This is a genomic window from Novimethylophilus kurashikiensis, from assembly GCF_003112435.1.
Taxonomy (GTDB): domain Bacteria; phylum Pseudomonadota; class Gammaproteobacteria; order Burkholderiales; family Methylophilaceae; genus Novimethylophilus; species Novimethylophilus kurashikiensis.
This window is the reverse complement of sequence record NZ_BDOQ01000007.1, coordinates 107904-220288: the sequence shown is the minus strand read 5'-3', so window position 1 is coordinate 220288 and position 112385 is coordinate 107904. Positions and strand designations below refer to the sequence as shown.

118 protein-coding genes (2 of these 118 cut by a window edge) are annotated in these 112385 nt (G+C 54.9%); 45 read left to right on the top strand and 73 right to left on the bottom strand.

Going from position 1 to position 112385, the window contains the following annotated elements:
• A protein-coding gene (locus NMK_RS10295) for a hypothetical protein (RefSeq protein ID WP_109015667.1) crosses the window boundary here: on the bottom strand, positions 1–306 show its 5' end (the start). The gene continues 315 nt to the left of window position 1, outside the view; 306 of the gene's 621 nt are visible here — the first part of the coding sequence; the start codon lies at positions 304–306; its stop codon lies beyond the left edge, outside the window.
• Between the two features lie 74 nt (positions 307–380).
• The gene (locus tag NMK_RS10290; protein WP_181376241.1) at positions 381–2213 is read right to left on the bottom strand and encodes an AAA family ATPase; all 1833 of its coding nucleotides are present in this window, start codon (positions 2211–2213) and stop codon (positions 381–383) included.
• A 263-nt stretch (positions 2214–2476) separates the two neighbouring features.
• On the opposite strand from NMK_RS10290, the gene NMK_RS18510 reads away from it, so the two are divergent.
• The gene (locus NMK_RS18510; protein WP_181376240.1) at positions 2477–2620 is read left to right on the top strand and encodes a hypothetical protein; all 144 of its coding nucleotides are present in this window, start codon (positions 2477–2479) and stop codon (positions 2618–2620) included.
• A gap of 107 nt (positions 2621–2727) precedes the next feature.
• Here the strand turns inward: NMK_RS18510 and dut are convergent, their stop codons facing one another.
• The 3 genes from dut to NMK_RS10275 all read right to left on the bottom strand — a co-directional run bounded on the left by dut (position 2728) and on the right by NMK_RS10275 (position 4759).
• The gene (gene dut, locus NMK_RS10285) at positions 2728–3186 is read right to left on the bottom strand and encodes a dUTP diphosphatase (protein WP_109015665.1); all 459 of its coding nucleotides are present in this window, start codon (positions 3184–3186) and stop codon (positions 2728–2730) included.
• 69 nt (positions 3187–3255) lie between these two features.
• Positions 3256–3816, bottom strand: coding sequence for a hypothetical protein (locus tag NMK_RS10280; RefSeq protein ID WP_146187173.1), 561 nt, complete (start codon positions 3814–3816; stop codon positions 3256–3258).
• Between the two features lie 400 nt (positions 3817–4216).
• Complete coding sequence (locus tag NMK_RS10275; RefSeq protein ID WP_109015663.1) at positions 4217–4759, bottom strand: hypothetical protein; 543 nt, start codon at positions 4757–4759, stop codon at positions 4217–4219.
• Positions 4760–4850: 91 nt separating this feature from the next.
• Here NMK_RS10275 and NMK_RS10270 point away from each other — a divergent pair, with 91 nt between their 5' ends.
• From NMK_RS10270 to NMK_RS10255, 4 genes are all read left to right on the top strand, one after another.
• Positions 4851–5231 (top strand): hypothetical protein, encoded by a 381-nt coding sequence (locus NMK_RS10270; RefSeq protein WP_109015662.1) that lies wholly within the window; start codon positions 4851–4853, stop codon positions 5229–5231.
• Between the two features lie 93 nt (positions 5232–5324).
• Entirely contained in the window at positions 5325–5966 is a 642-nt protein-coding gene (locus NMK_RS10265; RefSeq protein ID WP_109015661.1) for an RNA ligase family protein, read from the top strand.
• The gene (locus NMK_RS10260) at positions 5963–6505 is read left to right on the top strand and encodes a hypothetical protein (RefSeq protein WP_109015660.1); all 543 of its coding nucleotides are present in this window, start codon (positions 5963–5965) and stop codon (positions 6503–6505) included. The genes NMK_RS10265 and NMK_RS10260 overlap by 4 nt, the downstream gene beginning before the upstream one ends.
• Positions 6505–6846, top strand: coding sequence for a DUF4031 domain-containing protein (locus NMK_RS10255; protein WP_109015659.1), 342 nt, complete (start codon positions 6505–6507; stop codon positions 6844–6846). The genes NMK_RS10260 and NMK_RS10255 overlap by 1 nt, the downstream gene beginning before the upstream one ends.
• 161 nt (positions 6847–7007) lie before the next feature.
• Here the strand turns inward: NMK_RS10255 and NMK_RS10250 are convergent, their stop codons facing one another.
• The 9 genes from NMK_RS10250 to NMK_RS10210 form a co-directional block, all read right to left on the bottom strand.
• Positions 7008–7607 carry a hypothetical protein gene (locus NMK_RS10250; protein WP_109015658.1) on the bottom strand — a complete coding sequence of 200 codons (600 nt, stop codon included), beginning with the start codon at positions 7605–7607 and terminating at the stop codon, positions 7008–7010.
• A gap of 90 nt (positions 7608–7697) precedes the next feature.
• Positions 7698–7886 (bottom strand): hypothetical protein, encoded by a 189-nt coding sequence (locus NMK_RS10245; protein ID WP_109015657.1) that lies wholly within the window; start codon positions 7884–7886, stop codon positions 7698–7700.
• Between the two features lie 11 nt (positions 7887–7897).
• Positions 7898–8107, bottom strand: a complete 210-nt coding sequence (locus NMK_RS10240; protein WP_109015656.1) for a hypothetical protein — start codon at positions 8105–8107, stop codon at positions 7898–7900.
• Positions 8108–8176: 69 nt separating this feature from the next.
• Positions 8177–8641: a hypothetical protein gene (locus NMK_RS10235; protein ID WP_109015655.1), complete on the bottom strand. Its 465-nt coding sequence runs from the start codon at positions 8639–8641 to the stop codon at positions 8177–8179.
• 3 nt (positions 8642–8644) lie between these two features.
• Complete coding sequence (locus tag NMK_RS10230) at positions 8645–8869, bottom strand: hypothetical protein (RefSeq protein ID WP_109015654.1); 225 nt, start codon at positions 8867–8869, stop codon at positions 8645–8647.
• A gap of 84 nt (positions 8870–8953) precedes the next feature.
• Positions 8954–9358: an NUDIX hydrolase gene (locus NMK_RS10225; RefSeq protein WP_181376239.1), complete on the bottom strand. Its 405-nt coding sequence runs from the start codon at positions 9356–9358 to the stop codon at positions 8954–8956.
• Positions 9351–9809, bottom strand: a complete 459-nt coding sequence (locus NMK_RS10220) for a putative phosphothreonine lyase domain-containing protein (protein WP_181376238.1) — start codon at positions 9807–9809, stop codon at positions 9351–9353. The genes NMK_RS10225 and NMK_RS10220 overlap by 8 nt, the downstream gene beginning before the upstream one ends.
• A complete protein-coding gene (locus tag NMK_RS10215) occupies positions 9802–10362 on the bottom strand; it encodes an NUDIX domain-containing protein (RefSeq protein WP_109015651.1) in 561 nt (186 codons plus the stop codon). Before NMK_RS10215 ends, NMK_RS10220 begins: the two co-directional genes overlap by 8 nt.
• The gene (locus NMK_RS10210; RefSeq protein ID WP_109015650.1) at positions 10359–11603 is read right to left on the bottom strand and encodes a multifunctional CCA addition/repair protein; all 1245 of its coding nucleotides are present in this window, start codon (positions 11601–11603) and stop codon (positions 10359–10361) included. Before NMK_RS10210 ends, NMK_RS10215 begins: the two co-directional genes overlap by 4 nt.
• Positions 11604–11745: 142 nt before the next feature.
• Between NMK_RS10210 and NMK_RS10205 the strand changes: the two genes are divergently transcribed.
• Entirely contained in the window at positions 11746–12042 is a 297-nt protein-coding gene (locus NMK_RS10205) for a hypothetical protein (protein ID WP_109015649.1), read from the top strand.
• Between the two features lie 40 nt (positions 12043–12082).
• Here the strand turns inward: NMK_RS10205 and NMK_RS10200 are convergent, their stop codons facing one another.
• The 7 genes from NMK_RS10200 to recJ all read right to left on the bottom strand — a co-directional run bounded on the left by NMK_RS10200 (position 12083) and on the right by recJ (position 17548).
• A complete protein-coding gene (locus NMK_RS10200; protein ID WP_109015648.1) occupies positions 12083–12928 on the bottom strand; it encodes a hypothetical protein in 846 nt (281 codons plus the stop codon).
• 105 nt (positions 12929–13033) lie between these two features.
• Positions 13034–13366 (bottom strand): hypothetical protein, encoded by a 333-nt coding sequence (locus tag NMK_RS10195; RefSeq protein WP_109015647.1) that lies wholly within the window; start codon positions 13364–13366, stop codon positions 13034–13036.
• Positions 13367–13405: 39 nt separating this feature from the next.
• Entirely contained in the window at positions 13406–13870 is a 465-nt protein-coding gene (locus NMK_RS10190; protein ID WP_109015646.1) for a zinc-finger-containing protein, read from the bottom strand.
• A gap of 33 nt (positions 13871–13903) precedes the next feature.
• Positions 13904–14179, bottom strand: coding sequence for a hypothetical protein (locus NMK_RS10185; protein ID WP_109015645.1), 276 nt, complete (start codon positions 14177–14179; stop codon positions 13904–13906).
• The gene (gene cheY / locus NMK_RS10180; RefSeq protein WP_109015644.1) at positions 14176–14577 is read right to left on the bottom strand and encodes a chemotaxis response regulator CheY; all 402 of its coding nucleotides are present in this window, start codon (positions 14575–14577) and stop codon (positions 14176–14178) included. The genes NMK_RS10185 and cheY overlap by 4 nt, the downstream gene beginning before the upstream one ends.
• A gap of 12 nt (positions 14578–14589) precedes the next feature.
• Positions 14590–15453, bottom strand: a complete 864-nt coding sequence (locus tag NMK_RS10175) for an HDOD domain-containing protein (RefSeq protein ID WP_181376237.1) — start codon at positions 15451–15453, stop codon at positions 14590–14592.
• A gap of 382 nt (positions 15454–15835) precedes the next feature.
• Positions 15836–17548 (bottom strand): single-stranded-DNA-specific exonuclease RecJ, encoded by a 1713-nt coding sequence (recJ, locus tag NMK_RS10170; protein ID WP_109015642.1) that lies wholly within the window; start codon positions 17546–17548, stop codon positions 15836–15838.
• 192 nt (positions 17549–17740) lie between these two features.
• Between recJ and NMK_RS10165 the strand changes: the two genes are divergently transcribed.
• From NMK_RS10165 to NMK_RS10140, 6 genes are read left to right on the top strand one after another with little or no spacing between them, the layout of a single operon-like run.
• A complete protein-coding gene (locus NMK_RS10165; protein WP_109015641.1) occupies positions 17741–18124 on the top strand; it encodes a hypothetical protein in 384 nt (127 codons plus the stop codon).
• A gap of 2 nt (positions 18125–18126) precedes the next feature.
• Positions 18127–20190 (top strand): ATP-binding protein, encoded by a 2064-nt coding sequence (locus NMK_RS10160; RefSeq protein ID WP_109015640.1) that lies wholly within the window; start codon positions 18127–18129, stop codon positions 20188–20190.
• The gene (locus tag NMK_RS10155) at positions 20190–21227 is read left to right on the top strand and encodes a metallophosphoesterase (RefSeq protein ID WP_109015639.1); all 1038 of its coding nucleotides are present in this window, start codon (positions 20190–20192) and stop codon (positions 21225–21227) included. The genes NMK_RS10160 and NMK_RS10155 overlap by 1 nt, the downstream gene beginning before the upstream one ends.
• Positions 21227–21637, top strand: a complete 411-nt coding sequence (locus tag NMK_RS10150) for a hypothetical protein (RefSeq protein ID WP_109015638.1) — start codon at positions 21227–21229, stop codon at positions 21635–21637. Before NMK_RS10155 ends, NMK_RS10150 begins: the two co-directional genes overlap by 1 nt.
• Positions 21638–21679: 42 nt before the next feature.
• Positions 21680–22354, top strand: coding sequence for a hypothetical protein (locus NMK_RS10145; RefSeq protein WP_109015637.1), 675 nt, complete (start codon positions 21680–21682; stop codon positions 22352–22354).
• 42 nt (positions 22355–22396) lie between these two features.
• Positions 22397–23695, top strand: a complete 1299-nt coding sequence (locus NMK_RS10140; protein WP_109015636.1) for a tetratricopeptide repeat protein — start codon at positions 22397–22399, stop codon at positions 23693–23695.
• Here NMK_RS10140 and NMK_RS10135 read toward each other — a convergent pair.
• The 8 genes from NMK_RS10135 to NMK_RS10100 form a co-directional block, all read right to left on the bottom strand.
• On the bottom strand, positions 23692–23892 hold the full coding sequence (locus NMK_RS10135) for a hypothetical protein (RefSeq protein WP_109015635.1): 201 nt from the start codon (positions 23890–23892) through the stop codon (positions 23692–23694). The two genes, NMK_RS10140 and NMK_RS10135, sit on opposite strands and share 4 nt — an antisense overlap.
• 186 nt (positions 23893–24078) lie before the next feature.
• On the bottom strand, positions 24079–24603 hold the full coding sequence (locus NMK_RS10130) for an HD domain-containing protein (protein WP_109015634.1): 525 nt from the start codon (positions 24601–24603) through the stop codon (positions 24079–24081).
• Positions 24604–24689: 86 nt separating this feature from the next.
• Positions 24690–25307 carry a hypothetical protein gene (locus NMK_RS10125; RefSeq protein ID WP_109015633.1) on the bottom strand — a complete coding sequence of 206 codons (618 nt, stop codon included), beginning with the start codon at positions 25305–25307 and terminating at the stop codon, positions 24690–24692.
• Positions 25308–25332: 25 nt separating this feature from the next.
• The gene (locus NMK_RS10120; protein ID WP_109015632.1) at positions 25333–25914 is read right to left on the bottom strand and encodes an HD domain-containing protein; all 582 of its coding nucleotides are present in this window, start codon (positions 25912–25914) and stop codon (positions 25333–25335) included.
• A 13-nt stretch (positions 25915–25927) separates the two neighbouring features.
• A complete protein-coding gene (locus tag NMK_RS10115; RefSeq protein WP_109015631.1) occupies positions 25928–26170 on the bottom strand; it encodes a hypothetical protein in 243 nt (80 codons plus the stop codon).
• Between the two features lie 214 nt (positions 26171–26384).
• On the bottom strand, positions 26385–26792 hold the full coding sequence (locus tag NMK_RS10110) for a hypothetical protein (RefSeq protein ID WP_109015630.1): 408 nt from the start codon (positions 26790–26792) through the stop codon (positions 26385–26387).
• Positions 26793–26832: 40 nt separating this feature from the next.
• The gene (locus NMK_RS10105) at positions 26833–27387 is read right to left on the bottom strand and encodes a YkgJ family cysteine cluster protein (protein ID WP_109015629.1); all 555 of its coding nucleotides are present in this window, start codon (positions 27385–27387) and stop codon (positions 26833–26835) included.
• A gap of 279 nt (positions 27388–27666) precedes the next feature.
• On the bottom strand, positions 27667–28122 hold the full coding sequence (locus tag NMK_RS10100; RefSeq protein ID WP_146187172.1) for a hypothetical protein: 456 nt from the start codon (positions 28120–28122) through the stop codon (positions 27667–27669).
• Positions 28123–28412: 290 nt separating this feature from the next.
• Between NMK_RS10100 and NMK_RS10095 the strand changes: the two genes are divergently transcribed.
• On the top strand, positions 28413–29411 hold the full coding sequence (locus NMK_RS10095; RefSeq protein WP_109015627.1) for a hypothetical protein: 999 nt from the start codon (positions 28413–28415) through the stop codon (positions 29409–29411).
• A gap of 249 nt (positions 29412–29660) precedes the next feature.
• Here NMK_RS10095 and NMK_RS10090 read toward each other — a convergent pair whose 3' ends face one another.
• Positions 29661–31808 (bottom strand): vWA domain-containing protein, encoded by a 2148-nt coding sequence (locus tag NMK_RS10090; protein ID WP_109015626.1) that lies wholly within the window; start codon positions 31806–31808, stop codon positions 29661–29663.
• A 160-nt stretch (positions 31809–31968) separates the two neighbouring features.
• Here NMK_RS10090 and NMK_RS10085 point away from each other — a divergent pair, with 160 nt between their 5' ends.
• Positions 31969–32586, top strand: a complete 618-nt coding sequence (locus NMK_RS10085; protein ID WP_109015625.1) for an ATP-dependent Clp protease proteolytic subunit — start codon at positions 31969–31971, stop codon at positions 32584–32586.
• A 40-nt stretch (positions 32587–32626) separates the two neighbouring features.
• Here NMK_RS10085 and NMK_RS10080 read toward each other — a convergent pair whose 3' ends face one another.
• Entirely contained in the window at positions 32627–33469 is an 843-nt protein-coding gene (locus tag NMK_RS10080; protein WP_109015624.1) for a hypothetical protein, read from the bottom strand.
• Positions 33470–33571: 102 nt separating this feature from the next.
• Here NMK_RS10080 and NMK_RS10075 point away from each other — a divergent pair, with 102 nt between their 5' ends.
• Both NMK_RS10075 and NMK_RS10070 read left to right on the top strand, forming a co-directional pair.
• A complete protein-coding gene (locus NMK_RS10075; protein WP_146187171.1) occupies positions 33572–33997 on the top strand; it encodes a hypothetical protein in 426 nt (141 codons plus the stop codon).
• Entirely contained in the window at positions 33981–34307 is a 327-nt protein-coding gene (locus NMK_RS10070; RefSeq protein WP_109015622.1) for a hypothetical protein, read from the top strand. Before NMK_RS10075 ends, NMK_RS10070 begins: the two co-directional genes overlap by 17 nt.
• 328 nt (positions 34308–34635) lie before the next feature.
• Here NMK_RS10070 and NMK_RS10060 read toward each other — a convergent pair whose 3' ends face one another.
• The 10 genes from NMK_RS10060 to NMK_RS10015 all read right to left on the bottom strand — a co-directional run bounded on the left by NMK_RS10060 (position 34636) and on the right by NMK_RS10015 (position 51227).
• The gene (locus tag NMK_RS10060) at positions 34636–34896 is read right to left on the bottom strand and encodes a hypothetical protein (RefSeq protein ID WP_109015620.1); all 261 of its coding nucleotides are present in this window, start codon (positions 34894–34896) and stop codon (positions 34636–34638) included.
• 67 nt (positions 34897–34963) lie between these two features.
• Positions 34964–36226, bottom strand: coding sequence for a TolC family protein (locus NMK_RS10055; RefSeq protein ID WP_109015619.1), 1263 nt, complete (start codon positions 36224–36226; stop codon positions 34964–34966).
• Positions 36226–37614: an HlyD family type I secretion periplasmic adaptor subunit gene (locus NMK_RS10050; protein WP_181376236.1), complete on the bottom strand. Its 1389-nt coding sequence runs from the start codon at positions 37612–37614 to the stop codon at positions 36226–36228. The genes NMK_RS10055 and NMK_RS10050 overlap by 1 nt, the downstream gene beginning before the upstream one ends.
• Position 37615: 1 nt before the next feature.
• The gene (locus NMK_RS10045) at positions 37616–39325 is read right to left on the bottom strand and encodes a type I secretion system permease/ATPase (RefSeq protein WP_109015617.1); all 1710 of its coding nucleotides are present in this window, start codon (positions 39323–39325) and stop codon (positions 37616–37618) included.
• A gap of 86 nt (positions 39326–39411) precedes the next feature.
• On the bottom strand, positions 39412–41583 hold the full coding sequence (locus NMK_RS10040; protein WP_181376235.1) for a response regulator: 2172 nt from the start codon (positions 41581–41583) through the stop codon (positions 39412–39414).
• A 198-nt stretch (positions 41584–41781) separates the two neighbouring features.
• Positions 41782–42054, bottom strand: coding sequence for a hypothetical protein (locus NMK_RS10035; RefSeq protein ID WP_109015615.1), 273 nt, complete (start codon positions 42052–42054; stop codon positions 41782–41784).
• The gene (locus tag NMK_RS10030) at positions 42047–43402 is read right to left on the bottom strand and encodes a hypothetical protein (RefSeq protein WP_146187169.1); all 1356 of its coding nucleotides are present in this window, start codon (positions 43400–43402) and stop codon (positions 42047–42049) included. The genes NMK_RS10035 and NMK_RS10030 overlap by 8 nt, the downstream gene beginning before the upstream one ends.
• Before the next feature lie 69 nt (positions 43403–43471).
• On the bottom strand, positions 43472–45193 hold the full coding sequence (locus NMK_RS10025; RefSeq protein WP_109015613.1) for a type IV secretory system conjugative DNA transfer family protein: 1722 nt from the start codon (positions 45191–45193) through the stop codon (positions 43472–43474).
• Positions 45194–45297: 104 nt separating this feature from the next.
• The gene (traN, locus tag NMK_RS10020) at positions 45298–48756 is read right to left on the bottom strand and encodes a conjugal transfer protein TraN (RefSeq protein WP_181376234.1); all 3459 of its coding nucleotides are present in this window, start codon (positions 48754–48756) and stop codon (positions 45298–45300) included.
• 104 nt (positions 48757–48860) lie between these two features.
• Positions 48861–51227: an HD domain-containing protein gene (locus NMK_RS10015; RefSeq protein WP_146187168.1), complete on the bottom strand. Its 2367-nt coding sequence runs from the start codon at positions 51225–51227 to the stop codon at positions 48861–48863.
• Between the two features lie 209 nt (positions 51228–51436).
• Between NMK_RS10015 and NMK_RS10010 the strand changes: the two genes are divergently transcribed.
• Positions 51437–51670 carry a hypothetical protein gene (locus NMK_RS10010; protein ID WP_109015610.1) on the top strand — a complete coding sequence of 78 codons (234 nt, stop codon included), beginning with the start codon at positions 51437–51439 and terminating at the stop codon, positions 51668–51670.
• A gap of 44 nt (positions 51671–51714) precedes the next feature.
• Here NMK_RS10010 and NMK_RS10005 read toward each other — a convergent pair whose 3' ends face one another.
• The 17 genes from NMK_RS10005 to NMK_RS09930 form a co-directional block, all read right to left on the bottom strand.
• Positions 51715–54708: a conjugal transfer protein TraG N-terminal domain-containing protein gene (locus NMK_RS10005; protein WP_109015609.1), complete on the bottom strand. Its 2994-nt coding sequence runs from the start codon at positions 54706–54708 to the stop codon at positions 51715–51717.
• A 16-nt stretch (positions 54709–54724) separates the two neighbouring features.
• Positions 54725–56626, bottom strand: a complete 1902-nt coding sequence (locus tag NMK_RS10000; RefSeq protein ID WP_109015608.1) for a conjugal transfer protein TraH — start codon at positions 56624–56626, stop codon at positions 54725–54727.
• A 66-nt stretch (positions 56627–56692) separates the two neighbouring features.
• Positions 56693–56887, bottom strand: a complete 195-nt coding sequence (locus tag NMK_RS18300) for a hypothetical protein (protein ID WP_146187167.1) — start codon at positions 56885–56887, stop codon at positions 56693–56695.
• Positions 56884–57972 carry a conjugal transfer protein TraF gene (gene traF, locus NMK_RS09995; RefSeq protein ID WP_109015607.1) on the bottom strand — a complete coding sequence of 363 codons (1089 nt, stop codon included), beginning with the start codon at positions 57970–57972 and terminating at the stop codon, positions 56884–56886. Before traF ends, NMK_RS18300 begins: the two co-directional genes overlap by 4 nt.
• 120 nt (positions 57973–58092) lie before the next feature.
• The gene (locus tag NMK_RS09990) at positions 58093–58374 is read right to left on the bottom strand and encodes a hypothetical protein (RefSeq protein ID WP_109015606.1); all 282 of its coding nucleotides are present in this window, start codon (positions 58372–58374) and stop codon (positions 58093–58095) included.
• A 112-nt stretch (positions 58375–58486) separates the two neighbouring features.
• A complete protein-coding gene (locus NMK_RS19040; protein ID WP_227871449.1) occupies positions 58487–58981 on the bottom strand; it encodes a S26 family signal peptidase in 495 nt (164 codons plus the stop codon).
• 172 nt (positions 58982–59153) lie between these two features.
• Positions 59154–59789 carry a TrbI F-type domain-containing protein gene (locus NMK_RS09980; protein WP_109015604.1) on the bottom strand — a complete coding sequence of 212 codons (636 nt, stop codon included), beginning with the start codon at positions 59787–59789 and terminating at the stop codon, positions 59154–59156.
• A 62-nt stretch (positions 59790–59851) separates the two neighbouring features.
• On the bottom strand, positions 59852–62671 hold the full coding sequence (locus tag NMK_RS09975; protein WP_109015603.1) for a TraC family protein: 2820 nt from the start codon (positions 62669–62671) through the stop codon (positions 59852–59854).
• Between the two features lie 22 nt (positions 62672–62693).
• Positions 62694–63467: a hypothetical protein gene (locus tag NMK_RS09970; RefSeq protein WP_109015602.1), complete on the bottom strand. Its 774-nt coding sequence runs from the start codon at positions 63465–63467 to the stop codon at positions 62694–62696.
• A 40-nt stretch (positions 63468–63507) separates the two neighbouring features.
• The gene (locus tag NMK_RS09965) at positions 63508–63918 is read right to left on the bottom strand and encodes a disulfide isomerase DsbC N-terminal domain-containing protein (protein ID WP_181376232.1); all 411 of its coding nucleotides are present in this window, start codon (positions 63916–63918) and stop codon (positions 63508–63510) included.
• Between the two features lies 1 nt (position 63919).
• Complete coding sequence (locus NMK_RS09960; RefSeq protein ID WP_109015600.1) at positions 63920–65275, bottom strand: TraB/VirB10 family protein; 1356 nt, start codon at positions 65273–65275, stop codon at positions 63920–63922.
• A complete protein-coding gene (locus NMK_RS09955) occupies positions 65275–66408 on the bottom strand; it encodes a TraK domain-containing protein (RefSeq protein WP_109015599.1) in 1134 nt (377 codons plus the stop codon). Before NMK_RS09955 ends, NMK_RS09960 begins: the two co-directional genes overlap by 1 nt.
• Positions 66409–66420: 12 nt before the next feature.
• Positions 66421–67020, bottom strand: a complete 600-nt coding sequence (locus tag NMK_RS09950; RefSeq protein WP_109015598.1) for a TraE/TraK family type IV conjugative transfer system protein — start codon at positions 67018–67020, stop codon at positions 66421–66423.
• A 93-nt stretch (positions 67021–67113) separates the two neighbouring features.
• Positions 67114–67377 carry a type IV conjugative transfer system protein TraL gene (locus tag NMK_RS09945; protein ID WP_227871448.1) on the bottom strand — a complete coding sequence of 88 codons (264 nt, stop codon included), beginning with the start codon at positions 67375–67377 and terminating at the stop codon, positions 67114–67116.
• 136 nt (positions 67378–67513) lie between these two features.
• Positions 67514–67816: a TraA family conjugative transfer protein gene (traA, locus tag NMK_RS09940; RefSeq protein WP_109015596.1), complete on the bottom strand. Its 303-nt coding sequence runs from the start codon at positions 67814–67816 to the stop codon at positions 67514–67516.
• A gap of 25 nt (positions 67817–67841) precedes the next feature.
• The gene (traA, locus tag NMK_RS09935; RefSeq protein WP_109015595.1) at positions 67842–68141 is read right to left on the bottom strand and encodes a TraA family conjugative transfer protein; all 300 of its coding nucleotides are present in this window, start codon (positions 68139–68141) and stop codon (positions 67842–67844) included.
• A 116-nt stretch (positions 68142–68257) separates the two neighbouring features.
• Positions 68258–69409, bottom strand: coding sequence for a hypothetical protein (locus tag NMK_RS09930; protein WP_109015594.1), 1152 nt, complete (start codon positions 69407–69409; stop codon positions 68258–68260).
• Positions 69410–69734: 325 nt separating this feature from the next.
• On the opposite strand from NMK_RS09930, the gene NMK_RS09925 reads away from it, so the two are divergent.
• The 3 genes from NMK_RS09925 (at position 69735) to NMK_RS09915 (ending at position 74460) form a co-directional block, all read left to right on the top strand.
• Complete coding sequence (locus NMK_RS09925) at positions 69735–72602, top strand: helicase C-terminal domain-containing protein (protein WP_109015593.1); 2868 nt, start codon at positions 69735–69737, stop codon at positions 72600–72602.
• A gap of 47 nt (positions 72603–72649) precedes the next feature.
• Complete coding sequence (locus NMK_RS09920; protein WP_109015592.1) at positions 72650–73081, top strand: hypothetical protein; 432 nt, start codon at positions 72650–72652, stop codon at positions 73079–73081.
• A gap of 89 nt (positions 73082–73170) precedes the next feature.
• Complete coding sequence (locus tag NMK_RS09915; protein WP_109015591.1) at positions 73171–74460, top strand: Y-family DNA polymerase; 1290 nt, start codon at positions 73171–73173, stop codon at positions 74458–74460.
• Position 74461: 1 nt separating this feature from the next.
• Here the strand turns inward: NMK_RS09915 and NMK_RS09910 are convergent, their stop codons facing one another.
• Together NMK_RS09910 and recD2 are read right to left on the bottom strand one after the other, a co-directional pair.
• Positions 74462–75121: an SOS response-associated peptidase gene (locus NMK_RS09910; protein WP_109015590.1), complete on the bottom strand. Its 660-nt coding sequence runs from the start codon at positions 75119–75121 to the stop codon at positions 74462–74464.
• Positions 75122–75219: 98 nt separating this feature from the next.
• A complete protein-coding gene (gene recD2, locus NMK_RS09905) occupies positions 75220–77571 on the bottom strand; it encodes an SF1B family DNA helicase RecD2 (protein WP_109015589.1) in 2352 nt (783 codons plus the stop codon).
• A gap of 191 nt (positions 77572–77762) precedes the next feature.
• Between recD2 and NMK_RS09900 the strand changes: the two genes are divergently transcribed.
• The 11 genes from NMK_RS09900 (at position 77763) to NMK_RS09850 (ending at position 84857) form a co-directional block, all read left to right on the top strand.
• A complete protein-coding gene (locus tag NMK_RS09900) occupies positions 77763–78161 on the top strand; it encodes a hypothetical protein (protein ID WP_109015588.1) in 399 nt (132 codons plus the stop codon).
• 8 nt (positions 78162–78169) lie between these two features.
• Positions 78170–78814 carry a thioredoxin domain-containing protein gene (locus NMK_RS09895; protein WP_109015587.1) on the top strand — a complete coding sequence of 215 codons (645 nt, stop codon included), beginning with the start codon at positions 78170–78172 and terminating at the stop codon, positions 78812–78814.
• 11 nt (positions 78815–78825) lie between these two features.
• Positions 78826–79341, top strand: coding sequence for a hypothetical protein (locus tag NMK_RS09890; protein ID WP_109015586.1), 516 nt, complete (start codon positions 78826–78828; stop codon positions 79339–79341).
• Positions 79342–79389: 48 nt separating this feature from the next.
• Positions 79390–79755, top strand: coding sequence for a hypothetical protein (locus tag NMK_RS09885; protein WP_109015585.1), 366 nt, complete (start codon positions 79390–79392; stop codon positions 79753–79755).
• Positions 79756–79889: 134 nt separating this feature from the next.
• On the top strand, positions 79890–80327 hold the full coding sequence (locus NMK_RS09880) for a lytic transglycosylase domain-containing protein (RefSeq protein WP_146187166.1): 438 nt from the start codon (positions 79890–79892) through the stop codon (positions 80325–80327).
• Entirely contained in the window at positions 80309–80998 is a 690-nt protein-coding gene (locus NMK_RS09875) for a hypothetical protein (RefSeq protein ID WP_146187165.1), read from the top strand. The genes NMK_RS09880 and NMK_RS09875 overlap by 19 nt, the downstream gene beginning before the upstream one ends.
• Positions 80999–81019: 21 nt before the next feature.
• A complete protein-coding gene (locus NMK_RS18960) occupies positions 81020–81421 on the top strand; it encodes a MotA/TolQ/ExbB proton channel family protein (RefSeq protein ID WP_109015582.1) in 402 nt (133 codons plus the stop codon).
• A 3-nt stretch (positions 81422–81424) separates the two neighbouring features.
• A complete protein-coding gene (locus tag NMK_RS09865) occupies positions 81425–81805 on the top strand; it encodes an ExbD/TolR family protein (protein ID WP_109015581.1) in 381 nt (126 codons plus the stop codon).
• Positions 81806–81807: 2 nt separating this feature from the next.
• The gene (locus tag NMK_RS09860) at positions 81808–82359 is read left to right on the top strand and encodes a hypothetical protein (RefSeq protein ID WP_109015580.1); all 552 of its coding nucleotides are present in this window, start codon (positions 81808–81810) and stop codon (positions 82357–82359) included.
• Positions 82359–82910 carry a hypothetical protein gene (locus NMK_RS09855; RefSeq protein ID WP_146187164.1) on the top strand — a complete coding sequence of 184 codons (552 nt, stop codon included), beginning with the start codon at positions 82359–82361 and terminating at the stop codon, positions 82908–82910. The genes NMK_RS09860 and NMK_RS09855 overlap by 1 nt, the downstream gene beginning before the upstream one ends.
• A gap of 12 nt (positions 82911–82922) precedes the next feature.
• Positions 82923–84857 (top strand): hypothetical protein, encoded by a 1935-nt coding sequence (locus NMK_RS09850; RefSeq protein WP_109015578.1) that lies wholly within the window; start codon positions 82923–82925, stop codon positions 84855–84857.
• 98 nt (positions 84858–84955) lie between these two features.
• Here NMK_RS09850 and NMK_RS09845 read toward each other — a convergent pair whose 3' ends face one another.
• A complete protein-coding gene (locus NMK_RS09845) occupies positions 84956–86074 on the bottom strand; it encodes a DUF7146 domain-containing protein (RefSeq protein WP_109015577.1) in 1119 nt (372 codons plus the stop codon).
• A gap of 186 nt (positions 86075–86260) precedes the next feature.
• On the opposite strand from NMK_RS09845, the gene NMK_RS09840 reads away from it, so the two are divergent.
• The 6 genes from NMK_RS09840 to NMK_RS09815 are packed head-to-tail and all read left to right on the top strand — an operon-like array spanning position 86261 to position 91511.
• Positions 86261–89086 (top strand): DNA polymerase, encoded by a 2826-nt coding sequence (locus NMK_RS09840; protein ID WP_181376230.1) that lies wholly within the window; start codon positions 86261–86263, stop codon positions 89084–89086.
• Positions 89087–89106: 20 nt separating this feature from the next.
• Positions 89107–89751, top strand: a complete 645-nt coding sequence (locus tag NMK_RS09835) for a hypothetical protein (protein WP_109015575.1) — start codon at positions 89107–89109, stop codon at positions 89749–89751.
• Positions 89752–90138, top strand: a complete 387-nt coding sequence (locus NMK_RS09830) for a cyclic-phosphate processing receiver domain-containing protein (RefSeq protein ID WP_109015574.1) — start codon at positions 89752–89754, stop codon at positions 90136–90138.
• Between the two features lie 35 nt (positions 90139–90173).
• Positions 90174–90518 carry a hypothetical protein gene (locus NMK_RS09825; protein ID WP_109015573.1) on the top strand — a complete coding sequence of 115 codons (345 nt, stop codon included), beginning with the start codon at positions 90174–90176 and terminating at the stop codon, positions 90516–90518.
• Between the two features lie 49 nt (positions 90519–90567).
• The gene (locus tag NMK_RS09820; protein ID WP_181376229.1) at positions 90568–91302 is read left to right on the top strand and encodes a hypothetical protein; all 735 of its coding nucleotides are present in this window, start codon (positions 90568–90570) and stop codon (positions 91300–91302) included.
• 11 nt (positions 91303–91313) lie between these two features.
• Positions 91314–91511, top strand: a complete 198-nt coding sequence (locus tag NMK_RS09815) for a hypothetical protein (RefSeq protein WP_109015572.1) — start codon at positions 91314–91316, stop codon at positions 91509–91511.
• Between the two features lie 82 nt (positions 91512–91593).
• Here NMK_RS09815 and NMK_RS09810 read toward each other — a convergent pair whose 3' ends face one another.
• Complete coding sequence (locus tag NMK_RS09810) at positions 91594–91842, bottom strand: hypothetical protein (protein ID WP_109015571.1); 249 nt, start codon at positions 91840–91842, stop codon at positions 91594–91596.
• Between the two features lie 102 nt (positions 91843–91944).
• On the opposite strand from NMK_RS09810, the gene NMK_RS09805 reads away from it, so the two are divergent.
• The 3 genes from NMK_RS09805 to NMK_RS09800 all read left to right on the top strand — a co-directional run bounded on the left by NMK_RS09805 (position 91945) and on the right by NMK_RS09800 (position 94223).
• Positions 91945–92589: a phospholipase D family nuclease gene (locus tag NMK_RS09805; protein WP_227871446.1), complete on the top strand. Its 645-nt coding sequence runs from the start codon at positions 91945–91947 to the stop codon at positions 92587–92589.
• A 94-nt stretch (positions 92590–92683) separates the two neighbouring features.
• Positions 92684–93238 (top strand): hypothetical protein, encoded by a 555-nt coding sequence (locus NMK_RS18295; protein ID WP_146187163.1) that lies wholly within the window; start codon positions 92684–92686, stop codon positions 93236–93238.
• Positions 93239–93644: 406 nt separating this feature from the next.
• Complete coding sequence (locus NMK_RS09800; protein ID WP_109015570.1) at positions 93645–94223, top strand: hypothetical protein; 579 nt, start codon at positions 93645–93647, stop codon at positions 94221–94223.
• Here the strand turns inward: NMK_RS09800 and NMK_RS09795 are convergent.
• The 6 genes from NMK_RS09795 to NMK_RS09770 form a co-directional block, all read right to left on the bottom strand.
• Positions 94220–95917, bottom strand: a complete 1698-nt coding sequence (locus NMK_RS09795) for a single-stranded-DNA-specific exonuclease RecJ (protein WP_109015569.1) — start codon at positions 95915–95917, stop codon at positions 94220–94222. The genes NMK_RS09800 and NMK_RS09795 overlap by 4 nt on opposite strands.
• A gap of 55 nt (positions 95918–95972) precedes the next feature.
• Positions 95973–96896: a helix-turn-helix domain-containing protein gene (locus tag NMK_RS09790; protein WP_109015568.1), complete on the bottom strand. Its 924-nt coding sequence runs from the start codon at positions 96894–96896 to the stop codon at positions 95973–95975.
• Between the two features lie 531 nt (positions 96897–97427).
• On the bottom strand, positions 97428–98543 hold the full coding sequence (locus NMK_RS09785) for a hypothetical protein (RefSeq protein WP_109015567.1): 1116 nt from the start codon (positions 98541–98543) through the stop codon (positions 97428–97430).
• A gap of 14 nt (positions 98544–98557) precedes the next feature.
• Complete coding sequence (locus tag NMK_RS09780) at positions 98558–99463, bottom strand: hypothetical protein (RefSeq protein ID WP_109015566.1); 906 nt, start codon at positions 99461–99463, stop codon at positions 98558–98560.
• 77 nt (positions 99464–99540) lie between these two features.
• Complete coding sequence (locus NMK_RS09775; protein WP_109015565.1) at positions 99541–99894, bottom strand: hypothetical protein; 354 nt, start codon at positions 99892–99894, stop codon at positions 99541–99543.
• 60 nt (positions 99895–99954) lie between these two features.
• On the bottom strand, positions 99955–100449 hold the full coding sequence (locus NMK_RS09770; protein WP_181376228.1) for a metal-dependent hydrolase: 495 nt from the start codon (positions 100447–100449) through the stop codon (positions 99955–99957).
• A gap of 84 nt (positions 100450–100533) precedes the next feature.
• Here NMK_RS09770 and NMK_RS09765 point away from each other — a divergent pair, with 84 nt between their 5' ends.
• The gene (locus NMK_RS09765; protein WP_181376227.1) at positions 100534–100908 is read left to right on the top strand and encodes a hypothetical protein; all 375 of its coding nucleotides are present in this window, start codon (positions 100534–100536) and stop codon (positions 100906–100908) included.
• 10 nt (positions 100909–100918) lie between these two features.
• Positions 100919–101344, top strand: coding sequence for a hypothetical protein (locus NMK_RS09760; RefSeq protein WP_109015562.1), 426 nt, complete (start codon positions 100919–100921; stop codon positions 101342–101344).
• 36 nt (positions 101345–101380) lie between these two features.
• On the opposite strand, the gene NMK_RS09755 is transcribed toward NMK_RS09760, so the two are convergent.
• Positions 101381–102601 (bottom strand): ATP-dependent DNA ligase, encoded by a 1221-nt coding sequence (locus NMK_RS09755; protein ID WP_109015561.1) that lies wholly within the window; start codon positions 102599–102601, stop codon positions 101381–101383.
• A gap of 231 nt (positions 102602–102832) precedes the next feature.
• On the opposite strand from NMK_RS09755, the gene NMK_RS09750 reads away from it, so the two are divergent.
• Together NMK_RS09750 and NMK_RS09745 are read left to right on the top strand one after the other, a co-directional pair.
• Positions 102833–105295, top strand: a complete 2463-nt coding sequence (locus tag NMK_RS09750; protein ID WP_109015560.1) for an HSP90 family protein — start codon at positions 102833–102835, stop codon at positions 105293–105295.
• A 35-nt stretch (positions 105296–105330) separates the two neighbouring features.
• Positions 105331–106131: a hypothetical protein gene (locus tag NMK_RS09745; protein ID WP_109015559.1), complete on the top strand. Its 801-nt coding sequence runs from the start codon at positions 105331–105333 to the stop codon at positions 106129–106131.
• A gap of 178 nt (positions 106132–106309) precedes the next feature.
• Here NMK_RS09745 and NMK_RS09740 read toward each other — a convergent pair whose 3' ends face one another.
• Positions 106310–108298, bottom strand: a complete 1989-nt coding sequence (locus tag NMK_RS09740; RefSeq protein ID WP_109015558.1) for a hypothetical protein — start codon at positions 108296–108298, stop codon at positions 106310–106312.
• 156 nt (positions 108299–108454) lie between these two features.
• On the bottom strand, positions 108455–109930 hold the full coding sequence (locus NMK_RS09735) for an AAA family ATPase (protein WP_109015557.1): 1476 nt from the start codon (positions 109928–109930) through the stop codon (positions 108455–108457).
• Between the two features lie 400 nt (positions 109931–110330).
• On the opposite strand from NMK_RS09735, the gene NMK_RS09730 reads away from it, so the two are divergent.
• Positions 110331–111014, top strand: coding sequence for a hypothetical protein (locus NMK_RS09730; protein ID WP_146187162.1), 684 nt, complete (start codon positions 110331–110333; stop codon positions 111012–111014).
• A 34-nt stretch (positions 111015–111048) separates the two neighbouring features.
• Here NMK_RS09730 and NMK_RS09725 read toward each other — a convergent pair whose 3' ends face one another.
• Together NMK_RS09725 and NMK_RS09720 are read right to left on the bottom strand one after the other, a co-directional pair.
• Positions 111049–112347: a hypothetical protein gene (locus tag NMK_RS09725; RefSeq protein ID WP_109015555.1), complete on the bottom strand. Its 1299-nt coding sequence runs from the start codon at positions 112345–112347 to the stop codon at positions 111049–111051.
• A gap of 2 nt (positions 112348–112349) precedes the next feature.
• Positions 112350–112385 carry the end of a hypothetical protein gene (locus tag NMK_RS09720; RefSeq protein WP_181376226.1) on the bottom strand. The gene runs 357 nt beyond the window's last position, so only the last 36 of its 393 coding nucleotides appear in the window; its start codon lies off the right edge, out of view — the gene reads right to left on this strand; it ends in the stop codon at positions 112350–112352.

Sequence of the window (112385 nt, the reverse complement as noted above, 5' to 3'; positions counted from 1 at the left end):
CTTGCCCGAAGGCTCATCAGCAATCTGGCCAGAAAAATCACACAGGGCGACGTTAAAAATAATCGCCGTCGTGCGTTCATCATCCAGCACCTTGGCGACGCGCGCCGCCACATCATCATTGGTGACCATGTTTGAAGCCGGGTCGGCCATCTTGGTAAGATGCAAACCAACCTGCCCTGGCCGCGATTCTTCAAAAGCTTGCGCCAGAAGTCTTGCCGTATTGCCATACGCAGGAGCGCACAACGCCAGATGGCTACGAACATGTTGCAATGTGCCGCCACCGAAAATATGAATCTGCTTCTTCATGAATCCTCCTAATTGAAATTTTGACCTACTACCCTGCCGTATAGGAAGAAGCAGGCGGCTTATGCCGCTGGCAGTTATGCTTCAGAGTGAAGTTCGGTATGCCCCACCATTGCCTTGATGATGGCGCCATCCACCGTTTCATCGCGCATCAACAATGACGCAACCGCTTTCAGGCTGCTCATGTGCTGTTCTAGCACCTGACAGGTTTCCTTGTAACGCGTCGCCAGGAGCTCATTGAGTTCCTTGATATGGTTTTCCGGGGTCAGGTAGTCTTTCGTGACCACAGCGAGGCCGGAGCCAAACCCAAACTTGTTCAACATGTCGGTGGCGATGGCGGTTGCTCGATGGAGGTCGCTACCCGCGCCATTACTGGACTCCCCAAACACAAGCTGTTCAGCAGCCCGACCTGCCAGCAGAACGTCGATGTGATGGTTGAGAGAGGTCTTGGTCTCGAGCTTGACGGAGTCCTCATGGCTGATGAACGTCACGCCCAGTGCATTGGTGCGGGGGATGATGGTGACCTTCTCCACGTTTCCGGACTTGCGGATGACGGAGAGCAGCGCATGCCCCGCTTCATGCACAGCGGTCTTGTAGCGCTCATCCTCGGACATCATGGCGCCGCTGACTTCGCCAAGATGCGTAGTCTCGACCGCATCGGTAAGATGCTGCATAGATACCACCGAACTTCCAGCCCGTGCCGCACGGAGTGCACCTTGATTCACCAGCGCAGCAACCGCAGCCGGCGACAGACCCAACGTCAACCGGGCTAATTGAGCAAAGTCGATATCCGGGCTGACAGTGAGCTTCCGGCTGTAATAGCGCAGCAGCTGTTCACGCTCGACGACATCGGGCAGGCGCAACTCGATTTTACGGTCGAAGCGACCTTCACGAATAAGCGCGGGGTCAATATTGTCGACGAAGTTGGTCGCGCCAATCACAATGATGCGTTCGGAAGCATTGAAGCCATCCAGCTCAATCAGAAACTGGTTGATGATGCGATTCTGCTCCGCCTGGCCAGTGGACTCATTCGACGACCGGCGGCCAATACCGTCGATTTCGTCAATAAAGATGATGGCGGCACCTTCCTTACGAGCACGGGCAAACAAGGACTTCACCATGGTAATGCCGACGCCGAAAAACTTGCTGGAGAAGTCGGCGCCGGAACAGGCGATGAAGGAAACACCGCATTCCCCGGCCAATGCCTTGGCCAGCAGCGTCTTACCGGTTCCAGGAGGGCCCGACATCAGTACGCCGCGGCTTGGTGTCGCTCCCACGCGAGAATAAGCCTCAGGGTCCTTGAGGTAGTTCACAACATCCTGCAAAGCGGCCTTGGCGTCCGCAGCGCCAATCACATCTGAAAATCGGGTCGATACATCGCGCGTTGGTGAGAACTTTCCGCCGCCGCCAGGCAGCATATCCTTCAGGGAGACCAGGATGGCCGCAGCAATGAGCACATCGACCAGGATGCGCATGATTTCACCAAAACTGATGCCCTCGGCTGGCGATATCGTGCCCACCGCAACAATTCTCTGACCGGCCGGGTGATTGGCCATGGAGCGCTCAGTCAGACTGCCCTTCCATGTATCCGGGACATTACCGAGCTCGCCTGAGCTAGTGACAAGGTAAATCAGCGGTCGCGCAGATTTAAAGGCGGAGGCATCCGGCAAGCCGATGATGGTGAGTTTGCCTGCATCCAGCATAGCCAAATAATCAGACACCGTGAAAGTCTTCTTCAACCAGAAGTCGGGATGTGTTCGAAGTGCCTTTTCTGCCGTCACGGTCTTGCCCGTCTTGGCTTCAGCCTTCACCGAGGCCAGCATTGATGCTTCCTCGGAGCTTTCAAGGTAATTGAGGTAAGAGCCTGCCGCCGTTCCAACCAGAGCGACTACCAGAACCTCGATGAACATGCGTTTGTTCCGGGAAACAAACGCCTTAACGGATGAAAGCAGGGACATAGGACTTCTTTGGCCGGTGGGCGAGAATTGAAGATGACAAAATATACCATAAAACACATAAAACGTCAATTTACGCCTATACTGCTTTAGGTACATTTTGCCACTTTCGCTTCAAATCGATGCGCCATGGCTTTCCATTTCTCTTTAGGGGTGACATCCGAGCCAATTGCTTGAGTTGTCTCCGGTGTCACCCCTGAAACCAACCGGAGAAAGCCATGGCTAGTAAAAGCGATACCTTGCGTAAGTTGTATGCGCGTGCGGAACTGAAGTTCGGTTTCCGCTATGCATGTGAGCTTCATCAGGCTTTGCTGTCAGGTTCTGCACAAGCCACTTCGATGATGCGTCGTGTTTTGGCGTAACTGCCGTCTCAAGGCCGGGGATTTATCTCCGGCCTTAGTCTTTTTGTCTCGCCAATAAAAAAGCCCAGCACTGCTGGGCTTTGTGAGAACGACTTGTTGCTTAAGAATTACTGATGGCCTGAGCTGCCAAAACCACCTTCACCGCGGGCACTGGCTTCGAATTCATCGACGACTGCGAGTTCGACATGAACCACCGGCATCACCACGTACTGCGCGATGCGGTCGAGCGGCTGAATGGTGAAAGCCTTCTTGCTGCGATTCCAGACCGACACCTGCAGCTGACCCTGGTAGGGAGCATCGATGACACCGGTACCGTTGCCGAGCACGAGACCTTGCTTGTGGCCGAGGCCGGAGCGAGGCAGGATGAGGCCAACCAGGGTCGGGTCTTCGATGTAAATCGCCAAGCCCGTGGGCACCAGCACAACATCACCCGGCTCGATGGTCAGCGGCTCCGTGATACATGCACGCAGGTCCATGCCGGCGTCGCCAGGATTCGCGTAGGTCGGCAGCAGGGAGGGGTCATCCTTGAGACGTTGGTCCAGAATTTTGGCTTTAACTTGACGCATGTTGTTTCCTCTTTTTGATGATTGATTGCCAGCGCGGAAATGCGCTGGTCTTTTGTATAGCAAATTGATTTAAGCCTGCCGCACGAGATTAAATTCAACCGGGCCTTCCACGGTGAATTTGATGGGCGCTTTCGTTAAATGTAGCATGGCTTCTGTGAAATGCTGGTCAGCAAATGCGCCGTATTCATCCAGCACATAAAAGAATTCACGGACGCCGCGCGTTACGCGCTTGAAGAGCCGCTTACCCAGCAGTTGCTTAAGCTTGCTCTTATTCCAACCAAGGACGTACTCACCAAAGTAGTCATCATCGGGAGAGCCCTTAATTGCAAGCTGCCTTAGCGGATTGCGGATTGTCTTCGCCAGATTTGCGGCCAACTCAGATGGAATGCCTGCCGAGTACAGCCGGGCTTGAATCTTATTTCGGCTCAACCGCTCGACGGTTTTGGAGACGCTGCGGTGCCGGGGAACCCTGGGATAGACCGGCTCGTAGTAGCTGTAATCCTGAGGAATATCCCCATCAGCAGGCGCCGTATCCCGATACAGCCCCCATCTATCGTCCCTGGATGACTCAACAACCAACCGGACCACACTACGACTACGATTGTGTTCCCTGCGACCAGTGAGCTTCATTCGACCACCTATTTTTATAGTTGATGGTCTTATCTTATCGCAGAATACATAATTTGTCAAGCAGTACCCAATCCGCATAAACCTGCTCGAGTATCCATGCTGGGCGGTAAAGAAAAAGCCCAGTAAAACTGGGCTTTGAGAATGCACTAATTCCTCGCAAATCCATACGGGTAGAGAACGGTTCTGGCCCCATAGCAAAGCATGGCCACCTTAGCTCTTCCATCTGGACCAGGTTCGAGCATTTCGATTGTTTGTTGCACCCTCCATCGAGCCTCATCGACCTTTGACGGATGTCCTCGAACCTCCCCGAGGTAGCATTCACCATACCAAAAGGCGATATGCGGTGCGGGCGGTCCGAACAAGTGAGCTTTCGGTTGTGATTCGATATTCATCATTCCTCCTAAACAAACGACGTCGCCAGGATGGAAGAATCCATCTTGGTGAGCGCCTGCAGCATACGAATCTGTTCGGGCTGTAGGGATTGCTTCAGCTCACGCACCAGCTCATTGCGAAGCTGACGCTGTTGAACCTCCTCCCCTGCAAGGTCCTGCCACAGTTTCATGAGAGATGGTCCCGGAAGCAGCCTCCCCTTACCCCCAAGGCTAGCCATCGGTACATTCAGCACCTCTGGTACAAACAGAGGTGCACTGCACCTGAGACGATGCTGGTACCGTAATGCAGCGTAAACCATCTCGTACTGCTGCTCGTAGCGTCCGCCCCAATAGATGCGGGTTTCGGCATACTGGTTTGGCTGGAGATAGTGATGCAGATAGCGATGGAGCGGAACCAACAGCTTCAGTGTTTTCTGAATGGCTGTTCGCTTCGCACGAACATCATACGGTACAGCGATATCCCGGCGAACCAGACTACGTTGGAGTGTTGCATATTCATCGCGCAGGGCCTGCAGCGACTTCTTTAATTGCAATTCAATCGATGTGAGCATATTTCCTCCTAAAAAAGACGACATGTCCTGGAGGTGTATAGGCCGAAAGCGCTATACCCCAAAGGGAACATTTTTAATAAAAGGACATATCATGTTAAATATCGAGCAAATCAATGCAGTTAATGTTTTCGCGAACCGGCATGGGCGCAAGTGGCGCTTGGCACTGCATACCTACTGGAGCACTCATAAAATTCCAGCGGGGACCTCGAAAGAGGAAGCTGCATTGCTGATGCAGGTGCGTAACCAGGACGCCAACCTTCTTGTCACCTTCAAGCCCAGCCTCAAGGGCTACGAGAAGGTCGGGAAGCTGGTAAAAGGCCGGCATGAGCGCTACAACCTGAAGCGCGGCTGGTTTGTGAATGCCTGGCGGATTGTGGACGAAGAAGATAAAGACTTGGTCCAGCCTTGGACTGAATCTAAATCCGATGCGCGAGCGCTTGCGAAGTCACTTAACATTTACCTGTTGGAATAATAACTCAAACGGCTGCCTTAGGGTGGCCGTTATTACTTGACGAAACAGCTAACAAAAGGTATATTACTATTATTCAACTGAAGGGCAACCGTCATGCGCATCAAGTATGGGCGGACATACCATTTCCCATTTTCGCCTGGCGTCACATCTGACGACAAGAAGCTGCGCTCCACCCTGCATTTCCAAGGGAAGGATGTCGTAGGCACCAAGAAGATGGATGGGGAAAATACAACGTTATACCGGGATGGCTTCCATGCCCGGTCGCTGAGCAGCCCTCATCATCCGACCAGGGATTGGGTGGCGCGATTCCATGCCTCCATTGCGCATGAGATTCCGGATGGATGGCGCATCTGCGGTGAAAACCTGTATGCAACGCATTCGATTCACTATACCGACCTACCCTCCTACTTCATGGGGTTCTCGGTTTGGACGGAGCAGAACATCGCCCTGAGCTGGGACGACTCCCTGGAAATCTTCGAATTGCTGGGCGTCGCACCTGTTCCGGAACTGTTTCGCGGGGTGTATTCCGACGCGCTCGTCGAGCGGGAGGCTAAAAAACTGGATACGGCCCACGATGAGGGCTTGGTTGTGCGCCTTGCCGGCGCCTTCCATTACGACGACTTTAATAAATCGATAGCCAAGTGGGTGCGAGACAACCACGTCACCACTGACAAGCATTGGATGCACCAGATGGTTGCGCCGAATGAACTGGCTCACGAAAAGGATTCCAAGTGACAAACCCAACCATTGCCCTGGCCTATGACCTCCCTGATTACCGAGGCTCCAAGGACTATGCCCGCCTCGCTGCACTGGCCCGGCGCAGCAGTGTCGTGTGCATCCTGGATTACCGGGTGCGTGACATCGACACACGTGACGTGGCGCGCACTCAATACATGTCCAAAGGCTATCAGGAGTGCTGGTCGGTATGTTCCCGGGGTACTAGCTACATCACGGTCTTCAGCCAGGCCGATTTCATCTCCCTGTGCGAGCATTACAACCTTGAATTTTTCGAGCCGCCGGCCGCGCACCAGCCTGCGGAAGCTGACGACGGATGTATCTGCAAAGGCAACTGGCGAGCCATCGTCAAGGAGGTCGAGCCGCTCATCAATAAGAAATTCCGCGACAGCGACGGCAAAGAACACATCTTCTTTGGGGTGGTTCATGGGAGCGATGACTATTACTATGGCATGTATCCGCTGGATGGCGGGTCTGCCGTGCTGTTGAGTTGCGTGGGCAGCATTGCCGGGTTCGGCTATGAATTGGTGGAGTCGTAATGCCAGTGTATGTTGATGACATGCGGGCCAAGTACCGTGGGATGGTGATGTGCCACATGATTGCGGATACTGATGAAGAATTGCATGCGATGGCGGCAACCATCGGCATGCGCCGGGAATGGTGGCAGTCTCCGGAAAAGACTAGCGGCAGCCACTACGACATCTCCCTTTCGAAGCGTAGCCTCGCTATTGCCGCAGGCGCTATCCCCATCACTTTGCGCCAGTGCGGCGCCATGAATGCCCGCCGCCGGATTACTGGAAGCCTCGGCCATCCAGACCATGCGATGGAGTGGTATTTGAGCCATATGCGCGGGACTAAAAATATACCTTCCAAGGTATAAGTGGCCGATATTCCCTATAAGGAATAAAATGAAAATATTCCCGTTCGGGAATAATTCAACACATCGCCTCGGGTTTCACGCTTAATCTTCCCGCTCGGTAACTACGCTTGTTAATCAATGCGCTGATGAAAAAGCCTGGCATGTAAGCCAGGCTTGAGGAGTTACTGCAGATAGGTTTTAGCATCGAAGACAACGTCATTCCAAACAAGCGAGCCATCAGCCCGTTGCATGAAATTTGACGGCGTAAGGTCAAGCGCGCCGCCGAAGTTGCTGACGAAATCAAGCAAAGCATCGAACACCTCTTGATAGGGCTCGTCCTCCTGCTCAGACTTCTTTTGGCAAAAGTCGATACTGGCAAAATTTAACCGGTCCGACATCCTGCGATACTTATTCGGGTATTTGCGCAAGAAGACTTCATATTCCTTGGAAATGCGACGTACCGCCCGGCGGTTCTCAGTGGTTGCGATAGGCATCAACCGCTCGACATCCACCATATACACGTCCAGGCCGCGGCTAACCCCCACACCCCCATGGTCCTCAATGACCTCGGGGAATGCGATGCCAACGGACTCTCGGACAGACGCCCAGAAGCCATCGGTAAGCATGTAGTAACTCAACCTATCCGTGGTCACCTTCGTCACCTTGGAACTGTTCTCATGCTCCGCAAAGACAGAGCAAAAGGACCCTTTACCGATGCACTGGTGCCCCTTCAGCTTGGTCCGACGCAGATATCCCAAATCATTCATGTTAAGAAGACGCATTATAGTTTTCCTCATTAAGAAATATTCCTAATGGGGTATAGGCGCGCGCGGAAGAAACCCCACAGGGAATCCCGTGGGGTGAGTGTTTCTTTAAAGTTTGAATGCTCGTGCAATAGCAGAGAGGACGCCAGGCGCTTTAGTTGAGCCAGTGCGGACATCGAGGTAGCCTGTTTTCGAGACCTTCTCGGTGACATCCTCACCATCAACGATGATGCGACCGTTGATGGCCACGACATGTGTTCCGCCGATGATGGTTTTTCCGTTGATTGTGATGGCCATAGGGGTACCGCTCAGTTCCGTGTAACGTTAAGCTTGACCATCAAGTTCAAGTTTTCGCGTGTCAGGTCTTCTTCCAGGCAGCGCATTTCCTTGAAGCCATTCGCATAACTGCCGGTCTGGAACAGATAGCGCCCATTGTCAAACCCGGTGTAGGACCAACCGTCTGGCGCCAAGGCTCGGCAGACAGATTTATGGTCGGCAATAGGGGAGCTGCAGTTCATAATTTTCCTCTCATTTGTTGTTTACCTGCTCTGTATAGAAAAGCGCCCCCAAGGTGGAGACGCTTTGAGTCAGGCTTCCATGTAGATACGTTTGAACTCAGCGATGTACTTCGGCATGAAGTCATCCCAGAAAGGCTCTTGCCGCGCGTCATAGGTCACCATGAAGCGAGCAAAGTCTTCTGCGAAATACTCCTCATCCGAATCAAACACCGGTTTCCAGTCCGGCAGGCCGATAAATACGTCGCCGCCGCGCGAAATCCTAGGCGTCTCCCGAATACACTCCGCGATGCAATGACCATATTCATGGCTAATCGACATCAGGACCTCTTCTTCGATGAGCGCCGCGCTCACGTATTCCGCTGCGATGGCTTCAACGTCGATAACCAGCCGCGGCTTATTGCGGAACTGCGACATGCCGCAGTAGTAGGCAACGCGACCAGGCTTCGATTTCCTTACCTTGGCCACAATGATGTTGTCTTCAAGCCCAAACGTCGCAAGCTTGGCCAAGAATTGCTTTTTCAGTCGAGGCAACATGCTTTAGCCCTCGCTGAAAACAGGAACGGCACCGACCCACTGGGCAATCTTGCTGGAAGTCTCTTTCGTGAAGTTCCAGTAAAAAATCTGATACATCACGTTGATACCCTTGGCCTGCTTTTCACCGGTCATGATGTTGATGGTTTGGCCGCCAATCTGGAATCGAACAGGCGTTCCTTTTGGCACCATTTCGGCAGTTACTTCTGCAATCTGCTCATCACTTAACATATATCCTCCTTAGTTAAAAAATCCCTAAGTAGGTATAGCGTCAGTGAAATAAAAACCCCGTTATGAGAGCCGGGTGGTGTGTACTTAGGCTACCTGAGTATGCTTGTTTGCGAGCTGAATTAAGGAGACCATGTCTGGCGCCCAGGCAGCATGTGGAGCCGCTCTGAGGTCGATAACAACAATGGGCTCATCAGTTGTTGTCCTAGCCTCCATGTACTTGTCAGAGTGCATGTAAAAACAATGCATGACATAGGTCGGCCCACTTAGGGTATGGAAGAATTTCCAATCCTCTTCCCTGGTGACCACACCGGTTTCCTCTTCGAATTCACGGCGAACTGCTGAAGCAGGAGATTCGCCTTCTTCCACGTGGCCACCAACACCATTGAGCAACCCTGCAAGGAACGAGGGGCGATGCTTGAGAATGCCGACGAGCTTAGTGCTGTCAGGAGAGAACATCAGACCGATAACGTAATGGGTAATGTTACGCATGGAGATAAAACTCATTTTCGCCGTAGACCCTATTCTTGGTATCGATGTCGCGCTTGTATCCAAGCTGCTCAGTGAATCCCAGTTCGCGCAGCACATCGCGCGCCTCCATCAACTCATCCAGGTCAGTCCAATTTTGGGTATACACACAGATGACTTGGCGGTCGCCATACATTGCCCGGCCCAGTGCCGTAGAAACCTTGGCATGGGACAGTCGACCGGCTTTTACCGATTCAACAATTTTGTCCCAGGCATCATCAATTTCGGCGGGGCCTCGGAAGATACACCACTTTCCAGAGTGCTCAGTGCTAAAGAAAACCTCGTTTGGATTTACCACTGAATGCCAAAATTGGCTTCTATCCAGGGAGGGCTTCGGGGATGGTCGATAAAGGTACGCAAGGAATTCGTCGATATCGTCGTTATGATTGAACCCAGTGGTTTGTTTTTCAGCCACAAGCAAGCTCCTGACTCTGCATGCGTCCGAAAAGCTCATTCAGCTCAACCTTGGAGGTCGAGAAGAAGTTCATGGTCAGGAATGCGTCCCGTCCACGCGGCGCGCCATTCATACGGGCGGGATAATTGAACGCCGGCACAATCACGGCCCCCGCCACCTCAGGCGAGCGGCCAACCATCGAGGCACTTTCACGGGCAGCTTCAAGGCGGCTATAGGGCAGCTCCAGACAATAGCTGTGCATGTGCCACTCGTCATCCAGATAGGTTGCGAGCGGCCGGACATCGTCATCGTGGCCAATCTCAAAGGACGCCTCTTCAACAGCCTCCCGGCACAATGCCTCGTAAAGCGACTCGCCCGGGTCGACCTTGCCGCCCATCGTGCCAAAGGAACCATCCCAGCGCAGCAGGGAGAGCACCATCGGGTATTGGCCGCCAGCCACCTGGTTGGGTAAGCGCTTCGTATACGGCTGTCCATCCAGACAGTAGAGCCAGAGAAACACAGCGTCCTTTCCTTGGGGATGCAGGGCGCCAGCCTCGATTTTTTGTATGGTCATACTAAGTGTTCTTCCTTGAGAAGAGGGTTCTGTCTCATTGAGGCTTTTACCGCGCTCACCCGTGCCTCATGGATACGTTCCGGGATGAATGCTTTGTTTTCCGTATTTTTCGCAACTTCGCCCGCATTTACGGAACGAGCCGCGGTCATGGCCTGAACCATCAGGTCAAACTGAGGGTAGGCGCTCTCCTCCTTGCCCGCCCGGCCGCGCGCATCACAGCGGCACGCCTGCAAGAATTCAGTGAACCGCTCTGGACGCCTGAAGGCGTCTCCGTTCGATAGCAGCTTCACCAGGCTGCCCGGCCGAAGCTCCAAAGCCCGGTGCACATGCGTGTGGTACCGGCAGGTCAGCATCGCAAGCTCGCGGCAAGAGGATGGGACCTTGTATCGGTCGCAGACCGCCTCAACCAAAGGCAAGCCGAGGCCCTCATGGTCCGGATGGGACGGCCATGATTCAGATGGCGTCACCCCTTTGCCGAGGTCATGCATCAGACAGGCAAACCGAACCTCAAGGCTGGCACCGCATTTTGCCGCGTAATCGAGCACCAGATTATTGTGTATATGCACAGGGCCTTCAGGATGATGCGCCAAGGGCTGTGGGACACCATGCAAGCGGGCGACTTCCGGCAGCAGCCGATGAAGCGCACCGCACTCGAACAGCACCTCCAGCATACGTGAAGGCTTGGCTTCCATTAAGCCACGGGACAACTCCTGCCATACGCGTTCAGGCACCAGCGCATCAACCTCCCCCGCCTCAACCATGCCGCGCATCAAGGCCATGGTTTCTGGAGCCACCGAGAAGCCGTCGTACCGAGCAGCAAACCTGGCCACACGGAGAATGCGTACCGGGTCTTCGGCAAACGCCGGGCCTACGTGGCGCAATACCTTCGCAGCCAGGTCCGCCTGACCCCCAAACGGGTCGATGATATGGTCACGGTCATCCACCGCCATCGCGTTGATAGTGAGGTCGCGCCGAGACAGGTCGTCTTCCAGTGTTACATCCGGAGCAGCATAGACTGAAAACCCATGGTAGCCGGCACCCGTTTTCCGTTCCGTTCGGGCCAAGGCGTATTCATCGCCGGTATACGGATGAAGGAATACCGGAAAGTCCGCACCGACCTGCTTGTAGCCTTTAGCCACCATCTCAGCCGGAGAACTCCCCACCACAACGTAATCGTAGTCCTTCATTGGGAGCCCCATCAGGGCATCACGCACTGCGCCGCCTACCAGATAGATTTTCATTGGAGTTTGTCCTTGTTGAGCTTTAAATATATCACTATTATGTTATTTTGTCAATAAGTGTATGCTTTTGCTGCATAAATTGTTTGATTTTGCAATTTGCTGGTGCTAGCATGGTTAACAATTTCTTACGCAAGGAGGTCCTATGAATCGAAAGATTGTGTCGGATTTGGGTGTGACTGGCTTTAGTGAGCGAGTTTTATTGGAGTTGGCAAAGCCTGTTGCGATTGGTGATGCGCCGGTGGTGCCTATGGCAAACCTTCTCGCGGTGGTTGAAAATGACCCTGAGACTTTGCGTGATGCGTTAGTCGACTTGAAGCAGGGCAAGGTCCTGCCCGGCGCCGGAAAGGTCCAGGTGCTGGACTACTTTGCGGTTGCCCAAGTGGAGCAGCAGGTCTTCTACAAGTTGTCCGACCGGTTTATCGCGGCGGCCGCGCTCTAGTGCAAAGAAAAACCCGCCAAAAAGCGGCGGGTTGTGAGACTTAGTGCGTTTTGGCCTGCGTCAGGCAGTTGTTGTAGAACTGCTTGGCGTCAGTCAGTACCCCGAAAATATCCTGCTCACAATCGTACATCGTGACAGGGTATTCGGCGTTATGCGATTTTACAAAAACGGTCCATTTATCATCCGGGGTGAATTTAACGCCCTTCACCTCAAATGAGCCGTCAGCACGGACGTCGACAATTTCCACGCAAGCACCATTGCAATGCAACATGCCCTGCTCCATGGTTTCGTCCTCAGCTGCGAGTTCCAGGGCTAACACCCCAAGATTCTCCGCGGCTTTAACGAATCCCTCGGCCTCATAGGCGTCGGTGTAAACGTCGCCTACGGCCGCCAAGCTTGCCAGCGCCTTACGCATAACCTGATGACGCGCGCCACGGGTTGCCGGCCGGACCAACAGACCGCCAATCTTGTGCTCGTCGAAGTCAACGTTCCGCAGCTCAACGGCTTGAGACAGCTCCAGGGCCGAATCCATGATGAAGAAGTCCTTGTTGGCATCTTCACTGGAACGGCTCCCCTGAATGACCACCTTGCCGTCGGCGTTCGTGCCGATAATGACGAGCGTGTTGGGCGCATAGGGGCTGACATAGTTGTTCACCGCCTGCACCGCAAACCCGCTATCCGCAATCGCCAGCAAGTCGGGACTCGCCGCCAATGCCTTCGGGTCGTACGCCAGGGAATCCGGATTGGTGGCATTTTCAGCCACACGGACCAGTTCCCCTGCCTTAGTGGCCCCCAATTGGAGCATCATGGTGACCAGCGCCCCAACCTCCTTGTCGGAGAGTTCGGTGTTGATATTCAGGGACAGTGCAACATTGTATTGAGACATTTTGTTTCCTCTATTTTGTATTGACGATGGGTTGTTTCCTACCTGGATGTATAGGCAGGAAAACAAAAATCCCCGGCAAGCCGGGGATGTGAGTTTCGTAATGTGTTACTGAATCTGCTTGCCCAGATTTTCCGGCTTAAAACCGACCTCAGCCATGGTTGTGGCTGCGAAAGCATTCGCATCAGCCCAATAGGCCTTATCCGTGGTTATTCCAACGGTGTTGTCGAAGAATAGGACCGAGAGGATTACTTCCCGGGTAGTTCCATGCTTCTTGGCCAGCGGGTCGATAGTGCTGGTCAACCACAACTGCCGACGTGTCTCAAGGTTTTCCTTCGCCTGAGCCAGCGCCTCATCATGAGGAAGGTTATAGCGCACCATCAAATTGCTTACTTCGAGCCGCAGCCCAACCGGTGTTGCGTTAATTTCTGCTTCAGTCATAAACCCTCCATGAGTTAAATTCCACTCACGGTATAGCCCTCATCCCTTACGGGCAGTCAGAATCTTGATAGCGGTGTTGCATTGAGCAACATCAAACCAGCCAAAATGGCAGGACTCCTTTGGAATATTCATTTCCTTGGCCAGCCAGGCATAAGCCGCGCTACGGGACATCTTCCCGCCCTGCCAAATCGGATTGAAAAGGTTCTTGGCCCTTTTGCGAGCATCACGTATCTCGGCCGTCGCCAAGGTTCCCAGGGGAATGTCTGTATTGGGGTGCATGCCCACATAAGCGCGACAGCGAGTCCCCGTGCAAAGATAAGCCCATGGCCAGTCTCCATACGGTTTACCGTATATCTCGGCATTGTTCACCAGCCGGACAGGTGACTCACAATGAGGGCAAACTGTGGGCGCAGGCAATGAGTCTTTTACACGAAGAATTGCCTGCACTGATACCGGCGGAAGAACTGTATTCGAAGCCATAAAAAGTCCCTTCAGGAGCGACATTTATACTTCAAATATGTGTGAAGGTCAAGTTAGTTATGGGTCTTGATGGTGAACGACAGGACTTTTACCTACCTTAACCTGGGAGGGAACTTGTACTTTGTTAACAGGTTCAGCGCAGCGCTCAACCTGCCCAGAGTCTTTTGCGGCCAATACGCAGGCATACGCCTTGGCCATTTCTTCGGATTGATGCTTTAGATAGGCGACAACACTGGCTTTATAGGCAATGAAAATTGCCGGGTCGTCGCCTTTGATTGCCGCTGCTTGCGCGTTTGATGCAAACAGAAGCCAGACGCCCAACAGCCAAATCATGCCACGGTAGCGAGGCCGTGCTTGGCAAAGACCTTTTCGAGCTTTTCGAGGAGGGTCGCCTTCGTGAATGGCTTGATGATGTAGCCAGAAGCACCTGCTTGGGCTGCCGCGATGACGTTTTCCTTCTTTGCCTCTGCGGTCACCATCAGCACAGGGAGATGCTTCAGCTTGGCATCGGCGCGAATATTTCGAAGGAGCGTGATGCCGTCCATGTTCGGCATATTCCAATCTGTCACGACGAAATCGAAGTTGCCCGATTGAAGCCTTGCCAGAGCTACCGCGCCGTCTTCAGCCTCTTCGACATTGCTGTATCCCGATTCCTTCAATAAGGTACGGACGATACGGCGCATGGTGGCGAAATCATCCACCACCAGGAACTTCAGATTTTGGTTGGCCATGGAACTGTATATCTAGCCTCGGTAGGATTGAGCCTCACGCAGCTCATCGCAAACGTAGGAGTAGATAAAATCAAGGTCAGCTTCGCTGGTGCCGAGTTGATGAAGCGCGGCCGGGCCATGCAACTTCCACTCCGTCTCCTGCTCTACGTCGAGGAACCGGTTGACCATGTAGTCCGCAACGATGGAGATGCACCGCAATAGCTTGCCTTGCGGGTCTACATCACTCTTCAGGCCATACAGCGGGTCGACCGAATGGTGCTCGCGAATGGCGACGCAGATATTTTCAGGAAGGTGCCATTCCTGCGCCAACGCCGCGCCGACGATAGCGTGGTTGGTGCCGAACATATCGTTTTCCAGCGCGATAAAGGGCTTCACTGCCTTATTTGCCTGCGCCAAGACGTCCTTGTAGTTCTCGAACCAGGTAAACATGATGGGAATACCGCAGTCATTGAACAAGCCGAACGTGAATGCGATATCGGCTTGCATCAAGCTCAGGTAGCGGGCGATGCGGGCGCAAGCAATGGCATGGTAGGTCGAGCGGTCCCAGAAGCGCTCCAGCATATTGTTGGCAGGGAATGCGTTACGCAAGGCCAGCATGGTCACAATTTGAATCACCGTACGTGAGCCAAGAATGGTCATCGCCTGCTTCACGGCCGATGCCTTACGAGACAAGCCGTAATACGGGGAATTGGCCGTTTTAAGGACAGCGCTAGCTAAACCGACGTCGCCGGAAATGAGTTTATCCAGTTTGTCGAAGTCCGGGAATTCTTCATGACTTTCATTAATCAGCGCAGTGACCACTCGGGGGCAAGGCGGAATGCGCATATTGACAAGCAGTTGCTCTGCCGCAACCTGCGGTACAGCCATACTAGACATTGTGCAATCTCCATAATTCACGCAACTTTGCCGTGGCCGTTGCGAAAAGAAATAGGCCGAATCATCGGCCATACAGAGATAAGTATATCACCAAATGCATATTAATGACACCCATTAGCTGATAAAAAAGCCGCGGAATACCGCGGCTTAGTTGAGTCGAATTCATTAGCTACTCAATTTATCTGCAAACTGGCGAGCCCGGCTGCGACTGTCCGGCCCTGTGAAATGGGTTGGAGTGCCATTGCAAAGGACGACGGTCCCAGTTGCATGGTTTCCGTAATACTTTCTGGCAGCAATAACCTCTACGAAATGCTTAGGCATGATGTTCCCTTTTTGTCCTGTGAGCTGAGTATAGGCTTCTAGCGCTCAGACCACGGGCCCATTACAAGATGTGGTCAACCAAAAGCTTCACTACCTCGCGCCCCTTGGGGTCAACCGTCAAATTAAGCTTGTATACGAGCTTGACCGAACCTTCTGGAATAGGTCCTTCATGCCGGAATCGAGTTGCCTGCAGCTCGCAACCATCTCGCTCGAGCGTCATGTTGAGCTGGTCCTTGAAGATGCCTGTGATTTTGGCTGATTGCACGTAAAAGGTATCGCAGAATGCTGGCTCAGGAAATCCCTGGCCCCATACGGGGACTCGAAGCTTTCGAGCGGTAGCTGGCGAGAAATCATGCCCAGCAAGCGACCCATCCACTTCAACCTTCTGGTTGAGGATTTCGTCGGTCAAAAGCTCGCACGCCACCTCTTCAAAGGCACGCTGGAACTCAGCCACGCCCCCAGCCTTCAGTGTCACCCCGGCAGCCATGGCATGCCCGCCGAACTTAACCATGAGACCTGGGCATAGCTTATCGACCATATCCAACGCATCCTTCAGGTTGAATCCAGGAATGGACCGGCCGGAGCCTTTAATTTCACCAGAATCTGCCGTAGTAAGCACAAAGGTTGGGCGATATCGCTTTTCCTTGATGCGCCCCGCCACAATCCCGATGACCCCTGCATGCCACTCTGGATGGTGCACCACAATTGATTGGCGACCCTCCACAATCAGCGCCATCGCCTGCTTCACGGCATCATCAATGGTGTCGTATTCAATCTGGCGGCGCTCCTGATTGATGGTATCCAGCCGTTCCGCCAGAGCCTCTGCGTGAGCGGCCTCATCGGAAAGGAGACACTCAATACCAATAGCCATGGATTCGAGTCGACCGGCCGCATTGATGCGTGGGCCGATGCCAAAGGCGATATCAGTCGTTACCAGGGCTCGCGGGTCACAACGGTTGAATGCGCCAGCCGTGGCCAACGCCTCAATACCGGGAAACACCTCCCCTGCACGAATCTTATCCAGCCCCGCTTGAATCAACACGCGATTATTGTGGTCGAGTGCGACGACGTCTGCCACGGTGCCTACCGCTACCAAAGGCAAAAGGCTACTCACCTTGAAACCCGGCGCAATCGGCCTGTCTCGGCGACGCAACTCATCCTGCAAGGCCCAGAGCACGTACCAGATAACACCACATCCAGCCAGAGCCTTGGATGGAAAATCACATCCCGGCTGCGAAGGGTCTACAATCACCTCGGCATTTGGCAGTCCGAGAACCTTGCTTGGCAAATGGTGGTCGGTCACCACCACATCCAAACCCAGTGACTTCGCGTGTGCGATACCCGCATGGCTGGCAATTCCATTGTCGACGGTGAGAAGCACCTCCGGGGTGCCGGGATTCTCCATCGCGAGGTCGACAACGCTTGGCGTTAAGCCGTAGCCGTGCACCATCCGGTCAGGAACCAGATAAGTGACATCGGCACCGAATGCCCGCAGCCCTCGAACAGCAATCGCACAAGCCGTTGCCCCATCACAATCGTAGTCTGCTACCACGACCAGCTTGCGCTTAAGAAGGATGGCGTCAGCCAGGAATTCAGCCGCCTCTGCTGCGCCTTTGAGCAAGGAATGATGATGCAACCGACCCAAGTCTCCAGCTAACTCGGATTTGGATTTGATACCGCGACCGGCGAGCACGCGCGCAAGGATGGGCGAACATCCCTCGCGGACCAGTTTCATGGCGTCTATAGGCGAATACGCGCGGTGCGAAAGTTGCATCTTGGTTGAATCTGATAATGAATGGTTTAAATGTATCATGTAACAGTATAAACGTCAATTAATTAATATTTTATGGCGGTTTATTGCTGTTGTTTAACTTAACAATTAACTGGACAATATTGCTTTAATGTGGTAGACTGTTTTCAATCATTTAGTTAATTTCTTACCGGCGCTGCCGGACTGGAGAACCCTATGGCTACTGCTGTTGAGCAACTCGAACAAGGCAAAAAGAGACTTGAATCCCTAACCGTCCGTCGTCAGCACGCCCAGGTGCAATTGGAGGCTGGCCGTCAGCAGCTGGCGGATGCACAGCGTGAGGCGATGGAGCGTTATGGTACCGCGGACCTCGCGGAGCTGAAGCGGATTCTGGCTCGCCAGGAGGCCGACAATGAGCGTGCGCTAGGCGAGTTCCAGACCTCTGTTGCCGAATTCGAAGGATTCATTTCTAAAATCGAAGCGGCCTTGGCTGACCCCGTCGCCATGGCGAGCCTGTTGGCCTCGATGCCTGAACAAGCGGCGCCAGTGTCGCCGGCTGAAGCCGCGCCTGCCCCCGCCTTCTCTTCTGAGGATATCTAACGATGACGACCCCGGTCGACCTGGAACAGCTTGGCCGCCGCTTCCTGTCGGCGCAAATGCGGTTTTCAAGCCTGCAAGGTCAGGCGCATGAGTTGGGTACTCAAAAATCCAAGCTTTCCCGCGACATATCGCTCGCCAAAGCACGTATTGAGCTGGCGCCACAAGTCACTGAGGTATTCAACTACCTTCAGGAAAAGGCGCATGCCAAGGCTGTGGGTGAGTTTGAAGCCCTGCTGACCGCCTTTGTAGACGACGTTGTTCCAGAAGCTGGTTCAATCAGGCTCGAGCTGGGTACAGAACGCGGTGCTCCTGCGCTCGATATTCGCCTCGACAATAACGGCGACCTTGAAGATATTTTGGATGGTAATGGTGGTGGCTTGACCAATGTGGTGGTCACTGGCCTCACCTATGCGGCCCGTTCGCGGACCAGCACCCGTCCTGTTGTGGTGCTCGATGAACCAGATTGCTGGCTGAAGGCTAGCCGGGTTCCGGCGTTCACCAATGTGATTGCTGAGGTGGCTAATCCGCGAGTGCTGCCGGATGGCACCCTGTATCATGGCTGCCAAACCCTCATGATTTCTCATAACGACCTCAGCTTGATGTCGGAGGGCGCGCATATCCACGCGGTTCAGCTCGATATGGAGATTGAATCGTTTGCAGACCGTATCGGCGCTGAAGTGCGCTATGTCGGCGCCCCCACTGAAAGAGCTTACGTTGTTTTTGTGCCAGGGCGAGGCAAGTCGCGTGACGTGGTTGAAGTGCGCTATCGCGACGACTCCGCCCCACTCTCCCCGGATAGTGAAGAAGACGCACTCCGGGCGGGCTATCCCTATGTGGAATCGCTGGAAGGCGGTCGCGCATGGGCAAGCACGGATGATGTTGGTGTGCGCTGGGTTGAGGCAGAAAATCTGCGCCGTCATGTGAAGACGCGTATTGAATTGTCGTCCGGCCTGAATGTGTTGTCCGGCGATATCAACGGCGGCAAGAGCACGCTGTTCATTACAGCTTTCCGCGCGATGGCCTACGGCGAATCCGATGACACCATGATTCGTCACGGTGCAGATGAGTTTGTTGTTCGCCTGGGCCTCGAGAACGAGGTGGTACTGGAAATGGTGCGCCAACGTAAAGGCTCACCTAAGGTTTTGTTCCGCCGCTACGACAGCGCCGCTGAATTCAAGGCTGGCAAGCCAACACACCAAGGCCCGCAGGAAAAGAAAGGCTCCGCGCCCAAGTTCATTACTGAGGTGCTGCGCATCAACCGTGTGGATGACCTGGATATTCAGCTGCGTAGCCAGAAAATGCCGGTCTTCCTGCTGAATGAATCCGCCTCTCGCCGTGCCCAACTGCTATCTGTTGGCAAGGAGTCCGGCCTGCTGCAGGAGTTGATTGAAAAGCACCGCCAGTCCCTGCGTACCGACCGTGACAACATCAAGCGTGATGAGGTGGACCTCAATCAAGTGTCCTGCAAGCTGCGTGCGCTAGCCCCTTTGAGCGGTATTTCCGCGTTGGTCGACATCATGCAGGCGTTGCAGGTAGATGCCGAAAACGCACAAGCCACTTTGCGCGCTACGCGTGAGCTGGTGGCACGGATGGGGCCACTCCAATCCCGGGTGTCCTTCTTGGCTGGACATGAAGAAGGCTTGCGTACCGATATTGCGGTGCCTGCAATTCAGGACACGACCGCATTGAAGCTACTGATAAATCGTCTTGAGTCCAACCAGGGTAAGGCATTGCTGCCCATGCCCGGCGCGTTGCCGGCGTTGCCGAAGTTACATGACACCACGGCGCTGTTCGACCTGATGCGCAAGCTGAAGCGCTGCACCATGTATTCCTCAGCTGTTGGGGTGGTGCCGGCGGTACCTCAAGTGCCGGAGCTGAAGAACCCACTCGATTTGAAGTCGCTGGTGGAGAAGCTGGAACGCCAAGCCGCCTCGGTCAAGACCTTGGAAGCTGGTGCCACGACGCTGGTCAAGGAAGAAAAGCAGGCGGATACCGACCTGCACAGCTTGATGGATAGCCTTGGGGTTTGCCCGGTCTGCAACAAGCCATTTGAAGAGGTGCATTAATGAATTCGATTCGAACCAAGGTGTATTCTGAGCCCATCAAGGGCTTCGATGGCATTCTGTTCATTGGCGACCTGCATCTGGCGAGCGGGAAAGTCGGCCGTCGTATCGACGATTATGCTGCCGCGGTGCTGCGCAAGCTGTCGCAAGCCGCTCGCATCTGTAATGAGCGTAATCTTTTCCCGGTGGGGTTGGGTGACCTCTTCCATCGTGCGCGCGAAAACAACCTGGAATTGCTGGCGCAGGTCATGGCGGCATTCCGTGAGTTCAAGTTGCCGCCAGGTGTCCTGCCGGAAATGCTGGGGGGTTCTCACGACCGTACCGAAAGCTGGTTTACCCACAAGGATGCGGCATACCTCATGGCGAATGCTGGTGTCCTTAATCTGATTGACCAGCCCGGCAAGGTCTTGTCCCTCGATATCAAAGGCACCATCGTTAACCTATGGGCGACCCCGGCGGGCTTCCGTATTCCGGCCAGCATCGCGGCTGAGCCAGGCACCCGCAACATCATGGTGACCCATGAGGATTTCGACTTCAACGGCCTCTACCCGGATGGGCAGGAACTGAAGGAAATCGAAGGGTGCGACATGCTGGTCAACGGCCACATGCATACGCCCTGCCCGATGGTTCTGAAGGGTCGCATGGCCTGCCATAACCCCGGCAGTGTGTCGCGCGTCTCCGTAGACCTCAAGAAGCACAAGCCTGTCGTTTCTGTGTGGACCCCGGCGCATGGTATTAGCCTGGAATCGGTACCGCTGGAATTTGCCGAGGATGTGTTCGACCTCACCGGCAAGGAAGTGTATGCCGCGGCGCCAGGCGAGCTTAAGGCAGCGCTGCCTAAGGGCCTGCGCTTGTCTTCGTTCGCGTCAAAGCTGCGCGAGACTGATACGCTGGAAGCTGGCCGAACCGATGACGGCTCGGTGATGGTTGAAGAACTGGAGGAATACTTCTCCATGTTCGAGAAGCCAGGGGTGTTGAAAACCTTCATTACCAGCCTGCTCGAAGAAGTGGTAGAAGAACGCCAGAAGAAGGCAGCTTAATGTCTGCGCTCGAGCTGGTGATGCTCACAGAGAAGCAGGAATTGGCCCTGGATGCTTGTCATGCTTCTCAACCGATATGCCTGGTTGACGCAGATATCACAAAGCCGTTTGTATATGACCGCTGGTATGGCTTCTTTTACGTGCCGCCAGGGTATCACCAGCTCTCCATGGCGACCCTGCTTGCGTTCCACCATGGAGAGCATCGTGCCGTCGAAGCTGCAAAAAAGCTTGGCCTGGCATTTTCAGGTGGCGCGGCAGAGCACTGGTTGAAAACTATCCCTGGCGCTGCATTCAAGTCCTCTCAAGGGCGGTTGATTGCGGTCGGCACATTCCGGAACCTCTCACCTCTCGAACGTCGCGTGTTTGGCGGAAATCTCGACAATTTGAAGTTGGCGCAGCCCCCAACTTAAGGTTCGAAGCTATACAGATACTCACACTCTAGTGGAGTATCCATGAAAAAACTCGCATTCCTGGTCTTGGCCCTCTTCGCGGGCGGCGCGTCAGCAGCCACCTCTTCGCTGACTTCCTGGACGGGCGCAACCAAGAGCGTCACTGTGGCCCCGGCCATCATTACCAACAGCCTTAAGCCTTTGGTAGTTTCCTCCATCAACACTTCCAAGCCTCTGCAGGCGGCGTACGCCGGAACCGCAAAGGCGTCCTTCGGTTTTACCGAGGATACTGGCTACAGAAATGGTTACCAGACCTCGTATTTCAACACTGCCTCGGCAACAGGCAAGGTCAACCTGACCGCCACGATGTCGGCCAATGCTAGCGTGGCTAACTTCACGGGCACCTTCTCTGGGTTTACCCCGGACGCCGTCACGCTGGTGGACGCGCCCAAGGACTTCAACCAGAAAGCTGTAGCAACGGTCCTGCCGGCATCTGTGCCATTCACCGGCACCATCGCAGGTAATACCGTGAGCGGCACTGCCGGCTCTCGTGTCGGCGTGTATGACGCAACGCAGTTCTATTCGCCGCAGAACCTCACCCGTACGAAGGATGCGCTGCCTAACAGCATCAGCCTGAATGTGGATGTGATGAGCCCGCGCGTTTACTACCCGCAGGGCAACGGTGGTTACCAGGTACTCACCTCAGTGAACTACTCGGGTACGGCGACCCGCAAGTAACCCTTAACCTAACGAACCAGAGGGCCATTAGGCCCTCTTTTATTGGCCATGCGACTCCTACCATTACTTGTATCCCTAACCCTATTGCAAGCAGGTGCTGCGGCATCTGGTTGCGTTCTGGACGACAAGCGCGCGGCAAATCCTGAAGAGCATAACGAAGCGCTGTTCGAGCAGGGGCTTTGCTTTGAAGAAGCTAGCCAATTTGCCGAGGCTAAGGAAGCCTTTGAGGCAATTCTGGCCACCCAGGAAACACCGCGGCTGAATTTCGAACTCGGCAAGACCTATTTGCAGCTGGGTCTAGGCCAGGAAGGCCTTCAGCAGTTCCAGCGCGCGCTGGATTCCAACCCGCCTCCGGAAGTGCAGGACCTGATAGCGGCCGAGGTGGCCCGCGTCGGGCTGGTGCCAGAATCCGTGCTTACCGGGTTGCATACGGCATCCGGACTGGCAGGGAGTGGATGGCACGGAGATATGCGGATAGGTCGGATTTACGACTCCAATGTGAATAGTGGCCCTGTTTCCGATACCGTGATGCTGTTTGGATTGCCGTTTCAACTGAATAGCGATGCCAAGCCGAGAAGCGACATGGGGACGAAATATGCAGGGCATCTCTCGTACCGTGTGCTTAGCGAAACGTCGGGATTCGACATCTCAGGCGGGGCCGAAGGCACGGTCTTTGACAACGCTAGTGATTGGAACAGGAATACCTTCAACCTCGATGCCACCAAATTCTGGACGCACCAAAACACCTTGGGTGGGATTTCGGTATCGACCTCTGCAGACCTCCTGGACCAAGAGGTATTGCGTCGCATGACCATGGGCAGCGTACTTGGGAAATGGCAGCCCAAAAGCTGGAACGGCTCGCTGCTACTTGGCGGTACAGTCTCGGGTGGCCGTGTGCTGTATGGTGGAACATCTGCTTATGCCGCCACACGAACAAGTTTGACGCTGGAGTCTGTTTACCAGCCGTCGGGGACGGGGAAAGTGTTTGGGCAGGTGGTCCTTGCCAAGGAAGATGCTGAGTCTGACCTCAACACCTTTACCGAGGCAGGGGTGACGATGGGTGCAGAGAAATCCTGGACTGCCAACCTAGGGTTCAAGGAGGCGTCCAAGGTCACGGTTGACGTGACGGATTCAGTGACGCGCCGGAAGTACCAGGGCTATAACGTCCTGTTTGATGCAACCCGCGAAGATACGGTGCATCGAGTTTCCGGCGCCATCGAAGTCTCGCTACCGGTAGGTGCCGTGTTGGTCAGCCTGACCTCGGAGACTTCCCGGTCTACCATCAGCCTCTACCAGACCAAGCATCAGGTCGTAGGGCTTGAGTGGCATGTTCCGTTCTAGCCGAAGACGCGACCGTAGTCCTTGTATTTGAGCTTGGCGTAGATATCCCAGCGAACTTCGTCGGAACCAAAGCGAAACGCGTGCAAGGTTGCAGGGTCTGCCTCCAGCTTGGCCACGACCGGTTTATCCCAGTCATGAACACGCGACGGCTCTTCATTGCGCAGGATGGAAATTAAGGTAACTGCGTCTGAGTACATATTATTCTATTCTCCAAATAAGTTTAGCCTTAAGCTATCAAGAATCATGCCACTCACAAAACATATGTTAACTTAACAATGTTTTAGATTTATGACAGGATTTCGAGAGCAAAATAATGCCTTCGAGAGGTGCACCTGCACCATTAGTTAACAACTCAAGTTGTTAGAGTTGCGCCGGGAGGCGCATTAGGCGGCAGCTTGGAGAGCCTGCTTCTGATGGCAAAGGGATTCCAGGTCGGAAACCATTGCTTCTTGTGTTTTTGTGAGCTTACGGCCGGCACGCAACCGCTCAATCAGCACCAGCGTATCCCGGACCATCTTGGGCGTCGGGGCATCACTGATGTTATGTAGTCGGTCGGCAAGCTTGATAACCAAGGCATAGCCTGAAATGCTCAGGAGCTTCTTGGACTGGTACTCCAGCTTGCCATGACGCAAAATTTCTTCCTTGTCATTGGTGAGCTCGAGCACCAATGAGGCGACGAACACACCGAATCGCCGTGAAATCTCCTCGATGGTGGTCGACGTATCTTCTACGACATCATGAAGCATGGCCGCCACAATAAGCTCTCTCAGCCGCTTGGAGCGCTTGTATGCCGCAACCAGGTAGCTCACCGCCACAGGATGGGTAATATATGGCTCACCGGAACCCCGGCGAACCTGACCCTTGTGACGTTGTTTTGCGAATTGAAGCGCGTCCAGTACTTCTTGCATGATTGGCTCCTTTGATGGTGGTACTATATCAAACTAACCAACAATTGTCAAGAGCATTGCGCTCCTGAAGCCTGAACGCGTGATACTTAGCTCTCGATATCGTTGGGGCCCATCACCTGCATGCTCTGGTTGAACATGAGAATGCGCAGGGCGACATAGTCCTGCGGGTCAATGGTGTACTTGCTGGCTAAATAGTCGTCCAGATTGGACCTTGCTTCATAGTATACGGCTGGTGGAGTCGCCGCCTGCGCCACCTGTCGATACGTCATGACATGGTGTTTGTTAATGATGAGCACATCCGGACACCAATCCACGTTGGTGTGACCGCCGTCCGCAGCATCCAGCTCTTCCGCCTTATGGCGTAGCTGGTAGGTCGTGAAGTCGACAATGTACCCCGAAACCTCCAACCAGGTATGGTACGGTAAGCCTTCCGTGCCTGGCGGAAGATAAGACAGGGCCTCCTCCGTATGCGAGATGACGTCGCCGTCACCCGCCCCCAGGCGCCAAGCAGCGAAGCCGCTTTTGCGCACCGCCTTGAAGCCAAGCTCTTCCAGCGCCAAACGCCCCATTTCGGCATGCATAAAGCAATCGCTGCCAAATGAACCGCTCGCGGCCGTGGCCAGCCTACGGAGTGCCGAGCCTACTTTGCCGACGGCATCTTCCAGCGGCGCCATATCGACTTTCTTGCGTTTAGCCTCGCCCATCACCTACCTCACATCAAAAGGAGCGCTATTCTGCCAGCGCTGCCAATTCTCTGGAAATGTTTTCACGCGCCCGGGCTTCGAACCGGGCTATCGCCTCAGGGGTCTGGTAAATCGACTGCCGAGCCAGCATCCCAGCGAGAAAAGCTTGTGACCCCTCGTTAAACTGCGCGTCGCTCATCTGAGGATACTCGGCACGCACCGCCGCGCGGTATCGAGTCCAGGCAGCAGGGGTACCGCCTAGAATGGCAAGGTCGAGGTCGCAGACCCTTGACGCAATAAAACTGGGCCTGTGGTCGACCGTTGCCATGATGATTTCTTTGGCTTCACTCTTGGCCATGAGCGGCACCGCCACCTTAAGCTCTACCAGAAGCGCATCCATCGCCTCAATACTCGCTAATTCGTTACTCCCCGCTGGTGCCCCTGGCACATACACCAGGTCGTGGCATAGGACGGCCAACTGCTCAGCGCGTCTCAACTTCCAATTCAGTTGACGTGCCGTTTTCACCAAATGCTGAATATGGCCCCAGCAGTGAAAATGCCGGTGCGGCTCCCGATAGGCAGCGCGAACCGCGCTCACGAAGCGCACGGGGACCGAGGGGAATAACAATGTGCAGACCTCCTTAGATTGAGGGGTCGAGCTTATAGCAAAGGCCGGGAGAGATGCAAATTTCGTCTGATTTCAGCTTGGTCATATCGACCATGCCGGGTCGAGGCCCAGGAGCGATGCCGTCATACACATACACACCCTCAGGCACGCGCACCCAAGCATGGATTTCATGCCCAAGGAAATATCCCACGACCGGACCCGTTTCGAGCGCGGCTTCGTTGGATTGCGTATTGGTTGAGATGGTTGTGGAGGTCATGACGAATTGTCGCCCTTTTTGAATCTAGTTTTTAATATAGCACAAACCATCATATTTGTCTAGTACGTTAACAAAAAGCCCGTAAAAACGGGCTTTGTTTAGAGATTGATTTTACTTAATTGCCACTTTAGGTGTGGGTTGAGTCGTCCAAGTCCAATACCCGCGGTAACCAACTCCAACCCAGACTGGGTATTTAGTTTGTGTCTGTGGCTGATTAATGTCCATTACCACTCTCCTTTTCCTTGGTATGAAGAAGCCTTCGCGCTTCCATATCCGCCTTACGGTAGATATGCGCATAAGTGCCTCTCAAGTAGGGCCAGTCCTGCGCACGTCGCCGGCCGAGGATACCTTTAGCCGCCTCTGTCGACTCTGCTTTGCGCGCTTCTTCCAGTTGCGCCTCGAGCAGTTCAGTGAGCCGGCGCTCGGCCGCCGCGGTTAATGCCCGCATTCCTGGTTGGGAACGTATCACGCTACGCAACTCCGGGGGTACGGAGATTTGCATGGCTTGAACGACTTCTCGCATCGTGCGCGCGGCAGCGATTCTGCCTTGTGCTGAATGGCAATTACCCTCAACTTTGGCAAGCTGCTGGCGCATCCATTCTTGAATCATAGTGGGTTGCATGATATTTCCTCAGTAGTATGTACCAAGGTATAGCCTTAGCTCATTTAAAGAAGGCTCTAATGTCCCCTGCCCGCTTGTCTTGGTTAAGGTAATCGATGGCTTTCATAACCTTTCCCAGAAAGCCATTGCTCGCGACCGTGTAGGTGGCATGGGGAACCGTTTGCGCTTTACAGTACTGCGGGTCATCGAAGGCAAAATGAGCGCGGCAGACCAACGGCCGGACGTCGTATACGGAGCATTCGTTCTTACGCAGGAAAGGACAGGGTGAATACTTATTGAGGAACAGTCCGCCTCGCTTCTTTATTTCTCGGCCGGACGTCTCAGCCAGCAAGTCAGCTTCAACTCCAGAGATGGAGACTGGGATATGGCAGCAATGAGAGCACTTCTGCGAGCATACAGAGAACTCCTTTGGGATTTTGACGATACGGTCGGTCAACGTTAACAGTTTGGCAACCTTTGCAGATGTCGAGCTTTGGTCGTTAACGATATGAGAGAGCTCCCACTGGATGGCGGTAGCTTCTCCAGTGGAAATCATAGGGAATGATAGGGCTCTGGCTTCGTCGATAGTTCTGTAAATTCGTATTGCTTTTTCCACCTTATTCTCCTTTATTCTGGAGAAGGTAGTTTACTGAATTCCGTCCTAAGTAACTAATAATCCATAAAGCCCAAGCGCTAAATGCGCTTGGGCTACACCGTTGAGGTCATCAGCGGAAAAATGGCCTACTTCTCTTATGTGGAAGTAATGATGTAAACAACCGTGTTGTCAGCTAATTGCAGAGGAGTCTTAAATGCGCGCCAGCGGAACCTGACAACAACCTAACCTAGGCAAACCATTTATTTACAATTGGCGCTTCGGGGCAATCGCCTGGTGGCGTCATTTCACCCGAAGCAAGCCGGGCTTATCTACGCGCGGCAACCCCTTAGTGTAAGGCTGCACCCCTTTCCCAAAAATCAACATCGGCAACGCCTTAGTCAAATGGGGAAGCTTGGCCTGAAACTTTTCAGAGTCTATGACTACGATAGCGTCTGGAAGCCCGTTAGCCGCGGCCACATGCGCAAGGCCGGCATCGAAAAGAAGCGCTAAGTCTTCACGAACCTTTCGGGCAGGGGGTAGCTCCTCGTCTGCAAGGAAGTCGATGTTTGCGTGACTTGCGTCTTCGATAGTCACGCCTGGCGCTAACTCTGCCGATAGGACCATGCGCAGCAACTTATGGCGCTCAGCTGGTTTGCCCGGTACCTCACCTGACACGAGGGCAACCATATCGCTGCTATCCATGGCATACACTTCATTACTAAGCGCCAACCCAGTTTTATGAAGCTCCTTGTGCATTGCATACTCCCAAGCTCTACTGTCGATTGGCTGAGTGTACACTAGGCGCATGAACGGCGCACTGGTCTTAAAGTTGCGTTCTCGACTCTTTGGGGTGACCGACGAGCCAAACTTACAGGTCCCTGGCGCAGGACCGTCCATAACGTAAGCCTTGAGATGTTTGGTAGATACATCCATGTTTGCCGTATGTTTTAAGTGAATGGTCAAAATATACCATAGAAAGCCAACTTTGTCTATACATGGAGGTGGAAACACTTACTTTGTAACTATCAATTTTTAAGGAAACAGTGATGAAAGAGATTTTTCGCGCAGTTCGCGCTAGCCTGAAAAACGCCTTGGTGGTTGTGATGAACGGGACCCGTTGCACGACAACTTCGTTGACGGGGCAGCAGTTGCTTGACATTTTCTATGACAAGAATCAGCTGGCCACCATCTTCCGGATGCAACGCAACCACAAAGCGCGCAACCAAGGTGGTCGCACTACGCACGTTAAAACCCTGAAGAACCGCCCGGCAACTCAAGGTAACTTCGCTGCCATTTGGTTTGAAGGGCGTTTGGTGCTGATTGACGGCTATCATCGGCTGGACTACTGGTTTTACGAGCCCACTGCCATGTTTGACAACGTCAAGCTTGACATTTATGAGCCGCAAAGCCTGGAAGAAGCGCTGAATTTGTACAACTCCTTCAACAGCCGACAAGGTGTAAAGGGGTCCGGGGATAATTTCTGGTCTATCTTCCGCTGTGCCGGGTTCTCCGACAAGCTGCGGTCGGCCCAGATGCTGGAAGGCAAGAATATTGCCTCTGTACTGAACCGCTTCATTGGCCGTGTAGGGAAAACCGGGGATATTTACACGCTCAGCAACAAGGCCCGAACCAAGCAAGAAGCGATTTTGCTCGCTGACCAACTGCTGAACATGCTGCCGTCGAAAGGCCGTAATGGCACAAAACCGTCAGCAATTGTGGGTAACCCGGAGGTTCTGGCCATTATGCGTGTGGCCCATAAGTACGTCGATGAGTTCGAGGAGGCTAAGGCTACTCGTTTCGAATCGCTCGTGCTCAAGGACCTGGTAACCCTGGTTCGCGCGGAGATGGGTGAGCCTGACGCAATCGCAGATAGCAACCTGAAAGCGTTCTGGCAGAGCTACACCGAAGCTGCGACTGAACAGGGCATTCCTCGGACGGGTGAAAAAGCAATCGACTTGCGGGCAGAGCTGCTGCAGCCGATGCTGGAAACCTACGTGGACAAGCTTTGTAAGGGTAAAAAGAAGCACTCCCTCAAAGCTGCCTAACTGCTCACAAACGAACCCAGTACACCTGGGTTCGTTTTTTTGTGCATTACATCTTTGTCTTAAACAGGTAGCCTCTCCCGGTGGATAGGACCTAGGGTCTTATAGTGAATTCGATGGACATTGTTTGCAGATGCTGTTGTTACATCTTCATGTTAAGTAGAGCACAGTTACCGATACATCGTAACCAAATTAAAACCCCGCCGAAGCGGGGTTGCGGAGACTCTGATTCCGTTAACAGTGTGGTCCATTCTATTTCTCGATTTCTACATCCTTCAGCGTCGCGGTTACCGCGGCGTTGCCGAAGCCTGGCACTTCGACTTCCAGTGAGTTGTCATCCATCGAAGCCATGTCCGAGAACCAGACGTGGCCAACCACGATGGAGAACTTGGCCTTCGCCAACTCTTGCTGCAGCTCGCGAGTACGCGTCGTTACAGCCTTGGATTCGGTTTCCAACCAGGTTTCCAGCAGAGCATCACCATTGGCCGCACTGGTAAACACCGCAGACGACATGAAGTTCTCGAGACGCTCCAGTGCCGGAGCCATGACAGCTTCGCCAATCTTGAGCTTCTTCTTGGCCGCGAGAGCAGCTTCGACGTCGGCAACCTTGGGCAGCGAGGACAGGCCCTTCACGGCAATCTTCAGCTCCTTGGCAAGATACACGTCACCAGTTTTCACGGAATCACTTGCGGGGTTGAAGCCGTTGTAATCGGTAACACCGATGCTTGCCAGGTAATCAGTGGCTTCCTGGCCGTAGAGCAGCAGGAACTTCTTGGATACCTTGGGCGCAATACGATTGCGGTAATCGTTGAAGACCTTCTGGGTTGCCTTCATCACTTCGAGGTCGACCACCAGCTTGAAAGTATCCTTCGCGGTCGTGCCCTTCACCATCTTGCGATTGATGACCGGCACCTTGGGGTAATCCAGGACATAGACCTTGCCGGCTTCCCACGCTTCACCTGCGAGCAAGTCGTTCGCTTGCAGCTTGTTGAAGGTGGCTTCATCCAGCGACACGGCCATCTTACGGGTATGCACAATGCCGTCGCGCACGATGGTGTAATTGCGATAGATGTAGCTATCGATGGCTTCCGGCAAGCCGGCAGGACGGGTAGCGGGCAGCGTGACCTTGCCATCGACCTTCACGCGCAGACTGACGTTGGGGCGAGATTCATTCCAGACGAGGCCATTGACCGGGTAACCCTTGGTTTTGTCATTCGGCTCGAACTTGGCTTCATCACTGCGCGCCTTGGTCGCCGCACCGATGCGCTCGTAATGGAAGGCTTCGTGGTACGGATAGAACAGGTTATCGTCGGAGCTCGCCAGGTCGGCCAGGAGTTCCATGACGGTGTACGCATCTTCCTTGGGCACGGCGTTGGCGTCGTAGCCTGTGACATAGCGCTTGGCCGGGTCATTTGCAGCAGCAAGCGCTTCATCCTGGAAGCGGCTGTAGTCTTCCTTGGAGAAGCAGCTCGAGAAGCTGTTGACCAAGGCAACGTCACCCAGGGCGCCCAGCACAGAGAACAGGGTATTGGTTTCGAGGCGTTGTGCCAGTGGAACCAGGCTGGCCCAGATATGGGCATCAGCATGCTTAGCGCGGTCAAAGGCTTCGCCCGGCGCCGCAGTGAAGTACGCGACAGCGGGGAGACCTTCCGGAAGGAGCACGACGTTGTCAGCGTCCGGCGTGAAGCTCAGCAGCGTGCCGCCGGCGAGACCGAACACAGGACCTGATATGGCATAGTCCAACTTGACCGGAACCTTCTTGCTGCGGCCGCCAGTCAATGAGCCTTCGAAGGCGACGGTATAGGCCTGGAAGTCTTCGGAGAACACCAGATTGCCCCCCAGGGTTTCGGCCATCTTGGTCAGCAGCGGGCGGTTACAGTGCCAGCCGTATTCGACGACCGCAGCAGAATCCAGCTGCTTCTCGAGCTTGGCGCACAGGTCCAGAATTTCGCGTTCGGTCCACTGGTTGTCGTAGCCGTCCGTCATGAAGAAAAGATTGAAGAGTGAACCGGTGGTCTTGGCCTTGAGGCGTGCAATGATGTTTTCGGCCTCTTGCAGCGGCTCCTTGAAGCCAGTCAGGCCCATGGGCTGCAGGAAACGGTCGATGGCGGTGTGCAATGTGGACAGGTCGCCAACACTACGCACCTTCATGGCTTCAACCAGCGTGCCGACTTGGCCGCGACCGGAGAACCAGATAATCGAAACGGTATCGTTCTCGTTCACAAGCGAGGAAAGCTTGTTCTTCAGGTGGAGGCGTAGCTCAGGGAGGTGGTAGTAGGTGGAACCGGAGATGTCGATTGCGAGCAGGTGATGCACGGGAGCCGGGACTGGCTGGGCGACAACAGGCAGCGCCTGAATGGCCAAGGCAGCCATAGCGCCCAGTTGGACGATATGGGTCATGGTTTATTCCTATTTTTTAGGTGAGAATCCCGCTTGGGGACTATTAATAGTATACCGTTAAATAGTATAAATCGCAAGCAAACGAACGTGAGGACGGGCTGTGCGCGCTATACGGAAATGTCGACGCAAGTCGAGTCTTCCAACCCCAACAGGAGCACACATGACTCACTTCAAGAAGGCCGCAGCACAAGCCGACCTCGATATTGGCAAAGCCTATCCGGAGCCATATCGCATTTTCAGCACTGAGCATGTTGTCCGGGACCTGGACATCTACCTGTCCCACGAAATAGTCGAGCCCTCCGCCTACGACGAGCTGTGCCATACCCTGCGCACCGCCACTGAAAGCGATGACATTCGCCTCTTCATCAACACGGTAGGCGGAAGCGTTGCTTCTGGCCTCGCGTTAATTCAGGCGATGCAGGAGAGCGAAGCGACCATCACCACCATCCTGAATCCTGAAGCCTATTCAATGGGCGCCCTGCTCTACGTCGCCGGCGACAAGCACGTCATCAGCAGCAAGGGCATCCTCATGTTCCACAACTATTCCGGTGGCATGTACGGTAAGGGGAATGAGCAAGCCGCGGAAATCGCAGCTGTATCGCCCTGGTTCGAGCAAATCATGCGTGAAGTGTGCGTCCCCTTCCTGACCGATGATGAGGTGACCTCCGTTCTGAAAGGTGGCGACCTGTGGCTGCGCCAGCACGAAATCATTCCCCGCCTCAATCGCCTGCATGAATTCCGTCAGGCGCAAGCCGTCGAGTCTCCGCAGGAAGACTAGCCTAGATACAACAAAGCCCAGGAATCCTGGGCTTTTTCATTTACAGGGCCGCGGCCTCAGCCTTGAGGAATTCCGCGATGTAATTGAGCTCCTCCATCTCACTCCCTTCGTAGTCGCAGATATCCATATGAGCGGCCTTCCGGGCCTCATCAAGCGAGCTGAATTGCCAGGGGTGGCCGTAGACCGGCAGCCTATCCTGACGGGTGTCGCGTGGGTATTCCCCTGGCAAATAGCGGCGCTCAAGGAGGAATAGTTCGTAGTGGTCCTCAAGCCGGCGGACCTCGATGCGCTTCTTCCGGGTCATCGCGCCAAGTTCACCATCTTTAAGCAGCACATTGGTGGTAGTCACGCGGCCAAACTCACTTGAGCGCCACACGGTCTCCCCAGGCTTTACCAACGCAAGTCGTTCAACAACCTGGCGCCAGGCCTCAAGCTCCGAGCTGCACGGGCCTACACGCGGCAGAACCCCTAATGAGCAGGAATAAATGCCGGCAACTTCTCCGCTTGGCTCCTGGTAGGAAACGGAGTATCCCCGCGCTTTAGCGACTTCGATAGCTTCGGCGTACTCAAGATGACCGGACACGACTCGGCATGCGAGCTTGGTAGCGTTTACCACCTCGGAAACAGAAAAAGAACCCACAACATGGGATTCGCAGCGTTCCTGATAGGTAAGCACAACCTGAAGTGATTGCTTGTTAGGGGAAAGGTGAATCTCGACCTGCTCGCCGCCGACCGCATTTTCAGCTGCACTGGCACATAGGCGATACCCCTGCCCGGCCCAGGCCTCATCGATTTCATTGAATGGATGCCCGTAGGCATTGTGAAGCGCTAGTTCAAGACCAATTTTTATCGCGGAGTCTACCCAGCATAAGAACTTATCCATGGCACTCTCTTATTATGCACAGTCCTCGTATAGCTTAACTAGGCAAAATATCCTTTAAATGCTATACAAGAACTGGTAACATACAATTTATAAGGAGGAAAAATGTGTTTACAATGTTTGACTGAGGCGCGAGTCATTGCCGCCGACGTTTTGCCTGGCTATTCCCTGCTGCAATCAACCGCTGACAATCCTGATTGGCCGAAAGGCTGGTTTGGGTTGGTGCGTCAAAATGACCCCGACCTCATTTTCGAAGGGCCGTTGTATGCCGACCCGACGGCGGGCCTCGATGATGACGCAGTGGAGGAGCAAGTAGAGTCGCGGGATTTCGATGAATTCTGTGTCGCTGCCGGCAGGCTGCATCAGGCGCTTTCATCCATGGGCGCGATGCCGGGCTACCAGCTGGTCGAAGCGTGTCGCCGTCAGGGTTACAACATGGACCGCGATGGGCATGAAGTCGCTTACTGGCTCATGCATCATCTGGCGAACACCGTCACCCATAAGGAGGTGCCTCATGGCCTTCAAAATTGATTGGGATAAGTTGGGACAGCCTAAGACTGAGGAAGAGAAGGAAGCTGAATACCAGGCGTATCTTACGCGCCTGAAAACTCGCATCGAGCCAATTTCCAGGAAGGTTTTGGCGCTTCACGCGCTGGTGCTGGAAAGCGGCGACTTCTCGGAATGGGAAACCAAGTTCATCCGCGACATGAAGCATAAAGCCGAATCCTTCGGTATGAGCAATGTCGAGGGTATCGCCTTGCTTGATTTAACCACCAAGCAGAAAGAGGTTCTCAATTCCATCTATGAAAAACATTGCGGAAAGGAAAGCCAGGATGTCTAGTGATGATAAGGAAGTAAAGGTAGTCGTTACTTCGCATGCGCAGTCTATTCGCGCAGTAGCGGCCTTGCAGATGGCCTCAGTGGCGGTTGTTGAGTCGCCTGATTCAGTGGCCAAAGACAAGATTGGTCTGTTGCGTCTGACTCATTCTCGTAATGAGTACGACCTGGGAGCACTCGACTACATCGGAAGCTTACGCGAATCGCCGAGCGCCAATCATCCATGGTATCAACGCGGTCGGCACGGCCAACAGCTGCGATACTAACCTCTCAAGCAGCTCCCTTTGCGGAGCTGCTTTTCACTTTAGACCCGCGGTCGGCATAACAAGTCCTTAACCGACGAGCAATGCTTTGAGCAGACCAAACGCAGAACCGGCCTTGATTTCACGCCCACTGTTCAGACGGGCTGCATATCCATCCGCATGACGCTCGATAGTCGTGCCACGCCACGTCATCGCGCGCATAGGCGCGGCGGTCACTGGTGTAGATGCCGGCTGCTGGATAGCAGGGGCGTGTGAATTTACGGTCGAAGACTTACCGAGGTAGGTCTCGACAATAGCCGGGACCTTGCGGCCAGAGGGGCGCTTACGCATACATCACCTATCAATGAATTCATGAAAAGCCGTGTTAGAATGACATCGGCAACTGATAAATATACAACTAAATACTAGTTTTGTCAATTTTGGCGAACAGGTAGCCATCCAGGGATTGCAGAATCGCCTCCGGGCGCGTGCCTTGTGTCAGCTCGAGGTTGAGGTAGCTCTCAGCCAGGGCAATTTGAGCTGTTACCAAATCCTGCTTGGCTTGATACAAGGCCTGTATCGCGTTGAGCACATCTGTTTTTGTGCGAACGCCGCCCTGGTAGCTCTTCATATTGGCCTCCACCCCAAGACTGGCTGTTTCCACTGCGGTCTTGCGCATACTGACCTCGGCCACGCCTGCTTTGAACTGGGCATAAAGCTTCCGTACGTCGAGTTTTACCTTGTTTTCCGCATCCAGCGTCAGCCAGCGCTGGCGGTCGGCATTGGCGCTGGCGCTTAACGCCTGGCCTACCGGGGCGACGCCCAATGGCATGCTGACCTGGATACCGGTGTACTCGGTGGTGAAATTGCTTACCGTCGTATGCGCCACTACCACGGACACCTGCGGAGCCAGGGCGCCGCGAGCTTTCCAAACACCAAGGTCTGCCATTTCCTTATCAGACTGGGCTTGCAGGAGCTGCGGGTTGTGGGCAAGGGCCTCGCGCAAACAGTCCTCCTGCTCGGGAAGCTTGGGCAGTTCTCCGACGGTCAGGGTCGACCACGTGTCATTCGGCGCCACCCCGGAAATCATTTGCACCTCGTTGGCAGCGGCCTGCTGTTGCGCCTCGAGCAAAACCTCTTCTGATTGCGCCTGTTCGAGTCGCAACAAGGCATCTTGCCGGTCGGAGACAGTCCCCTCCCCCGCGAGGAGCGCGCGTTTGGCAGCCTCATATTGCTGCGTGTAAGCCGTTTTCTTGGCGCTGGTGAGGCGGAGACCTTCACTCGCCTTCAACCAGTCCGCGAGGGCCTTGAAATAGCGGGTAGCGAGGTCATTCTCACGTTGGACATACACGCTTTCCGCGCTCCTGAGTCGGGGCGTGCTTTCCATCACGGTAGCGGCCTTGTCGATGGAGAACACGGGCTGGCTCACACTGAATGTGCGGCTAGTAAGCGAGGAGGTACTGTATTGCTGCTGTTGCTGAAGCTGGGCCGACGGCAGGTACGCGGCGCGGGCTGTCATGGCCGCCCACCCAGCCGCCTCCTTCTCAGGCGCGGCGGAGAGAAAGAGGCTATCGGTACCGCGCGCAGCGGCATAGCCTTCGGTGAATGGTCCGGCGCTTGCGGTTGTGCTACCGAGCAGGCTTGCCACCAGCAAGGCAAGCAGGCGATAGGTGGTACGCATCACATCCCTTCCTTGAACGACCGGGCCAAGCGGTCTTGCAGCGGCTTCAGGAGGTACGACATAAAGCTGCGCTCACCAGTCTTGACGACGACTTCCACGGGCATCCCGGCTTGAATTACCTTTCCATCAAGCTGGCGTACGCCCTGGGCGGAGGTTTCGACTTGCGCCAGATAATAGTCGTTCGGATGGACGGGAGGTTGCGCCAACTGTCGGTCGGCGCCAACGAGCTTCACGCGGCCAGCTACGACGGGCGTCGATATGGTGTTGAAGGCTGAGAACCGCAAATCAGCCAAGAGCCCAGCATGTACCTTATCAATCATGTTCGTCGGCACATCGGCCTCAACGATAAGCGGGGAGTCTTCCGGGACGATTTCCATCTGCGTTTGCCCCGGCGCGACCACACCCCCTACTGTATTCACCTTGAGTCCAACCACGATGCCAGCGGCTGGCGCTCGAACGTCCGTTTGGGCCAGCTCGCTCTTGAACGAGGCGACCTTGGCTTTGAGCGAGATATGGGATTTCTCAGCATCCACCAACTGGGTTTCCAGCTCCTTGAGCCAAGTCGCCTTCGATTGCGCCAACTGGAATTCCAGTCCGGCGATGGCGGTGAGATTTTTTCCCTTTTCCGCCTGCATTTCCGACAGACTCACATTGGCTTCCGCCAGCTGCCGCTCCAACTCACTAACCCGGGCGCGAGGGACATGTCCCTCGGCCGCAAGCTCGCGGTTATTCCGGACCTCTTCCGAAAGCAGGGCAATCTGCTGCGTGCGCGGAGCTTGAGACTCCTCCAGCCCGGCATTCTGCGCTTTCAAGCCGGCAATCTGTTGCGACAAGGCGCCCTGCTGAGCCTTGAGCTCTCCCTTTCTGGCCATAAACAGGCCGGTTTGGACGGCCTTGGCGGCTTCAAAGCGGGGGTCTTTGGTGTATGGCGCCAGGTCCGCGTCCCATCGAATCTCTGGGGCCCCTTCCCGCTCGGATTTCAACCTGGACTCCGTCACCAGCGCCTCGATATAGTCGACTTCAGCGCCTGCAAGGTTGGCTTCCGTGTTCAGCGGGTTGAGCTTGAAGAGCAGGTCGCCGGCGCGGACATGCGACCCCTCCTTCACCATGATGGATGAAACAACTCCACCCAAGGGATGCTGCACCACCTTTCGGTTACCCTGCACGACCACCACGCCATTGAGCACGACACCTGAATCAATGGGAGCGATGACCGCCCAGCCGGCAAATGCAACGAAAAACCCGGCGAACACCCAAGGCATCTTTGAGTTTGAGCCCTCTGTCGTGAGCGGAAGCGGGTTGCCGCCGGCAGCCGGTGCCAGCTTATCAGGAGAGTATGGGTTGAAGCTGTTTATCCAGCTGACCAGAGACTCGATAGGCGATTTCATATTAGCCACCTTCAGCTTGTACCGGTTGTGGTGCGATAGTGGCCAGCACATCCTTAATAGGGCCGTACGCGGCCTGGCGCCCAGCGGCCAGAACCATGAGCTTGGTCGCAGCCGAAATCAGCATTGGGCGATGGGTCGTGAAGATAATGGTGTTCCCTGCTGCGCGATACGCCTGCAGAACAGCCACCAGCGCACGTTCTGCGGCTTCGTCCAAGGCCGAATTGGGCTCATCCAGCACCAGATAGCGAGGCGACCCGTACATGGCGCGAGCCAACGCGATGCGTTGACGCTGACCACCGGTCAGCATGTGGCCCAGCTCACCCAGCTGAGTTTCGTATCCTTGCGGGAAGGAAAGAATAGCCTCGTGAACCCCAGCAAGTTTGGCGGCATGAATCACCTGGTCGGACTCAGGCGCACCCATGCGAGCGATATTCTCAGCCACGGTACCCTCAAAGAATCCAATGTCCTGGGATAAATAGCCAACGTGCTGCCCAACTGGAATGGCGGCTCGAGCCCAGTCATAGAGCTCGGCGCCGTCCAGCCGGACATGCCCTTGCGACGGCTTCCACAAACCCACGAGCATGCGGACCAAAGAGGATTTGCCTGAGGCCGACGGCCCCACAATCGCTAATGCGTCCCCCGGCTCGAGCGAGAACTGGATATTCTGGAGCACGGTGGCTTCGGCTCCGGGCGGAACGACCGTCATCCCCTCCACCACGAGCTTTCCACTCGGCGCAGGCAACGTGACCTGAGTTTCAGGCAGCACATCCTCCTCCAGTAAGGCATCGAGACGCGCATAGGCTTGGCGAGCTGCTGTGATGTCCTTCCAGGCTCCCATGACAAGCTGCAACGGGGTCAGCGTTTTGGTGATAAGGAAGGTGGCGGCCATCACCATGCCGCCGGTAATCAGCCCGTTGATGGCAAGAAACACGCCCAAGGCGGTCGCCAAGGATTGCAGCGCCCGGGATAAAAAGCCTGAGAAACCGCCTAGTATCCCCTGGGCCTCGCTAGCTTGTGCCTGTTGCCCTAGGAATTGCTGATGCGCCCGATACCACCTTGCGCGCAATGCGTCGCGCATACCGAGCCCCAAGGTGGCTTCTGACTGTTGCAGACTGGCTGCCGCAAGCTTATTCGCTCGTCCCTGCTGGACATTTGCCTCCGCCAGCACGGAAGTAGTTGCCTTGCTGGTGAGGTAGGTCGTAAACAACAGGACTAGTGTAGCCGCCAGGCAGAACATGGCCAGATAAGGATGGAATAATGCGCAAATGACAATAAACAGGACCGCAAAGGGAGCCGACATCAAGGCCAGCATAGGGGTCCCCGTCATGAATTGACGCAATTGCACAAGGTCGCCCAGCACCTGATGCACGTTTATCTCGCGACGCGTGACATGCCGGCGGAAGGAGGCGTCAAACAGCTTGGTTGCTAGCTCCCAATCGATTCGCATTGAAATGCGAATGAGCAAGCGCCCTCGAAGCCACTCAACCATACCCCAAAACGCATACATGGCCAGGACAACCCCGGTCAGCGAAATAAGGGTGACCTCGCTGCGGCTCGTGAGAACGCGGTCATACATGTTGAGGGTGTAAAGGATAGGCGCGAGGGAAATTAACTCAGCCAGGAACGTGCCGGCCGCCACAAGCCAGAATGCCTTGCGGCATTGGTCCAGTAGGGCAGCAATCGGCTTGGATTTGGGAGGATGTAAAAACATGAGATTGTTATTTGTTGGCAATAAAAAGTATACCAACAAATACCACAAATCGCAAGGAAAGGAGCGGGGAACCGCTCCCTTATGCCTTATTGTCCGAGGTCTGCTTTATGCAAGCCATGTGTCACGATGGCCAGTTCGCGCAAGAGCCGAGGAAGTTGTTGGTCGAGGTCGCTTGCGGTTGCGCCATCGCGCACGGTCATTTCAAGCGTGTACGCAATATCGGCCAGCGCCTTGGCGCCTACGGTGCGCGCCAACCCCTTCAAGGTATGCACATGCCGAAGCGCATCCTTGAAATTCCCCTCCTTGAGCGATAGGGAGAACTGTTCTTCAAAGTTGGCGCAATGGTTGTCCCGGAAAGTACGCAAGGTCTTGAGATACAGCACAGGCGTATTGCAGTTCAGAAGCCCTTCCGAGACATCGATGTGAGGCAGCGCGGGAAGCATGTAGGCAGGCATCGCGTCCTGGTTGATGACAGGCTCGACGCGCTTCTTGATGTGGGTTGCCAGAATGCGGTAAACGTCCGCCGCCTTTGTTGGCTTGGGCAGGTAGCCCACCATGCCGGCTTCCAGACACTTCTGCCGGTCGGCTTCGGACGCATGGGCGGTAACGGCGATGATAGGGATATCTTTGAAGGATTCGTTATCCATGAGCTTGCGGGAAGCCTCATAGCCATCCATGACAGGCATCTGGCAATCCATCAGGATGCAATCAGGACGCTGGTATTCCACCGCTGCAATCGCCTCATAGCCATTACTGGCCAACGATACCTTGGCGCCGACATTCTCCAGAAGGTCCTTGAGAATCTCCTGATTAATGGGGACATCATCGACCACTAGGATGTGCGCGCCACGGATACTTTCAGGCGTATTCGCTGAGTGGAAGGCGAGGCCTGTGGCTGTGCGTTCAGCCAGCCCAAGCTGAATCGATAGCTCGGAAACCGTACGCCAGTCGCGGACAGGCTTCAGCAGGGTACCGTCGAAGAAGTTGGATTTTGCGCCGTGCGTCACCCGTTCATCACTATTCGTCGAGGACATGAGGATGAGTGGCAGGCCAGGGGCAATTTCGCGAAGTTGACGGCAGGTGTCGATGCCTGAGATGCCGGGCAAGGTGTTATCCACGAATGCGGCAAGATACATCCCGGGCGTAGCCGAGGCCGCTAAGCCAGCTACGGCCGATTCGCCAGAGGTATGGGAAATGCAAACCATCCCCAGCGCGGATAGCTGCCGCGAAAGCGCCTTGCGCGAGCTTTCGTTATCTTCGACGACCAAAATTTGATGTCCTGCATAGGGCACAAATACCTTGTCATCGAGCGGTGTGCTGACGTCATCCCGAAGTTCAATCGGTATCTGGACGGTGAAGGTACTTCCCTCCCCCTCCTTACTGCGGACGGAAATCGAGCCGCTCATCAACTCGGTCAGATGCTTGCAGATGGCCAGTCCAAGCCCCGTACCTCCGTACTTGCGGGTCGTTGACGCGTCCGCCTGAGTAAACGGGGTAAAGAGGGTTTCCTGATGCGACTGCGACATGCCAATGCCGTTATCACTTACGGTGATTTCCATCATGGTCTGATTGGCTTCGGTCGACACCTGGATGGCCACTTTGACCGTGCCGCCCTTGTGCGAGAACTTGATGGCATTGGATACCAGATTCACGAGAATCTGCTCAATCCGCATCGGGTCTCCGACAAACACATGCGAGGTGTCATCGAGCGGGCACTCCAGAACCAGCTCTACCCCATGGGAATAGGCTTTCTCCAGCAGCATAGTCTCCAGGTTGTTGAGCACCCCGCGTAAGTCAAACGCGATGCGCTCCAACGTAATGCGGCCGGCATCGGCCTTGGAGAAATCCAGCACATCGCTTACCAGCCTCAACAGCGACTGGGCTGAGGATTCAATCTTTTCTAGGTAATTTCGCTGTTTTGGCGAAGGCGCGGTATCAAGACAAAGCTCAACAAGCCCGGAAATGGCATTGAGAGGCGTGCGCAGCTCATGGCTCATATTGGCTAGGAACTCGGACTTGCGTGTGGCCAGTTCCAGCGCCTCGTCGCGGGCATTGCTCAGCTCACGGGTCCGCTCGTCCACCAGCTTGATGATGTTCTCCTGCTGGATATTGCCGCGGTCGACCGCAACCCGAAGTTCATTGCAAGGGACGACCGGAGGAATGACCTTCCGGCGATAAAGCTCGAACAATCCGAGGTGCGTAGCCAAAACCCCAACGCCACAGGCTACGTGTCCCAGCCAATCCACCGGAATAAACAAGGAGGCCACTCCTTGAGCTATTGCGGATAACGACAATACTTTCAGGGCTTGCCGATTAGCAATCGTAGCCACAGGACACTTAGGCTTACTCAACATTAACTCCGAGGGGTGAGCTTCAAAAATAAGCCCCCGGTGCGCCAGGGGCGATTAAACAACGATTGAGTATAGGGAGCGAGCGCCAGTTTGGTAGGGATTTTCCTACTCGTCGTACCCTTCCGCCGCACGTCGCACACGTTGCGTGGGGTCCAGCGTATCCTGGGACTGGAAGGCGTGCTGAAGTACGCGCGCATGGTCCCCAACCAGGGTTTTGATGCCCCAAATGAGAAATGTCGCTTTGTGCTTCATGATTTCGATGATGAAATCCACCCCCGCCTTGATGATGCCCTCGGCGACCATCTTGAGGCCGGGCACCAGCAGGGACAGGAACAGTATCCCGACTCCGATAGCGATATAGGTTAGGTACTCATTCATGTGCGACCTCGGCCTGTGGTTCGCTAAAGCGCAAGTCCAAGGCGGGCAGTTCGGCTTGCGGGGCGACACTGCTTTGCAGGCTGAACCGTGCCGAAGGGGCCACACCCTTGCGCTCAGTTGGTTGAAGTTTGCACACTTCGCGCAAGCCTCGTGTGTCTATGACAAACTCACCTGCTTGCAGGTCGGCAACTTGAGTGGCTGACGGGGTTGCACGCTTACGAAGCTGCACGTTTTCTGACATGCGATGCGGCTCAGAAGTAGCGAGCATCGCTTCGGCCAGATGCGTGTCTTCTAAGCTGCCCTGCTTGAAAATAACGCGAACCGCATGGTCAACCACACTCCCCGGAAGGTGGCGGAAGCACTCCAGCCCTGCACGCAGCGCGACGCCGACGCCGTATTGCGGGGTTGCCGCCAGAAGGGCGCTAAGGCTCGACGTAGGGTAAAGTTCTGCGCCATCGAAGCCCAGCAGGAACGGATGCTTGCGAACGCGAGCAGGCACCTGGGCGCGCGAAACGGCGGCATGCCGAATCTTGCTTAACAGGAATCGACCAAACGCTTCACGCAACTGCGGCGGAAGTGAATTATCTGCACCAAACGGCAGCATGATGTAGCAAAGCTGGTTTTGCTGGAAGATTTCCTTAAGGGAAACTTGGCGCTTACGTCGCATGGTCGGGGCAGATGCATCATCGGAAAACAGCAATTTTGCCAATTCGGCTAACTTATATCCCAAATGTCCGGTGTCTTGACGGTAGCGGGTTGCGGCGGACTCGCCGAAATCACGATAGGTCTCAATGAGTCCTTTCAGTTCTTGTGCGGCAGGGGTCCACTCTGGCGTTTTCATCGCCAGTTGTTCCAATGCTCCCAAGTCAACCACCGCGACAGCCAGGTCGTACAGGTTGAAGCTCAACCCGGACGCACGCAGCGCGCTGATGATAACGGTGAGGCGGTGATGGTTGAGTTGTCTGTAGTAATCGCTGCCGGTGCTGGGTTCGGAATGCGGCAGCAAGGCGGTAAAGTCTTCCGCAAGCTCGTGAGGAGTCCCTTCCCACAGGTCAAAGACATCCCATGACGGATAATTAGAGAGGTCGATGAAGTGAAACTCATCCTGGCGCCCTGCATGGTGAGCGGCCTCAAAGAGGACATCGCGCATGTCGTAATTCTCGCGCGTGTCGACATAGAACCAGCCGTGACCACCTTGAGTGCGCTGAACCAGGACGGATTCGAGGAGCTTGGTCGAACCGCTGCCCATAACGCCGGACAGCAAAAGATGATGGCCAAGGTTATCCGCAGGCATGGCTACCTTTTTGCGGGGACGTGCAGCCAGAGTACCAAGTTGAATGGTTTCCACGGGTACTGCTTGATGGGTACACAGGCTCTTGAAAAAATTCATCATAAAAGTCATCGAATAGTCCTCGGGTTAAAGCGGTTCGGCTGCGGCAACCGGCATGGTGTCGCGCAGCCCTATCAGGAATTGCTCGTACTGGCCTTCCAGGTCGAGCGTGGAGAATCCCGCCGGCAAGCTAGTGGGGTAAACGTTCTTCTTGAACTCCGGCACGGGCGGGAATTCGATAGCCTGCGTCGAGATATGGAACGTGCGCGAGCCAGAACACACCACGCATTCACCGATGCCCATGCGTGAAAGCTTGTCCGGGGAAATGCGGTATTCCTCCATCTGGCGCCAGGACTCGCCCACGCCGCCGGATTCCGAGTTGGACGACTCAGGGGTCACGCGCAAGGATTGGGCTGAGGCTGACTCGGACTGGCTGGCCGACACGGAATACTGGTAGTTTTTCACCTGACCGATGATGTCCGCCGCCTTCGTCGCCGAGTCGATAGAGCCCAACTTGAAGAAGCACTTGGTCCAGGTATTACCGATAATCATTTCTTCGAATTCCGGGCTCACGGAAGCCAAGTTTGCGAACGTCTGGAAGGCCGGAATCATCATCACCCCAGCACTTCTGGCCTGCTCAAAAACCCGGCTGATGCCAGGCATAACGTAGGAGCCCATCTCGTCCGCGAAGCAAATAAATGGCGGGTTTGGCCGCTCCGCCTTGGTGAGCCCCTGCATTTTTGCGACCGCAGTGCGCAGGTCGGAGAGCACCATCTTGCCCAGGTTGAGCGCCGCCGTATCCTTGCCCATGGTGGGCAACATGACGTAGCACATCTTGTTGTTCTGCACGATGTCGACCAGGTCGATTTCAGGCGTGGTGGTGTTGAACACCCGGCCAAACTTACCCTGTGCAAACTGGGCAATACGGCCGGACATGCCTCCCAGGATGTCCTTAATCTTGTTGACGTCGACCTGTACGCCGTTCTTGTCCTTCTTCTTGAACTGGTCAAGGAAGACCTGCAGCACCATGAAGGCCGGGCTGTCGAGCGGAATCAAGGTCTCCACCCTGCTGATGGCCGCAGCCGATTGCAGCATGATGGCAAGGTCCATGAAGGTGTATCGCTTCTTCGCGGCCTGCAAGGCGCCAATCAGCACGGTCAACGCATAGTTGGCGGACTGCTTATAGAAGTCTGAGCCGGGGTTGTTGTCGCTCGATGGCAGGAGGTTCAGCAACCGGGAAGCAATTTCATCCGGGTCGCCGTTAAGAAGCGGGTTGTAGGTGTTCGAGTTATCGGGGTCGTCCACGTTCATCACGTAGAACTCATCCTCCCGGCCGAACACCCGGGTCATGTAAGCGAGCTGGTCGCGGACATCCTTGTCGAGCTTGGCGTCAATAAACAACCAACCGCCTCCACGGGCGGTTTGCTGCCATAGGATGTTCATCCCGAGAACGGTCTTGCCCACGCCAGACTGGCCGATGATGGCCAGGTGACGCATGAGCTTGTCATTCTCGATGTCGAGAGGCATGCCGCGGTCCTTGGTGAACCCCAGGCGGACACCCTTCAACCCCATGGTCTCAGGGAAGATATCGTCAGAACGTAGGGAGAAGCCTTCGGCAACTTCTTCATCGACCGTGCGCAATGACCGACGCGCTTCTTCGATAAAGTAGTTGTACCCGCCGAAGCCTGACCCGGCTGCCAACGCCAATGCGATAGGATTGCCTGCGAACGACGGATGGCTTGCTGCCATGCCAGCCGCAACAGGTGCGGCGATTCGCCAGAAATCTGCCCGTCCGATTAATTTTCTCATGGGACGGTATAGGAACGAATTGCCGAAAAAAGTATGAAAAAATGCTTAAAAAATAAGGGCTGAGGAGGCGCAAACCCCCTCAGCCCTAGTGCCGCAGGGACTTGCTACTTCGGCGCCGTTACCGTGTCCCCCTGACTGTTGAACTGGTCGGTGGTACCGGGCGACAGCGTTTCGAGGTTGGCCGGAGCTTCGCTCACGCCGTTCTGCATGTTCGACGGCACATAATTGCTTTGTGCTGCGCCATTCGTGCCCGGATTGTTGAAGTCCAGCTGAGGCGTTGCAGGTGCGCCGCCGGCGTCTGGCGTAACACGGATGGTCGTCGACAACGTCTGGGTACCGTTATTGGCGGTATCCAAGGACACCATCAACTTGTAGTTACCCGGAGGCGAAGAGCCATAGTCGTGACGGAGGTCGAAGGCACGGCCAGTCGCAGACTTCGGCACGGATTGCAGCTGCGAGCCATCACCCCAGTTCACCCAAACATTCGTTACAGGATTGTTGTTGGGCGCGTTATCGAACCAGTTCGGCCAGTTCGCAGGCACGGCCATGTGCACCGTGTAGGAACTGTCTTCCGTAGACGAAATCATCGGCACAACATTGGTGTTCACCACCAGCGCCACAGTACCTGCGTTCGGGTTGTTGGTTGCCGAACCAGTCTTGAATGCGCTGTAGAACGATTGAGCAGACTTCGTAGCCTGGTCGGTCATGGCTTTGGCAGCCTGGCCGGTCAAGCCATTTGCGGCCGAATCCAAGTTCAGCGAATCAATCCACTTGGACAGGTCCATCTTGTTGAAGTCCAGCGCAGCCATCTGTTCGATGGTGAAGCCCCAGCAGCGCGGGTGTTTAGCACTACCCCATGGGTGGCGCGGTACCGAAATATCCACCTCAACCGTGTAGTCGCACCACTTCGAGTTGGGGTCACAACCGCCAGACAAGTAGAAGTGCTTGCCATTGTTGCTCGTGTCACCGTACGGGTAGAACCCCTTGGTTGCCGGCGGTAATGACGTTGGCACAAGAATCGGCGCAAAGTCCACGGCCGGATTGTTCGTGAGCGGGCTGTTACCCCAGTCGAGCAACACCTTGTCATGGATGCCACTTGCCGGTGCAGTGAGCAACGAGTTCGGGTGGAACAGGAAACGTTGCGTGCTAACCGTCAATGGCGTACCCAAACCAAGGTTGGGGTCAGCCGAGCGCGCAGCCGTATCCAGCGTGCCATCGGCAGACAGATAGTTAATCGTCGGCCATGCAGCGCTTTGCATCGACATATAGAGCGGGAACTGAGCATAGTCCTTGACGCGCTTGTGAGCGCCCAGGGAGTTTGCCGTCTTATCCGTCACCGCGAACATGAAGTCGCAGGCCCCATCGGTATGGCAGGAGCCGGTCTTCGTCACATACTCGTTGACGCTCGCGCTGACCGCTGCAAATGTGGCATCCGTAGGCATCGTGGACGTCACTCCATAGTCACCAGGCATCGCAAAGGTATCAAGCTGCTGAATACGCCAGTTGACGTCTGCTGTGGAGGTGTCCGTTCCGGTCGCATCAATTTCTACGCCTGTAGGACCTTCAGGCAACTTGGTGACATCGCATGAATCGTCCTTTAGGCTGCAGGTCATAAAGGATGCCATGCCTGGCGATTCAGGGCACTCCTGGAATGAGGGCAGATTGACAGCCTGCTTCAAGAACGCAATCGCCTGGTCCTTGGTCATCGTTCCTGGCTGGATGCCTTGAGTGCTGAGAGCAGCATTTATATCCGCCTCGTACAGGTTGTATGCCGCTGTCTGCAAATCCTGAGTTTGGCAGTAACCAGGGAATTGCCAGAACCAAATTTGCGAGTGGTTGAAAGAAGTCAGCTTAGTCCAGTGCGCATTGGCCAGCTCAATGTAGTGAGTCGGCGTTGCGGGCTCGGTTGTGTAGAGGCTTGCTTTCATTTCCGGCGTAGATTGCGTGCTTGCCGGGTCGGCTGAAGCCAAAGCATCCAGCTGAGCACGCCCCTGCTCATTCACAGTCAAGGCCAACATGTCGTCGAAGGTGCAATAGGTCTTCGTCTTCTCCTTGCACTCACGCAGCGGGAAGCCACCCTTCTTCGAGCAGTATGTACCAAGATAGTGGTAGAGCCCTTTACGGCGAGATACCGCCAGTTTAACTTCGTCGATAGAGCAACTGCCGAAGCGGAAGGGGCCGTCACTACCCTCAATGACGTAGTTTTTGCAGCAATCTGAGCCAAATGCTTGGCTATCCACCGCATCACTAACCGCGGAATAGCCAACCTGAATACTAATTGCCGCAGTATTGGCCGCTGCCGCCGTCATGCCTGCGGATTGCAACGCAGTAGACATCAAGCCAGCCGAAGTTCCGCCGGTGGCGACCATCGTTGCTGCAATCACGGCAATCGTGATGAATGTATTCCAGAAGCTACCTACCGCATAGTGGCAACGGCGGTCTTGGCCAGAGAAAATGTACGGGTCACCCTCATTCATCCCCTTCTGGATGGCATCGGCCTTGGCGAGCGCCTGGTTAAACTCTCCCAAGCCTTGTCCTACCTGATTCTTGATGGACAGGTTATCCCAGCCCCATGCGTTGGCGTGAACGCAATTGCTGACGGTTGAGGTTTGCGCGCATGACTCCGTCTGGTTTGAGCAGATGTACTTCTGTGTCTGCGACATGGCCACACCATTGGCCTGTATATCCGAGGGTGTCGTGGAGGATAGCGTGCAGCTCTCCTTATTCAAGCACCGCGGAATATCCCCAGCTTGGCAAAGTGATGTGGTTTGACGATTGATGCATCGACCATCAGGGCCCAGATTCTGGTTGGTGGAGGTCACCGTCGTACCATCGCTAGCGGTAGTAAGCGCGCCAGTACATTGGTCGTTGGTTACCACGCAGCTCGAAACTGGGTTAGTACACGCAACCGGTGTTTGCGTAACCTTACCCGTAGCCGGGTCCGTCACCGTCTGGTAGCAAGTGTCAGAGCAGGTGGTTTGAGGAGGGTAGTAGCAAACGTAGTTATCCACCTTCTGCTGGTCGGTAACCGTAGTTGTGGACAGCGATGTGGTGGTCGGCGGATTACCTGAGCCGGTAGACGGGGCAGTTCCCGTAGGTGCAGCAGGCGCCGATGCAGTATCCGTCGTCGTAGAGTTCAGCAGTACGCATTCTTGGCCATTAGGCAGCGTTTGCGAGGTGGTGAAGTCGCTGAAAGGGCAGCGATAGGTGTAAGTCGCGTTGGTAATGAAGGTGAGCGAACTGATGGTGACCGTGCTGTTAATAGCCGCAGCAGTCAAGCTGCAGTTAGCCTTAACATAACTAAAGTCGGCCGTCGGGTCACAGGTGTAGATAGGGTCCTGCTCCACACACTGGAATTTTCGCTGCCACGTCCAGCACGCAGAGGGGAAGCCAGAAATCACCGGCGCTGGAATCATCGTGGACTGGCCAGGGGCATACTCGTACGAGTGCGGCGCCGAGTCGGAGCACGTCATTTGTGAGACGATTTCCTGACACTTCAGCGTGGCATCAGCTTGCCCGGGAAGCAGCATGAGCATGGCGGCCGCATAAAAAGCAGCTGCCATGCTTTGAATTTTTACAAAGCGAGACATAGTAGGGCTCAGCATTTCTAAGTAGACAAAATTGCTATTTAAAAGTATATCACCAAGCCCCCTATATTTCCACCCGACTAGCTAGGTTTTCTCCTTCCGCGTCGCGGGCCGGAAGCTGTCAATTCGATTTGTTTCGACTTGTCATCCCCTTTGTACCGGCTGCCTGGCTTTTTCAATCCCGCTTGAACAGCACGCGAATGCTCGGTGTAATATTTGTCCCCAAGGTCCAATCCAGGATAGGCGGCACAGGCCGCCTCATCGGCGATGGCCAACCCTTCCCGCTTTTCTGCGCGGCTAAGCTCGGGCGACGTCACCTCATTCGACGCTGGGGCTGGTTCCTTCACAGCCGCTGGCTGAGGATTGGGCTCTTTTGCTGGTGCAGGCTTAGGCGCCGGGGCTGCGGCTGTCTCAGCGGGAGCGGGCGCCACTTCAACCACGGGCTGCGGCGCGGGCTCCATAGGAGCGTCTACGGGCTCTTCCCACATCATTTCAGGGAAGTCTTCTGTCGCCTCGAGTGTTGGCGTCTCGGTCTTCAGGGCACCCAGCGCACTTTCCAGCATTGACGACATATCGAATGCTGCGGGCTCCTCTGTGGCCAGGGGCTCCGCATCCGGAACAGTTTCGGCGGCTATGGCCGCCTCGGGCACGGGCGGAGCATTCTCGATTGACGGGGCAGTGGGAGCAGCATCCTGTTCACGCTTAGGCTTTTCCGGCTTCTTAGCCGGACCAAGCCCCAGCCCGAGGACATCATCCTGCGCCTGTGATGGCGCCGCGCCCTTGAATCGGCCACGCGTTTTAGGCTTGGGCGCCGCTGGTGCGGAATGAGTGGGATGAGAAGCATCTTCTGCCGAGGCTTCGGCGGAAGCCTCGGAGGCTGCCGGCGTGACGTCCGCCTGTGCCGTGAGGCCAAGGGCCGCCATCGTGTCGGAGCTATTCACATCGTCCACCTTGACGACATCCGTGACATCAGGCGTTTTCGGCACTTCACGGTTCGCCTTCGGCGCTTCATTGACTGCGCCATCAGCATCCCCGTTAGGCGCCAGAATCTGGACCGGGAATGGCGACTTGGTGGAGATGCGGTAATTCACCGCCTTCCACAACGCGTCTGCGCGCAACACCAGGATACCGCGGAGAACCACCGCCTTCTCGCCGGTTCCGGATTGAATATCCCACAACGGATTAGCCTCGGATACAGACTTACCCTCGTGCTCATCGACCAGAAGGCCTTCCTTGCGTAAACGCTCTGCCAGGATGCGAGTGTACTTGGCCAGCTTACCCGGGTCCCGACGGGTCAAGTCGAGCGCAGCAGCCACCTCGGCCGGCATGCGCGGAATAGCGGCGTCACGCCAAGGGGCTTCGTAGATATAAACGTATGGGCTGTCGGGAGGATTATTGACCTGGTTGGCTGCGCCCTTCTTCCCGCGCTGCACCACGGGGGCTTCGCGCAGAAAGTCGATGAAGTCTTGCCACAGCAAGTCTTCCGGCTTGAGTTTGACCAGGTTCCGGTCCTTCTCGCCGGCGGTCGCGGCCTTATCGGCATGGGATAGCGCGGTGATGATGCGCATGGCCAGCATACTGGCTTCGCGCGAGCCACGGAGTTGCGGCATCTTATTGGGTGCATGGTCATACTTCACTGCGAGAAGCAGCGCATCTCGATGGAGCTCTGGCAGCGCCTCAAACCCTGACAGTGTTGCCAGGATGCGGACGCTTTCTCGTGAGTGCAGCCCGCGGCGGACCCAACCACCCTTCCCGTCAGGCTGGAAGGTGACTAGTTTGCCGATATCGTGGGCCAGGGCCGCAATAAGCGGAAGGCGGAATTCAGGATTGCACTTGACCGCCGCTTCCGTCACGACGTTTAGCGTGTGCTCGAGCAAGCCTACCCCGTGGCCATGCCCGGCGAAATGTCCCGGGGCAGCATATAGAAGCTGTAGCAACTCCTCGCACAACAAGCGCTCCGCGGGCGTGAGCAGATTGACCGCTTCATTCAATACGTTGCCAAGCGTTACCGTAGCGGCGCCCTTTTTGTAGGTCCCGCCGGGCAAGGTAACAGGGGCACCGGTAAGGGCGGGTGTTGTAGCTTCCGGCAAAGCGCCGATAGAGTAGCCGGGAACGGTGACTCCCCAGAACTTGCCTCGAGGAGCAAGCCGGTCTTTACGGGCAGAGAGATGGGAGGATTGATAGAGCCAAGTGACACCATAGCTAACACTTATCGAAATCGCCCACATCACTAGGATAGGCATCGTCCAATAAGCGAGCAGATGCCACTGAACACTCGCTGCCGTTCCGAGCCCATGAAACTTAACGGTCGGCACCCATGGGTAGAGGGCTAGCCGTGTATACGCCTGCTCGGCCCATGCCGGGTCCCCGATAAATAGAACCAGAACCCCTAGGATGTACCAGAACAGCGTGATGCGAATCAGCGATGTTGTAAGTGAGGTAATCATGATAAACACCTTGCCAATATTAAAAGCCGCTTAGCGGCCACCACATGTATAGGCTGAAATACATGCTTTGCCGACAAGCGTAATCATAAATAGTGCTTGACATTATTTACAGTTCATGATATAACTTAACCATGAACTAAATTTAGTAGCTGAAGCATCACCTAGCCACTAAATACTGTGGTCAACTTTAGAGGTCGTTAAGTAGCATCATGAATACGAATTCCGCCCAGAACGAAATCAAAATTCCAGGGCTGCATTACGAGATGGAAAAGCTTTCCAGCGCTGAATTTCCCGCCGAGCCGGAGCCTAAGAATCGCGTGATGTACGCGAAGGCCAAGGCGATGGTGGCGCCAGTTATCAGATTCTCCTGGGGCATGACAAAGCTTGCCCTATGGGTTGCGCTCGCAGGCGCAGTTGTCTGGGGACTCCTCTCTGTGATGTAAAACAAAAGGCCGGAATTTCCGGCCTTTTGTCTATCTTGCCTAGCTTATCGCGGCGTCTGCGTCTGACTGTGGTCAGGGGCGGCTGCCGGCGTGGACTGGTGATGGAGTATGTTCTTCACTTTATCCAAGCCTGAGACGGCAGCATCCCGCATACTGTCATTACCCTCCTTGTACTTTTCCTTGACGGTAGATGCTACATTGGCTGCCTTAGTTGCTGCATTTGCGCCCATTTCCTTAGCGGCGTCTTTTCCATCAGCGAACTTTTGCTCAAGTTTGTCCGTGGCATTGGTTACTGACTCTGCAACATGTTTTGCGCCCGCGACTACTTTAGCCACATGCGGTTCACGACCAGCGCGATGAAGCGCACCTTCCTGTGCTGCACCCTTTTCCGATTTCAAAGCCTTTGCCGCGTGAGCGCGTTCAGCATCAGCGGCCTGCGTGGCTTCAGCCTTCTTCTTATCAGCAACCTTTGCTTTATCCTCGGCTTCTTTTGAGTATTGGTCGTGTTCCTTATCGATGGACGTCTTTTCTTCAGCAACCTTATTTTCTACAGCCCCAGGGGAGTTTAGCTCGGTCATTTGTTGGCCTGCATGTGATTTTAAAGCAGGAGCAGATGTCTCACGCCATCCCGCCATGGCAGGCCCGCTATCATAGTTGCCCATATGGCTACGTTCACCTCGGACGGCAGCAAGAGCAGCTACCCGGTCGCCAAGAGACGTTACACCCGTAGTGGTAACGGTCTCAGACTTTTGGTATCCGTGTGTAGTTCCAGCTGACTTATTGTTGCTAACACCATTCGTCTCGGTATCCGTTACTGAGCCTGTAATGGTCTTAGTTCCTGTCGTGCCTGTATTGTCATTTGTACCATGTGTGTTCGAGTTGTTCTGGCTTGTGCCAGCAGAAACACCCCCATTCACATTAATAGCGCCAAGAGCCCCTCTAGCCGCGGCTTTTGCACCTTGTACCAACCCATTCTGTGGCGCTACCTGAGGAACGGCGCCTGGCACATTGGGCATACCTGTGTTCGCGCCAGCTGGTCCCCCTCGGTTACTTCCGCCCCCAGGAATCAATGCACCTAGGTTGCCGCCAACTCCCGCGCCAACGCTAACATTGCTGTTGCCACTGGATGTTTGAGCATTGCCGCCGCTTTCTGATGTCCCTCCTGATTTAGCCAATGCATCTGAGCTTCCGCCGGACACAGCATGCAGAGCGCCACTTGTCTTGGCAGACTGGTCCCCAGCGGAGCCACCTTCATTTTCCCCATCTGCACGCGAAAGGCCTCTATTGGGATTTTGCTTAAAACCTGCATCAATATTCCCGCCCATTGTATTGGCATTATTGATGGCCCCAACACTACCCGCATTGGTAAACCCGTTACCCCAATCCCCGGTCGTGCCGATGGAGTGCTTGTTAGCTGTAAAGCTATCCATCGAGGCTTGGTTCAGGCTGTAGTTACCCGTGGTCAACGACTGGGCTGCGGAGTGAGCAAATTTCTCCCCCACAGCCTCCCCCACAAACCGGGAGAAATCTACAGAGCCCTTCACCAGCCCCCAGGACAACGCCGGGACCATGGTGCCAATGAATAATGCAGCTGCACGCATGTTCGCTGTTTTCTGCGAAATGACGCCCATATTGGATAACGTAAACCCATATTGGCCAGCACCGTTAGACAGCGCGCCGCCAAGGTCTGACTGCTGCATCGAAATCACGATGAAGTTCACGATGGAAAGCATTGGCTGCCAAATAGCCATCCAGAGCAGAATCTGGCCGAAGTTCTTCAACAGCGCGAAGCCTAGGCCCGGGACCAACGCAGCGGCCAGCACCAAAGGAGTCGCGGCATAGACGAACACCTGCAGGATGGCGTACACGTACCCCATTGAGCGGTTAAATACCTCAGCGCCCATAATCCAGCCATCCGTCTGCTGTTGTTGAGCCTGCGCTACGTTCAACCCAGTCAAAAAGTCAGAGTTTCCGGTAGCAGCTGCTGCTTGCTTAAAGGCACCAGTGAATGAGGCCAACACAGCCGTTTGCTTCACCAATGCTCCACCGTCGGTAATCCCGTTGTTGGAGGCCCATTGCGCTACACTGTCTGCCGCAGAATTAACCACCGACAAAGCTGGCGTCTTAGCCCATGCGCTGGCATTCTTCAGAAAGTCCGCGGCACCTGCGCTGGCGTTCACGTTGTCGTTGATAAGGTTCCAGGCCACCTGGCAGGTCACCAATGAAGGCGTTCCTGCTGTATTGGTAGTGGTGTTGCCGCTTGCATCAGTAAACGTACCGCCAAGCGTGGTCATAACCATAACAGATTGTGAATCCCATCGGATATCTTGAAGGAAGTTGGTGGACTGAGTCAAAGTCGTTGCCACCAAATCCCCTCGAGCCACGGCCGGCATGAAGCAATCCTGCACGTAGTAAGCGAGAGAGCTGGACAGGTTAGGGTCTGAAATACGCGCTTGAGAGGCATCCGAGAGCAGCGAGCTCGCCAAATTGAATGGCGCCCCATTACTCATTTTCAACTCGTCAGGGATGGCAAAGCTTGCCTCAATCTGTTGAGTAATCAAAAACCCAGCTGTCGAGATTACAGACGCGGGAATGCCGACGACCGCCGGGACAGTTACCGGTGCTTTCCAGGTCATGTCGACGGTATCCTCAACCTCAACAAGCACCGACACCGGGCCGCCACTGCCAACCCCAAAGAAAACGTAACAAATCAGGTATACCGAAACGATATAGCCAATGAACTTCTTTGCAATCGCCGAGGAGAATCCACTTGCAAGGCCTACCGTAAGCGCTCCAAGGACAGCTATAAAGCCAACGATTCCCTGGAACAGCGAAGACGTCGCGAAGTTATTGAGTGAGCGAAACGTGTCTGCCACTGCCTGAGCATTACCAAAAGCATAAACCGTCCAAGCAGAGTCCCCGTTACCATTTACACCTGGCGCCGCAATAATGTTTTCGGCAAAGGCGTGGCCTGGCATCAAGCCACATAGCATGATGCCGAGGAGCACAACCCACAGGCGAGTGTTTATAGCATTCATCGTAAATCTTTCAGGTTTACTTCGTGTTAAGTTGCTTTTTCAGGCTTACAGCAAGGTCAGCATTACCGCCTAGGCCTTGAGATATAACCTCAGCTTGCAATGCCTTGTTAACTTGAACAATCGCATCCACTAGCGCACGCTTCTCACTCAAACGCTTCAGCACGTCGTCAGCCATCTTGTCGTTCTGACGCGTGATATTCATGATGTCAGCACGGAATTGCAGCAACTTCTCTTGCGACACCCCATTGGAAGGCAGGTACGAAATTGCAGGATTCGCACCTGGAAGCGTAATCTTGCTGATGGACTGAATTGCAAACTGCACCGAAATAGAAGCGCCATACGCGGACAGTAATTCATCCGTCATGCCTGGATATACGGCAGCCATGTTAATCAGACGATACAGTGGATAGCCCGCACCGTTCAGCATCGCCACGGTGTTATCTGGCATGGGCTTGTTATCAATGACTGCTTGAACGCCTGAGTAAAGCGCATCCATAACCATCCATGCCAATCCGGTGTAAGGGCTGGTGTCATTGCTTGTGTCCTGATTAAGCGCATCTTCAAGCTTCATCATTTGAGGCTCCATGCAATCAGCCGAGTCCTGCCCACAGTGATAAATCATTGTGTTCTTCGCTTCACCCGTCCAATCAAGTGCTTGCCATCCAGTGCTGCTAGACGAAGATGCCTGCGTAGTCGCATTGCCGCACATCGCATCCAAGGAAGAGTCCTCGATACGTGCATTTGGGAAACGCTGCTTTAATCGTTCCTTATCCTTATTTACATCTGCACCACAAACAATAAGAGTCGCCAGTTCTTGGGTGCTCGTTAGCACAGGCGGGGCATCGCAGGCGGTACCTACCGCTTTAGTTGCTCCTGATGGTTCTGCATCTGGTTCGTTTACGGTCGAGGCGGTAACACGTGGCGCATCTGACGAAGAACTGCCAGTCACTTCGATGTCGTGATTGCCATTTGCAGAAGTACTAGTTCCAGGGGCCGGGGACCAACTATTATTTTCAAAAATCATGCTCTGCGGTTGGTCACCACTAGGCGTGCCGGAGAAGTTCTGGAATGCGGAAGCACAGGTGCTATCAGCATTCGGGAAAATGATGCGCATGCCCAAGTAGGACAGCAGGACATCTTTGACAAAGCCATCCTTGTAGCCGAGGGCTGTTAACGCCGCATACGTGGTATTACCATACTTCTCCAGCTCTTCTTTGCTGGGAGTCTTCCCATCACTAGTGGGCTGCCCATTTAGAAAGTTCATGACATCCGTTCCCGCTGTATTCAGGAAGGATTCTGCTTTGGAGAGGCTTGAGCAAAGGCCATTGCTAAGTTGGGCGCCCATTGAGCTGTCGGAGCTATTATTCGCGGACGAATCCACACCACACTCCTCCACAGCAGCACTTGGCTGGAATAGTCCGGGCATTTGAGCTTGCAGAATTGAGCCAAAGTTTTTGGCAATCTTGCATGAATCGGCCGCAGCATTACGCATCATATTGGCGATTTCACGCAACTTAGCCATCACCGCATAGCACTGCGGGCAAAGCGTCTGCATCGCAAGGTCGACCGCCACACCCAAGGATGCCTGTGCGACCGCTTCGACCAGTTGGCGAATCTCGTCCACGGAGATAAACGCGAACCCGCCAAAGTGCCAAGAAATGCCAGAACACCCTGCCGAAAAACTCGGGGGGTCCGCTGCAATCAGGGACACCTTCTTACCGTGGAACGAACTCATGCCCCCACCCAAGCTATAGATGCTTCGAGCCTGGCTTTCAATTGCGCCACCCTTATCGATAGTCGTAGAGCCACCAATCGTCGAAAAAATGCCGCTCGCCGTCGGCGATTCAGCGTTCGCGCTGAAGGTCACCCCGACCAGAGCGATGAACATGGCGAATAAAAATGATTTTGCTTTGTGCATGATGACTTCCGCTTGCAATGCTTAATATTTCTGAGTATAGAAACGCCCCTGCCCCATTAAGAATTCCTAATGGTCATAGACCTCATCTTCTTGGTGACGCTGGGTATTAAGCGCTTCCATCTTGGCCATTTCTGCGTCAGAGGTGACGCCTTCCTTGCAACACCAGCCGCAATAGCCGTTTTCATTCGGTACAGAGTTGGGGCTATAGTCCACACCCCTGTAGATATGGCCACAGCCTCGGCAGCGCACAGGAGCCGTCATTTCGTCTTCTTCTTGTTATAGCCCATTAGCTCGAGCATGCGCTCGCGGTCAGGGGCTGCGATGGGCTTCGAGCCGTCGGCAGCGACGGTGCCCGTCGGCCGCGCATTCAATTCAGGGTCGAACGTAACGGCCGGACGAGCGCCACTGCTGTTGTCCAGACCGGCAAGCATCGCGGCACGATATGCCGAGAAGAAGTTAACGGTATTGCTCAGGATGGTAGAGTCCGAGACCATGCCGGTACCCAAGCGAATCCATGTGTTAGACGGCACGAACAGGAACAGAGACGGTACGACCTGAACCTGCAGAACCGCGACCTGTTCAGGCTTGATATTGTCACCGCAATCATCACCCTCGAACCCTGGTAGGCATTTGCCATCCAGAGGAATGTTAATCACGCGTAGGCCCATCGTGCGGGCAACGCGGCGGGTATACGGGGCTTGGTCGTGGCAGAACTGGCAATCACTGCGGGAGAAGAAGAACAGGATGCCGCCCTCCTCCCGGATGATGCGGAAATACTCGTATTGGTTTGCTTGCGTCGCGCGAGAGGCCAAGGCAATGCCAACCTCGGAGATAGGATTCTTGACCGTTGGGTCGAGGTCAGGCTTCTGCACCATGTTGAAGTACCACATATTGGCCGCCTGCGAGGCTTTGCCTACCACCCACTTCATGTAGCGCTGCGCCGCCTCAACCGCCTCTGGCTTGTCCGGGCGCAAGCTCATCATCTGCAGCAGGCTGTCTCGCTCCTTGGCCTGAAAGTCGAAATCATCACCCGGGTCGACGAAGCCACAGTTTGCATCCCAAGTATCCTTGGTCTTGCACTTATCTTCCGGCTTAACAGCCCCTGAAATGACGACGATAGGCTGTTTTTCCTTTTCCTCAGCCTTAGGCGCCTCCGGTTTTGGAGGCTCAGGGTCCTCTTCCGGCTTCTCTTCCGGTTTAGGGTCGACGTACCAGTGCCAGCCTTGGCGCGCAGGCGCACGGTTGATGTCATCCGAGCCAGAACCGGGCTGAGTATTATCTGCATGGCTCAACGACGAGCCAATAAGCATTGCCGCAACCGACAATGCGTATACAATGAATTTCATGGGCACACCAAGACGTAGGTGGTTAGAAGGTAATGCTAGTATATCGTTAAATACCAAATACGTCGAGCAAAATAAAACGCCCCGCTGGTGCGAGGCGTGTCGGGTTTTGCCGAGGACGGGTTACTTGTTCGCGTCAATCCAGGCACTCAGGTCCTTGGCACTGTTGCGAGCCACTTCAGGCAGCTCGAGGCCCTTGTCTTTCGCAATGCTTTCTGCGAATGAAAGCGCTTTAGGCGTCGGCTTCGACAGGTAAACATCCAGGAACCCTTTGCAGGTGTCAAAGTCGGTGTCGAATCCTTTAGGGAGGGCAACCCCGTGGCGCTCGGCTGCCTTTTTCGCAGACTCGACCATTTTCTCGGTCGGACCACCGCGTTTGCGTTCGGTTTGGGTTTCTTCGGCCATGTTTAATCAATCTCCTGTTGGGCTGCGACGCCAACCCCTGTTGGCATACCGCGTGCCACATTCAAAGCGGCATATCAGCGTATAGCCAATATGCCTGTATTCCGCACCAGTATTAGTTTGAGCCGATTCTGAAGAGCCAAATCGGGGTTGCGACTCCGGTTACGCTCGCGCTCTCAATGGGGCCGTGGTACCGGGAGTCCAGGCTCTTGGGATGGGGAGAATATACCCAGTATTCACCTGCTTTTAGCACATACCCCTGGTTCGCCGGGACCCAGCTAAAGAGGGGTCGTCCCTTGCTATCCTTTTCCTGCACCTTGCCTACCGGTTCACAGTCTGGCGGCCCAACTTCATCTTGTAGATGATGGCAGAGGGTTAGGTTGTTGGCGTTGTCCGCATGTATGGTGTCACCCGGTAGGCCTTTCAGCAGTTTGGTGTGCACATGCTCGTCGCCATACCGCTCCCGCAACCAAGCGGCTTTAGGCTCGAAGGGGAACGTCACAAGGTTATTACGATGGGCTGGTGCAGTTTTGTCCACCCAGTAGATTCCGGTAGGCACAGAAGGTGTCCCTACGACGATTGGATAGCCGGGCGCATATCGCGAAATCATCTGCGTAATCAGGACACCAAACATGAACCAAAGTGCAAGGTCGCTGACAGCGCTCTTCCAGCGAAGCGGGTCCCGCAGACGGCGAAAGAAGTCACTGGCGGACTCACTCGGTGCAGCTGAATTAGATACCGCCTCAGTCGAGGCGGCAGTGGTCTTCGCAGTATCGGTCATCTTAAGGTAGAGCCTGCTCTTGCTTGTTGCGTTTGTTGTCGTCTGCCAGCAGCTGCTGGGAACGCTGCTGCAGTTCGAGGCGATAATCTTCGCGTAGCTTGCCCACAGACAACGAACTATCCGTAGGCGCAACATTCTCCAGCATGATTTTGCTGGGTTGCGTCGAAACAGTAGGAACGCTAGTGGGGAGGCCGAATCGTTCGAGAACCGCATCGGTAATATCCGGCACATCATCCGGAACGACGACGGCTTGTTTTACCAGCACCACCGCGCCATGAGCTTCTTCACGGATGACCGCTTCAGACTGCTTGGCCACCTGGGTGAGAGTCAACGTCATATCCGCGGACGGATTGCTGGCCAGGATGCTTGCCGCAGCGCGCTGTGCGTTAACAAACCGCACCGGGTCGAACACGACAATTGCTGGTCGGCCTATCGGCAGGGAGACATGCATCCGATGCATGACAAACCCAGCAAGCCCGACCACCATGGCTACACCTACCACCAACGGCGCTTTAGGATGAGAGAATAGGCCAAAAACACGGTCTTTCAAGGTCAATACCGGCTCTTGGACGACTGACTGAGGGGTCTCAGCAACGTCCTCTTGAGAGGCGCTGCCGTCATTGATTTCAGTGGACATGATTAAAGTATACCGATAAATAGCCAAAAGCGCAACTTTCGTTACGCTTTTGGCTTGCTGACTTACGCGTAAGCGTGTTCAGCGTTTCGCTGCTCGCGAAGCACCGCTTCCCGCAGGCTGCCGGCCTTGGGCTTGCAAGGATGACCGCGTTGCAGATAGTCCTCGCGGGCGAGGTAATCGACTGCCTCGAGCAAGGTCAACCCTTGTTGCTGCACTTCGGCCAGCTTCGCCAGGTCTCTCGGATTGGTGGTATACAGCCAGTAGCTGTGCTTATCGGTAATGAACCGATAGATACCTTGGCCGTGCTCACCGCGTACGAAAATTTCGGAGAAGCCAGCATTCGTGTCCGAGTTCACCGTCTTCAGCATGCCGGTCAACAGCTCATCGTCGGCAATCCATTTCTGGCTTACGGCGAAGTCAATGGAATCGCCCTTCTGCTTCAACACAAACTGCCAAGCCGAGTTTTCCAGCGCGGCGCGTGCTGCCGCCGAGTTCGCGAAGTCACCGTAGGATTGGGTAATGGCTCCGGCCGCCCCACGGTACTTACGCACCGTACGGAATGCCTTGGAAATGAAGCCACCGGACTGCTTGTCACCCAACAGGCGCCAACCTTCGTCCACCAGCAGGAGCTTAGGCCGCTTACGCTCCGGGTCGGACAGGTACATTTCCTTGGCAATCTGGTGAATCATCAGCGTCATCACCACAGCCTGCAGGTCAGGGTCGACTTCCAGGTCTTCCAACTCAACGATAATGAGGTCGTTGGTCAGCTCAATCTGGCGCGGGCCATTGAACCATGCGGCATAGCGGCCCACTGCGAAGGAGTGCAGCTGGAAGGCCAAGTCCTTATAGCGCTGGTCTTCCTGTTCCGCCATCCAGTAGTACACGTGCTCGAGGCCGGTTGCTTCCTGGTTGATTTCCCAGGCAGACGTAATCGCTTGTTCAATCGCCTGGTATTCCCAGTTGAACTGCGTCTCCATCGACTCGTCGGTCGACAGCGGGAACGCCATCTGCCGGATGAGTGATTTCAGCATCGGCATCAGTTCCCACAGGTCGCCGTGCGTCGCAATACCCGAGAACGGATTGAGCGATACCGGGTTATCCGGGGTGAACTCCAGAATGACCCCGCCCATGACGGATGCGAAACGCTTATAGGAGCGGCCCACGTCGAAAATACGCACCACCCCGTTGCGCGACAGGAAGTCCACGGCGAGTTCGTTCGAGAAGAACGATTTACCGGAACCCGATTGCGCAATAACAACGAAGTTGTAGTTCGAGGAGGTGTCGAACAGGTCGATGGTGGCTAATTGCCCACGGCGAGATACCATCAGCGGGCCGCCACGATTTGGCGCGCTACCGGCCCAGTCCCCTTGCACATGCATGAGGGTAGCCGCGTTAAAGCTGTTCACGGTGTTAGCGCGCTGCAAGCCTCGGCTGGGAGGGTCCATTGCCGGGTCGTACATCAGCGGCAAGCTGGCCAGGAACACCGGCAGCGAAATGTAGCGCTCAGGAGAGCAGCGGAATCCGGCCTTACGCCAGATATTGGCCACATACTCCGTTTCACGCTTCACCCGGTCGCGGGTGTTGTAGAGCACGACGCCTGACCAGACACGAACCGGTGCATGGCCGTGGCGCGAGGATTCGAGCAGCGTGTCGAGCTCGTCCTTCTGCGTGTACAGGTGGCCCATCATGGAGCGATACCACGGCGAATCCGACATCATCTGCTTGTTGAGCGAGCCCAACTTCATGGTGATGCGGTCTTTCGCCTTATCCGGATGCTGAACCAGAATGGTGGTGTGCATCCAGAACGGGCAGTTAATGCGGTCGTCGCGAGACAAGGGATGGCCCAACAACTTCGCAGTATTTGGCAGCCAGCCTTCCACCGGCGGCGAGTCCATCGTCAGCACCGACGCCAGAATTTCCTTGTCGGGGTCCGGGTCCGCGCCATTCATGAAACCAATGGTGCCGTCAGCTTTCACTGTAATCCGCGATTGGCGGTCCACCAGGGACGCCGGCATCGGCATATTGGAGCCCAGGCGCTCACGGCGTTCTTGCGGCGTCAGCTGCGGGTTGACGATTTCATTAACGAGGAACTCAAATCCCTCGCGATTCAACACCCAGCTTGGAATGGAAGCACCCTTGAGGCCCCCTTCGATAGTCGCACGAAGGCCAATAATGTTCTTCAGGAAAATGTCCATGCCATTTTCATCATCCGGCGCCCCGTTGTAAGGCAGCGAGACGGAGAGGTAGTAGAACACGTTGCGCGGCTGGAAAGTGGTGCCGCCAAAGGTCAGCGTGCCGCCACTTTCGGAAGCCTGCTGGAAGAATTCAGCGCGGCGCAGGGCTACTTCCTGCAGCATGGGGTGAGGATTGTTTTCGGTGCGGGCACGCGTCCAGGCGTCCAGGATATGCTGCGTCTGGCTGCCGCTCAAAACGCCGACTTGAACCACGGTATCCGGCGGACAATTGGTCAAGACAGCTTCCAATTGCGGTTCGATATCGGTACCCGCCACCAGCAACGGCGCAAAACCCAGCACAAAACCGACGCGGAACGTGTCTGCCGCGGTCATGTAGACCAGCTTGCGCTCGTCATCAAACTCACGATAGGCCAACCAGTCGTGGAAAGAGATTCGGTCCGTGAGCGCACTGGCCAACTGGGTGGGTACCGGCAACTCGCCCGGAGGGGTCGGGCGCAGCCAATCCGTCAGCTTGGATACAGCGCTATCGAGGACACGTGCAACCTTAGAACCCGTGGTTTCTTCTTCACGAGCCGCTTCAACCCAGTCCGACGCAGTCGTCGACATGCGCATACGGCGCACTTCCTGGTCGATAGCAGACCCATCAAGAACCGGGCTCAGGTTGTTATTGAGGTTATGTTCAGACATTGTGTTGCCTCGAATGAATCAATTAGTCGGCGAGATTGATTGCAGGAGCAGTCACCGTTCCCGTGGGTGCAGGGGTTGCGGCCGAGCCCGGGAGCGGCGCTTGACCGCCCGCACCGGGCTGAGCATTCGTCGGTTGAGGCTTACCCATGGAGGACGCAGCGGCAGACAAATTCGATAGCGCAGCTTTATCCTTGTCCTGGGCGGACAGTTGAGCGGCTTGCTTGGCATCCTTCTTGGCTTGAGCCTGTGCGGGCGCCTTGCCATCGGTCTGAACAATCTTTCCAGCCGGACGGTCACCCGGCATTGCCGGGCGCATCAAAGCTTCACCGCCAGAATTGGCGCTGTAATCACGGGTCGTGCCATAGCTCCAGCGGCCAGGCGTCGAGAACCAGGTGTGATGGCCATCATGCAGGTTGCCTTCGGCATCGACGAAAGCAGGCACCCATGCCTGATAAACGTGCGGCTGCTCGAAGACCGGCTCACCAGAACTGTTCCGATAGGGCTCAGGCGCACCCGGCATTGCCCCGGCAAGCGGTACCGCAGGCTTGTTCTGCTGCATGGCGGGCGACACGAGGCGACCCTTGTCATCGAGAAGTACGGAAATCTTGCCGCCGGCGCCGTGCTTCGCCCCATCCATCGACTCTTGCATGCTTGCACAAGCGGTGGCGGACTCAGGTTTTTCGTTAGGGTCCAGCGGGCAGCGATAGCCAAGGCTGGTGCAGGCGGAAAGGCTGGCGGATGCAGCCACTGCAAGGGCTACCGAATAGAGACGGGTGCGCAGGTGAGACTTGTTCATAATACGTTTCCTAAAGTGAGTTGCGTATAGCGTCGAAAGCCTATTTTTGAAACAGAGTTGGCTTCGATTGCAGCGGCGGCGGGGTGTAATCCGATGGGCGCGCTACTCCTGGAATTGGCTCGGATGGATATTGAGAGCGAGCTTCAATAGCGCTATCGATATCTTCGCTAAGGTCCGCTGGTGACCCCACATGGGTGTCAAGTGCGAGCGCGAGCAGGAAATACCGGCCGGTAGCATCCGTGTATGCCACGGTGCCTCGCTGCAACATCACGCGCACCATGCCGCAGACTTGTGACGGCGCTGCGCCGGCGAAAGCGGTCCCCGGCAAACGAGCGCGCAGGCGGTGAAAGGCAACCTGAGCTTCTTCCGGGGACAGAATGTGGCACTCAGGCGCCCGCGCCATGATTGCGGGCGGAGTAGCGAGTGCCTCGGGAGGTAATGCCGCAGGCATCTTAGTTAACCTCCCGCTCGACGCGAATGGTCTTGCTCGGCTTGTTCTTGTAGTTGCCCGTAGTCTCAAACTTGAGCGCCTTGGACTTCGTGAACAGCACGGAAATCTTGCGACCGGCATCGACCGCAATCACCGGCATAGTGGCTTCAGCCTGCTTCAGGTAAAACTGAGCCAGCGTGTTGGCCGCCGTGTTGGCGCCCTTGTAGCCGGCAGAAGCCATCGCATCGCCACCAGAAATGGTCTGGGTCGCACCAAATACGGAGTTGGTAACTACGCCCTGCGCCGTACCGAATGCCGAAGCCATACCTTGGGCGAAACCGGCCAGCAATGAGCGAGCGAGTTTCGCGCCCTGGCGGTCTTGCAGGGTGCCGCGAATACCGTTCTTGCCGTCGGAGTCAATCAGATTCCCCTCGACTTCTTCCGAGAGAACCAGCTTGTTGTTAGCGTCTACGCAAGTCAGCGTCGCGAGGCGACCGTACACGCGTTCAGAGCTCATGTCGCCCCACACAGAAGCCAACACGTGACAACCCTTAATCTGGTACTTCGCAGCGTTAGGCAGCACCGCGTTTTCGTCGATGCGAACAACGACAGGTTGCGGTTGCGATTGCGCCGTACCCCCGGTAAAGGCTTCAACACCCGAAATCATGGTCGCGGACGAAAAGCTACCGGCGGGCAGGAACCCCATCCGGTCATTGGGCACCATGTCTTCCTGCACCTTGTCCTTTTCCGCAGCAGCAGCAGCCTGCTCTTCCACGGTAGGACCGGGAATGAAGGAACGCGCCGGCATCACGGCGGGCGTGGTTACGCGAGGAGCGTCGAACGGGCCATTACTGAAGGTGGCTCCAGCCGCTTGTGAGGGCTGGGCTGCTTGAGCAGGCTGAATGCTTTTCGGCGGCTCAGGCGGCGGAGGCAGGTTGAATTCAACCTTGGACGGCGCACTGCTCTGTTGCGTGGAAGGGGCAGCCTTTACTTGCTGCACTTCTTGACGCAAAGCTTCCATTCGAGCCAACAGCTCCTTCTGCGCCGCAGTGGAGTCGGCCAGGCTTTGCTTCAGCGCCTGCATTTCAGCGCCGGTCTGAGCCTTCCAGTCTTTTTGAGCCGACAAACCCTTGGGCGTGGTGTCGATGGAGACGGAATCATCGGCAAGCTTTTTGGGCTTCACCGGCTGATTGGATGACGACATCCAGCCACCGAGTACTGAAATTGAAATCGCACCGACACCCAGGACAATCATCCAACGCTTACGGACATCCTTGGTCATGCCATCCAGCATGGCCTTGGCGTTAATAGCCTTAGGTGCCTTCCCGCCAGAGATTGAAATCTGCTTGTCGGCCGAGGAGTAGTTTTGGTCGGCCATTATTGGGCCTCCGTCGGCGTTTGTTCGAGGATGTAGAGGATGGCCGGAGCCTTAGCCGTGATGGTGTCGCGGTCCAGTGCAAGAGCGCGTACGTTGGCACTACGGAACAGGCCAGGATTGATGGCCACCGGAGCATCGCCATGCGGGCGCACCTGCATCAGGTGAGCACGGAGCGGGCCACCATTCGACCAGGTTGCCATGGGCACCACATCGAAGAGGTCATAACGCACCGGGCTACCCACGGGCTCTGCTTCATAGCCGCCGGGAATATCGCCACGTGCGAAGCGGGCCAGCAATGCAACATCCTGCTCAGTGGCTTCCATGCCACCGGTTGCCGCAGTCTTGGCCTGAGCCTTAGCTTCTGCCAGTCGGCTATCAGACACACCATCTTCAGCGCCTTCGATGCGAACCACAGCGCCGGGGCCACGCGACGGAGCGAGGTTGAGCGTTACCATGCGGCCGGAATGCAGGTGGACGAGCATCTGGACCAAACCTTGGGCACCAGCGCGCAGCTGGAGAAGCATCATCTTGCGACCATTCAGGAATACCGGCTTGCACGGGTCCTGAGGACCTACATCCTTGCCACAGTCAGGCAAAGGCGCGCCTTCCTGGAAATAAACACCTTCCACAGGCTCCGGAAACACAAAGCGATTCAGTTGGGAGTCCGAAACCGGCGTACCAACAACACCTGCGAACGGGTCATCAACAGTTACAGCCTTCTTAGTCTCAACCTCCTCGCCATCCAGGACATGCTTGGTGGGCTTTTTGGTCTTCGCCTTTACAGCACCAACAACTTTGGGTGCGGACGGCTTCAAATCGGAAACCGGAGGTTTCTCCGGGGCGGCAGGCAGGACTACGTCAATAAGGTCTTGCTGCGGCGTTAAGGTCGCGGCAGGCTTTGCGGACGACACGGAGTCCGGCGGCATAACGTTCGTTTGAGCGTTTTGCGGTGCACTTTGCACCGGCGTAGGCGCAACCATTTGGGGAGCCGGTGCCTTAGCAGCGGAGACCGGGGCGGCGGCAACGCCCGGGGGCGGCGCAGGAGGCAATACAATATTGCCGGCGTCAGCCGCAGCGAGCGTCGGAATGACCGTCAAAAGGGCAAGCAAAAGATGGGATGGCTTGGTTCGCATGTGTATCACCTATTAATTTTTCGACGCAGGCGCAGGTGCTGCATTGGCGTTAGGCTGAGAAACGCCAGCGACTAGCAGCAGGCCATTACCACTATTGGTGTAGTCCAGCTGGTAAATTGCCGGGCCACGGAATACTTCACGACCACCCGCTGAACGCACCAAAATTCCATGTGCAACGACCGAAGGGCCCTTAACAAAGGTACGGGTGATGAAAAAGGATTGTGTTAACCCTTCCTCGCGATGTTGCTTAGCTTCGTTGAGCAGGCTTTGACGCTGGCCGTCAACCAGGGATGGCTCCAGCCGAACAATGAACTGACCGTATTGCTCGTCAATATTGTCTGGGGTCCAGTTCAGCAGGGAGAACAGGTCGCCCTTGGCTACGCTGGTCAGGTAGTCAGGTGAAAAGGGTTCACCTAGGCTGAGAGTGATAGGCTTTTTGGCGTTCGAAAGCCCCTGTGGGATGAGAATCACCGATTGGTGGCTTGCCATCCAGCCGAGGGCAAAGACGGCGAACAGGAGCATTCCCATCAAAACCAGCGACAGCGATTTCCAGGCTTGAACGCTTTTGAAGGCGTTAAGAATAACGTCAGGGTAAGGAGTCTTAAAGCTCATAGGTAAAATCCGGTAAAATGCCCGCAGACGCAGGCCACTCAAGATTAACTAACGACTAGTATATCATTAAATAATAGAAATCGCAAGCAAGAGCTACTCGATAAACTCGTTATCCCAGGAACGTAGCTTCATTCGAGCAAGCGCGCGGTCGATGTTGACGCCCATATACCACAGCCAATGCTGGGCAGCGCCTCGTTTTGCGCCTTGACGCAATTTCGTTGCAATCATTAAGGTAACCGCGCCGCCGATAGCGCCGAATGCGAACATATGCAAGGCCACGCCCATGCCGAACACAGACATCCCCGCAATGAAATCCACGGGTTCCCAGAACATGATAGGAACCGGGTTATCCGCCATCAGTGGAATTTTTCGGAGAGAATTTTCATTACGTTGACCGCTCATCTGTCACCTCAATAGGATTCACTTAGTAAACAAAAACGCCGCCACAAAGGCGGCGCTATTTGTGCAGGGCTAGCCCCTTGGACGTCTCTGACTAAATCAGAGCACCCTCGGTGAGCTGGGTGATGATGCCGGGGCCCCAGTTGAGGAACGCGGCGCCAGCAACACCCGACAGCGCAGGCATAGGGCTGTTTTTGGCAACACCCATGCCAGCACCCATCAACATCATGGTGATGGCAAGACCAGTGCCCAACGGACCTTTTGCCCAGCCCACCACGGTGTCACGGAAGTTTTGGAAAGTAGGGTCAACAGTGCCGGTCGTATTGGCCATCGCGCCGACAGATGCCAGCATGGTCGACAGCGCAACGCTGGCACGTGCAAGAATTTTCTTATTCATGGGTTCTCCTAGAGCAAACTGCCGCTTAAATCAGCGCGCCTTCAGTGAGTTGGGTGATGATGCCGGGGCCCCAGTTAAGGAATGCAGCACCGGCGACGCCAGACAGCGCAGGCATCGGGCTATTACGGGCCACGCCCATACCGGCACCCATCAACATCATTGTGATTGCGAGACCAGTGCCCAGCGGACCCTTAGCCCAGCCCACCACGGTGTCGCGGAAGTTTTGGAAAGTTGGGTCAACAGTGCCAGTCGTATTTGCCATGGCAACAGCCGACATGGACATGGAGGCCAGGGCGACGCCGGCGCGAGCAAAAATGTTCTTCATATGTAAATCCTTAAGTTCAGGTTAGTTAACAAGTTGGTCTGTGCGGAAGTTCGCGGCAGCGCCTGGGTTAGTATAGGAAGCGCCTCTCATTTCACACAAAATTTCGAATTGTCAAGTTAAGATTTTTCAGCTGGTGCTGCGGCGGGGCCTTTCCCACCTCTCAACTTGCGGAACAACACAAAGGCCAGGGCGAAAATTCCCCCTACAACCAGCAATCCGCCAGAGAACCCGCCGGAATCCTTTTGCTGGACCGTCGGCGCATCCTTTAGTGGTTGTTGCACGGCCATGACTGGAGTCATAGGTGCCACAGTTTGCTTGGGTTCAGCCACCTTCTTTGGCGCATTGGCCGGTGGAGGATTCCCTGTTGGCCGCGTTACCGCAGGATGTTTCGCGAGATAGTCGTCGATGCGCGTCACCAGCGCCGTATCCGAAGCCGTCACTTGGGTTTGATACAGAGTGAGCCCTTCTTTGAGCTGCACCATGAGGTTGTACCAGGAGGTGCGTAACTCGTAGGTCGGCATGAAATTAACAACTGGGCCGATTTTGGAAATCGCAAGCTTTACTTCCTCCACCATGCGGTTGATATTGGGCTTGGCTTGCGCCGCAACCTCCTCGCGGAATTGCTTGATTTCCCGCGTCGACTCAAGGTAAAACTGATACTGCTGCCAAGGGTCGGTTGAAAGCAGGTGTTGCTGCTTATCCGTCTGGGCGAGCCAATTATCCAAAGCGTCCTGCTGACGCCCACGAGCTTGCGCCGCCACGCCGATGGCGTCCGTGAAATACTTGCTGATGACGGCGCGGGCATGGTCCGCCATATCGGCCGACTTGCCCGGCAACAGCAGTCGGGATTCCTGCTCACTCGGAAGGTCGAGGTAAAGCGCAGAAAACGGCAACGAATCCCTGAATCGCAATGGGTATGGATGCATATCTGCACCTAGCACCCACGGCGCTCCAGTATCCTCACTGTCGGCAGTGCTTGCAGCGCCCGCAGCAGGCATGGCGGTAGGCTGAGTTGCAGTTGGCGCCGCTCCCGATGCAGCCTGGTTGGCTTCCTGGGTGGTTGGCGCGGTCAGCAACGGGTTTGGATGGATGGTCGGCGCAGTGACAAAAGGCGCTGGTGCGGACGGGGCCGGAGTCGGCGCGACATCTTGACCGAAGCTGATGGCGGGAATGAATAGCCCAGCGGCAAGCAGCGGCATGGCAACCTTGCGCGCGGGCGAACATACCAACTCTTGGATGGACAATTGAATGTCTCGCTTCAACATCATGTTTACCTGTCTGTTAAGTTGATGGGTATTGCTAAGTAAGCCGAACGTATAGTTCACAAATTTAAAAGACGGTAAACGAGGTTCGATTGAGGAGCTTTGGAGTGCGTTAAGCCTCTCAAATTTGCTATACAAAAAACCGGCTAAGAGGACTTGACGCAGCTAAATCATGCTGCTATTTTTATTAACAAAACAATGTATATTTGTAGAGTTATATTGGTTTAAAAAAGAGTTTTAACGCGGGCGCGTGGCGTCCCGAGTGGCATTGTGCAGATTGACAAAACATGCATTTAATGGCATATTAGCCGGACTTACGAGAAAGCCTGTCATGAGCGCACTAGCCAAACCCGAATACTCTCCCGTTTCCATGCCGCTCCCCACGGTGGCAAAGATATTCCATGCCCTCCAGGGGGTTCATGGACTGTCGCCTCGAAGCTCTCAGTTGCGCCTGGCCGAGATTGTTCGGTCCACACTGGCCACGGGCGGGATTTGCTGTGTTGAAGCGCCGACTGGAACCGGTAAGACGCTTGGCTACCTTGCTGGTGCGCTCGACCAGTACGCGCATGCCGGTGAACAGTTTCCTGTTGTGGTGGCGACGGCTACTGTTGGACTGCAAGAACAGATTATTCGCGACGACATTCCACGCCTGGCTGCCATAGGGGCGATTGACCCCAATCGTGTTGCCATCGCCAAGGGCCGGGGCCGGTATTTCTGCCCGCGTAATGCTCAGGCGCTCGAAGACAAGAAAATGCAGGATGGGCAGGAAGATATGTTCCAGCCGGACAAGCATGTGTCCGACGGGGGCACCGTCATCGCGCTGGATATGCTGAAGTCCTGGCGCGAAAAGAGCTGGGATGGCGACCAGGACACATGGGAAGGTGAGCTGCCGAAGTGCTGGGCGTCTTCCTGTGCCGCCAGCAGCGATACCTGCGTCAATCGCGCTTGCGAATACTTCTCCAACTGCCCTTACATGGAGTCACGCGCTAGACTGGGTAAGGCGCAACTCATCATCGCAAACCACGACATGGTGCTGGCGGACCTGGCGCAACGGGCGGAAGAACAGACGACGACTGCCCTCCCCCCGAAAAAATACGCCTTGATTTTCGATGAAGCGCACAACCTTCCCGAGAAGGCTGTGAATACCAAGCGCGCCACCGCCAATATCTCGGATACCGACTGGCTGCGTGAACTGGAAAGCTACAGCGACCGTATCTATTCGCTACCGACAACCGCCAAGGCGATGAAGAAAGGGACCGAGTTTCCTGCCGACATCTTCACGGTCGGGGCAGCCACCTTGCTCGCCGATATGGAGCGCTGGGTTAAGCACATCACCGATTCCGTGAAATTCAGCCTGAGTGGCGATTACAGCTGGGGACTCAAGGAACCGGAAACCGATTTGCTTGGCGGCGTCCGCATCATGAGCGGCCAGGCGTTTAGCCTCCTTGCCGCGCTCAAAACCATGTCCAAGGTACTCGCAGATACGGCTGAAGAAGCTGTGGGCCACGAGAAGACGTTTGCTGTGCGGATGCTCGGTGAAACCCACAAGTATCATCGCAAGGCGAAAGAACTTCATAACGGCCTGATGCTGTTTTTTACCGGTGAGCGCTTGGTTCGTTGGGTGACCCGGACGAAATCGAACAGCCTCTCCCTGCATACACAGCCACTCGAGGGCCGGGAGGTGCTGGACCAGTTGCTTTGGCCTCTGGAGTTCCCTGTTGCCATGGTATCGGCAACGCTGCAAATCGCAGGCTCTTTCGACCGCTTCAAGAATAAATGCGGGTTGCCTGGCCACGCCATCACCGAGGCGCTGCCGCCAGTGTTCGACTACAGTCGAGGCGTCCTGCACCAGCCTAAGATGGACCTGATGCCGGGCGAGGAAGGCTTCGAGTCAGAGCTCGTCGAGAAGATTCCAAGGCTTTATCGCGCCAACGTGGCGCCGGGCATGCTTATTTTGTTCACTTCCCGTGAATCCATGCGCCGGGTTGTACGTGCTCTGCCTTCGGAAGTGCGTGAACGCTGCCTGACTCCGGACCATATGGCTATCCCTGAGCTGGTGGCACTGCATAAATCACGTATCAATAACGGTGAGCGCTCGATTCTGGTCGGATTGGATACGATGGCGGAGGGGTTGGATTTGCCGGGGATGTACTGCGGCCATGTTGTGATTACGCGGCTGCCTTTCGCGGTCCCCGGCGACCCGGTCGAGGAAGCCCGGCGGGAATATCTCGGCGCGGCTTGGTTTGAACAGGCCTATCTCGCGGATATGTTGACCTCCCTAATTCAAGCGACAGGCCGATTGATTCGACGCGAGTCTGACCACGGGGTCATCACGGTGCTGGATAAGCGCTTACACGGCAAGAAGTACTCAACCACTGCAATTTCAGCCTTGCCGGCCTTTACCAAGGCCGCAAGCCTCCAGACCTACCATGATATGGTGGAGGCTCGTAAGCTCGACAAGACTCATGGGCAAGCAGCTTATCTAGCGGCCAAACAGGCTGCGGAGAAGCCAGTGCAGCATGAAAAGCCAGCGCCCGTTTTGAAGCTGGTATCGGACCAGCCCGCTGCGGCCATTACGCCGGCACCCGTCGTGCAGGACGTGGACCCGTTGAAGGCCCTGATAGAACTGGCTCAACAGCCGAGTGAAATGGGATGGCCGGTCAATGATGATAGCTATTCCTCGGTGTATGACCTGATTGCCGCCATCATGCCTCCGGTAAAAGGCCCGTTTGCTGACCATGACCCGGCCTATTTGGCCTGTGATAAGCCGGCATTGGGCCTCGATGTACCTGCCCATGTATGGGTCGACCGCATGATGCCAGAGGCTATTGTTCTTGGACTTTTGTTTAGCAACCAGCCCTTCAATACCGCCGCACTACCCTGGAAACAAGTGTTGCGTTTGCGTCCGGATGTACTGCAATTTGCTGAAATCCTGCGGAGCCATCTGGATGGCCGGGAGGATTCTCGGAAGGCATTGGTTAGCGAAGAGGCCTGCGTCAAGCACCTCAAGAAATCCATTGTACGGCTGGGCGACATGAATACAGAGGTGCTCTTGGCCGAACTGGAAGCCATTGAGGCTGAAGCATGGGACATTTTATCGGCCGGCTACAAGCTGCCTCGAAAGGATTTGCTTAATGCGATGCCTGATGCGGCTGTTCAGCTTGCGCTCAAATGGAAGAAACCGAGTAAAGTCCGTTAGCCCGCCTATACAAAACGCCACTTTCGGCATTTCATAGGAGGCTCAATTTGAAGCTTAACCTGATGGCTGGCACCCTACTGCTGTTGTTGGCAGGGGTTGCCAGCGCCCAAGAACCTTTCCCAAATGCGGGACAATTCGGCATGGCGCCACCTAGTCAAGAAGCCCCATTGGCGCAAGACCAACGACTTGCGCTGGTGAAGCCGATTCTGTTGCAAGTGAATCAGGCCAAGATTACGGTCTTGCAAAAAACCTCTGCCTGCATCTCGGCAGCCTACACGCCGGCACAATTGAAACAATGTCGCGAGCAAGAGCGACAAGGTAACGAGCAAATCTATCAACTGCTGGAAATGCAGCGTGAACAGCGCGAGCGGCTCGGCGGTCCTGTTGGAATTGTTCCACCGCAACAACCGATGGTTGGCCAGGGTTTTAATACCCAGGGTGGCCCCATGGGACCTAACGGCATGCCAATGCGACGTTAACCCGCAACTGCGGCTGCTTCGGCAGCCGTTTCTTTTTCATCCAATCGATTTCAGGCATACTGTACGCTCGTACAGTCCAAGTTAGAGTTATGTCTGAATCCTCTGCCCTGCCCCCAGTTTTTGCGCTGGTGGACGCCAATAATTTCTACGCCTCCTGCGAAACCGTCTTCAACCCAAAGCTGCGAGGCCGGCCGGTCATTGTCTTGAGCAATAACGATGGCTGCGCTATTGCCCGGTCTGCCGAGGCGAAGGCGCTCGGTATCAAGATGGGAGACCCTTACTTCAAAATTGAGAAGGAGTTTCGAAAGGCCGGAGGAGTAGCGTTATCTTCTAACTTCGCCTTGTACGCTGATATGTCCAATCGCGTGATGTCCCTCCTGAGCGAGTTCAGCGCGAGGCAAGAAGTTTATAGCATCGATGAGTGCTTCCTCGGCATGGAAGGGCATCGTGAGCTGACCTCCATCGGCCTAGCCATACGGAGTCGCATCTTAACTGCCACCGGGTTACCGGTTTGCGTAGGCTTCGCCCCCACTAAAACCCTTTCCAAGCTCGCCAACCATGTGGCAAAGAAGCAACCTGACTGGAATGGCGTTTGCGATTTAACGGCACTTTCAGCCTCAGACCAGGACGCGCTGGTGGGTGGACTGGATGTTGCGGAGGTATGGGGCGTCGGCAGGCGATTGGCTTCGGCACTTCATGACATGCGCATCACCACCGTAAGGCAGCTTCGAGATGCTAACCCAAAGCAAATCCGGAGCCGCTTTAGCGTCGTGCTCGAGCGCACGGTCCTCGAATTGCGCGGCATTTCTTGTCTTGCGCTGGAGGAAGTGGTGCCTCCCCGGCAACAAATCGTAGTATCAAGAAGCTTTGGCGCCCCGGTCTATGACCTCCCCGACCTCGAACAGGCGGTGGGCACCTTTGCTGCACGTGCCGCCGAGAAGTTGCGCGGGCAGTCTCTGGCAGCAGGCGCTGTCCGGGTGTTTATCCATACCAGCCCCTTTCGAACGCAAGAGCCGCAATATGGGAAGAGCGTGACGCTCCCCTTTCATGCCGCCTGTGATGACACCCTGCGCATAACGGGCGCCTCTCTTGCTGGCCTCAAGCACATCTACCAACCAGGGTATGCATTCTCCAAGGCAGGCGTCATGCTGGACGCGCTCATCGCCCGGGATAAGGTGCCTGTCGATTTGTTTGAAATGGTCGATGGCTCAAAATCCCAGGAACTCATGCGAGTGCTGGATAGCGTGAATTCAAAGTTCGGGAAAGGCTCAATTGCGACTGGAGCTGCCTGTGGCGCTCCTGGCGCGTGGACCATGCGGCAATCCAACAAGTCCCCGGCGTACACGACGCAATGGGATGAGTTGCCTAAGGCCCGGTGAGTTATCTGGCCGGGGACGCGACGGCTTCAAGCAGGTCTGATGGGTACTGCTGAAGGAATGCCCTGCTTTCATCTGCCGGGGCGGTCAGCCAGGCGTCGTACTGGTTTTCAGGCAAGATAACAATCATGCGTTTTTCATCGCCGGGCTTATGGAAGTTGCGCATGAACGGGTGGTCATCTGCGTTGACGGTAAGCATGGTAAAGCTATGCAATGTCGCGCCATCCGGTTGCTTCCACATCGCCCACAAACCAGCTATCCCGATAGGCGCACCATCCTTGCGCGTAATCCTGGTGGGCACCGCTTTGCCACTGCGCCAGTCAGGCTCAAAGAAGCCGGTTGCAGGAATGATGCAGTGCCGGCCAAGACGCCAGGCATCGCGAAAGCTTGGTTTCTCGGCAACCGTCTCCGACCTGGCGTTATAGGTTCTCCGCGCAATGGTCGCGTCCTTGCTCCAATGCGGGATGAGCCCAAAGCTCCCTTGCATCAACTCGCGAGGTGGCACCGCCTCATCCCCGACATCCGCATGTTCATGGCGGCGGATGAATGGGCCGACATACCCAGGCCAAAGACTAGGCTTCATGCCAGGCGCAAGCGACTCCTCAACGCCGAAGTATTCGCGGAGTACTGTATGGTCAAGCACCGGGTCGTAGTGGGAGCACATGCTGTGAGCCTAGCGCAACACCAGGCAAATTGCGAGTCGTGCGCCAACAAAAGAACAAGCACCAGGGAGGAATTCCTGGTGCTTGGTATTACAGCGGGTTAAAACGGTAGCGATTCATCGAATGTATCGGACAGCATTGCTGCTGCGATACGGTCCGTTGGCTTCGCTCCAATGGAGGGGAAGCTGGCCTTCAACTTACTCACCAGAGACGTGCGGCGGCTACCTTCAGGCGGCTCACCACGACGCACTGCGCCGGAGACGGTGTTCAGTGAACCGAACAACATCACCTTCTTGCTTCCGCGTGTTACTGCGGTATAAACCAGATTGCGGCGAAGCATGAAGCTCGCTGCACGGTCTAAAGCAATCAGGACGTAAGGCGCTTCTGCTCCTTGGCTCTTGTGTACCGTAATGGCATACGCGAGCTTCAGGTTGGTCGACTCCTGTGCCGTCATTTTCAACGGCTCCGGTCGGTCGGCCAGCGAGAGTAGGACGCTCCCCTTGTCGGACGAAATGTCATCAATCCAGCCGATGTCCCCATTGACGATGCCAAGCTCGCGGTTATTCTTACCCTGAATAACGCGGTCATTGACACGGATGTCGCCGGAGTCTCGACGCAACTTCTGCATCGACCCAGGTGTTTCCGGATTCAGTAACGCCTGCACTGCCTTATTAAGCGCGGTGCAGCCAGCGTCACCCTTATGGGTGGGCGCCAGTACCTGAATATCATCCGGATTCACGCCAGAAGCAATCAGCTCACGCATAGCCTCCAGCAAGTCCTGCGCCGGCGTTTCGGTCTCAACCATGACAAACTGCCCGTCATCGGTTGTTTCCGGCATATGCCCAGTGTTGATGACTTTTGCTGCCGTCACAATACCGGAGCCAGCACCCTGTCGAAACACGCGCGTCAGTCGGGTGACCGGCACGATGTCCGCCAGAATGATGTCTCGCAGCACTTGGCCAGGGCCGACGCTCGGAAGCTGGTCGACGTCGCCCACAATGATGATGCGGCAGTGATTAGCTGCTGCACACAGTACCGCGGCCGTCAATTCGGTATCCATCATGGATGCCTCATCGATGACCAGGTAATGCGATGCCAAAGGGCAATCCTCATTGAAGGCTGCACGCTGCTTACCACCAAATCCAATCGCTGAATGCGCAGTCTGCGCAAGACGACCAGTGGACTCGGTAATACGCTTAGCGGCTTTACCCGTCGGCGCAATCAACGTGCCCTTGTACCCGGCAGCATCCAACGCAGCAAGAACGACTTTCAGGACAAAGCTTTTGCCGCAACCAGGGCCGCCTGTAATGACGGAAACCGGGTTCGACAAAACCATGCCTACGGCTGCATGTTGCTCAGGAGCCAGGGTGGCGCCCAGCTTGGTAGCGAACTCCTCCACACGTGCTGCCAGGTCAGGACGAGGCTTGGCGTTGAACTGCGCAAGCCGGCGAGCAATCGTCCGTTCTGCCTCAACCAACGGGGCATACCAGACTACCACTTCACCCTTGTCGTCTGCGAACTCAACCAATTCCTTGGAGAACTCACAGTCTTTACCCTGAGCATCCACGAACGACCCTTTAATCATGTCGTCGAGGATGTTTTCCAGCACGTTGGCCGGAACAGCAGGAGGAACGCCAGGGGCCAGCTTGCGACGGCCATTTTCGATGACTGATTCATTGACCAACGGCATCGTGCGGTCAACCAACAGCTTGCGGCGCACACCTACATCACCGTTCGACGTCGCATCGCGCATGCCTGTAGCCAATGCTGCACGCAGGCGCAACGGGTCAGTCTTGGAAATGAGGCCAACCTTCATGGCAATCTTGTCAGCGGTCAGGAAAGAAACACCGTCAACCTCAAGAATGAGGTCATACGGACGCTTCTCCACCTCCTCGATAACACGACTACCATAGATGTTGATGAGCGTTTCCGCCATCGCTTCGGACAACCCATAACCCAGCAACGGCGACATCAAGTCAGCAGCCGGCTTGATTTTGGGCCACCACGCCAGGATGGTATCCACCTTAGGCGTGTTACGCGTCCCCACCAGGTCGATGAGCGTATCCCGTTTGCAATGGTCGAGAAGCTCCTCGAGGTCGAGGCCTTCTTCCTTGACGCCTTGCACCAGCATGCTCACCACGATTTCACCAACAGCCGCGGTACCCGAGCCCTTGCCACGGAGGGCAAACACCAGATAGCGGCCAAGCGCTTCAGGGGACGGCATGCGGATGGAGACAGCGGACTCAATCTTAAACGTCGGCCCGTAGGTCAACGCCTTATCCGAGGTCCGGTCCCATTCGCCAGCAGCCTTATAGCAATGGCCAACCTGCGCATTGAACTTGCCGGCGACACTGTCACCCTTGGTCGTGCGTGCAATGTGAAACCCGTCTTTGGAAAACCGGATATCAGCCAGCTGGAAAACCAGCTCTTCCTTCGTTGTTGTTGCTGTCATGATTTGATTTCCTTCCGTTATAAATATTTATGCCCAGCTTCAGGCGAGATATGGACCTAAGTCCGTATAGCTCGCGCTTGCATAGTTAACTTGTAATATTTGTTAACAACTGAATGCCGGTGATGTTGCGAAATATATCATTCTACGATATACTATGCAATAATCATTCCTCAAGTTCTGACTGGAAATATATGCAAATCAAGGAACTTTTATTCGGTGTTCCCATTTTGTTTTTCATCATCTGGATTTTTGCGGCACCGGTACCCCAAGACCGCATTTCTCGCGCCTGTGAGCCGATTAACTGGGTCGGCAACGTAGCCACCTCCACCACGGCGCTGTCCGCTGAGAGCCATACAGCCACCACTGCTCGCTGGAGTGACAAGCTCGATTACAGCTGCCAATTCCTTATCTGGCGCCTCTTCTACCAGGCCGATTACAACAAGGCTATTGCCGCCGGCCTCATCAAGCCTGCGCCGTCAATGCAATCCATCGCAATCTATAAGCCTGTAGAGCAAGCCGCGCCCGCGGACGAACATAACCACCCCGGCAATCCTGGCTCACTCGCTCAGCCGCTGCCTGTTAAGCAATAGGAGGCCGCATGCGAATCAAGCTGATTTCATCCTTGGTTGGACTGGCACTGCTGCCCCTGACTGCAATGGCGGACATGCCTACGCCCGGAGTCGCAGCTGGCCCAACAGATACGGTGCTGGTGGAAATCATTAACTTCCACTGCCCGCGCTGCCATGCCGTGAATGACCAGTTCGACACGATTGCTCAGGCCGCCAAAGAGGCCAAGATTCCTTTACGTGTGGCCCCGGCCGCATGGGAGGGCCAATCCTTATGGCCGGACCGGTTCTACTACGCCGTTCGTGACCTCTTCCCTGGCGCCGAAAATATCGTGCGTGATGCCTTGTTTGATGGCATCCAGCGCGAGGGGCAGAATTTTGAAGAGCTCCCGCAGATTATCTCCTTCCTGGAGCGCCGCCAGCTCCCGCAACGCATTAAGCAGACGGTACCCAAGTTTGACTTGCTGGCCGTCGCCGACCGCGCGGCATCCGATATCACCCTGGTTTCTGAGGTCAAGGTAGGCCGTCTGGTTGATATGTCCGGCGCGACTGAAGTTCCTGTATTCGCTTGGGTACACGACGGAAAAATCAAGCAACTGATTTCCCCCGCAGATGCTTCCGAACCCGGTCCGCTAGTGCAAAAAGTTCTGCACAAACTCAACGAATCAACCAAATAACAGGAGTCCCCATGCGATTCTCTACCCTGCTTAGCACCCTTGCCTTGGTTGGATTCAGCCAATGCGCGCTGGCGGCCCTGACGCCGCAACCTGTCCCACCACAAAACCCGCTTGATGCCGCGGCGGTGCGCTTGTCGGCGGACACCTATGCTCACTCAGAAGTGCGAGAAGTATCTCCATCGGCCGCTGAAGAGTTGCTAAAGTCAACGGCCGGTCCCAACTGGCATGTTCTCGAGGTCCGTGCGCCAGGGTGTATCAAGCCAACTGATAAAGCGCATCGCAAGGAATGCGCTGAAATTTCGAAGCAGTGCGATAACGCTACACAATTAGCTAACAAATTTCATACCGAAATTACGTGTTCTGCCCTATACCACGAGACGACCGTCGTAGTGACAACCGTGCCGACCCCCAATAAGGGTCCCCACGCGATTAAGAAGCATCACCGCGGAAGCAAGCACAAGGTTGCCCACAAGGCGTCCGAGCGCAGCCCAGGTACTAAAAACGGGAAGCGAAATAACTGTGATTAATCCCTGAATGTTCGATTCGGGTTTTGTTAAATTAATGGAGTGTAGAAAATGACTATTAACACCTTTGTGTTGTCCGGTGAAGTTAAGCGTATCGACGTCAATAACAAGCCCGCCAAGAAAGGCCCGGCTGCGGTAGCATGGATTCAATACGGCCCGTCCCGTCAACGTACCGAGCAATCGGTCCAGTTCGTGAACGTGGCGCTGGTTCGCATTCCCCCTTATGTGTATGAGAAGTGCAAGGACCACCTGAAGGTCGGCTGCCTTGCCGACGTTACCGGCCACGTCCAGGGCGTGCTCAAGCATATCGTTACCGAAGGGTTTGTCACCAACGAACTGGTTGCTGACCGTTTCCAGGTGGTTGATGCTGACGAACTGGAAGAAGAACAACCGTCTGGCCTCGGCATCGACGAATAACCGTCGGCCAGCTTGACGCAAAAAGCCCAGTGCCAAATGGCATGGGCTTTTTGTTTTATGGAACGCAAGCTGCTTAAAATTGACAAAACAACTATAAATCGGTATACTGTCCTTAAATTTATGAGATAACAGCTGTGTTTTGGGTATCTGCTGAACTCCCCCCTGAAATTCCGACCACTTGCGTCATGCGTGCGGCACAGCATTATTCAGTGCCCGTAGCTGCGCTGCTATCCATTCTGAAGCAGGAGGGTGGTGAGGTTGGTAAGGCGTATGTCCGAAGCACGGGGACCTACTTCGGTCCATTCCAGATTTCAGACACGTGGACTGGGCACTTCCAAAAGTGGGGTATCTCATCTTCTAAGCTTCAGCATGATGCTTGTGCGAATGCGGTTGCAGGCGCCTATGTGCTGGCTTATTACAAGGCTCGTGAGCCTGACTGGTATCGAGCCATTGCGCGGTACAACGTCGGCTCGCTAAACACGCCTCAGCGGCGTGACGCAGGCTTCAGATACGCCAGCAAGGTGATGCACCACTGGTGGGGGATTTACGAGAAATGGAATCATCCGACTTGATGCTTGGAAAGCTCAACCTGAATTGCCCTTCCCCGCGCGCCAGAGCGTTCTTGGCGGGCGGCTTGGCTGCATCCCTGCTTCTCTATGCTTTATTGCACACCTTCAAGTCGACAGGGGAGCAAGCTCCGCCCAGCCTGAGCACCATGCGATTCTCCGTTGCAGTGCTCCAAGGTCCAAAGCAGGCAGCCCAGGAGGCTCCTGCCAACGTCGACAAAACCGCGCCTGATGTGGTGGCTGAGCCCCCGAAGGAGCGCGTGAACAAAGTAGTCTCCGCAGAGCGTGAGACCAGTTTGCCAAAAGCGGTTGCCGCTGCCCAGGACACGACTGTAGGACCCGAGGCCGCCAAGCCGGATGAAGTTATTCCTCCAGCTCAAGTCTCCATGCCGGGAGGCAAGCTGATGGCACAGGATGCTTCCGTAGGCGAACAGCCCGACCCCTTCGCCGTTGGCCCGCGACAGGTGTACATCCGAATTTATGTTGATGCCAATGGCAATGCAAAGCGTGGCGGGATTGTTCGCCAAGGTGCCGAGCCCATGCGTGACGCCCTCATCCTGAAGGCCATGATGTCCCGCAGCTACAGCATCGACAAGCTCATGAAGGCGCCGGGCGAAGAGCAGATGTGGCAACTCGACCTGGTTATCGACTATGGCACTAACGAATTTCTACCCTGATTCACTGACACTGGAGTTCATATGATTGGCAATATCATTCAGTACACCCTTTACGCAATTTTCTGGCTCACCGTGACACTGGCAGTTGGTGGCGGCTTCATTGCTGCAGCGGCACGCAAGGCGCGCAATCCGGCCATTGTTGACCCCTGGTTGGCCGGTCTGGCCTTGATTGCAGCCACTTCCCCCTATGTGGGCCTGTTCGGCACCGTATGGCACATCATCCAGGCATTGTCCGGGATTGGTTCTGGCAATTTAAATGTGGCCGCAATTGCGCACCCGATTGGGGAAGCCTTATATGCCACTTTATGGGGCCTGGGCTGTGCTATCCCGGCATTGATTGCTCATCGCGTCATTCTGATGGTCTTGCCTGAGGAGCCTGTAGCCGTGGCCCCGGAAGAAGCCGCTTCGTCCACCCAGGAGTAAGTGATGACCAAGGCTCAACAGCGCCGCGCTGCGGCTGAAATCAATATTATCCCGCTTCTCGATGTGCTGCTGGTGCTGGTAGCCGTGCTACTGCTGCTCACGCCGTTCATGGCGAAGTCGATTGGAGTGGATTTGCCGGCAACCTCGGCAGGCGCGGTCATGACCCAGGACACCTCGGTGACGCTCGAAATTCATTCTGATGGGTCGGTGTGGTCCGACGGTCTGCGCGTAGTCGATTGGACGAAGCTATACGCAAAGATGAGGGGCGCCACTACGGCAAAAGTGTTTGCGGACAAGGCAGCAACGTTCGCGGCTGTTGCCGGTGTCATGGATAAGTTGGCGTCAAACGACATCCACAACATTCAATTCGCCGTCAAGGACTAACAATGCAGGCTACCGATAAACAAGCATTCAACCCAAGTCTCCGTAAGTTCGGAGACTATCTATCTGCGCGAAACTTCATTATTGAAGCTCGTGAAGGATTCTTTTTTGCAATTCGTGCGCATTTGCGCCCAGACGAGCGTTCCGACGCCAAGAATCTTTCCGACCCGCTGTGGGATTCTCCGGCGCGCAAAATTGCGGATGAAGACTGGATTGCCAATCCTGCCCGTGGTTACCTGACAATTCGCGAGAACCTGGCTAGCGGCCGGTCATTCCGGCTGTCCATTCTGCAGATGGGTAAGGTCCTGCGTGTGGGCGTTCGCGTCCCAAAGACGCTGGCGCTGATGCAGAGCCAGGTGGGCGCCCGTATTTCTTCAACCTTCCCCGGCCAGCAACCAATTCAGATGCAAATGTCGACCGGCGAGGTGCTGTTTGACTGGAATTTTGATGTTCCTGACTTGTACGACTCTGCGCTCACGATGGAGACCGCAATTTATCAGGTCGGGCACTTGTTCGAGAACGCGCTGCAAACCATTTTGACTCAAAAACAGGATTAATGATGAAACACCTTCTTGCTGCCCTTCTTCTGGCGTCGCTTTCTGGCACTGTTCTGGCGGATGATGCTGCCAAACCTGTCGGGCTGGGCCAGGATTCGGCTAAAGAGCCTCCGATGCTGAAGAATCTCAAGCTCACGGACCCGCTTGTGCAGCAGAAGTACCTGAATGAGCCGGACATGCTGCGCTTTTTGCGCGCCACCTACTCCGAAGCTTGCGCACGGGGAACGCTCACCAAGGCTGTGACCATGGTGAAGCTGGACCGCCAGGGTAAGTACACGCAGGTTCAGAAGGACGCCGCTAAGAATCTATCGGATAGTCAGCGCATCTGGAAGATGTCTTCCTATGAAATGGAAGCCCTGTTTGGCCCGGGCTACCTTAAGTCGGCGAACTACTGTGATTGCATGATGAAGGAAGTCGCTGACACCGACCTGGTCAACCCCAAGAAGGGGCTGGAAGTTATCGAGAAGCTGCCTTCAAGCACCCAGAAGACCTGCGAACGCTTGGCGCAGGAAAAAACCGAGCGCCAGGTTGCCAACCAGAAAAAAGATTAACCGGAGAAAGTGATGAAGTTCGGATTTTCAATTGTTGCTTTGGCGTTGATGGGGCTTTCAGCACAAGCCCTTGCCGACCGTCCGCCAGTGTCCAACGGGGTGATTTCCAACCCGACGTTGAACGCCAATCAAGCGGTGGCTAAGGCTCAGGCCGTAGGCGCTATCACATCCTTCATGAGTAAGGGTGCGGAGGAGTGCGACGCCAATGGCAAGAACTGCCACAGCGCGTTCGGCGCCAACGATATGCCGGACTACAACGGGCTGCAAGTTCAAGCCCAGACGGCCGCGGGCACTCAGAGCTTCAACTTCCTCGATAAGGATGGTAACTCCTCCAGCTACTCGGCGCAGACGGGTATCCTGGCCGTGGCCTGCGGCAACACGCGTAGCCAGGTAATCGCCGGCGTAGCGGTCAAGGTCTCAAATTGTCAGGTGTCGGATACCGGTGACGCGCAAATCACCTTCAAGGTTTGCACGGCCCCTGCCCGCGGCCTGCCGGTAAGCCAGCCGGATAACGCAGTTGATTGTTCAAGCGACCCCACGGCCTCGAACTACAAGCCGCCCGCAGGCAAGGTCTGCCGTGTTGCAGCGTGTGATTCGGAACCTGAAAACAGCTTGAACGGCTGGAGCACGGAAACCACGGTGAGCTGGCAAGCCAGCATGCCAAGCAATGCGACGGCGGACCAAAAAGCACGTAACGGCCTGGCAATGGTGTTCTACCCCTCGCTGTCTGGCGGCATTACGCCTGATTTCAAGGCGGATTCGGACAATATGACGGCGCTTAAGATTGTTCAGAGCTTCGTCAACAACAACACGCACAAGACTGCGGTCGGCTTCCGTATTGCCTATCGCCACAAGACCACGGTCACGAAGGACATGATGACCGCTGGTGCCGGTTCAGTGCCGAATCCGCAAGACCACACGAACCAGTGGGCTTCAATTCAGAAGCTGCAAGCCAATCCGCTGATTCCTCAGTATCAAGCCAAGTATGGTGCGAACGGCAGCGAATGTTTGCAGCAAATTGGCCACGGCATTGCGACCGACGGCAAGATTACGGTGTGTGACCAGACATACAGCAATGAGAGCGGCATCCATCCGTTGGCCAAGACCGCCCAGGTCGCTGCAGAAGGCCAAGATTGCGGCACGACAGAGGTTTGCGTGCAGAAGGTGGTTAACACCAACACCTGGACGCAGACTTGCAGCTCGGACGTCCCACTGTCGATGCGTAATTGCACCACCAAGACGGACTACACGCTGAATGACATTACGTCCGCGCGCACCAAGCCGACGGAAATCTGTACTGAGCAGCGTACGACCGCAACCTATTCTTGCGCGACAACGGCCGTGCCGCAGTTGTGTCAGCAGAAAGCCATCATTAATCAGGGTGGTCTGGACCTAAACGTTACTTCTGGCGACACTAGTATTTCTGTGATTGGTCAGCCAGACCCCTATACGGTCCAATTCAGAGTGGGGGCTATCGGTGACAACTATTGGAGCACCGGGTACTACCATCGTGAGTTTACGATTGACATCCAGGATGTGGCGACGGTAAAGCAATTCCTGATGTATTACGTTGGGTACGATGACCTGATGGCGGTGTCCATTAATGGTCATTGGTTGTGGGCGGATTACGGAGGCGGCTCCTACAACCCGACCTATGACACCTGGGGCCAGTGGATGACTCAAAATGTGTGTTCCTGGCAAATGAGCGGCCTTACCTGCAGCCCAGTCACCTCATGGCAGTCTTACTGGGAGCGTAACGTGAGCTGGCGTGCCTCTACCAACATCAACTTCGTGCCTTATCTCGTGAATGGCCGGAACTACCTGCGTATCGATACTGGTGTGGGTGGCGGCGGTGAAATGTGGGCGTACTTCCAAGTCTCTGCCTGGACGATGGCGTGCAACTACACCGTCAATGACGCTTGCGCTCCATACGAAGCTGCTAAGTAGTAAATTTCTGAAAAAATAAAAGCCGGGGATTATTCCTCGGCTTTTTTGTTTTGTAGACCAATAAAAAGCTCCAACCGGATGGCTGGAGCTAGTGAGTATTACAGATTGACCAGAACGTCGTTCCAGTCCATGCCTTCAACCTCAGGCATCTTGATATCGACTTCGATTTCAGGATGCTCAAGCGCCATACGTTCCTTGAATTCAGCAGCAGCCGAAAACCCGGTACCGTTTGGGTCGTTATCCGCGAAGATAACGATTTTACGCAGGGTACCCAACATTGAATCTGGAATCACAAAGTTACGAATGTTGCGCTCAGAGTAGGTTGCCCATACTGGAATTTTCCCCAGCTCAGGCCAATACCGCCCCATCGCCAGCTGACGAACCGAATGCGCAGTTTCCTTGCCTTCAGCCAATCCAAGTGTGTCTGCGCCGGTAGCGTCGTACAAGCGCATTGCTGCACCTGCCGCGCCTATCGTGCGGGAGAGCTTCTTGGCCTTGCGGACCGGAGCCTTCTCTTTCTTATCCTTGGATAACCAGGTGCGATGAACCGCCACCGGGTTGCCTTGAGCATCTCGCATCATAGCCAGAATTGCGGGGTAGCTACCAGTTTTAACCAGTATCTCCTCACTATTTGGGTCAGCCGGATTCTTTTTCACGTATTCGTAATAGCCCAGACTCGCAATAAAACGCTCATCCTGCATATCCACCAACACGCGAGCATGCAATCCCCGGCCCAGGTAATAAGGCACTTGCTTGATGTCCAACGGCTTGCCCGCTTCCCATAAATTGAGAAGATTGGCCAGAATCTTTTTGTTCTGTTCTTCGTCGTCTTCATCCGAATACACCTTGATAGGAGCTGGCGTTACCGTTTCCTGGTAGGAGGACCCGTTGAGCCACTCATCCACCCGAATCAGGGTTTCATTGAATGTCCAGCCAGTGGCCTTCATCAACACAGCGAACCCATCAGGATAGACCCCGCAGGAGCACATTGCGACCCCTACTTCACGCGTATTTCCCTTACCTGGCTTGGCTTGCTTAATGAATCGAAAATCTTCCTTACCCCCATGAAAAGGACACGTCACGTGCGTTCCAATCTTCTGTAACGCATTATTGAAGTATCCCGGCACCAGCGACGGCAGGATATCCAGCCATTTGCCGTGCGCCTGGTCGCGGACCTTGTCGGCCTCGACCCGCTTCTTATAGGTTTTCGTACTCATTTTGTTGCCTCCGATAAATTATTGTCCATGTCACGTATAGCAACATTTGTTAACATGATTTCGCTTCAGATAAGAATCAAGAGCCGACTCTCTCCTTGCGAAATATAGTATTTAATGGTATTATACTTAGAAATACATGGGTGCTCAAGTAAGTCCATTGCACCCAGCCCCATGGTGGAGACGAGATTGGCAGCAAAAGCAAAACATAAACCGTTGGCGCTACCCGACCAGCTAGGATTCGGGTTTGAAGTGTGCGACGCCCAGGGCAATCGCCCGGAATTCCTATCCGACAAGGATGAGGTTTATGCCGCGCTGGACCTGATTGGCCAAGCTCAATGGGCCTCCGTCGACGTTGAAACCACCGGGCTCACCGACGCATCCTCCCCTGTCGTCATTGATATGCAGAACTGGAAGCAAGGCGCTTCCTCTCGCGTGCGCATGCGTACCATTCAAGTGCGTGTACCGACGGTGCGCGGTCGTAAGGGTCCTCGTATTGAGTTTGCCTTTGACTGCGACAAGATGGGGCCTGCGCTCACACAGGAAGTTGCGCAATGCATCCTTTCCCGCCGCATTTTCATAGCGCACAACGCAGGCTTCGACTTGTATTGGCTGCGACTGGCGCAAGGCCGTACCGTGATGCCGGCCATCGTGGTCGACACCATGTTGATGGTTCGCCTTTTGAACCCCAAGCTGGTGCTGAAGCGAGCCGAGCTGGTGTCGAGCATCAAGCACAACACCGAGATTGTTACCGCTACCGAAGTTGAGCAGGCCGCATGGAAGTCCCTTATCACCGGGGCATCTGGCGGCAGCTTGGCGGACGTCGTGTTGGCGATGTTTGGGGTGGTGGTCGATAAATCCTTCCAGAAACCGACTAATTGGACCGGGTTGCTGAGCTTTGGCCACTACGATTACGCCATTGATGACGTGGTGTGGGCGGACCGCATCCTATGCGAATTGCTTGGGCTGGATGCCGAAGGCGACCTCTATCAGGCTTATCTAGGTCAACGCGCTCGAAAGGCGACGGTTCGATTGGTAGAGCCCCAAGTGCCCGAACTGGTGCTGTTGCGCGAACACGGCATGCCGCTCAATACCAGCGTCGGCAACAAGTACGTTAGAACCAAGCGTATCGAGCTCAGCATGAAGGTTAGTGAGCTCATCGCCCTAGAGCCCACGTTAGAGACCTATCGCGAAGCGCTATCTGACCCGGATGCCGGGTTGGACGACGACCTTAAGAAGTGTCTTGCGGCTGCCTTTGAGAAGCGTGGCGTCGTTTTACGTCGTACCGCGGCTACCGGCGCCCCGCAAGTCGGGGAAAAGGACCTCCGGGCTTGTCGCGCAATCCAGATTGAAGAGTCCAGGCCATTGTTCAATGCATGGGTGGCCGTTTGCAGAGCAAAGAAAACCTCGAACATGGCCCTTGAAGTGGTCGGCTTCGCCGAACGTAGTGCCGACGGCCGTGTGCGCGCCCTGCTCTCGCATGGTCCGGTCACAGGGCGATTGGCAGCGTCCGAACCCAACGTTCAACAGTGGCCGCGGGACCAGTTGTTCCGCGCGATGTGTATGGCCTACACGAAGCCCGGTTGCGAATTCATGGACGTGCTGGTGACGGTCTGGAATCAACCACTCATTGCTAAAGCCGCCGACCGTGACGTTTCAATTGGTGAAGTGGTTCGCGTTGAATCGGCGTGGCTTGCCGGGCTGTACGCCACAGACAAGATTACTGTTTTAGCGACCGAGGAAAACCAGGCTGTGCTTGCGGCCGCCACCGGTAAGACGGTCAAGGTTGGCGCGCTGGTTTCCACCGAATTCAGTTCCTTTGCTGGTGCGCATAAAGCATCTGCTGAACGTAAGGAGTTTGGCGCGGCCATTGAGGCGCAATTCACGCATCGCATTGTTGCCTCCGACTTTGGGGCACTGGATGTACGCGTGGGGGCTGCATTGTGCGTACGTGCTCAGCGGGACATGCTGGCAGCAGCACGTGGGCATGTGGTTCCTGGTGGCACGCAACCACCAGAGAATGTGCTGGCCGCTATCACCACCATTGCAAGATTACTGGGCCTCCCTGATGCGGAAGCGGCGCTGAAGTCAGAAGCCGCAAGGTTCAAGAAGGAAGTTACGCGTCTGGATGAGCGGATGGAGAACCTCAAGCGCCAGCTCGATGATGGCGGCATCCAGCGCAACAAGTATTACAAACTGCGCGGCGAAGTTAAAGATGAGCTGCTGGCAGCTCGCTTAGGTTACCGTCTGGCGCAGTGTATGTCGTACGCCGTTGCACGCGGTGAAACTGATTATTCCGCCCTTCGCGACGCTTTCGTAGCCGACATCGATATTCACACCTTCACCGGTATGAAGCTCGCAGGCCGCGACCCCATGAAAGAGTTCGAGGGCCTTACTCCCTCGGACCGCAAGAACTACGAGAAGAAGCTCAAGAAAGAACTTGGGCCTAAGCGCCAGCAAGGCAAGATTGCTAACTTGTCCCTACTCTATGGGATGGCCGATGCAGGCTTCCAGGAGGCGGCTGCACGTGGCTACGACGAACACTGGACCTTGGATGAGGCCGGCGATATCCGCGACTTGTGGATGGATGCCTACCCTGAAGTTGAATTGTGGCACCTCTGGACCGAGTGTCTGCAAGCCGGGATTGTGTATCTGCCCGATGGCACGAAGGAAAAGCCGGTTCGTACCGGCTGGTGGATGGCACGCACGCTGGCTGAACGTGAGATTGTGGCCTTTGGCCTCAATGCTGCACTGTCCTACCAGGACCAGTCATCAGGCGCCGACATCCTCGGCATGATTATGCACCGCCTTAACGTGGAATACCCCGATATCTTCGATTGCGCTATCAATCAGGTGCATGACGAAGTGGTGTTCTGCCTGGACGAAGACAAGTTCAAAGCACATCTGGAAATTATCGAAATGGTCATGGTGGAAGAAGCCAACAAGCTCACGATGCCCTACGGTGTTCCTTGCGCGGTAAGCCCGGCGACCGGTGTGCTTTGGATTAAAGACTAACGGAAACGTGAGATTTTGATATGGCCTTTTTAGGCGTTCCCCCTGAAGAAAACCTCGTACTGGAAATCAGCCAAAGCTCTCTGACGCGATTTAAGGCCAGGGAGCCAGATGAAAACATAGTTACTGACTACCTCGCCAAAATTTGTATCTATGACGATGAAACTGAAGATTTTGTTGACGTAGGGGTGCTTGACTATTTTGTGATTGATACAGCTCTCGCGCATGACAACCGTGTCTGGTTGGGGGATGCGCTGGATGCCCACAGCGATACTCTGGCGGACCTGTTTGGCACAATTTATGACGAGCAAACTGAACTGAAGCAGGTGCTGATGGATGCGGTCGGGGATGACTTGCTCACAGGATTTGGTGGCATCCTCTACCTTAACCGCGTTGAACTGCAGCCGGCTTATCGTGGACGCGACATCGGCTTGCAGGCAATTTACACCCTGCTTAAGAACAAGGCGCTTGGCTGCGAATTGGCGCTTCTGCAAGCAGCACCAATTCAAGATGGGAAGGCCGCTCCAGTTTCCGATGCAGAGCGCAAAAAGATATCGACGAAATTGCGCAGGCACTACAAGAGACTCAACTTTGTGTCCATAGGTCGAACGGGGTATATGGGCGCCTCCTTGAACTACCACTTGCCCGCATTCTGGATGGAGCCGTAAATGTTCCTATTCCTCGATGATAGTCGACCCGCTCCTGTCGGCGCCACAGTGTGCCGCTCCGCAAAGGAGGCCATTAAGCTACTAGCAACTGAGCACGTCCGCCAAATTTCATTTGACTCGGACCTCGGTGACGGCGGCTCCCCTTACGAGGTGGCAGCAGAAATACTCAAGTCCTCAGGCATCTACGGAAAAACCGTGCCGCACTGGTGTATTCACGACCGCAGCAACCCTGTTGTAGCCAGAAACATCCGGTCAACCATGCTATCGGCAGAACGCCGATATGCCATGAGTAACCCTAACGACCCCAAGCGTCGAAACACCCCCTCTTGCCGCGGCATCGTTGTGGCATTAAAGCCGGGACGTGTCGGAAGTCAGCGGTACCTCTAACCTCAGCCCTCTGGGCCAACCATCAAGGAAACAAAATGGGTCAAGCAAGAAAACGTGGTTCCCTCGCAGAACGCATTGCGCAGGCACAAGCCATCCAGGAAGACGAATCCCCGATTAACATCAAGTGCAAGACCTGCGGCGAAGTCCTGAATGGATTCACGCTCATCAAGCACACCCCGGCCGGCGCGGCCTGGGCAAAGAAATGTGAGTGTGGCGCTGTCACCACGGCGCTAGTCCAGGCGCGTCACAGCACCTTGCAGCGCACATTTGCCAGCACCTTGGGCATGGCTCAGGAGATTGCCGGCGACGACAAGAAGTGTTCGGTGACCTTCCTGGAGAAATCCATCGATTCCATCGAAACGGGCATCATCCGGCTCTAGCCGACTTAGCGCTATACCTCATTGTTACTAACCAAAATGAGGAAATATCATGACTGCTGTCAGCCTGAATCAAGACCAACGTTTGTTTGTAATCCCGAGTGGCGGTGGATATAGCTGCCTGGGGTTTGATGTAGTCTATAACTACATCACTGAGTTTGCGAGCCGGATTGCAAAAGCCGGCCGCGCGATTTCAGTAACGCCGCAAAGCGCTGAAATCGGTACCCTCAAGCAGTACGAGGACTACCTTTCGCTGCTTCAGGAGTATCGCGCCATCGAAGACAAGGAAACTTGGTTTGATGCGCGCACGCCTGAACAGGTACGCAAGGTGCTCGAGGCCTATCGTAAAAGTGGAAATCGTGTCCGGATTTTCCTGGGCGACGAATCCACAGGCCGTGACTGGATGGACGAACACGATATGATGGGAAGAATTGGTCGCAGCATGGGGCCAATGAAGAGCCCTCTCCTGATTTCTGATGATGAGGATGGGGGACCTGCACTTCTGACCAGCTGCATTGTCCGTATCGTTGACGTCACAACCCGTAAAGATGTGTATCGGCACCCGCAGTACCACTTGCCGGAGATGGAACTTCGTTCGATTTCCGACGAAGATGGGTATACCGATAGCAAGGGTAAGTATGTCTCTCTTGCGGCTCTAGGCTACTCGCATGGGGTTTGGGTAAAAAACCAGAATGGTTTGTTATTGAATCACGCGAACTTCAAGTCCTACGGTAAAGCATGCAACTGGATGGCATTTATGTCCGGTGACAGCTTTACTCAACCCTAAGCGGAGGAATCATGGCAAGCAAACTGTCTCAAGTGACTAATGATGACAAGGAACTGGGTATCGTCATTCTGACGAACATTCGCGCAAGCCTGGAATCACTCGGGTTTGGTGATGCAGAAGCCAGTATCTCTGGGGCCGACCTGGTAGATGCAATGCAGGAGCACTATCAAGCGATTGAGCACCTTTTGTCGAAATACAACCTGATGTAACTCTCACAAGGCCGCAAGATTTTTCTTGCGGCTTTTCTGTGTCCAAACGAAAAGCCCCGAATATCGGGGCTTTGAGTCTGCATTAGCTGTCGAGCCAATGCTTAAGTTCCACTTTAGCCGCACGCTTGCCTGCCTCGAATTGTTTCATTAGGGCGTAGCAAACCTGGTCTGCCAGTAGCCTGGAGGTAAAGGTGAGCGTGGCGCTAGAACTTTCCATGCCAGCATAATACAACTCAAAACTGACGGCTTCGGACGAGTCCCACGGGCAAACCTCAAGATGGCCTTGGGCAAGGGAATTTTTCCACGCACGTTTTCTGCAAGGTTCTGCCATAATTTCTCCTGATGCCTTGGCTGATTAACAAATGCCTAAGTTGACAATAAGTGCCTAATATAGTATATTTCATGTTCCATATTAGATAACAAAAGGCAAGAAATGACGCGCTCTCGTGTTGCAGTATCCGCATTGTTAACCCTGGCAATGGTTGCGGTTGGCGGTGTGGCCAACGCATTCTCATTCAAAGACGTCACCAAAGGCTTCCATGATGTCAGTAAAGCAATTTCCAACCAGGGCAGCACTGTCGTGCCGGCGGCGGGCACACTAGAGGTTGCCTTCTCCCCTGACGAAGGCAGCGAAAATCTGGTCATCAAGGTTATCAACTCCGCGTCCGAGAAAAAGGGTGGCGAAATTTTGATGCTGTCCTACAGCTTCACCTCGGCGCCAGTGACCGAGGCGCTGGTGAAGGCGGCGCATAACGGCGTTTCCATCAAGCTGGTGGCTGACTACAAGAACAACATCTCTGAAGACCGCTCCGGCAAGGCGCGTGCCGCGCTCTCTGCGTTGAAGACCGCTGGCGCCGATGTGCGCGTCATCAAGGTGTATCCTATTCACCATGATAAGGTCCTCATCGTGAACCGGGATACGGTCGAACTTGGCTCGTTCAACTATTCGGCCGCCGCCGCTCACAAGAACTCCGAGAATGTGCTGGTGAACTGGAACAACCCAAAATTGGCTGATGCCTACGTCAAGCACTTCAACCGCAACTACAGCCAGTCAACACCATTTGAAACACAATACTAGCTTTAAGAATTTCAACTAGTTACTCTAAAACTGGCCATCCGGCCAGTTTTACTTGGTAGCTTACCTACTTGCTAAACGAAATTAAGTGAACTGTATGGAAATTCTCGAGGCCATTGAAGTTAAGGAATGTTGTCATTGCCATGTTGAAAAACCTGTTACGGATTTCAATTTGAAGAACAAGGTAACGGGCAAACGTCAGTCTCGATGCAAGCCGTGCCAAGCAATCGTGAGTCGAGAACATTATTTAGCGAATAAAGAAAAAATCATCGAGCGGTCAGCAATTAATGCAGCCGCAAGACGGGTTTCCTTAGAAAAAATTGTGAAGGAAGGTCTGGCGGCAGCTAAGTGTGAGAAATGTGGAACAGCTAATCAGCTAACCTATCATTTGAATCGTGACTTTGACGGGCCGTGTGTTTCCGCCATTTTGCATAACGGCATGGCTAGGGAGTCGTTGATGGAAGCAATCGAGCACAGCTCGATTTTGTGCAAATCTTGCCAAGGGGCCACATTTCACAAAGGGCTTGAGCCATATCTGGCGGCTCGCAGAGCCGGACAACCTTATGAAGCTAAGCGTACCCCTAAGAATGAATATAAATCTCGGTATACAAAAGCCAATAAAGACCGGCGAATGAGCTCAGCCAGGGTTTAAGCCTCAAAGGCTCTAATAAAAACAAACACCAGTTCAGAGAACTGGTGTGGGAGAGAGAAGTTACCGAGAATGGCCTTTCATCGTCACAACAGAGCTTACGCTCAATGTCGCTGACGGACGTCCGTGTTTTGGCGGATAGTTAAAGGCGTCACTGCGGTAAAACTTCTTTTTGAGGATGTCGACCGTCGTCAACAGCGAGCAAATGCTCAAGCTTCGTCCACAGGGGCACTCTACCTACCCGTCGGGTTCACACAAACGGAACCATATTTCCATGTACCAGTATAGGGAGCGGAAACAGATTAACGCACAAAACTCGAAACTGGAAACAAAGTTGCACATTAACTGATTGACTATTATAGCAAATAATGCTATATTCAGAAGGTATTCCTTACAGTCGGAATCCATCATGGCATTCAAACATCTCTCCATCCTCGAACGCTCCTCAAAATTTGAAACTGCTGTTGACTTGCTTACGCGTGTGAACGAGGGGGATGATTCGGCGGTGCCTGAAATTCATAAGTTTCTTTCGAATTTGAGGGAGCGCGAGGAGATACTCGCCATCGAGCATAATAAAGCCGAAACCGCCCGCGATAAGCGAAAGAACGGCGGACGGAAGAACTCCGGGTTATTTGAAGTTGCGCCAAGGTATGAAAATGGAACCGATTTTAGCGCTGAGGGTATCGTCCTTGCGCGAAAAGGTGCACTTCGTTTGATTTGGCGATATGGCAGCAAGTTTTGGGCGAGCCAGTTAGAGCCCAGCGTGTACACTCCTGGCGAACTGGAAGTACATGGTGAAAATCCGGAACAACGCCACCGCAATCATCGGGACCTCACCAATAATCATCGTGAGCCAGGAACCAAGGATACGCGTTTAACGAAAGCGTTGATTTTGCGCTATGCTGAGCAGATTGATGCCGTATTCGGCGCTGGCACAGCCATCCAGGTCGCGGAACTCAAAAAGACCGTGCTGGTGGACGCCGCCTAGTTCAACACCCTTCCCTGCCACTGCAGGGAGGTCTTTCCCTTCCAAGTATTCAGGCTGGGAGCCAGATACATCTGGACTTCCTGGCCAACGGTCGGCTCCGGCTGGTTGAACATGACCACCGTTTCCGGCACGTCGTTATCCCCGATTTTTGCCCGAATCTTCCAGTGCAGGCCGCTCGACCCCAACGGCTGCACTTCCTTGATGACTGCGGCATCATCAAAAGCTGGCGCCTCGAAGCCTTGCCCCCATGGATGGCGCAACACGCGCGCAGCGTCCTCCACAGAAAGGTTTGGCATTGGGCCATCACTCCAAAGCGTGTTCTCAAGCATCTCTGGAGTCACGCGCTCCTTGGCGACATCGATAAATGCACGCTCAAAGGCCTCTAATGCGCCCACATTTTCAAGCGTCGCTCCTGCAGCCATGGCATGGCCGCCGAACTTGGATAGAACGCCAGGTGCACGACGCGCGACTTCTTCGAGGGCGTCCTTAAGGTGGAAGCCCGGGATGGACCTCCCAGAGCCCTTGGCGACGCCGTCATGCAGCGAAAAGACGAAGGTTGGCCGATGATGCTTTTCCTTGATGCGGGAAGCGACTAGGCCAACGATGCCAGGGTGCCAGTTAGGGCTACCCTTCACAATGGCCAGGGTATCCTCGGTGAAGGTGAAGTCGAGCACCAGCGAGGCATCATCAACGGCCTCCTTTTGCAGGCGCTTACGTTCATCGTTGGTTTCCGTCAGGAGCTTGGCTAGCTGCCGCGCTTTCTTTTCATCGCGGGTAAGCAAAAGTTCGATGCCGGAATCCATGGTATCCAGACGTCCGGCCGCATTGATGCGCGGGCCTAGGCCAAACCCAATGTCCTGGGTGGTGATGTAGGCAGGAACGCAGCCTGCCTCATTAATGAGCGCCTGAATCCCGACTGGAACGTTACCGCGGCGCATGGCGTCCAGCCCTGCTGAGACGAGCTTCCGATTCGCAACGTCAAGTCCAACCATGTCGGCGACAGTGCCTACCGCCACATAAGGCAGCAAGAAATTGAGCGAGGGGGTCTGCATCCCAAATGCTGTGCGTAGACGCTTTACAGCGGCAACCATCCACAATGCCACACCCACACCAGCGAGCTTCTGCAGGCCGCTCGGGCAGTCCTCCCGCGCGGGGTCAATGACAGCAAGGGCCTCAGAAGGCAAGGTATCCCCGGGCAGGTGATGGTCAGTCACAATTACTGCCAACCCCTTCCCTGCCGCGTAGGAGATTCCGGCATGACCCAGAATGCCATTGTCTACGGTAAGAATGACGCGCGCATTTGGGTAATGGTCCAAGGCCAGGTCGACGACGGAGGGCGAAATGCCGTAACCGTGAACCATGCGGTCTGGAACGACATAGCCGATTTTAGCGCCCAATTCAGTCAGGCCGGCGACGGCCACTGCGCAGGAGGTTGCGCCGTCGCAATCATAGTCCGCAATCACCACCACCTGCTCCTGAGCCTCAATGGCCTCATGCAAGCGCATCGCTGCGCTGGCCATGTCGCGCATTGGGGTGGTGAGCAGGATTGGGAGCGCCGGCGAGTGTGCTCCCAGGTCCCCACGCGAGCTTAAAAGCTGCGCTTCAAGGGGAGACAGACCGGTTTCGATAATCAGTTGTGAAAGCGCCCGGTGGTCGATTACCGGGCGCCTTTGGAGACTGCAGACGACGGACATTGCTGGTTGCTGTTTCCATCGGGCTACCAGAGAGTTGGTAGCCCTTAAAGGTTGGTTAATGATGTTGCGAATACGCCTCGACAGATGCCGCAATCATGTCATTCAGGTCTACCCCGAATGTTTCAGCACGAGTACGTTCCTTTTCGATACGCTTATGCAGGGAGATGAGTTTCGGGTATTGCTCCGAACTCAGGCCCAATGCCTCACAACGAGCTTTTACCGCCTCCCATGCCGCGAGGACAGTCTGGTTGAGGTCCAGCTCTTCACTGATGATAGCTTCGACTTCATCCGACCAGTAGCGACGCATCAATCCATGTTCCTTAATTGGAATCCACGGAGAGAACAGCAGCGTTGCTCCCACGGTTTGCCAGCGACCACCTGCTCGACGGGCGGCATGCGCCAGGTCGTAACGAGTGAACACAGCATCTTCAATGTAGGCTTGCGCCTGAGGGACATCCACGTCATCCGGGAGTTCTGCCACAACGTCGAGCGTCATACCAAACAGCTGCTCGCGCCATAACAGATTCTCCTCCCCGACTCGAACGCCGATATGACTGTTGGCTGGCAAATATTCTTCGCCGCCATACTCCAGCCAATCCAGCGGTACCTGCAAAAGTTCTGCAAGTTCCGGTACACACGACGGGCGGTGGATGTTCTCACCCCAGCGCCGCACCAGCTCCCGGCTGACACCCAACTGTCTTGCGACCTGGGAATCGTTATAGCCGAGATAGTCACGTGCTATGCGAAAGCGCTCACCAAACGTGGTGGTTGCCGACTCACATAGCGCCGCCTTCTTGTTTACTTCATCCTCGAGAAGCTTAATAGCTTCTTGAGGGTAGCTCGGAAGACGGCCTTTACGCTTCGTGCCTGGGTCCCGAACAAGTCCTGCCTCACGTTGGAAGCCTTGCTTTTTGATGTTGAGAAAAACGCGCAAACCTTCAACGTACTCAGCGGTGGTGTATTTATCAAACTGAGACATGATGATATTTCCTTTTTAAATTACACTATTTCCAAAAATGCATGAATATTCAAGTCGTTTTCGCTATTTATACGCTAAACAAGTTTGAAATGCAAGTGTTTTCAGATATGCCAACCATGAAACCTTGACAGTTTTAGTATTGTGCGTGCTTCCCCAATATCACTGAAGGTCTCCCCATTATTATTTTGCCCTCCCAAAAAGTTTGTCTTGGAGGCCGTAGAGGCCCTGTGTTAGTCCAGTATCTGCATGCAAGTATAGCCAAAGTTCCCAACATGCCAAGGGAATTTTAGATATGACAAATTAAATTGCCGCTATATCAAAATACTAGTAATCACCAATCAATTTAAAACCATACTAGCTTGGAGATTTTAATATTTGTCAAGCAAGTGGATTAAAGATTTCTGGTAAATACAAGGAGAATATTATTGGTGGTTTGATATGTCAGTTTGATGTAAGAATTGTCTTTTGCTTGTCAAAAGCAAAAACAAAAACGCGGAATTTTTGGTTCCGCGTTTGAGTCGTCCTGCTGCTTTAGCTATTTCGGTGCAACTTAGCTGGAGGCGCAATTGGGGTGGGCGGGTCAGTCCATACGTCGTACCACTGGCCTTTCACCCGAGCGAACCGATGTGCCGGGCGTGTCTTCTTGTCGAGCTGGTGGTGGGTACCGGGTGACACCAGCGCAGTGAAGTCTTGTTTTCCGGGGTCTTTGATATGAAGGCCTGACTGTCCTTCCTCCATCACATTGTGACACGGCTCATACGGAAGCATGTAGTTAGGCGTATTGGAGTCGTCGTCCTTACCCCGGACATCCTCTGACTTCATCGCGTCAGGGATGGGAGATACCTTTTTTGTATCTGCCGGCGGGCTATCCAGTTCTCGCAAACGTTGAGTCAATGTGCGATTGGCTTGCATTACTTCCACAACCGTATGCATTGCTCGAACTTCAGCCGACTTGGCTGAAGCAACCTCATCCTCCAGTTGACGGATGCGCGCCTGGAGCTCTTCCTGTGAAGCGGAGGACTTCACCTGCTTAATACTGTCAGCCTCCAGCCGATATCCAGTCAATTCTGCGGACATCTGGTTAAGTGCATCCTGCGTCTTGCGCAACTCGCGTTGCGCAGTGTCGCGTTCCATACGAGCTGAGCTTAACTCTACTTTCAGCTGCTCGATATCAGCCTTTAATGCCGCACCTTCGTCCATCAGTCGTTTCGATTCCGGCGTTACAGTGACCGTCGCCTTAATCAGCGATTTCGATTCAACCATTGGACGATATAGGGTGCAGCCAATTTCCTTACAGTCACGAAGCGCGAGCTCACCCGAGTCCAGCACCACAGCTTCACGCATCAACATCTGCGCAAGTCTGGCCGGAGCCGGCAAGCGCACCACTCGGTTCTGTACCATGGAAACGCCATCCGGGCCGTCAATGCTTAATCGGTACTGAGCATTAACGGCATCTTCGCCAGCGGGCACGCTGCCTGTGTATCCCAGATGCCATTTTCCGGCGTCACAGGCAAGGTGATAGGACAACCCGGATAAATCGGTATGCGAAATTTCAATAGGAGCGCATTTCTGTAGTGCCGGCGCAGCTTGTACGCTCAAAGAGCCTACCGCCAAAAGCACTGCCAATAACGCTTTTTTGACAATCATGGTACGCCCCGCCGTTATTGTTGGTTAGCCTGAGAATAGGGCTTGATGCGCGCCACGTTTTGCTGGAACTCTTCAAGCAGCTGAGGATTGTGTTCTGCCACCTTGCGCTCAGCATAATGCACCTCGTCATCGAGGCCGAGGTATTGCGCACGGGAGGCCAGCGCCCAGGCGCGGGTCATATCCGCAGGCTTGCGGTCCAACGCGAGCAGCGCACCTTGCACGGCATCCTGGTTGGCTACGCGAGTTTCACCCATCTGCACTTCAAGCTTTCCGTCACGCAGGCGCAGCTCAGCCTTCACGACAGGCTGCGTCAGCACGGCCTTTCCAGCAAAGCGAGACACCTTAGGGCCAAGAACCACCTTCGAGCTGGCCCGGCCGTTGATGACAGGAGTTGAGGCCAGGCCAGACTCTACAATTCCCGGCTCATCCACTGCATCTGCGTAATTCACGTTGTAGGCACGCCATACCCCAGCGGATTCTTCGACCGAGAGGGTTCCCGTCGGCGCATCCCATTCGATTTGATGGGCGAACTGGGCCGGTAAGGCGGCAGAGGACACCGCGCTCGACTTCAGGACGCCAGTTGCAACCTGGTCCGCGCGAGGTAGTTGCCCCAGCTTGGTGGCATGTTCACTTTGGGAGCTGATGGTGTAAGCAGCATTGATAAGGTAAGGCGGAGTGCCCTTGATGAGCGCCTCACCTGCGAAGCGGATAGAGGGGGCAATCGAGGTAGCATCCGCACCATGGCAGTCCACAACATAAAGAGCAGGCTTGGAGGTGTCTGCGGGGACATTGAGGACAGGGGCGTCGCAACGCATGGTGGTATCGGTTGTCGGGGCTTTGCCCGGGCCTGCGTCAGCAAGGACGGCCGCTGCTTGAAAGCCCATGGCGCCAATAAGCATTGCAATGATTTTTTTCGACATATATTGAGTCCAGTGTTAGTTAATGCAGTTATTGCGAACCTTTAGTATATGAACTAAAGGCAATTTTTGAATTCGAGTTACACGGTAATATGGTGCTCAGCTGCCAAAACCAAGCAAGCACTCAAGAAGTCTGAAAATTCATTAACAGACAACTCAGCCGTGGAGGGAAGCACCTTGCGGACATACCCATCCTCAGTGACAACCTCATCAAGCCCCAAATAACGCTCCACCAGGTAGTCATGCCAGAACTGCACGGAATTACCGTTCTGCTGGGCAAATCGCCGCAGCAGTGACCTGAAAAATTTGTTCTGCGCCGGGGTGCGCTTCTCCGCGCCAGTCTTTACCAGATAGACTTGCCATGCCTCTGGCTGGTGCTGGGCATGAACGAGCGCAGCCTGTGCCGACTTGTCAGCCAAGTTGCCAAAATACATGGTACGTTCCACGTCTGATTGTATATTATGAGTGTACCATATATAAGCAATTTAGTCAAGCTAACTCATGTTCCACATGCTGACCAACTGCCATGAAACAAATCCCGCTGTTGCAAAGGACAGAGTCATCATGATTTCGTGTTCTCCCGAACGCCACCATCCCTTTTTCCCTAGCTTCAACCGCTTGGTGGGGACTAACCAAGGGATACCCATGGGATTGGGTGCGTCCCCTAGGATATGGACGATTGCGCCAATTGCTGCCCCTATGGCCATAGAACCAACGAAGCCGCCTGCATGCACACCCCAGTAGATAACGCCTAGCCATAGCGGAGGCCAGTGGGTAATAGTCCGGTGCGGGATTAGTGCGCCGACGCGGACTCGCATGCCGGTCTTCGCATCCCGGCGGTAGAACGGCATTTCAACCCAATCGGGTAATGTGGTCGAGCCTGCAGCGACCGCAGCGGCCACTAGCTCTGGAAGATGAAATGCCCGTGCAAGCGCTGCAGCCATAAATGCGGCGCCCACTCCCGTCCAACGGTGACCACGTCCGGTCATAGGGAATCCTGAAAACAAAAAACGGCCAATTGCCGTTTTGAGTATAGGTGACATATATGCTATTTAAAGTTATACTTGTAAATCATGCTTACTATCCAACCAAGGCAGTCGCCGAGCTGGCGAGTTCGTGTCGCGCGCGCGTTGCTGGCCATGACGACGCATACCATCGAGTTGCGAGAGCTGGCTTATCTACTTGCAGGACTCGGCGTTGTGTTCCGTGCAGTGCCGCCATTGAGTAGTCGAGGTGGGGCTAACAGCCCGGTATTGGCGGGCGCCGTTCTGATTCTGGTCTTTGGCTTACTTTTGGCGGGGCCCGTGCTTAATGCCGCCCAACCCATTTTTAGAGCGATGGGGGTATTGCCGGGCTGGGTTCTGTCGACGCTGGTTATTGGATTGCTGCTCTGGAAGCTGCGGTCTATGGGGCGCAACTACCTTTCTGCCTTGCGCCTATCCATTTAGGAGTCTTACTTTGAATTTCAACATCACAGTCCAGCGTCTGCTGCTTCCCTTGCTGCTTAAGTCGGATTTTCGTAGCCCGATATGGGCTGGCTCCGTGCTTGAGGCGCGGCTGTGGCTGTTTGGGAGCGTCCCTTTGAACCTGTTGGCGCTTTACCTGGTTGGCGAATTGACGATGGGCAATATCATTCTCACCCTCCTGAGTCCGTTTGGCATCGTCTGGTTCTCAGCGCGGCTAGCCCTGGCGCTGGGCTGTATGCAGGTGAGTGTTGCGCTTATCAGCATCCTGGTTGTGTGCGGGATGATTGTTTTGCACATCGCTCCAACGGCAATCCTTGTCACGTCCTATTTTATCCAGCTGTGGTCGGTTATCGCGATGATTCACGTTATCGTGAAATACCTGCGCACCCCTAAGAATCAACTTCCACTGCTCGCATGAGAAAAGCCCTCCAAGGAGGGCTTTGAGTTACATCGATTACGCAGCAGCTTTCAAAGGAGCATCTGCTTCACCGGTACGCTCTGCTGGAGGGCGACGCAGGTCAGCAATCTTGTCAGCTTCAGAAATGTCATCACGACGGCCAAGCAAGGTCGGCTGATAAAGCAGGCCGCCTTCATGGGCGTACAGATATCGCACTTCCACGAGGTCGTCAGCTTCAGGGATATCCTGATTGACTGGGACCGTCACATTGCCCACAAACTCTTCTTCACCTGCGGCATTCAGTAGTGCAACCCGAATGGAACGCTGAGCGTTTACCGTGAGTACACGGCAAGACGCGGTAGCCCACAACTTGTGCTTCAGCAGGAACGATGACCGACCGGTCGTGTAGTTCCCATTGATGTTGCGGTACATGACGCCTTCCCAGTTATTATCCTGGGCGGCCTGCAGCATCGCGCGCTTGTCTTCTTCCGTCCATGCCGTAGGCGCCAGTAACCCGGGCCTGTCGGTGAGGAGTTCTTCCAGCATGGAAAAACGTTCAACGAAAGAAGTCTTGCGCATATCCACATCACGCAACTTCAGCACGTCATACACGATGTAGCGGTCACCGATGAGCAGCTCCCCATCAACAATGGTCTCACGGTCATCGTTGAAGTCAGGCAACGCCCAGAGCTTGCTCAACTCCGTCGCTACCTCTTGCGAGATAGACTTGGCATGCCCGTTTCGATTCGAGGCACTGATGGTGCCGCGTCGAATGGAGATGACACAGCGCTCACCGTCGTACTTCTGCTGCATAACCCAATCGGGTTCTGCAAGCATAGGTTCAACGGCGCTCTCAGCCGCTACCTGAGCCAGCATCGGTATCATGCCAACGATAGCCTTGGGGGAGGCTGCAGAAGCCGCAGACGCAGCACCTGCAGGCGTGGCGGTTGATGTCGCAGGCGTACCTCCAAATACTGGTACCCCCGCCGGCATGCCAACAATTTTATCGCCAGGAGCCACCGCCATGGTGGTGTAGCCACTACTTGAGCGCTTATCCTTCTCCAGCTTTTCAGCGGCACGCTCAGCATCCGCAAGCCGAGGACCATGGTATTTCTCAGTCCTGGACAACGTGGCACCGCGGCGGCCGTAATAGCCTACCGCTCGATAAGTCGTGCCGCCGCCAGGCATATCCTCGGACTGCACTTGAATCACGTAAATCTTGTCGCTGCCTCCTCCACGATACTCGAGCGCGACCTGAGATACACAAGATAACGTCATATTAATTTCCTCCTTGTTAATGTTTCGGCCAGAAAGGCCTGAACATGGTTATGTCCATAACCGTATAGCGCCAGTTCAGATTAGCAATATAGCATCAATATAGTTAATTGTCTCTTTGTGGCGCTGTTTATGCCTTGGCTTATGTAGTAAAATACGCTATACAAACTCGTAGGAACATATCTAAGGCGCTTATTGCGTCTGTTAAATTTATTTCATAAAGAGGAAACAACGATGGCTATTATTAGCATTAATCAACAACGTTCCGAAGTGAAGGCACTGGGGTCGGCAATGCATGCGACCATGAACCTTTCCGGAGCTATGTTCGACATGCTGGCAACGGTCTACAAGTACATGCTGATGGCTGCAATTCGTGAGCCGATTCAGAATGGTGTGGACGCTGTTAAGCGCCTGGGGATGTCCGCCGCGGATGGGGTGATGGTTTACCTCCCGACGCTGGATAATCCTGTTATCAAGGTGGTCGACAAGGGTGCCGGAATGACCAAAGCCTTTATGGAAGCAGATGACGGCTATTTGTCATTCGGCTCCTCCACCAAAGCTGCCGACAATGGCGCTGCTGGTGGGTTGGGTGTTGGTCGCTGGGCAGCGTATGGCTACATCCGGGAATGCTACATCGTGACTTGCAATGCTGAAGACATGATTGAGCGGACTTACTTCCAGTTTCAAGGGAAGGATGGTCGTCCTCAGGTGCAGTTGGCCTCCGAGGTTCCAGGTACGGTGACCGGCACGCAGGTTTACTTCCCCGTGAAGGATGCCGACTTGCCGGAAGCACTGCGCGCGGTCAGCTGGCTGCGTGAAGTGATGACGCTGACCATGGGGGATGCGTTCTCCGTGGATAGCCCCTCAGCTCTTTCACCTGTGTTGCCGGACTTCAGTGGTGTTCGCCTTGATTTGGAAGAAGTTGACCCCAGCCTTGCTGGTGTTCGCATTTTCCCGATGCATGGTACAGCGCTGCAGTATGGGCGACAGGGCTTGCAGGACGGCTCTTTGGTGGTCTTGACCAACCAGGAGTCCGGTGTTGGCGGTCTGCCGTTCCATGTTCAATCTCCAACGGACTGGCAATCGGTGTTCTTCAGAGGGATGATTATTGAAATCCCGATGTCGTTCAACCTGCCCTTCATGCCTTCTCGCGAAGAACTGAAGTACAGTGATGAGGTGTATGCCCTCTTGCGTAAGATTGACCATGCAGCAAAACTGCATGTCATCAAAACGGCGCGGGAGCTGTATGCACAGCCGGACCTGAGCTCAAAAGCAACTTTGTCCAATTTATTGGGCAACGACGAAGTCTGGCATTGGTTTGCTCGCGGCACTCGCGATAACAAATCCGCCCTGTATGAGCCGTTAATTCAGGCAACGAGTAAAAACTCACCATGGACAGGTCTTCTGGCCGTTCCGTTCGAGCGCAGTCAACACTTGAATGGTGTTCAACTGAAGTTCACCAAATCTAGCGACCCCGTGTTGCGTGAAGCTTATTCCGTAAAAGGTAGGCTGCACTGCAATGGGAAAACCATGTCGAGCGAGGAGGTGAGTTTCAAAGCCAATAAACCTATCCGGTTGGTTTGCAATGACCTTGCCACTGGCGGCACTGCTCGATTCCGTAGCTGGCTTAAATCCCAGCGAGAAGGATTGAGCTTTTTGAGCTTTGTGTACGTGACCGCGGAAGAAATTGCGGACGCCAAAACTACGGTAGAAGGGCTTAATGCAGCTTACGGCGGAGCTTTGCCGGTGCACCTGACGTCGAGCTTTCCTGATGTTTCTCGTAAGGTGGTGGGGGGTAAGGTTGTCGCGCGAACCTCGCGTGTCGGCCAGATAACTTTCCATAGCTTTGCGCAGGGGAAGCAGGTTTCGGAAGAAATCAATTTCGACACCTATCGCGCCAGAGAACCGCAGCGCGTCTGGATTCGCAAGGATGGTGGCAAGCTGGAAGGGTTCAAGGATGATGTCACGCTGGCGGACCTCCTGGTGTCCTATGGAGGGGGTGACCTTAGGGCGGTGGCGACCAAGATGGGTATCGACAAGTTGTATTTGTTGACATCCAAGCAGGTAGACGCATTGGCTAAAGCGCAAGCGGATGCCCAAGCTGAAGGACTGTTTGACTTGGCGCTGGATGAGTTCGACGAAGAAGCAGGTGGTCATGAGGCGTACCATGCAGTTTGTGCGTTGAAGGGCTGGGTTGCTTTTGAGGACGCCTTAATGGTGTTGATGGACACTTCTGACATTCAGGATGTTTTGAATGGAAAGAGGGTTCGGTCGATTGATGACTGCTACGACTTGAGAAATCTGTGCAATGTTCTCGCAAAAGAACCGCGCATGATGCTGACCGGTACGAAGTTTGACAAAGCAATAGCGCCCTATCTGGATGTTGTTGCTGGTAAAACCAAGTACTTGGACGGGTCATACATCAACAAGCAACCGCTTAATCATGCCTGCAACGGCTTGAATATGATTGCAGCGCATATGGTGGTGTCTGAGTTCGATTCTGATGACCGGAAGTCGATGATTCAGGCGATGCATAACCTTGCATCGGCAGGTCATCTTGACTACAAGGTCGTCTGGCGCAATCTGGTTGAGCAGTTCCCCTTACTGGGTGCAGTAGGTCAACTAGGTGGTACAGACCTGAGGACTAAGTTGGCCATCGAGCACTTCTGTCATGCATTGGCCGCGCTTTACAAGTAGCCGTGTTATTTAAATTCAAAGAAAGGAGGAAAAACATGCTATCCAGCATGGAAACCCCCATGGGGTTGACTGTGATAGGCCCATCTGGCCGGCCGTTGCGGGTTCCGCGAAACAGTCCAGCGTTTCAGTCCAGCAAGGATTTGCTGGGGCAGGCGATGCCGGCGGAGCAGGTGTGGGTCAAGTTGCAAGACCTAGCTGCCAATCCGCTGCAGGCCTTCTCCAGTTGGTGCAACAAGTTCGGGGTGAAGTTTACGGACGAAGGCGAAAACTTTCGGCTGCAAGACATTTCCCTGGGCAAGGCTAGCTGGATGCCGTTGCTGCAACGCGGTATGGCCGCAGGCGCTTCTCTAGCACCGTTCCTCCGATTGGCGGAACGGCTGGGGGGTGCTGCTGCGACCGCGAAGGTTGAGCAGGTCTGTTTGCATTGGCAAGAAATTGCCATAGACACATTCAGGCTCGGGCTGGTCACGTCGCAAATGCTTCCGGCTGAGGCCCGTATCGGCGACAAGGTAGTCGGCAAGCCATCAGGTCCGCAGTTTGGGCTTGTGAGCTATGACGGCTTCACCTTCGTGGACGGTTCAATCCGGCTCGATGAGGGCGTTGTCATCGGTACCTTTGGCGCGGATAGCGCGCTTGTGGAAGAGGTCTTGGCTGAGCCTGTCATTCTGGGCTTCAACCAGACCTACCGCTGCGAGGAAGGCACTGCTGATGGCTGGTTGGAGGACTTGTCCTTCGATAGCTTGAAAGCAGCGCGCCTTAATGCGGAAGAAATCCGAAAAAGCGGCTCCAGTGTTCGAATCATCAATCGTGTATCAGGTGATGTTGTAGCGCTCTAAGCGCTGCAGCCTTATCAGTTTCAAAATCTCAAAAGCCCGCGTATTTTTACGTGGGCTTTTTATTGGGCGCATAAAACAACAGAGCCGTCCGAGAAGGGGCGGCTCTGCTTGGTCTAGCGAATCATGAGTTTCTCCTAGTTGTCCTCATGCAGCCGGGATGCTCTCCGGCTGCTTTTGATTACCCCACAGTACGGCGGTTACGGGTCAGCATTACTTTCACCAGCTCCTCGATGGTGTCGCGAATGATGTTTTGCGGAAAATGTTCTTCCATGATGGAAGCCATTTCTTCCTTGCCGACATACAGGCCAACTGGCCAGACGCGGCGTTTTGCAAACAATCCACGATTGATGGGCGTGTCACAGATGTTGGCATCGGTATACACGAACACATCATCCATCCCCTGTATCTTCGGCAGGTTGTGCTCCAATGCTGTCTGGAGCCCTTCTGCGGAATGATGCGGGTGTATGCGCATGATGATTTCATCCTTCACCGGGAACGGATAGGAAATCCAGCTCGGTCGGCCACCAACGAATCCGGACAAGATGAGCGACCCTTCCAGGAAGCCACGTTTTGCCAGATTGTTCATTGCCAACAAGAACAGTTTTCCTTCCCGGTCCGGACGTCCACTCATCGAGCCTGAGCAGTCATAGATAACCGAATACTTCCGTTTACCCTTGCCGCCAAATACCCGCTTGTGGATGTGCCGAATTTCACCATGGGCCAAATGACGGCCCGACATGCGCCGACCAGGTGTTTCCAGTGCTGCCGGTAGCGTATGCGACTTGAACATCTGCATCAGCATCGCCGTCAGGTTATCAACCCGCTTTTGATATGCCGGGTCAATCTCCCCTGCCTTTGATGTCAGGAAATGCTCAACCTTGCCACGACCCCCTTCCCCATCAGGAATGATGGATTCAGGAATGCCCTGACCATGCGACTTGCCGACATCCTTGTCGCTCGGTGTCCGGTCCCCTTTAACCGCCGCCTTTGCTTTCGCATCAGCAGCCTTGCCTTCAGGGTCCGTGCCACCGACAACTTCGATACCAGACTCAAACTCAGTGAAGAATTCATCACCCTTGTCAGCCGCTTCCGCAGCCAACGACAGGTCACCAGCGCGCTCCCCTGCGCCGTTGTACTCATCCTCTTCACTTTCGCCTTCACCCTTACCGCCGGCAGACTCCTCATCTTCACCTGGCTTACCCTCGCCCTTCCCTTTACCAGGGTCGGAGCCACTGCCAGGTGCGCCTCCACCACCAGACCCACCCGGAGGGGGCGGCAGCGGCGGCATATCGTCCTTGAATTCCTCCAAGAACTCCTTGATGATAGGATACAGCTGTTCCGAGGTCGTGCATTTGCATGCTCGATGGTAATAGGACATCACCGAATCTGCGACGTGACCGATAGTCCGCGTCCCATCCTTATCGAAAGGGGTTTCGTCGTCCAACGCCGCGTCATCACGTTCTCCCTCGAGCTGAATGCAGCGAAGGTACATGTTGTACGGGTTATTGGCCGGAGCGATATCCTCGAACACCATCCAATCGAATTTGGCATTGAGCCACTCTCTTGAAAAGTGCTCGATTCGGCTATCTTCGAACAGGTTGAACAACTGAAACGGAATCTCCAGTGCAGCGAGGTCCCGATTCACCTGCTTCATGTCCTGCGTGGTTTGCCTGGCGTGTTCACGCTCATGACGCCCATAGGACGCCACAGCCATAACCATCCATTCAACCAGCTTAGCCCAAGTCGCCTTAGACAAGTTGGTTTTTAACCAGTCAACCCGTGCATCCAACACTCGCGTGAGGGGCGGACGAGCAGGTGATTTCCTGCCTTTAACTGGAGTGCCTGGAGCTGCCGGCTTCGCCATCTCTGCCTTGACCTGCTCGACGAATTCTTCGGTAGGTGGCATACCAACCCCCTCCACCTTAACGAACTGGTCGATAAGCCGGTCCAGCATGCGGTCACCGTAGTAAATCGAATGCGAACCGCGGCGACCCACTGGAGGAATCCAGCAAGCCGTATCGAAGTCACGCTTCAGCATTACCCGGTATTCGCCGATGGCCAACCCTTCAATCAGGTACTGCACCGTGATGTTGGTGTCGCCCTGATGGTATGGCTTACGAAACGCTTCGGAAAGCGATTCTGCCAATAAAAAGCCTGTTGCTGACATGATTGATTCCTCTCTTTGTAAAGTTGTATCGCTGAGTTATCGGGAGTAGCCCTTCAACTCGCGGACGAAGCGCTTGCGCGCGATGTGTTCGGGAGTGAGTCTCCCGGTCGTAAAACACGGGAGACTTGAGAACTACTGCGATACTGCGGTACTGCTTTACTTGAAGCTGCCGTCAACCAAAGCCTTGTAGCGAGCCTCCTGGTCGGAGTCCAAAGGACCCAACTCGAAGTTCACCACCTGAGCAATTTCCAGCATGAGCTGTTTCTTGATTTGCGGGAGCCACTGGCGTGTCGTCGAATAACTTTTCTTGTCCCGCTTCGCTTTCATATGACAAGCGCGCAGAACATTACAAGCCAAGCGAGTCGTGGCTTCCTCATCCAGCGTGTTTTCAGCAACTGCCTGATTACACGCCTCGATGAACTTCCGGAACATCTCCGACAAATCGAACGGCATCCCATACTTGTCGAGGTTTTTCTCGACGATGGTCTTAGTCCGTTCAGGATTCGTGTTCATCAAGATGATTTGGAAACGTGCACGCACGCTTGGAGCAATCTTATCGAGGCCATAACGCGCCCCAATGTTGCTCGTAGCGACAACCCAGAACGAGTCAGCAGGCACTTCCACCGTCTCAATCTGGCCGATACCATCACCTAAATCGATGATGCGCCCAGTTTCGATGATGTACGTGTCCCGCTCGGTCAGCGACAACGGCGTATTGATGGTGGTTGCGTACAACGGGTTCATGTTGAGGAATTCGTCCATGCAGAGCACGACCTTCTTCCCCTTCTGAATCCAGTACACCGCCTCAGCCAACTTGCCCAACACTGTGTACACCTTGCCATTCCAGGCTCGGTCATGGGCGCGGAATTCCCACGCTTCCATGGAGGGATGCATTTGCATCTCCAGATACACCGCGTCGTACTTGTCAGCTGCCTGACGAGCCAGGTAGGACTTACCAGAACCACGTTCACCTGCCAGCATTACATGCTGAATGAAGGCTGCGTCATAGAACGCTTCCTCCTCAGGCGAGAGCGGACCAGTCGGCGACGACAACGATGTGTCATCTCCAGCCAGCCAACCCTGCAGCTCGGTAGCCATCTGCTCGAATTCTTCCTTCGGCGTGTTGGCCAGCACTGCTTGCGTGTGAGTGCAGTATGACCCATTACGCTTCTGCATCCGGAAAAATCCGCAGCTTGCCATGGCAGGAATCTTGCCAACCCAATCGCTCGCCTCGAGGAGGTTTGCGACCTTGTTGCTTACCTTGCCTTCCTTGCGCAACTGACTTGCCAGCGTCTTACCATCCGCACGAAATTCGCCAGATACCTGCTTATCCCCACAGTAAATACTCCACTGGGGTTTCGCCGAAACGGCACCACTCGTTGTGTCCATGACATCCATCATTCGGCAAAGCACCACAACCGCATACTCATCAGAACCCAGAGTCGCCTTAAAGAGTCGGCCGGAAACCAGCTCAACATCCTGACGGGGGCCTGCTGAAGTTCCGTCTGCACCCAGCGCGTCCTTCACAAGGACAAACGGGCCAGAGTACAGCGGGAACGTATTGGTCATAGGGTTAGCCTGGCCTTTGGACATGAGGTCAGGGACATTGTTAAACCACACCAAATTAGACATTGTTTCCTCCTTATAAATTAACTGTGCCCATCGCGCTTACGCACGGCGGGGAATATGTGCCTACGCAGTTGTATAGCGTAGAATAATATATAACGCAACCAACGGTCAACCTTGCAATTCAATGATTTGACGCTATACGGATTGTCAAATTTATTCATGGAGGAAACATTTATGGCTTCACAGTACCCTGCCACGTGCGGGGATTGTCGGCATTGGCAGGAAACCAAGGTTCAGTGTCCTGGTTACGGATACTGTTCACACCCCGCTGTCAGTCAAACGATGGTTCATTTCAACGTGCCTTTGTCAGTTTATTTACGGCCTGGCTCGGAACCTTGTGCTAAACACTCTTAACTCACCGAATCCCAGCTTTGCTGGGGTTCATTTTTTAGCGAGAACGCCTGTGGATTACATCAACCGGCCTCCCGGAAAACTGATTTCACGCCAGGCAATGACTTTGCCGGCCACCGCCACGCCAGATAGCGTGGATATCATCAATTGCTGCGTGCCCTACTGGGATGAACGCAAGTTCATTAGCGCGGGCGGCCAATACAAAATCGGCCTTGGCTATTACATCCCCAAGGATGCGTACCTGCACGACTTTGAGGAATGGCTTCCGCGTAAATGGCAGTACCGCGGCGAGCCCCCTGTGCCAGTGCTGCTGCCAGACATGTTGCCCTCCTCTGTGTGGGAGGCCAATCTGCGGCATATGCTTTCGGATGAGGAATGGGACCGGTTGCGCAAGTTCTGCTATCAGGCTGCCGGAAATACCTGCGTCGCCTGTGGTTCCCGTGGCGAGCCCCATATCGAGGCACATGAGGCGTGGAGCTTCGATGAGCGTACCGGCATTCAAAAGCTGAAGGCGCTTTTGTCCTTATGCCCTACATGCCATAAAGCGAAGCACCTGGGTTTCGCCCAGCGGATTGGTTTGTTGCCGCAGGTTCTGGACCGTCTCAAATGGCTCAATGACTGGGATGATGAGATGCTCAAAACTGAGCTGGCCAAGGTCCAAGCCAGGCAGGAGGAGTTGTCCAAACGTAACTGGACACTGGACTTGAGCTTCCTTCGAACGTACGGCGTACGCTGAAATGAAAAGGCCCGCGATGTGCGGGCCTAGTTGCTTAGCCTTGCTGCCGGCCCATTGAGAACTCTCGTTCGAGGGATTGGACCTTATCTCCGACCGCGTGCTGGGCGCCAGACTTCACCTTATCCCCTATCACTTTCGCGCTATCAGCAAGTTCCTGATGCGAGACATGAGACTTCGTGGGCTGCGAGGCGTCATGCCCGGTCATCTGGTCGTATTTATCCAGAATCTTGTCGGCAAGCCGGGACCCTAACTCGGCGCCCACTACCCCGCCAGCGACAGACAGGAAGCCAGCCCCAGCTACGGCGCCAGCGGCACCGCCTGCCACTGACATCGCCGCGCGGAACGCCTCACGGCCGATTTCAGAGCTTGAGTCGCCCTTCATGGCCGAGCCCGCCAAAATGGCGACCGAGCCCACGCCCTTGCTGGCCAGGCTGATTTGCTCACCGGCAGCCAGGGTCAGCGTACCAACGGCATGGCGCAGCTCTTTATCCCCAACAGCTTTATGCAGGAGGTCGAGCGCACCCTCGGATTTGGAGGCCAATTGTGCCACCCGATGAAACGTTTCTGGATTCTGCGCGAGCGTCGCGATGGCCATCAGCTTGCCACTATGCTCCGTTACAGCGGTTTTCAATGCTTCACGAGAGACACCATGCTCTGCCATCCAATTCATGGATTTGGATAGCGCCCCCTCCATCTCTGCGCGGATGCCCGTGGCCCCGGCCGTGGCCGAGCTCGATTGCATGTAGTTGCCAACCTTGTCGATGGCATGGTTGGCCATGACGCGAAATCCTTCCTTCTCAAGCGCGCGTTCCAGCGAATAGCCCACCACAGAGGACGAAACAGGGTCCATCCCGACTTCCTTACCCAGCTGGCGGGCGGCAAAGGCGGCCTGTGCTCGAGCGGCATGCAAAACCTCAGCCTTAACCCCCTCCGGGCCCGATAGATGATGTTTCGCTGCAAAATCCTTGGCGACGATATGCGCCGCCTTCTGGGTGGCCACGTCCCGAGATGCAGCATCCGGACGCTTGCCAGCCTCAATCAAGGCCTGCTTGAATTCTTCAAACGCCTTGGGAGACATGTTTCCGTTTCCGGGGGTTGCCGGGCCATCCGGGACATAGGGGAACCCAGGCGTATCGCCGATTTTGAATGAAGGCGAGTTAGGGCTTGCCGGAGCCCGTGCGTAAGGCTCGCCGGCTTCACGCAGCTGCACTACGGAGTCTCGCAGCTTTACGCGGTTCTCCTGCTCAGCCGCCCGGCGCTCATCCGCGTCACGTTGTTCTGCGCGCCGCTTCTCCTCGAGGATTGAAGCGTCCATCGGTTGTTCGAGAGCCATGATTACTCCTTGCTACGGTTTAGATATTCGCGGGGAAG

Bases quoted from the DNA above. Each gene is read 5' to 3' on its own strand.
- NMK_RS10290 (WP_181376241.1), bottom strand. From the start codon at position 2,213: ATGTTCATCGAGGTTCTGGTAGTCGCTCTGGTTGGAACGGCGGCAGGC.
- NMK_RS18510 (WP_181376240.1), top strand. From the start codon at position 2,477: ATGGCTAGTAAAAGCGATACCTTGCGTAAGTTGTATGCGCGTGCGGAA.
- dut (WP_109015665.1), bottom strand. From the start codon at position 3,186: ATGCGTCAAGTTAAAGCCAAAATTCTGGACCAACGTCTCAAGGATGAC.
- NMK_RS10280 (WP_146187173.1), bottom strand. From the start codon at position 3,816: ATGAAGCTCACTGGTCGCAGGGAACACAATCGTAGTCGTAGTGTGGTC.
- NMK_RS10275 (WP_109015663.1), bottom strand. From the start codon at position 4,759: ATGCTCACATCGATTGAATTGCAATTAAAGAAGTCGCTGCAGGCCCTG.
- NMK_RS10270 (WP_109015662.1), top strand. From the start codon at position 4,851: ATGTTAAATATCGAGCAAATCAATGCAGTTAATGTTTTCGCGAACCGG.
- NMK_RS10265 (WP_109015661.1), top strand. From the start codon at position 5,325: ATGCGCATCAAGTATGGGCGGACATACCATTTCCCATTTTCGCCTGGC.
- NMK_RS10255 (WP_109015659.1), top strand. From the start codon at position 6,505: ATGCCAGTGTATGTTGATGACATGCGGGCCAAGTACCGTGGGATGGTG.
- NMK_RS10250 (WP_109015658.1), bottom strand. From the start codon at position 7,607: ATGCGTCTTCTTAACATGAATGATTTGGGATATCTGCGTCGGACCAAG.
- NMK_RS10245 (WP_109015657.1), bottom strand. From the start codon at position 7,886: ATGGCCATCACAATCAACGGAAAAACCATCATCGGCGGAACACATGTC.
- NMK_RS10240 (WP_109015656.1), bottom strand. From the start codon at position 8,107: ATGAACTGCAGCTCCCCTATTGCCGACCATAAATCTGTCTGCCGAGCC.
- NMK_RS10235 (WP_109015655.1), bottom strand. From the start codon at position 8,641: ATGTTGCCTCGACTGAAAAAGCAATTCTTGGCCAAGCTTGCGACGTTT.
- NMK_RS10230 (WP_109015654.1), bottom strand. From the start codon at position 8,869: ATGTTAAGTGATGAGCAGATTGCAGAAGTAACTGCCGAAATGGTGCCA.
- NMK_RS10225 (WP_181376239.1), bottom strand. From the start codon at position 9,358: ATGCGTAACATTACCCATTACGTTATCGGTCTGATGTTCTCTCCTGAC.
- NMK_RS10215 (WP_109015651.1), bottom strand. From the start codon at position 10,362: ATGACCATACAAAAAATCGAGGCTGGCGCCCTGCATCCCCAAGGAAAG.
- NMK_RS10210 (WP_109015650.1), bottom strand. From the start codon at position 11,603: ATGAAAATCTATCTGGTAGGCGGCGCAGTGCGTGATGCCCTGATGGGG.
- NMK_RS10205 (WP_109015649.1), top strand. From the start codon at position 11,746: ATGAATCGAAAGATTGTGTCGGATTTGGGTGTGACTGGCTTTAGTGAG.
- NMK_RS10200 (WP_109015648.1), bottom strand. From the start codon at position 12,928: ATGTCTCAATACAATGTTGCACTGTCCCTGAATATCAACACCGAACTC.
- NMK_RS10195 (WP_109015647.1), bottom strand. From the start codon at position 13,366: ATGACTGAAGCAGAAATTAACGCAACACCGGTTGGGCTGCGGCTCGAA.
- NMK_RS10190 (WP_109015646.1), bottom strand. From the start codon at position 13,870: ATGTCGCTCCTGAAGGGACTTTTTATGGCTTCGAATACAGTTCTTCCG.
- NMK_RS10185 (WP_109015645.1), bottom strand. From the start codon at position 14,179: ATGATTTGGCTGTTGGGCGTCTGGCTTCTGTTTGCATCAAACGCGCAA.
- cheY (WP_109015644.1), bottom strand. From the start codon at position 14,577: ATGGCCAACCAAAATCTGAAGTTCCTGGTGGTGGATGATTTCGCCACC.
- NMK_RS10175 (WP_181376237.1), bottom strand. From the start codon at position 15,453: ATGTCTAGTATGGCTGTACCGCAGGTTGCGGCAGAGCAACTGCTTGTC.
- recJ (WP_109015642.1), bottom strand. From the start codon at position 17,548: ATGCAACTTTCGCACCGCGCGTATTCGCCTATAGACGCCATGAAACTG.
- NMK_RS10165 (WP_109015641.1), top strand. From the start codon at position 17,741: ATGGCTACTGCTGTTGAGCAACTCGAACAAGGCAAAAAGAGACTTGAA.
- NMK_RS10160 (WP_109015640.1), top strand. From the start codon at position 18,127: ATGACGACCCCGGTCGACCTGGAACAGCTTGGCCGCCGCTTCCTGTCG.
- NMK_RS10155 (WP_109015639.1), top strand. From the start codon at position 20,190: ATGAATTCGATTCGAACCAAGGTGTATTCTGAGCCCATCAAGGGCTTC.
- NMK_RS10150 (WP_109015638.1), top strand. From the start codon at position 21,227: ATGTCTGCGCTCGAGCTGGTGATGCTCACAGAGAAGCAGGAATTGGCC.
- NMK_RS10145 (WP_109015637.1), top strand. From the start codon at position 21,680: ATGAAAAAACTCGCATTCCTGGTCTTGGCCCTCTTCGCGGGCGGCGCG.
- NMK_RS10135 (WP_109015635.1), bottom strand. From the start codon at position 23,892: ATGTACTCAGACGCAGTTACCTTAATTTCCATCCTGCGCAATGAAGAG.
- NMK_RS10130 (WP_109015634.1), bottom strand. From the start codon at position 24,603: ATGCAAGAAGTACTGGACGCGCTTCAATTCGCAAAACAACGTCACAAG.
- NMK_RS10125 (WP_109015633.1), bottom strand. From the start codon at position 25,307: ATGGGCGAGGCTAAACGCAAGAAAGTCGATATGGCGCCGCTGGAAGAT.
- NMK_RS10115 (WP_109015631.1), bottom strand. From the start codon at position 26,170: ATGACCTCCACAACCATCTCAACCAATACGCAATCCAACGAAGCCGCG.
- NMK_RS10110 (WP_109015630.1), bottom strand. From the start codon at position 26,792: ATGCAACCCACTATGATTCAAGAATGGATGCGCCAGCAGCTTGCCAAA.
- NMK_RS10100 (WP_146187172.1), bottom strand. From the start codon at position 28,122: ATGCACAAGGAGCTTCATAAAACTGGGTTGGCGCTTAGTAATGAAGTG.
- NMK_RS10095 (WP_109015627.1), top strand. From the start codon at position 28,413: ATGAAAGAGATTTTTCGCGCAGTTCGCGCTAGCCTGAAAAACGCCTTG.
- NMK_RS10090 (WP_109015626.1), bottom strand. From the start codon at position 31,808: ATGACCCATATCGTCCAACTGGGCGCTATGGCTGCCTTGGCCATTCAG.
- NMK_RS10085 (WP_109015625.1), top strand. From the start codon at position 31,969: ATGACTCACTTCAAGAAGGCCGCAGCACAAGCCGACCTCGATATTGGC.
- NMK_RS10080 (WP_109015624.1), bottom strand. From the start codon at position 33,469: ATGGATAAGTTCTTATGCTGGGTAGACTCCGCGATAAAAATTGGTCTT.
- NMK_RS10075 (WP_146187171.1), top strand. From the start codon at position 33,572: ATGTGTTTACAATGTTTGACTGAGGCGCGAGTCATTGCCGCCGACGTT.
- NMK_RS10070 (WP_109015622.1), top strand. From the start codon at position 33,981: ATGGCCTTCAAAATTGATTGGGATAAGTTGGGACAGCCTAAGACTGAG.
- NMK_RS10060 (WP_109015620.1), bottom strand. From the start codon at position 34,896: ATGCGTAAGCGCCCCTCTGGCCGCAAGGTCCCGGCTATTGTCGAGACC.
- NMK_RS10055 (WP_109015619.1), bottom strand. From the start codon at position 36,226: ATGCGTACCACCTATCGCCTGCTTGCCTTGCTGGTGGCAAGCCTGCTC.
- NMK_RS10050 (WP_181376236.1), bottom strand. From the start codon at position 37,614: ATGAAATCGCCTATCGAGTCTCTGGTCAGCTGGATAAACAGCTTCAAC.
- NMK_RS10045 (WP_109015617.1), bottom strand. From the start codon at position 39,325: ATGTTTTTACATCCTCCCAAATCCAAGCCGATTGCTGCCCTACTGGAC.
- NMK_RS10035 (WP_109015615.1), bottom strand. From the start codon at position 42,054: ATGAATGAGTACCTAACCTATATCGCTATCGGAGTCGGGATACTGTTC.
- NMK_RS10025 (WP_109015613.1), bottom strand. From the start codon at position 45,193: ATGAGAAAATTAATCGGACGGGCAGATTTCTGGCGAATCGCCGCACCT.
- traN (WP_181376234.1), bottom strand. From the start codon at position 48,756: ATGGCAGCTGCTTTTTATGCGGCCGCCATGCTCATGCTGCTTCCCGGG.
- NMK_RS10015 (WP_146187168.1), bottom strand. From the start codon at position 51,227: ATGATTACCTCACTTACAACATCGCTGATTCGCATCACGCTGTTCTGG.
- NMK_RS10010 (WP_109015610.1), top strand. From the start codon at position 51,437: ATGAATACGAATTCCGCCCAGAACGAAATCAAAATTCCAGGGCTGCAT.
- NMK_RS10005 (WP_109015609.1), bottom strand. From the start codon at position 54,708: ATGAATGCTATAAACACTCGCCTGTGGGTTGTGCTCCTCGGCATCATG.
- NMK_RS10000 (WP_109015608.1), bottom strand. From the start codon at position 56,626: ATGCACAAAGCAAAATCATTTTTATTCGCCATGTTCATCGCTCTGGTC.
- NMK_RS18300 (WP_146187167.1), bottom strand. From the start codon at position 56,887: ATGACGGCTCCTGTGCGCTGCCGAGGCTGTGGCCATATCTACAGGGGT.
- traF (WP_109015607.1), bottom strand. From the start codon at position 57,972: ATGAAATTCATTGTATACGCATTGTCGGTTGCGGCAATGCTTATTGGC.
- NMK_RS09990 (WP_109015606.1), bottom strand. From the start codon at position 58,374: ATGGCCGAAGAAACCCAAACCGAACGCAAACGCGGTGGTCCGACCGAG.
- NMK_RS19040 (WP_227871449.1), bottom strand. From the start codon at position 58,981: ATGATTTCGCGATATGCGCCCGGCTATCCAATCGTCGTAGGGACACCT.
- NMK_RS09980 (WP_109015604.1), bottom strand. From the start codon at position 59,789: ATGTCCACTGAAATCAATGACGGCAGCGCCTCTCAAGAGGACGTTGCT.
- NMK_RS09975 (WP_109015603.1), bottom strand. From the start codon at position 62,671: ATGTCTGAACATAACCTCAATAACAACCTGAGCCCGGTTCTTGATGGG.
- NMK_RS09970 (WP_109015602.1), bottom strand. From the start codon at position 63,467: ATGAACAAGTCTCACCTGCGCACCCGTCTCTATTCGGTAGCCCTTGCA.
- NMK_RS09965 (WP_181376232.1), bottom strand. From the start codon at position 63,918: ATGCCTGCGGCATTACCTCCCGAGGCACTCGCTACTCCGCCCGCAATC.
- NMK_RS09960 (WP_109015600.1), bottom strand. From the start codon at position 65,275: ATGGCCGACCAAAACTACTCCTCGGCCGACAAGCAGATTTCAATCTCT.
- NMK_RS09955 (WP_109015599.1), bottom strand. From the start codon at position 66,408: ATGCGAACCAAGCCATCCCATCTTTTGCTTGCCCTTTTGACGGTCATT.
- NMK_RS09950 (WP_109015598.1), bottom strand. From the start codon at position 67,020: ATGAGCTTTAAGACTCCTTACCCTGACGTTATTCTTAACGCCTTCAAA.
- NMK_RS09945 (WP_227871448.1), bottom strand. From the start codon at position 67,377: ATGGCGGATAACCCGGTTCCTATCATGTTCTGGGAACCCGTGGATTTC.
- traA (WP_109015596.1), bottom strand. From the start codon at position 67,816: ATGAATAAGAAAATTCTTGCACGTGCCAGCGTTGCGCTGTCGACCATG.
- traA (WP_109015595.1), bottom strand. From the start codon at position 68,141: ATGAAGAACATTTTTGCTCGCGCCGGCGTCGCCCTGGCCTCCATGTCC.
- NMK_RS09930 (WP_109015594.1), bottom strand. From the start codon at position 69,409: ATGATGTTGAAGCGAGACATTCAATTGTCCATCCAAGAGTTGGTATGT.
- NMK_RS09925 (WP_109015593.1), top strand. From the start codon at position 69,735: ATGAGCGCACTAGCCAAACCCGAATACTCTCCCGTTTCCATGCCGCTC.
- NMK_RS09915 (WP_109015591.1), top strand. From the start codon at position 73,171: ATGTCTGAATCCTCTGCCCTGCCCCCAGTTTTTGCGCTGGTGGACGCC.
- NMK_RS09910 (WP_109015590.1), bottom strand. From the start codon at position 75,121: ATGTGCTCCCACTACGACCCGGTGCTTGACCATACAGTACTCCGCGAA.
- recD2 (WP_109015589.1), bottom strand. From the start codon at position 77,571: ATGACAGCAACAACAACGAAGGAAGAGCTGGTTTTCCAGCTGGCTGAT.
- NMK_RS09900 (WP_109015588.1), top strand. From the start codon at position 77,763: ATGCAAATCAAGGAACTTTTATTCGGTGTTCCCATTTTGTTTTTCATC.
- NMK_RS09895 (WP_109015587.1), top strand. From the start codon at position 78,170: ATGCGAATCAAGCTGATTTCATCCTTGGTTGGACTGGCACTGCTGCCC.
- NMK_RS09890 (WP_109015586.1), top strand. From the start codon at position 78,826: ATGCGATTCTCTACCCTGCTTAGCACCCTTGCCTTGGTTGGATTCAGC.
- NMK_RS09885 (WP_109015585.1), top strand. From the start codon at position 79,390: ATGACTATTAACACCTTTGTGTTGTCCGGTGAAGTTAAGCGTATCGAC.
- NMK_RS09875 (WP_146187165.1), top strand. From the start codon at position 80,309: ATGGAATCATCCGACTTGATGCTTGGAAAGCTCAACCTGAATTGCCCT.
- NMK_RS18960 (WP_109015582.1), top strand. From the start codon at position 81,020: ATGATTGGCAATATCATTCAGTACACCCTTTACGCAATTTTCTGGCTC.
- NMK_RS09865 (WP_109015581.1), top strand. From the start codon at position 81,425: ATGACCAAGGCTCAACAGCGCCGCGCTGCGGCTGAAATCAATATTATC.
- NMK_RS09860 (WP_109015580.1), top strand. From the start codon at position 81,808: ATGCAGGCTACCGATAAACAAGCATTCAACCCAAGTCTCCGTAAGTTC.
- NMK_RS09855 (WP_146187164.1), top strand. From the start codon at position 82,359: ATGATGAAACACCTTCTTGCTGCCCTTCTTCTGGCGTCGCTTTCTGGC.
- NMK_RS09850 (WP_109015578.1), top strand. From the start codon at position 82,923: ATGAAGTTCGGATTTTCAATTGTTGCTTTGGCGTTGATGGGGCTTTCA.
- NMK_RS09845 (WP_109015577.1), bottom strand. From the start codon at position 86,074: ATGAGTACGAAAACCTATAAGAAGCGGGTCGAGGCCGACAAGGTCCGC.
- NMK_RS09835 (WP_109015575.1), top strand. From the start codon at position 89,107: ATGGCCTTTTTAGGCGTTCCCCCTGAAGAAAACCTCGTACTGGAAATC.
- NMK_RS09830 (WP_109015574.1), top strand. From the start codon at position 89,752: ATGTTCCTATTCCTCGATGATAGTCGACCCGCTCCTGTCGGCGCCACA.
- NMK_RS09825 (WP_109015573.1), top strand. From the start codon at position 90,174: ATGGGTCAAGCAAGAAAACGTGGTTCCCTCGCAGAACGCATTGCGCAG.
- NMK_RS09820 (WP_181376229.1), top strand. From the start codon at position 90,568: ATGACTGCTGTCAGCCTGAATCAAGACCAACGTTTGTTTGTAATCCCG.
- NMK_RS09815 (WP_109015572.1), top strand. From the start codon at position 91,314: ATGGCAAGCAAACTGTCTCAAGTGACTAATGATGACAAGGAACTGGGT.
- NMK_RS09810 (WP_109015571.1), bottom strand. From the start codon at position 91,842: ATGGCAGAACCTTGCAGAAAACGTGCGTGGAAAAATTCCCTTGCCCAA.
- NMK_RS09805 (WP_227871446.1), top strand. From the start codon at position 91,945: ATGACGCGCTCTCGTGTTGCAGTATCCGCATTGTTAACCCTGGCAATG.
- NMK_RS18295 (WP_146187163.1), top strand. From the start codon at position 92,684: ATGGAAATTCTCGAGGCCATTGAAGTTAAGGAATGTTGTCATTGCCAT.
- NMK_RS09800 (WP_109015570.1), top strand. From the start codon at position 93,645: ATGGCATTCAAACATCTCTCCATCCTCGAACGCTCCTCAAAATTTGAA.
- NMK_RS09795 (WP_109015569.1), bottom strand. From the start codon at position 95,917: ATGTCCGTCGTCTGCAGTCTCCAAAGGCGCCCGGTAATCGACCACCGG.
- NMK_RS09790 (WP_109015568.1), bottom strand. From the start codon at position 96,896: ATGTCTCAGTTTGATAAATACACCACCGCTGAGTACGTTGAAGGTTTG.
- NMK_RS09785 (WP_109015567.1), bottom strand. From the start codon at position 98,543: ATGATTGTCAAAAAAGCGTTATTGGCAGTGCTTTTGGCGGTAGGCTCT.
- NMK_RS09780 (WP_109015566.1), bottom strand. From the start codon at position 99,463: ATGTCGAAAAAAATCATTGCAATGCTTATTGGCGCCATGGGCTTTCAA.
- NMK_RS09775 (WP_109015565.1), bottom strand. From the start codon at position 99,894: ATGTATTTTGGCAACTTGGCTGACAAGTCGGCACAGGCTGCGCTCGTT.
- NMK_RS09770 (WP_181376228.1), bottom strand. From the start codon at position 100,449: ATGACCGGACGTGGTCACCGTTGGACGGGAGTGGGCGCCGCATTTATG.
- NMK_RS09765 (WP_181376227.1), top strand. From the start codon at position 100,534: ATGCTTACTATCCAACCAAGGCAGTCGCCGAGCTGGCGAGTTCGTGTC.
- NMK_RS09755 (WP_109015561.1), bottom strand. From the start codon at position 102,601: ATGACGTTATCTTGTGTATCTCAGGTCGCGCTCGAGTATCGTGGAGGA.
- NMK_RS09750 (WP_109015560.1), top strand. From the start codon at position 102,833: ATGGCTATTATTAGCATTAATCAACAACGTTCCGAAGTGAAGGCACTG.
- NMK_RS09745 (WP_109015559.1), top strand. From the start codon at position 105,331: ATGCTATCCAGCATGGAAACCCCCATGGGGTTGACTGTGATAGGCCCA.
- NMK_RS09740 (WP_109015558.1), bottom strand. From the start codon at position 108,298: ATGTCAGCAACAGGCTTTTTATTGGCAGAATCGCTTTCCGAAGCGTTT.
- NMK_RS09735 (WP_109015557.1), bottom strand. From the start codon at position 109,930: ATGTCTAATTTGGTGTGGTTTAACAATGTCCCTGACCTCATGTCCAAA.
- NMK_RS09725 (WP_109015555.1), bottom strand. From the start codon at position 112,347: ATGGCTCTCGAACAACCGATGGACGCTTCAATCCTCGAGGAGAAGCGG.